Raw genomic sequence first — 104,005 nt, 5'->3', positions numbered from 1 at the left:
CAGGTGACTTTGAACAATCACCAGCCTGCCATGACCGCCCTCTCTCAGCGAATTTGCAGAACTCTCAGCACACTACCAACGTTTCTGGCTCAATCCGCTCCAGCAAATGGCGGGACTAAACATTTAGGGAGCAGGAGGAGAATAGTATTTAATGCGAGCGGCTTCTTTCCCACAAAGGGATCGAAGGGCGGCGCATGTATGGACCATGGCGGAATGAGCGCGGCTGGTTTGGGCCGGAAGCGGATTGGCAGCTTCCAAGCTTCACAGCAAGAAGTATGAGCGACGTTCAAATTCCATGATCGGAAACGTGGCCAAGAGCCGTTGGATCTCGCATAATTGATGGCTGACGGCCCAATCTCGCAACGGCATTTACGCTGGACGGCCCTTCACCAGCCAATCGAGCAGATCGGATACGAGCGCTATGGCGTCCCCCCTTGCAGGACAGATGGCGTAGTAGCCATAGCCGCTTTCGATGACGCGCGAAAAGGGTGTGACGAGCGCGCCGCTTTCCAGATCCCCCCGCGCTAAATGCAAATCTCCCATGGTCACGCCGTAGCCGCTTGCCGCGGCTGTCATCGCAAAATCCTGCGTGTCGAATATCTGGTTGCGCGCCGCTGTCAGGTCATAAGCGCCTTCGGCCTGCAGCCAGAGCGTCCAGTCGCTCTGCCGCGCGTTGGAGTGCAATAGCACGCAGTCGGCCAGACTTTCGATCCGTGCCGGGTCGCCAAGAAAGCCCACAAATGAAGGCGAGCACATCGGGGTCAGCTTCTCCGGCAGGAGCAATTCGACATGCATGCCGGGCCAATGGCCGTTGCCGTAAAGGACCAGCAGATCGATGTCCCCAGGCCCGAAGTTCGGCCGCGCGAACCAGGCGGTGTCGATCGTAATGTTCAAGTTGGGGTGCCGGCTGTGAAGATCTGTCAGCCGCGGGAGAAGCCAGCGCCGCGCAAAAGTGAGCGGCATGCGAACCGTCAAGGATCGACCCTTTGTCCTCGTCGCCTCGAAGGAGTTGCGAAGCGAGATCAGCAGTCCATTGATGATCGGAACGATCGCGTCTCCCTGCTCGCTCAGAACCACCTTGCGCGTATGACGCTGGAAGAGACTGCAGCCGAAATAATGTTCCAACTGCTGTATTTGACGGCTGATCGCGCTTTGGCTGAGATTGAGTTCGGCCGCAGCCTGAGTGAAGCTTCCGGTCTCCGCGACAACCGAAAACGTCTGCAGGGTCTGCAGCGGCGGCAGCCGGTTCTGCTGGAGGGCCGGTTTCAAAAACGTTCTCCGCGGGGTTCCCGCCATTAAGCAGGTGCCGCCGCGGAGGTAAACAGCGTTTCGATATCAGTCGAGCAAGGCGCGCAGCTCGGCCGCGGCTCGGCGAACCTGTTCCGGCGCCGTTCCGCCGCGGTGGTTGCGGCTGGCAACTGAGCCCTCCGCCGTCAACACCTCCGCCACATCGCTGGATATGACAGAGGCGAAGGCCTGCATGGAGGCGAGCGGCATCTCGGAAAGCCTGCCGTAACCCTGGTCCCGCGCCGCGCCGACGATCGCGGCCACCGCGTGGTGCGCATCGCGGAAAGGAAGGCCGGCGCGCACGAGGTAGTCAGCGAGGTCGGTTGCGGTCGAATAGCCCTGCTCGGCGGCGGCCAGCATGTTATACGTCTTGACCTTGATCGTCGGCAGCATCTGGGCGGTGACAGCTGCCGCGCCTCGCACGTTTTCCAGCGTGTCGGTCATCGGCGGCTTGGACTCCTGCTGGTCTTTGTTGAAGGCCAGCGGTTGAGCCTTCATCAGCGCCGCCGATGTCGTCAGATTGCCGATCACGCGCGCGGCCTTGCCGCGCAGCAGTTCAGCGAGGTCCGGATTGCGTTTCTGTGGCATGATCGAGGATCCGGTGCAGAATTGATCACCCACTTCGATGAAATCGACCATCGGCGTACACCAGAGGATGATTTCTTCTGCAAAACGCGACAGGTGGCCCATGATGATTGAACCTGCCGCACAGATATCGACAACAAAGTCGCGATCGGAGACTGCATCGAGCGAATTGCGGAAGGCCCTAGAAAAGCCAAGCTCCCGCGCACTGAAATCGGGATCGATAGGGTAGCTCGTTCCAGCAAGCGCCGCCGCGCCGAGCGGAGAGACGTTGAGGCGCTCCCGCGCCTGGCCGACGCGCTCGAGATAGCGCAGGAACATCTCCGCATAGGCCAACATGTGATGGCCGAAGGTGACGGGCTGCGCGACCTGAAGGTGGGTAAAGCCCGGCATTATCGTATCCGCATGTCTCTCTGCGAGTTCGACGAAGGCGAGGATCAGCGCCTTGATCTCGAGCCAGAGCGCGTCGAGCTCATCCCGGGCGTAGAGACGGATGTCGGTAGCGACCTGATCATTGCGCGACCGCGCGGTGTGTAGCTTCTTGCCGGCGTCGCCGATCAGCGCCGTCAAGCGGCTCTCCACGTTCATGTGGACGTCCTCGAGCTCCTTCTTCCACTGGAAGGCGCCCGAGCGGATCTCCTCGGCGATTGCATCGAGGCCCGCCTGGATGGCTTCGTGATCCTGAGGGTGGAGCAGGCCGACACGGGCAAGCATCCGGGCGTGAACCTTGGAGCCCGCGATGTCATGAATGGCGATGCGCTTGTCCTGGTCGAGGCATTCATGAAAATCACGAAAGTCGAGGGAGACGGCCTCCTTGAAGAGTGGCGACCATGTTGCGTTCGAGGCTGCAGTCATTGTCATCTCACGGTTTGAGCAGATCGATAAGCGGGCGGACATCGGCTGCGGTGTCGATGCCAAGGATCAGGTCGCGGAGGGTCTCCACACGGGAATGCGGCAGGACGGCGCGCGCGAGATCGGCGTATTTGGCGATGATGCGCTCGTCGCTCAGCGGGTTGAGCGGGCCGCCGAGCGGATGTTCGACGGTAGCGGCCAATGTCGTGCCGTCATGGGTGCGGATTTCCACGGACGGCTCGTCCTCGTCACGCATTGTGTCGTTGATCCGAACGGTCAGCATGTCCAGCCATCTGCGGATTGCAGGGCTGCGCCAGGCGTTTTCCTCGAGTTCGGCCAGGGAGACTTTGCCGAACTGAAGGCGCGCCGCGACTGCATAGGGCAGACTCATCTGCGCTTGCGCTCGCGAGGTCACCGTCTTGTGCCCGCACATGCCGTACTGGAAACCACTCATGTCGACGGTGACCGACGCGACGCCCGAACTCTTCAAGCCGATGTCCGAAAGCAGAAGATCGATGGCGTCGATGGCCGAATGCGTGCCTCGGCAGGTCGCGTGCGGCTTGATCGAGCAGCGGTTGAGCCGCCAGTTCTGGCCAAAGTCGCGGCAAAGCTCCTCCGGCGTCGCCCGTTCCTCGCCGAAGGTCTGAAAGAAGCCGCCCCATGCCTTGTCGTCGAAAGCTGAAAGCGGTCCCTGGAAACCGGCCCGCGCCAGCCGCGCCGCCATGTAGCCGCCCTCCGCCGCACGACCTGCGTGAAGTTTCTTGGCCGGCCCGCCGTCGTGGATGAAGGCCCATGTACCGCCGGAATAAGAGAGCGCAGAACCTAGCGCCGATGCGGTACCCTCCCGGTCGAGGCCCATCAGCGTCGCAACTGCTGCCGCTGCTCCGAAAGTTCCACAGGTGCCTGTGGAATGCCAGCCGTTGCCATTGTGAACTTCATAGCCGCCGGAGGCCTCCAGGACGCGGCGTCCCACTTCATATCCGAGCAACACGGACTTGAGGAATAGGCGACCGTCCACGGTCGCTGCGGTGCTCTCGAGTGCCGCCATGACGGCCGGCAGAACGACGGCGCCGGAATGATCGCAGCCGCCGGAGTCGTCGAGCTCGAAAGCGTGCGCCGAAACGCCGTTGATGAAGGCGGCGGTGCGGGCGTCTGTCTTCAGCGGCAGCGCCCAAACGCTCGCCTCCCCCTTGGTCCCCTTCAGCCCCAGGGCGTTGATCACGAGCTTCGTCTCGACAGATGTCGCGCCCGCTATCGCAGCGCCCAGCGTATCCAAAATGTGAAGTTTGGCCTTTCGGATCGTGGCTTCGGGAAAATCGGGGAAGTCAGTTGCCGCGATGTTGGCGGCGAGTGCGGTGAGGACTGTCTCAGCCATCGGCGCGCCGCTCCCTCCGGTAGGCCTCGAAGACCCGGATGGGGTGGCCGTCCTGGATTGCGGGGCCGAACGCTCGCTGGCGCTCGGCGATTTCGGCGCCGGTCGCCACCCACACGTCCTCGAAGCCCAGGATGTGTCGCAGCAGATCCTCTACCAGCGAAATGCGTCCGGGCGTCCCGCTCCATTCCGGCCGAAGCTGGATGACGTAGCAGAGACCGAAGCGCCGATAGGCGTCGAACTCGGCGATCCAGTTGTGCAGGACTCCCTCGTAGTCGGGTATCCGGCTCTGGCCTTTCGGAAAGGCGGGCGTGAAGTTGAACTGGAAATAGGGCCGGTCCTCAAGCTCGACGTGAACCGGGATTTCGACGAGGCCGGACGGATGCGTGTAGGGAATGTCGTCGCCGTTGAGGCTTGCCGACCAACGGTAGCCAGCTTCCAGCAGCAACTGATCGAACCCTACAGGCCAATTGCCCTGCGGCAGGTGGAAACCGCTCGTTTCCCGCTCTGCCAAAATGCTCAGCATTTCCCTGGACCGGCGGAGGTTGTCGAGCGAATGGGCAGAAGTGAGTGTGTCGTACCGATCGAAGGACAGGCTGGCGCTTGCGATCTCATGGCCTGCGCTGGCGATCGCGCGTACATGATCGCCGCGGCGATCTGCCGTCTCGGCGGTGAGGAACCAGCTTGTCTTGATGCCGAAGGTTGCGAATGTCCGGCACAGGCGATCGACGCCGCGCGTCGCGCCATATTGCCAGACTGAAAGACTCTTCGATCTGCTGGCAAGGTCGGGGGCCGCGGCAATCGCATCCGCGCCGTCGTCGAACTGCACCGCCACCATCACGGCGCAGCTCTTGTCCCGAGGCCAGATCGTCGGCTGTGGCGCGCTCATGCCGCCCGCCCCTGGTCGTCGGTTTGAGAATGGCGTTCGATCCACCATCGAGCGATATCGCCAAGGCGCGCCCTCCAGACGGTGTCGCCCTTGTCCGCGATCGCCTTGAACAGGCCCTCGAGGATCGAGAGCCGTCCAGGCTTGGCGCACACTTTTGGATGCAGGATCGTTGTCCAGCAGAGCCCTTCGCGATGGTAACCTTCAAACTCGGCGCGCCAGTTGCGCTCCACAGAGCGATAGTCCGAGATACGATCAAGCCCGATCGGGAAGTCCGGCGCCTCGGTGTAAGCAAGCGCGGTGTAGTCGTCGATGTCCCAGCGCGCAGGAATCTCGACGAGCCCGAGACCCGTCCCTGCCGGATGGAAGTAGGGGCGGTCATCGCCGCGCATGGAACTCGAATAGACAACGCCGAAATCACTGAGAAGCGCGGCCGTCTCCTGGCTCCAGTCGCCGGATGGCGTCCTGAAGCCGATAGGCGTCGCGCCAAGCCGCTCGCGAAAGATCGCGCGCGAATGCTCCATGACCTCCAATTGCTCAGCCACGCCGAGATCGATGAAGACTTCGTGGCGATGGCCGTGATAACCGACCTCATGGCCCTCGGCAACGATGCGCTCGCATCGTTCGGTCCATTGCTCCACCACCCAGGTTGGAATGAAGAAGGTGGCCTTGAAATCGAAGGCTGCCAGCAGATCGAGCAGCCTCGGAAGAGCGCGCCAGGGCCCGTAGGCGCCTTGCGTGAAGTAGCGCGGATTGGAGAGCAGGGAGCCGTCGAGCATGGCGTCTCCCGTCGGACCGTCGAGGTCGAAGGCGAGAGCGGCGGCGGATTTTCTTCCGGCTGGCCAGAGCGACGCAGTGGAAAGTGCAGGTTGCGACATAGGTATGGTCAATCTGTTTCAGGATTCCCCGCGCCCGGCGGAACCGGGCGCGGATGTTCAAAGACAAAAAGCTCTCCATGCCGGCCGCTGCGACCGGTCGAACAAAAGCGAGCTTTTGGAAAAGCCTGGGCGCGCCGGCTTATTTCACACCGTTGATGACGGCCCTCGGCACGGCGTTGTGCACCAGCCCCCACTTCTTGAGCAGGGCGTCGTACGAACCGTCCTTGATCAGTTCGTCGAACGCGCCAGCCACCGCATCGCGAAGGCCGGTATTGTCCTTCTTGAAGCCCATGCCGAATGTGTCGTTGCTGAGCAGCGGTTCGCCGACGAGCCGGTAGGTGTCGGGCTCGAGGCGGATCTGGTAGGCAATGGTTTCGACGCCCTGTACGACGGCGTCATAGCGGCCCTGTTTCATGCCGAGACGGGCAGCGTTGGAATCGGCGGTTCCTTCGAACTTGATTGCCGGCTTGCCCTTGGCCACGCAGTTGGCGTCGCTCCAACTGCTGACGTTCTCGCCGAAGGAAGTCGAGCGGCTGCCAGCGACGGTCTTGCCGCAGAAGTCGGTCGTCTGTTTGTACTGTGTGGCGTTGGTCTGCATCGTGAAGAGGATGGGGCCGCTCGTCACATAATCGACGAAATCCATGCTGGCCTGACGCTTCACGTTGTCGCTCATGCCAGAGATGATCATGTCGCCGCGCCCGGTCTGAAGGCCGCTCTGCAGCTCCTGGAATGCCGAGGTGACGAACAGCACATTGAGCTTGAGCTTCTTGCCGATGGCGTTGATCAGGTCGACATCGAAGCCATCGAGTGTGCCCTGGTCCGGATTGACGAACTCCATCGGCGGATAGATCGGATTCGTCAGGACGCGCAGTTCACCATCGTTGATGAGGTTGAGCTTGGTTTCGGCCGATGCCGCACCGGCCGAGACCAGGGCAATTGCCGAGACGGCAATGCGCAGGAATTTCATGGCATTCTCCTCTTGAGGTTGTTTTTCAAAGCACCGCAGAGATGAAGTTCTTCACTCTGGGATTTCGCGGGTTCTCGAGAATCTCGGCTGGCGTTCCGCTGTCGACGATGCGGCCTGCGTCCATGAACAGGACCCGGTCGGCCACCTCGCGGCAGAAGCCGAGCTCATGCGTGACGACGATCATGGTGGTTCCGGAGGCCGCAAGCTCCTTCATCACGCCAAGCACCTCGCCGACCAGCTCCGGATCGAGCGCGGAGGTGGGCTCGTCAAAGAGCATCGCCTTGGGCTTCATCGCGAGCGCGCGGGCGATCGCCACGCGCTGCTGCTGACCGCCCGACAATTCTCCGGGATAGGCCTGCGCCTTTTGGGCAAGTCCCACGCGCTTGAGCAAAGTCCTGGCCTCCCCGATGCAATCGTTCCTGGGACGTTTCTGCACGCCCACCGGCCCTTCGACGATGTTTTGCAGCACGGTCTTGTGAGGGAAGAGATGGAAACGCTGGAACACCATGCCGACTGCCTGGCGCTGGCGGGCGATCTCGCGCTCGCTCAGCGGATAGAGCATGCGCCCGTCGCGGTGGTAGCCGATGATTTCGCCGTCGACGGCGACACAACCGGCGTCGATCCTTTCAAGCTGGTTGATGCAGCGCAGGAAGGTGCTCTTGCCCGAGCCTGACGGGCCGATGATGCAGACCACCTCACCCTTGGCGATTGCAAAGTCGATGTCCTGCAAGACGTGGAAAGAGCCGAAATACTTCTGCAGGCCGACAGCCGTGATGAGAGCGTCCATCACGCTGCCTCCTCGGTGAGGGTCTGGCGGGCCGGCTGGCCCGGGCCGTGGCCGCCCCAGCCCTTCGAGAAATAGCGCTCGACGAAGATCTGGCCGATGGAAAGCACGGTGACGACGACCATGTACCAGATCGACGCGACGATCAGCAGTTCGATGACGCGGGAGTTGACGTAATAGACGTCCTCGACACTTCTCAGCAGTTCGGAATACTGGATGACGCTGGCCAGCGAAGTGAGCTTGACCATGCCGATAGTTTCGTTGCCGATCGGCGGAACGATTACGCGCATGGCCTGCGGCAGGACGATCGTCAGCATAGCGCGCAACGGCGTCATGCCGATCGAAAGGCCCGCTTCAGTCTGCCCCTTGTCGATGGACAGGATGCCGGCGCGCACCACTTCCGCGGTATAGGCGCCTTGCTGGATGCCCAGTCCGAGGAAGGCGGCGACGAAGGGCGTCATCACATCCACGGTTCTGAATGAGAACAGCCCCGGGATGCCCATCGTGGGGAAAATCAGCGCGAGATTGAACCACAGCAGCAATTGAAGAAGCGCCGGCGTGCCGCGAAAGAGCCAGACGTAACCGATCGAGACGTTCCGCAGCACAGGATTGTCCGACATGCGCATGACTGCGGCGATGACGCCAAGGACGATGCCCAGCACCATTGCGCAAAAAGTCATGATAATCGAGTTGACGACGCCCCTGAGAACGCTCGGTGAAAAGAGATTGGCGCCGACATAGCTCCAGGCGATGTCGCCGACCCAGAAAGCCCTGATGAGGAGCGCAAGCAGGACAATGACGACAAGACCCAGGATTTTCGTCCAGGTTTTGCGTCGCGGCACAATGACAAAAGGTGTCGATGAGGCGCGTTCGCGCATGATTTCATTCCCCGAGGGCTCAACGGCCCCGTTCTTAAGTGAAGCGTAGCCTTGCCAGCGCGGTTGCTACAAACGAGATATGGACATGCGATTTATGATTGATTTGCATAAATCCTTGCGCCCTAAATAGCGGCGAAAGTGGTGTGCCGATATGAAGTGCGCGACCTGAAGCATGGGCGCTCGCCGCCGATGACCGCCCAATCTTCCGACCAGTCGAACTGGAACGCCTCACCGGGTTCGAACGCCAGCGGCACGAAGGTGCCGCGCCCGCTCGTTTGCATCTGACGCTGGCGATCTGCCTTCCAGTCCCGCGCAAAGGCGGCAACGCGTCCATATGAGCCCTCATTACCGAGGCTCATCAGATCCGCATGCGACTGCTTGATCGTGCGCTTCTGCTTGCGCGGCCTGTTTGCTTCCGTCCTCAGCCAGGCCGCCAGCCGCTCGGCATAGGGCATCAAGCTTGCTCGGCCGCTCCGGCACCTGGAAGCGGGGCTCCACCTCGTCGGATCGCAGGTTCGAGCCCCCGAGGTACATTGAGGATGGTCAGACGATCCCGTTCAGACGCTTCGACCACAATTCGCCGCACCGTTCAACTAGCTCTCTTCCGGACGTCGTTTTCACGATCTAGATCCTACTCGCTGCACAGAAGTCCACGCCTAAACGCGCGGGCGATGCAGGCGAGCGAGGTCATGAAAAGCGACTCCCTCTCCTACCCTCCTCGGGGTCTCTCGCGTGAAGAAGCCGCCCGGTACGTTGGCGTGGGCGTGACCAAATTCGATCAAATGGTCGCTGACCACCGCATGCCGAGGCCGAAGAAGGTTGACGGCCGCGTGATTTGGGATCGGTTGAAACTCGAAGCCGCGTTTACCGAACTACCTGGAGACGATGAAGAGAATGTCGTCGACTTCCTGCTGCAAGGGAATCATCGCAGGGAATAGATTCATTTTGCCATGACCAACAGATATCCCGGCCTCTCCTCCTACACCGATCGCCATGGAAAATTGCGGTGGCGCTATCGGACGAAGGAGCGCGTGGTCAGTCTGCCGGCCCCCGATCAGCCGGAATTCAAGGACGCATATCAGGCAGCGGTCGAGGGCCGGAAAGTCCCCAAGGCCCCGGTCGTCCAAATGCCCGGAGCTGCCCTGCCCGGCACGTTTGGAGCCGCTTTTCAACGGTTGAAGATCTCAGTCAAGTGGCTGGCGCTTGATGAGGCCAGCAAGCGCAAGAACACGCGGCTGATCGAAGAATTTTTAGAACTGCGGGTGGTCCCTGATCACCCGCTCATCTGGCGGAACGTAGCGGTTAAGAACCTTAGACGCATCCATGTTGAAGAGCTTCTTGGCCGCTTCATCGCCACGCCCCACAAGGCCAAGCATCTGTTGGTGGGCATACGCAAGCTGGTGTATGTCGCGCTACGGCAAGACTGGATTGAAATCGACCCCACAGCGGCAGTCGAATGGCGGCCCGCCTTTGCCGGCTGGAAAGCCTGGTCGCGCGAGGCCATGGCGCAATTCGAAAACCGTTGGCAGCTCGGCACCGCGGCACGCACTTGCTAGGTTTGGCGCTCTGGCTCGGCAACCGCCGCGGCGACGTCGCTGGCCTGCGCTGGGACCAGAGGGTGACCCGCCGTGTCTTCATCGACGGTGTCGAGCGTCACTTCGACGGGTTTGATATCGTTCAGGCCAAGAACAAGGGGCGAACTGGCGGCAAAAGGCTTTTTGTCCCAATTACACCGATGCTGTCTGAGATCCTGGATGCGGCCGACAGGCGCGGCGAGACCGTCCTGGTGAACGGCTATGGTGAGCCGTTCTCCGCCAAGTCGCTGACTGGAATGATGGCGCATTGGTGCAAGCTTGCCGGGCTGCCGAAGGGGCTGACTCTGCATGGACTGAGGAAGTCGCTTGGCGTCTATCTGGCCGAGCCAGAGGCTTCGACCAGGCAACTCATGGATGTGCTCGGTCACGACGACATCGATCATGCCGAGCTCTATTCGCGCGAGGCATCGCAGGTTCGGCTGGCGGTCCAGGGGATGGATCGAGTCGTGCGTCTCGTGATGCGCAAGCCCATGCTTGGCGAACCTATTGGCGAACCCTGTGGCGAACCACCCTATAAAGCGTTGATAAATAACGACAATGGTGGGCCCGGAGGGCATCTGATAGACCTTGATCAAGTTGAGTTCTTCGCGGGCCAAAATAAAGTAGTTTTCCGTATTGTTCCGTATCGTCTCAGGGCTGATTTGCTCGAAGACGCGATTTCGCAGACAGTCAGGGCCAATGCCGTACATGGCGCGCTATGTCACGTCTGTTTCACAGAAGCGGTGATCCGCCGCCAGTTTCTCGAATGACCGCAGTGGGGCATCTGCCTTTGGGCAAATCAAGGCGAAATTAGACGTAGACGCCAGGGTCGATCATCGAACGCAGCTTCACCCGCCATTAATTTAGGAAGTCGCGGGACTGCTCTACTTCGTCGGTCGGATCATTTATCTGCCACTCTAAGTGGCCGCAGCGCAGTCCCGGACGGTCGAAGCCATCCCCTTCCTATACGAATTGGCAGGAGCACCGCCATCTCGTCCCCGATGGCTATTTCCTGGGCGATCATGCAGGTATTAAGAAGTCGTGGTTGTGCAAGTCATGGGTGTGCACCCATCGAACGCCGCTATTTGTACCGTCCGTGACGCTGCAGCACTTCAACCTGGTAGCCATCTGGGTCGGCAACGAAAAAGAACCGCGCGAGCAGCGCTCCTTCGCGCTTGAACTCGACAATTTTTCGCGGATTGAAGCCTGCTGCAGTCAAGCGCTTATATTCGGCCTCGATATCGTCGACGCAAAAGGCCAAGTGGCCATAGCCTTCGCCAAGCGCATAGAGTTCTCTCCTGCCCTTGTTGATCGTCAGTTCAAGCTCGAAATCGGATTCTGCGCCACGCAGATAAACCAATGTGAACGTGTCAAAATCCAACCGGTCGGCAACATTGAATCCAAATGCGCTCTTGTAGAAACTGACCGACAGGTTCTCGTCGATAACCCGGATCATCGAATGAATTGCTTTCGCCAAAGAAGCCTCCCGCCTTGCATGTGGTCCGGGATACCGCCTACCGTTACAAAACGGGTAGCAGCCAGTTACCACGTCGAGAGGCGTTTGGGCGGATTACACATCACCATCCGATTGCAGTCACCGCAAATTGAGAGGAAAATGCCCGCCAGGTTGGTATCCTTCTGGGGAAGGGACTTGGAAGGTCTTCGCCCAAGCGACATCAAACGGGAGGTCTTAGGATGTGCAAGGTCTTTGCCGGCCAGGATCCGGAAGGCTATCGGCTAATCAATCGCTCAGTTCGAATAGGCGGCCACTCGACGAGCATCCAGCTCGAAGCCACTTTTTGGACGCTGTTGGACGAGATCGCCCATGGACAGGGGATGACGGCGCCGAAATTCCTCTCGACGCTTTACGATGAAGCGATCGAGATTAACGGCCATATCCCGAACTTTGCCTCGATGCTGCGCACCACATGCGCGCTCTACCTGCGCGACAGGCACCCATTCGACAGCGAACCCTCGATATCGAAGAGCAAGGCGGTATGACACGGGCATTGCTCAACGTACGAATACCCCCCGTGTAGCAGCCGCCTGCTACCAACGACACTCATTTCGGCGCTAACTAATATGAATGGCGGACCCGACTGTGGCGGTGTAAGGTTCGCTGCAAGCAAGAAAAATTGCCATACCGGCACTGCCGACGAATCTGGGAGGATTCATGGTCGAGATCATCTCCAAGCGGGATGGCCCGCGGCGCGAGGATGCTCAAGTCAAAAGGCTGATTGAGCAGAACCGCTCAACCATCATTCGCCTTGCCGACCAACTCAGCGCCGGCGGTTATTCAGCTTCTAAACAGCCACGTCAGAAACCCAAGGCTCAAGGCCTTATCATTCATGTTGGCGGCGCACCCGGATCTGTGGCCGAAGCCAACCCGTCCGTGCATGTCAGCATCAATGGGCGTGTGATCTCGAAGGATCAAAACACAGGCCGTCAGCTTCATCATATTGGCGATATCCGTGATCGCGGCGGCGAGCACATTTTCGTATTGGCCACCAAGCAGAACGGCTACTTCGCGCCGGTCGACGAAGCCATCGCCGCGAAGCTTGCCGACGTGGACGGACGTCGCCTCACCGCCACCTACTCCGAAGAACAGCTCGCCACCGACATCGGCGCGAAACTAGGCATCAATTGACCGGTAAGCGATTGGACGGGCTTCGGCACGTCCGATCCAAGACAGAATGCAGCATTGGCATGCCTCGAAGGTTCCGTAATGACTGAATGAAACGCGATCCTGGGCCTAATCAGATGAAGATCGATGCTCTTCCAACGCGTGCGTCGTTGGCCAGCAATCAAATCGCTCTAGGCAGCATCGACTATGACGAGCGCGCCACTATGCGCGCTTGGGAAGATTTTCTGGCGGACGAACCAAAATGTGTCCGCGATCCGATCCGCCCAAGCCACGTCCGCTCCCTCATTCATGACTCCTGGTATCGCAGCGCCACCGGCGGCATCAACGCTCAGGGGATCGAAGCGCCGCTGAGCAGCGATCGCGACGAGATCGAGTACCTGACCCGAGCCAATGCCGAACTGCTCGCGGCGGCGCGCCGATCCTTCGCCTCCATCGGTCAGTTGCTGGAGGGCACCGGCGCGATGCTGGTTCTTGCCGACAGCGACGGCGTGCTGATCGATGCCATCGGCGACAAGAAGACCCTGCATGACGGCATGGATATTCATCTGGCCATCGGCGGCAAGTGGAATGAGGGCGCCGTCGGAACCAACGGCATTGGCACGGCCCTGTGGACCGGGGAACCGACTTTCGTCCATGCGGCGGAGCACTTCTGCGCCGGCATCAAGTCCTGGACCTGCGCCGGCGCGCCGATCCGCGATCCGCTGGACGGCAAGATAGTTGGGGTCGTCGACCTGTCAGGCTATTCGCCGATCTTCCGACCGCACAACACCGCTCTTGTCGCCACCACGGCCCGCCAGATCGAAAAAGCATTGGCGGAGCAGCAACAGGAGCAGCGCACACGCCTGCTCGAAGCTTTCATTTCATCGGCTCCCGGCTATCGCCGAAAAGATGGACTGGTGATCGTCGATCATCGCGGGCGCGCGATCTACCGAAACAACCTGCCCGACGGCGAAGTCGCCGAAATGACCAGCGGCCCGATAGACGCGGGTCGCGGCCGCTGGCTGATGAACCTTCCGTCGTCCGGTTCGGAGGCCGATATCGCCAGGGCTCTGCCGGCTCATCTGCGCTCCTGCCACATCACACCGCTCAAGCTCGATGGCGACTTGCGCGGCGCGGCGCTGGTGTTCCCGTCGGCGCCGACAGTTTCGAGCCCGACCGTGATCAACCGGGAGGCGGACAAGCATCTTCAAGACGCAGCCGCAATGATAGTCGGCGAGAGCGAGGCACTGCTTGCCGCAGTCGATGTCGCCTGCCGCGTCGCGCGATCGAAAAGCGTCGCCTCGCTGCTGGTCGAAGGCGAGACCGGCGTCGGCAAGGAGCTGTTCGCGCGGCTCGTCCATGCCGGCAGCCGGCGTACGGACAATGACCCGTTCATCGCGATGAATTGCGGCGCTATCACAAAGGACTTGTTCGGCAGCGAGCTGTTCGGCCATGTCGCCGGCGCCTTCACCGGCGCATCACGCGACGGCAAACCGGGTGTCTTCGAGCTTGCCAATGGCGGCGTGCTCAGCCTCGACGAGATCGGCGAGATGCCGCTCGAGATCCAGCCGTTTCTGTTGCGTGTCCTGGAAGAGCGCGTGGTCCACCGCATCGGCGACAACCGAGGCCGGCCAGTCGACGTCCGGCTCGTCGCCTCGACCAATCGAGACCTCAAGCAGGAGGTCGCTGCGGGTCGTTTCCGCCGCGACCTCTATTATCGAATCGGCGCCGTCTCGATCACTGTGCCGCCACTGCGCGATCGCGGCGAGGACGTGCTGCTGCTGATCGAACATTTCAACCGGAAGATCGCCGCTGCATCAGGCGACGAGCCGCTGGAATTCTCGCAGGAAGCTGTCGCTGCATTGCTCGCCTATCGGTGGCCGGGCAATGTGCGCGAGCTGAAGAACCTCGTCGGACGGCTGCACGTCCTGGCGCGCGGCCGCGGTATCGGACTGCACGACCTTCCCGAGGAAATCACGGATCGCGGTTCCGAGCCGCAGCCGGGCAGCAACACGGTCGTCTGCCCCGAAGAGCCCGCTGGCACGCTAGCCGAGGCGGAACACCAGGCGTTGAAGAATGCGCTGACCGCAGAGGGCGGCAATCTCAGCCGGGTGGCGCAGCGGCTCGGCATCTCCAGGCCAACGCTCTACCGCAAGCTCGAGCAATATGGCATTCGGCGCGGCTTCGTCTGAACACGCAGCGAAGAAAAAAAACCCATGGCGTTCGCGCCATGGGCTTGGGAACTCTTACCGACAAAAAGGCAGCGGCCGATCAGGCGAGCTGCGGTGCCGGTTCGCCGGCGCCGATCATCCCGCTGCGCAGCACCAGTCCGGCCGCGGCAGCGCCCAGGCAAGGCGCCACGATATAGAGCCAGAGCTGCGACAGCGCGCTTCCGCCGGCAAACAACGCAGGCCCTAGCGAGCGGGCCGGATTGACCGAAGACCCTGACACGGCAATGCCGGCGAGGTGGATCATGACCAGCGTCAAACCGATCGCCAGGCCGGCCAGAGCACCCGCGCCGTCCTCCGCGGTGGCACGCAAGATGACGAGCAGAAAGAGGAATGTGGCGACTGCCTCGAACAAGAACGCCGAAGTCGCCGAATAGGCCGACCAGCCGTTCTGGGCAAAACCATTCGCGGCGACGTCATAGCCGCCGCCTTTGCCTTGCGCCATCACGTAGAGCACCGCCGAGGCGGCGATCGCCCCCAGACATTGCGCGACCACGTAGCCGGCGAGATCGTTGGACTTCATCCGGCCGGAAACGAAGACGCCAAGGCTCACGGCCGGGTTGAGATGCGCGCCGGAAATCGGCCCGATCGAATAGGCCATCGCAATCACCGACAGGCCGAAGGCCATTGCAACGCCGAGCAGTCCGACCTCGGAACGCATGAACAGAACCGTCGCGCAGCCGAAGAAGACCAGCGCGAAGGTTCCGACGAATTCACAGATGTATTTGTTCATTTTTTCCTCTCCGGATTGTGACGCCCGGACCAGATACCGCGGCTTTCCGCGCGGCATCCGGGCCCAAGGCTTTCAGGGAACGATGACGCCGCGGCCGGTGAAGCGCCGGTTCTTGAAGTCATCGAGCGCGGTGTTGATGCTGGCGAGATTGTATTCGGTGTAGTGCATCTTGACCTTGCCGTCGGCGTTGAGCTCCATCAGCTCGACGAGCTCGGTGAAATTGCCGACCAGGCTGCCGCCGATGTTGATTTCCTCGATGACCAGATGCGCGGTCGGCACGTTGACGGCGCCGCCATAGCCTACCACGAACAGCTGGCCGCCCTTGCGCACCATCTTCCAGCAGATGTTTTCCACGCCAAGCTCGCCGACGAAATCGATGACCACATGGGCGCCGCCGCCGGTGATCGCCTTTACTTCTTCGACGACGTTCGGCCCGCCATCGAGGACGAAGTCGGCACCGAGATCCTTGGCCAGCACGCGCGCGGCAGGCTCACGATCGACGGCGATTATCCGGCAGCCTGAAATCGCATGCAGCGACTGCAGCGCGATGTGTCCGAGCCCGCCGATGCCGAGCAGGACGCAGTAGCTCCCCGGCCGCAAAAGCTTCGCCGCCCGTTTGGCGGCGCGATAAGCGGTGATGCCAGCATCTGCCAGCGGCGCCACTTCGATCGGCGTGACATTGGCATTGAGCTTGATCAGCGAACGTTCACTGGTGATGAAATATTCGGCGAAGCCGCCATTCATGCCGAGCCCAGGGAACTGGCCATTGTCGCAGTACATATCCTCGCCGTGCCGGCAGTTGAGGCAGATGCCGCAAGAGCGGAACGGGTGGCAGATCACGGCATCGCCGCGCTTGACCGATCTGACGCCGCTGCCGACCTCCTCGACCCAGCCGGCGTTCTCATGACCCATGATGTAAGGCAGAAGGCTGCCGTCGGGGTCCATGGTCGGTTTCCACACACCTTCAATGATATGGAGGTCGGTGCGGCAGAGGCCGGCGGCACCTACCCGCACGATGACCTCGTCCGGGGCCGTGATCGTCGGCGCCTTGACCTCCTCGATCTTGAGCTTGACGTTCATGTGCGGGTCGTATTCGTAAAGTCTTGCGGCTTTCATCGTCGTATCCTTTCAGGTCCGGAATTGTTTCAGGCGCGGCCAAGCTTTTCCGCGCCGCCGCCGAGTGCCGGCCCGGCCGTCGGGTCCTCATCCTCGGCAAGATCGCCGATCAGTGTCTCGGTGGTCAGGATCAGCGTCGCCACGGAGGCGGCATTGGCCAGCGCGGTGTAGGTGACGCGGACAGGATCGATGATCCCGGCTTCGAACATGTTCTGATAGCTGCCGGCGGATGCGTTATAGCCGTAGCCGCCGTTGATGCGCGTCACCTCGGCTACCACGGCTTCGGGATCGGCGCCGGCATTGGCGGCGATGCGCCAGAGCGGCCGTGTCAGCACCGACCGGACCAGGCGCACGCCTTCGGCGACATCGCCGTCGACACCGGTCGCCACCTTGTCGAGCAGCGGCGCGATCTGGGCCAACGCCGAGCCGCCACCGGCAACCACGCCCTCCTCGGACGCCGCGCGCACCGCATTCAGCGAATCCTCGATCAGCTGGATGGTCCGCTTCTGCTCGACCGGAGTGACGCCGCCGGCATAGAGGATCGCGGTACCGCCGGAGAGCTTGGCCAGGCGCTCGCGCAGCTTGTCCTGCTCGATGTTCGGCGGCGCGGCCTCATACTGCCGCTGCACCTGGGCGCGGCGCGCCGCGATCGCGTCATGGTCGCCGCCGCCGCGAATGATCGAGGTGTAGGATGAGCTGGTTTTCACCCGGTCAGCGGTCCCAAGATCATCGACTGTGATGTCCTCCAGCCGGCCGCCGAGGTCGCGGGCTATCACCCTACCGCCGGTGATGATCGCCAGGTCCTCCATCATGGCCTTTCGCCAATGGCCATATTCCGGCGGATGGACGACGAGGTATTTGCCTGGCCCCTGCTTGCCGAGCAGCGTGACCACAACATCCGGCGACACTTCCTCGGAGACGATCAGCAACGGGCGACCGGCCTGGTCGGCGATACGGCGCACAGTCTCGAGCGCGGTGGGCTCCTTGATCTTGAGATCGGTCATCAGGATGAAGGGCCGCTCAAGCACGGCCTCCATTTTCTCCTGGTCCGTCACCATGTGATGCGAGAGGTAGCCGCGGTCGAAGGACATGCCCTCGACCACATCCAGGGTAGTCTCGGTGGTCACGCTGAAATCGGTGGTAATGACGCCTTCCGCGCCGACGCGCTCATGCGCTTGCGCCACCAGCGCGCCAAGCTTGGCATCGGTCGCGGCGATGTTGGCAACCGAGGCGAGGACGCCATTGCCCTTGGCGGGCTTGGCCGATGCCTTGAGGGCCGTCACGACCGCCGCCACGGCAAGGTTGATGCCCTTGCAGAGATCGACTGATTTGGCGCCGCGCTCATTGGCCTCGATGCCACCCTGGATCAGCGCGTTGGCGAGCACGATGGCGGTCGTCGTGCCGTCGCCGGCGACCTCGTTGGTCTGCATCGACACCTCGCGGACGACCTGCGCGCCCATGTTCTCGAAACGGTCATGCAGCTCGATCTCGGAAGCGATGCTGACGCCGTCGCGGGTCACCATCGGGGTTCCGATCGGCCGGTCGATCATGGCATTCATGCCTTTGGGACCGAGCGTCGGTTCGACTGCCGCCGCCAGTCTGAACACGCCACGGGCAAGGGCCCGGCGGGCCTCGGAATTGTGAAGCATAATTTTAGGCATGATTCCTCCTTCCGCCTTACGGGCGGGTTGTTGGTTGGGGGCCTCGTGCGAGGGAGGCCGTTGCTTTCGGCGCTGCTTAGACGGCCGGCGCGTTTCGCGCCGGCACGCGATCCATGATAAAGTCGACCAGCGTCGGCTCGCCTTTGACCACGCTCAGTTCCTTGTATCTTGTCTGCTTGAGCCCACGGCAAAGCGCACCGTTGAACTCCATGTTGACACGCACACCGCGTAACTCGGCGAGATGGGCACTGAGCGCGGCAGGCGGAATTTGCCGCCCTTCCCAGGTGACGAAGACGGGATCGTCCATACGGCGATCGGGAAACCGCTCCAGCAGCGCTGCCCGGTACCGTGGCTTCTGCATGGCCGCCTCGCCCGGCTCGAAGCTGGCGGCATCGTATGCCGGCAGGTCCATGCCGAGGATTTCGACATCCGTCAGGCCGTGCTGCCGAAGTCCGCGCAGGACCGCTTCCTGGCGGCGCGTGAATGCCTTCATCTTGAAGGTTTCGCGCACGGCGCCGAGATCCGCGTCTGCGGCTAACTCGGCGAATATGTCGCCGAATGCCTTGCCGGCTTCGATGCCGCGATTGACCTCCTCCGCGAACATATGATCGTGCAGTTTCACGCGATAGGCTGGCGACCAGGAAAGCTGGTCGAGCGCCTTGCGGACGCCGTCGAGCATGAGGAAAGCGAAGTTGGGCGAGCACCAGTAGGTCGGCAAGCGGAAATCGACCTCCACGCTGCCGTCGCCCGTCATCTCGGCGCGCTCGACGAAACCCATCTCGGTAATCGGTTCGTCGAGTTCCGGGTCATTGACCTCGCCAAGGCGCCGCCAGAGTTCCTTCTCGCGGCTGTCGGAAACGCTGGCGGTTGCCATGGCGCTACTCCGCCGCGATACTGAAGGGCGAACTTGCGAACGCCTTCTTCTTCGCTTCGACGTCGATCTCGTAGAGGCGCGCGGCATTCAGCCCGAGGATCTTCTCCTTGATCTCGTCGGTCAGCTGCACGCCGCGTTCCGCGGCGATGTCCTCGGGGATCTGATACGCCCAGAATTTCTCGACGAGCCAGCGCGGCGTCCAGATCGCATAGTCGGAGCCGAACAGGATCTTTTCCGGCCCGATCCAGAAGAGCAGCTCGGCAATGACCTCGCCGAAATAGCGCGGGCGCGAATGGATGAAGGGCAGCGCCACCGCCAGGCCGCCATAGACGTTGGTTTCCTGCGTTGCGATCCAGCAGAAATCGTCGAGGCGCGGCAGTCCGCAATGCTCGATGATCCAGTTCAAGCCCTGGAAATCCGTCGCTGCGTGGTCGACATCGTGCACGTCGAACGCGTCCTTGCTGAGCGGGATGATTGTCGGGCCCTTGTGGACGTGAATGTTTTTGATGCCGAGCTTTTCGCAGAGTTCGAAACACCTGTAGGCGTCGGGATCGGTGAGCTTCCAGCCCTTGGAGGCGCCATTCCACTCGGCCGTGTACATCTTCACGCCCTTGACGTCATAAGTCTCCTTCATGAAGTGGATGTATTCCAGCGCCTTCTCGCCGTCGCGCGGATCGAAGGACCCATTGATGATGAAGCGCTCCGGGTAGCGCTTGGCGACCTCCGCGTTGCGCTCGATCGTGTTGAACCCGTTCTTGTAGAAATCCTTCAGATAGGTTGACTGGACGATCGCCACGTCGTCCGGACCGTCTATGAACAGGTCGCGATAGAGATCGTCGGCGCTGTATTTCTCGAACTTGCCCTTCTCCCAAAGCTGCTCCTTCGGGCTCAGCCCCGTATGATAGGCGTAGAAGCAGTCGATGAACTGCTTTCCGTGGATGTTCCTCTGATTCTCCGGGCTACCGTCCCAGAAATGGGTGTGGCCATCGACCACGAAAATGTCTTTGCCTTCAGGTGTCCTGTACATTCTTGCCTCCGCAATCGTCGCGTTGATGCCGTCTGTTGATGGAGTGGGCGCGCCGCGATCGGGCAGCGCGCCGGTGCCCGGCTTCCTCAGATGTATTCGAAGACCTCGTCCATGTTTCCGAACAGGATCACGGTGTTGTCGTCGACGCGCACCATGCGGCCGTAATGGGTGGAGGTGTTGACCTCGAAAATCTCCGCGGTCATGTCGCGGCCGAGATATTCGCTGATCTCGTCCATCTTGAAGATCAGCTTGCCGTCGCCGTCGATGCGGATCATGGCCGGCTGGTAGGTGACGATGACCCCCGGCTTCTTGCCCATGAACTCGGCGATGGCGCGTGCCTCGACCGAGTCGTTCATGGTGACGCCGCACTGGTGCGAAATCGTCTGCTCAAAGGTGATGTCCTTCATCGATTTGAAGATGTTGGACTGCGAGGCGTCGCGTGCTGCTACTGACATGTTGGTCTTCTCCCTGTTCAGCGCTTGAGGCCGAGTTCGCCGAGGATCTGGCCGATCCGTTCCTCTGATTGGGCGCGAACGTCGGTGAAGGAAATCGGCTTGGAATGCGGCATCGACCAGATCGGCTGAAGGCCGGTGGCTGCCTTGTCGGCAAGCGCGCCGTGCTTGTTCACCCAGCCCTGGAAGAGCTTCCTATTCGCCGCGCCATGCTTCTCGTCATTGGCAAGCAGGTAGACGAGGTCGATGGTGTTGGCGAGGTTGCGCTCGTAGTCGGCTTCGGCCGCCGAGATCACCGGCGGTGTGATGAAGTCGTGGTTGGCCGCCGCGGCCTGCATCAGAAAGCCGGAGCGGAACAGTTCGCCGACCAGCGGTTCGAACACGATGTTGATGGCGAAGTACTGTTCCAGATAATCGGTCGTGCCCATGATGGTTTCGACCGCCTCTCGGGTGCCCTGCCAAACACCGTCCTCCAGCCAGTGCTTCTTGCCGAGTTCGTCGTCCCAGCCGGCGATGTCCATGCCGATCTCAGCGAGATAGAGCGTGATGTCCTGGGCGAGCCTCAGCTTGTAGGACGAATTGGTCAGCGTGGCGTTGTTGATCATCTGCGTGTAGCCGTAGCGCTGCGCCTGCATCAGCGAAGTGCCTAGGCCGAACTCGGCATGTTTCCACGCTCCGAGATGCGCCTGCAGGAGCTTGGCCCACACCTTGTCGAAGGTCTTCGGCGCGCCGGCGCGGCGGGCATTGGTGATCACGCTCTGCACCATCGTCTCGATTTTCGACTGGCGCTGATAATGCGTGCGCTCCCACTCCTGGTCGGGAGCCCGGAAGGCATGCCAGTTCGAGCTCTTGGCAGCCGTATTGTCCTTGATGTAGGCGCCCTTGCCGTTCGAGAAGGAGATGATCCAGTCCTGGATCAGGTAGCGCTCGGGGTCGGGCTGCACGTCGACCGTGACATCCTCGTAATGGGTGGCGCGCTGGCCTTTCGGATCGAAATACCGATATTTGCGGCTGTCGGAATCGGCGAAGATCGCGGCTCCCGCGGCTCCCGATCCGACTGAACTCGACGTTGCTACCATTGTCTTCACTCCCTTGTTGCAGTTGCTTTGGTGTCGCTGGCTCCGGGCCGTCTCAATGGCCCGGGGTGGCGCTGGACGACGTGGTGAACCGGTCGAAGAAGATGCGTTCGCTCTCGAAGCCGTTCATGAACAGGACCGGCTGCAGCGCATCGATCATAGGCGGCGGACCGCAGGCGTAGACGTCGCCCTGCCCGTCGACCGCCAGTTGCTTGAGCTTGGCATCGACGCTCTGGTGGACGAAGCCGCGCTCGCCGTCCCACGCCTCGCCATTCACATGCGACAGCACCGGGATGAACTTCAGCTCCGGGTAGCGGCCGGCAAGCTCGGCGATCCTGTCGAGATAGAACAGGTCGGTCGGGGTCCGCGCGCCGTAGAAGAAGAACACGTCCCGCTTCTCACCGCTCTTCAGGTGATCGTTGAGGATCGACCAAACCGGCGACATGCCGGAGCCGGCGCCGACCAGGATCAGGGGACCTTGCCGTTCCTCCCGCCGGAAGCAGGTTCCATAGGGTCCGGCGACAGTGACTTCGGCTCCGACGCGAATGCCTCCGGAATCAAGCTCTCCGGAGAACTTTCCTTCGGGATATTTCTTGATGATGAAGGAAAGTTTTTGGGTTTGGTCCGGCGTATTTGCCATGGAGAACGAGCGCGTAATCGTCTCCCCTTTTTGCGTGGTGACCGTGATGTCGACATATTGCCCAGCCCAGAATTTTATCGGCGAGCCGAGCTCGATCTCGATGCCGCGGATGTCATGGGTCAGATGTTCGAATTTTGAGATCCGGCCTTTGAATGTCTTCACCGCGATTGATTTCGCCAGCACCTCCTCGTCGTAGTTGAGAAGCTCGACATGCATGTCGGAATAGGCGATGGACCGGCACAACAGGATGTGCCCGGTATCCTTCTCCGTGTCGTTGAGGGCGAAGGTCGAGTATTTCAGCATGTCGACCTCGCCTTCGAGCAGCACGCATTTGCAGGCCGAGCATTGCCCTTCCTTGCAGCCATGCGGCAGCGCAATCCCCTGGCGGAATGCCGCGTTCAGGACCGTCTCGCCGTTTTCGACCTCGAACTCGACGCCGACCGGCTCCAGGCGCACGGTGTGAGCACCAGTCATCGATAACCTCCCAATTCCTCTCCGGCCCGTCCGCAGGACAGGAGATGGCCTTCCTCTGGAATGTCGCGGGGGGCCGGAACCCGGCCCCCGCGCTCGTATGGTCAGTTGAAGGGCGTGATGGTGAAGCCGGCCCGATACTCGGCCAGGTGCTTCTCACGATCGGCCGGCGACATGCCGCGAAGCGCCTTGAGCGGCGATCCGAGGACGTTGCCGCGCACGTCGTCGAGCGTCCACTGCTCGTCGGTGCCGAAGCGCAAATGCGGCTGCGGGATCAGCGTCTTGCCATCGGAACGGACGAAGTTGAGGTCCTTGATCGCATCGGCGAGATCCCAGCCGTCATAGAGCGTCTCCCACTCGCGCTTGCCGCTGAAGCGGCCCATCGCGGGCGTCGGACGGCCTTGATACTCGTCGGCGAAGGCTTCGACAGCGGTCCAGCGGTCGAGCTCGTGGGCGAAGGTGTGCAGCTGCCCATCGATCTCGTCGACCACGATGTCCTCGCGGATCAGGCAAGGCACGAGGCAGGACCAGCAGCGGTGCGGATAGACGTAACCGACATCGCTGTTGAACAAGAGCACCTTCTCGCCCTTGTGGCTCAGCTTGGCGTACCATTTCCAGAAGTCGCCGAACTCGGCGTACCAGCCCGGATATTTGTGCTCGAACCACTCGAAGTCCTTGTCGGTCTGGGCCTCGATGCGCCAGAAGTTCACCGGCCAGCCAACAGCGAAGAACTGGCCGACCTTGTGGACGTAGTTCTTCTTGGTGATGCGCTCCCAGGCTGCCTGGACATCGTCATGGTGGATCTTGATGCCGTACTTCTCGAGCGGCAGCATGTAGGTGCGATAGTAGTCTTCGTAAATCCAGCGGTGCCACATCTCCGCATAGGATTCCTTCGACTTGTCGCGATTGGTGGTGCCGTATTCGATGAAGGTGCCGATGGCGGCGTCGACGATTGCGTGGTTCTGCCAGAAGGCGTAGCGCATGTCGCGCTCGAGCAGCAGGTGGTTCTCAGGCTCCTTCAGCGCGGCCATCAGCAGCGAGTGGCCGTTGCCGATGTGCCGGCTCTCGTCGGACTGCACCGAAAGGAACACGGTCGGCAACGCGTAATCGCCGTTGCGGGCGGCCTCCGAGGGCATGGCGACGAAGAGCGTGTTGGTGAACGCCGTCTCGGCCACGACGGTCAGGTACATGCACGCGGCCGTCATCGTGTCGCCGGTGATGAAGCCTTCGCCGAACTGGCGGCCGATGGTCGTCGCATAGCACTTGCCGAAGGCTTCCTCGGTGATGTCGAAGCCCGCCGGATCGATGTAGTTCTCCATGTACCACTTCTTCAGGTTCATCTGGATCGTGGAGTGGCGGAACTCGTCGACCATCTGCATGGTGAAGCCGGTCCTGAGATCTTCGCCCGGCGCCAGCCGCGCCACCATCGCCATCGAACGGGCGGCGGAGATTTCCGGGAAGGGAATGATGGCGAGGAAGAGCTTCATCCATTCCACCCAGCGCGGCTCGACGTTGCGGAACATGTCGCCGCGAAGAGCGGCATCGAGCGCGCCATAGACGCGATTGTCCTTCTCCTCCTGCATGGGGAAGTAAGAGCGCAGCACCTGCTTCATCGGATCGCGCGGCGCCTTGGCGATCTTGTAGTCGGTCGGAAACGTCATCGCTTCCTGGACATAGGTCGGGTTCCAGCCGAGGTCGGAAATCTTTTTCGTCGCCTCGCCTACGGAAATGCCGCGTTGCGAGGTAATCTTGTTGAGCGTCAAAGACGACATCGTCATAAGCCTCCACCAGGTTTGAGCCGCGGATCCCTTGATCCGGGCGTGAGACGGCAAACAGCGCCGCCAGTGAGAGTGCGAACGGCACGACAAAGGGTTGCGCATTCAGGCGCGACCGACGGCCGGCTGTTCAAGTGGATCGCGGCAAAGGTTTGTGAGGGGTCTGGCGCGGCTCGCTACGCCAACCGCACTTGCGATGGCGTAGCGAAGCGGACCTGCTTCCTCCGTTCCTTCGTTCTTTTAGCACCGCGACGAGAGCGCGATGGGCTTCTTATGGAAATAGACAAAGCAAGCGCCGTGCCAGTTTGCAAATAAGGGCGCATCCGGCCGCTGGGAACAACCCACGCGCATTTCGACGGCAGAGATCGCCATCAGCTGTAACGTTATTTTACAATTGTAACTTACGGCTGTAATGATTTTCTTCTATTCGCAATCGCAATATATTTACTTAGCACCTGCAGCATTCAGAAAAATACACGCCATCTATTCAATTCTTCTGATCTCTCTATTATTTCAACGTGACGGCCCATGCGGCTCAGCAGGAGAGAGGCTATGCCGAACGACAGGGACAACCGGAGCCGACCGCCGCCAACATCCGATCTGTCCGACGGCGTTGCCGGCGATCTGGTAAGGCTGATGCCCCGTGATCTGGTGTTTGTCATGCGCTTCATGGGCGAGAGCCAATTGCGCCTGCAGAGCCACTTCCAGAGCTTCATCCGGGCCGAACTTGCGGCCGGCGGCGTCACCGCCGAAACGCATCCGATGATCCATCTGTTCATCGAGAGCCACGCCATCCTGCTGCGCGACTTTGTATTTTCCGGCGTTTCGCTGTCGCGCCAGTTCCGCGTCGAAGAAATCGAGCGCCTCACCGGGGATACGACCGCGATGATGCGGGTGGACATCTGGGACCAGCTCAAGAGCCACATCGAAACGGCCGAAAAGCAGTTCCGGTCACAGGCCGGCACATTGCCAAAAATGCTTTCGGCTTTCGAAAAGCCGCCCGGCTCGATGGTTCGGCGCGAAATATGACGGAGGATCCGATGGACCAAGCCGCTGCGCGTGACGCGCTGCTCCTTCGCCGGCTCGATCTTGTCGCCCAGGTCTCGGCGCTCACCGCCGAGGCGCTGCGGCTCAACCAGAAGCTCGCCGGCATCGAGATGGATGTGCTGCGCCTGAGCCTCGAAATCGGCAGGAGCGGCGCCACCGAGCAACTGGTGCAGGATTTGCATGACGCCGAAGAAGGCGCCGCGGAAATCAGGCAGGTATGCAAGGCGTGCGAGGAGGGCATCGTCGCCGCTGAAGCCGGCATCGAGGAGGTCGACCGCGGCCTGGCGAAGACCGGAAACTGACGAAGGAAATGGCCATGAACCAGCACGCATTACAGAACCTGACCCTGTTCGACCTCCTGGGGCGCAGCTGGCGTCGCCCTTCGGCGATCACCGATCTTCGCTTCAGCGCGGATGGCTCGGCCGTCGCATTCTCATGTGTGGATGGAACGGTCGCCATTGCCGCGGTCGCGGACCCAGAACCGCCGGAGTCGCGCATCAGGGTAAGCGGCGATCTCGGCCAGACGACGATCCGCCCCAGGGAAAAGCCGACTGCGCCATTGATCGCCACCGCGGCGCTGGGAGACGGCGATTTGCCGCTGGCCAGTTACCTTCACTCCGGCTTCCTCGTCGGCACGCCGGCAGGTGAAGCGGTGCATCTGATGGCGGAAGGCGACATTGCGCACACGGTGGTCAAGGTCGATGGGCCAATCATCGCTATAGAGTACAGTCCTCGCGTCGCGATGACAGCGGCCAGCAACGGGCGGGACGTCTTCCTGTCGCGCGCCCAGGGCGATGCAACACGATTACAACGCGAAACACTATCTCCCGCCCACACGCTCGAGTTCTCGCCGAATGGACGGCACCTCGCCTGTGGCTGTGAAACCGGACTGGCGATCTGGGCGACAGACACCGACGCTGGTCCCATAGCTGAGATTCCTCTGTCAGCGCGCCTGACGACGGTTCGCTGGAGTGGCGACGGCACCTGGCTGGCCTGCGGGCTCGAAACAGGAGGCTTCGCGCTGGTCAGCGTGGCCGATAGCCGCGTAACCACCGTCGCTGGATTTCCGTCGCCGGTGCGGGCGGTATGTTGGAGCCCGCCAGGAAATGCGCTGTTTGCCTCGGGCGCCTTCCGGATCGCCGGCTGGTCGATGACCGCGCCGCCACTTGATGGCGAAACCTCCGGCGCTCTCGAGACGGGCCGCACCGGGCTGGTTCCGGTCGAGACGCTGGCTGCCCATCCACACAAGAGACTCATCGCGGCCGGCTATGCGAATGGTCGCATCGCCATCGCCCAGATCGGCGTGCGGGACGAACTCCTCGTCAGGGCCCTGGGCGGCGCGGTGACCGCGCTTGCCTGGTCGGGCGACGGACGGCACCTGGCAGTAGGCGCCGTCGACGGTACGGCCGCGATCGTCACCTTTCCGGCGCAGATGTTCAAATAGCCAAAGCGATCCGCACAAAACTGGAGAAAAACATGCAGACCGAATCCACCGCCGAGGACAAGAGCAAGGACGAATTTTTCGAGAAACTCGCTAAACTGTCGGAAGAAATGGTCGCCAGGCATGGCAAGGATTTCAGCATGGGCGCGCTGGTGCTGGCTGCCCGCTGGATTGCGGAGAACCGTGGCAGTCAATTGAAGACCAACTGACCATCAAGGTGCTTGTGACAGGTCGCACTCCAACATCAGCTCCTCGAAATTCGCGGGCAAGATCGAAACAGCCTATTGTCTCGAAAGGTGCTGTGAAGATCGCACTTCCAACGCGGCGGTCGAGGGTTTCGAGTCCACGTTTGGGCCATATCGAAAAAGCATAAGAACATCAAAATATTACCGCGGCATTTTGGTGGGCCTGGAGGGTGTGAGACTCCAAATGAAAATCAATGGCTTTTTGCTTCCTCATCGGCCTGATGGGGGTTAGCGAGCAAGCGCCCGCCCGTGTGGTCATGATCGCTTCCAACATGGCCTATTACGACCGCGAGACTTTTTCGCCTTAAGCGATGCCGGCCTGCTGATGACGGCTTTCTCCGCGTCCGGTGCGCACGTGCCTCGAGTGCGCTCTGCACCGGTTCTCGCGAGCCACCATTTTCGACTGGGCCTGACCTGAATCTCGGCGCACCCCTGCTGAGCCGGGCGCGCTACGCGCTCGTCGCGCCGCGGTAGATGTCGAGGACGCGTGTGACGCTGCCGACGAGAAGCTCGTGCGCGGTCGGCCTGAACCGGCCGGCGGCGACACCATCTTCCAAGTGGCCGAGATACTGGCTGACCAGGGGGCGTGTGATCTCGCGCTCGCCAAGCGCGCCAAGCAGCGCCTGGGTGGCGCGGTGCGCTTCCGGCGCCGGCCAGTAGTAGCGGATGCGGTCGCTGAAGGAGAAATGCCGCTGCAGACGCTGCTCGTCGGGCGTGCCATGATAGTAATTCTGCCAGTTGCCGGGCGTGGCCAGCATGATGCGCTCCATGGTGGCGGGCAAGCTTTCGCGAGACGGATCGGGCGCCAGTTGGTCGGCGATGTGGCTAAGGCCGTAAAGCGCCTCGCGCAACGCGAAGGTGAGCCAGGGGCCGACCTTGATGATGGCGAAACCGTCGCGCACCAGCATGCCCAGCGCTTCCGCCGGCTGGTAGTCGGTCGAGTGCGCCTCGAAGACGAATTGCGGCATGCGTTCCAGCACCGCGACCAGCTTGGTCGCCTTCTCCGCCGCATAGGCGATGATGTCGGCATTGCCGAATTCGACCCCGGGTTGGACAACGACGCCGACGGCGCGGGCAAAGGCGCCGTCGAGGCCGAGGCGGGAAAAGGCCTGGCGGTGGACCTCGACCGTGCGGAGTGCGTCGGCGGGCTCGGTGACATTCATGTGCTCGAGCGCTTCGAGCGCGCCGCCGGGCACCGGCACCTCGGTGCCGATTATATAGACCGGCTTTTCACCGCCGGTGCGCGCGACCGCCGCCTCTGCAATCGCAGCAAGCTCGGCGGCGCGGGCGGCGATCGTTTCGTCGGGGAGCGCAAGTGGATCGCCGGCGCAGGCCATGCTGGTGTCGAGATGCAGCTTGGTGAAGCCGGCTTCGGCATAGGCGCCGATCATCGCCTTCGCCTTTTGCATCGCGTCGGTGGCGGGCAGACGCTTCCAAGGATTGGGGCCGAGATGATCACCGCCGAGGATCAACCGGTCGAGCGGAAAGCTGGTGTTGCTGGCGTGCTTTTCGACGAATGCACGGAAGGCGGCCGGCGTCATGCCGGTATAGCCGCCCTCGTGGTTGACCTGGTTGCAAGTCGCCTCGATCAGCACATCGGCGCCATGCGCCGCGCCGTGGCGTAGTGCCGCCTCGATTACCAGCGGATGCGCCGAGCAGATCGAGGCGATGCCGCCCTTGCCACCAGCGGCGCGGCGCGCGGCGACATTGGCAAAACGTGCGGCGGCGCCGCTCATGCCTGCGCCCCGGCGTTGGCGATGAAAGCCTCGACTTCGGCGAGCCGATGAATGCCTTCCATCGGTCCCTTGCGGGTAACGGCAAGTGCGCCGCAGGCGTTGGCGACGCGCAGAGCGTCGACGGGTGCGGCGCCGCGCAGCCACATCGAAACGAAGGCGGCGCCGAAGCAGTCGCCGGCTCCGGTCGGGTCCACTTCCTCGACAGCAAATCCAGACATTGCGATCGAGCTCTGGCGATCATGATAGACGGCCCCGTTAGCCCCTTTCTTCAGCACGATGCAGGAGATGCCCCGGCCAAGCAGATCGGCAATCGCACCCTGCTCGTCGCCCACTGAAGAGAACAGGAGCAACTCGTCGCCGCTCGGCAGAAAGACATCGGTCTGCACCAAGACGCGGTCGAGCGCCTCGCGCATACCGGAGTCCTGCATGATCTCGCGCCGGACGTTGGGGTCGAAGGACACGGTGCCGCCCTTGGCCTTCACGGCCGCGACCGCTGCTAGAGCGACATCGGTAGCCTTGTTCGAGAACAGCGACGAGCCCATGACATGGACGTGGTCGGCGCCCGCGAGCAACCGCCTTGCCACATCATCGATGTCCAGCAGGCCCGCCGCACTGTTGCGGATGTTGAAGACGAAATGCCTGGAGGCATCGGCCCGATAAGTGACGAAAGCGGTTCCAGTGGCATGGCCCTTGTGAGTCGCGATCGCCGAAACGTCGGCCCCGAGCGCTCGCAGCCGGTCAATGTTGAGCTGGCCGAAATCGTCCTCGCCGACGGCGCCGATGAGGCCTGCTGGCTGGCCAAGCGCGGCTGCCTGGCCAATGAAGATGGCCGGCGCGCCGGACGGGAATGGCCCTACCAGCGGCCCGGGTTCGAGAAAGCTCTGGCCGATCCGTTCAGTCATGATCTCGACCAGGATTTCGCCGGCGCAGACCAGCTTCTTCATCACGTCCTCGGGCATTTGCCGCGCATGGCGTAGCCTGCAAGACTGGTATGGCACGCACTTTTCCACGTCAATTAATAAATTTACGCACGGAATAATTTTCATCGACGCGTTGAAACGTGGAGCGCCTCCTGTAAATTTTTAAACTTGCGGTCGCGGGTGGGCGCACCGTATGGAAGGCGCCGAGGCGGCGCGTGGATCAGACCGGGAAATATCCGTGCTGCGAGGATCTGGATGGCGATTACGCACAAGACGATGGAGGATTTCGCCCGTTCCTGCGGCGTCTCCAGACCGACACTGTCGAAATTTTTCGACGATCCGACCAGTGTCAAGCCGGCAACGCGCAAGCGCATCGAGGACGCGCTGCGCTCGTCCGACTATCGGCCCAATCTGTTCGCCCGTAACCTCAATCGCAAGCGCACCCGCAGCATCGGCATCGTTGTGCCGACACTGACCGATCCCTTTTATTCCGAGATGGTCAGCCGCATCGAGCTGCGGCTGCGCGACGAAGGCTACTGGCCGATCGTCATCTCCTCGCATGGATCGAGCAAACTCGAAGTCGAGGCGACGCGGACCATCCTGTCGCTGAAGGTCTCGGGCGCGCTCGTTGCGCCGCTCGGGCGGCGTTCCGACGAGCGGGCAATCGAGAAGCTGACGCAAGCGATCCCGATCGTCTATTTCGACACCTATCTCGAGGGCAACACGCCGTTCGTCGGCAACAACAACACGCAGAGCGTTGCGACCATCGTCGACTATCTCTGCCGCTCCGGCGATCCGCCGGTCTATTTCGATATCCCGCACGTCAATCACAATTCGCGCGAGCGGGTGGAGAGTTATGTCGATGCCATGAAGCGGCTCGGACAGGAGCCGGTCGTTTTTGGCAACGTGCAGGACTACACGTGGGAATTTGAACGTATTGGCTATGAACAGACCGAGAAGCTGCTCGGCAACGGCGGATTGCCAGGCCAGACCATCCTGTGCGCCAACGACCGCCTGGCTTTCGGCGTGATGGCGGCCGTCTTCTCGAAAGGCCTGAAAGTGGGCCGCAAGGCCGATTGCGACCTGCGCGTCGCCGCCCATGACGACCATCCGCTCAGCCGCTACACTTGCCCGGCGCTTACCACCATGGCGCAGGATTTTGCGACAATGGCCGGCCATAGCGTCGAGACGCTGCTTACTCTGCTCGACGAGAACGGCGCCGCCGTCACACCGAAGGTCAGTCTCGATGCGACGCTGGTGATGCGTCAATCGGCCTGAGACCTGCTGAAAGCAGGATCGAACTCCCGCCATGCATTGACCGCGGCCTCGACGGCCTGCCGCGACGCCTCGCCATGGCGGCCCATCGAAACGAATCCGTGGATCTGGCCCGGCCATCGCTCGAGCACGACCGCTACACCAGCGTCCTGTAGACGCCTGGCATAGGCTTCGCCCTCGTCGGCTAGAATGTCATGACCGGCGACGGCGAAGAAGGCGGGAGCAGCCCCTGCAAGGTTTGCCGCCTTGAGCGGCGAGACGCGCCAATCGTCAATATCGGCAGCATCGCGGATATAGTGATCGCGGAACCAGGCCATGGTCGTGGCGGTCAAGCCGAACCCCTCGGCGAAGCGGCGGTAGCTGTCGGCCGTCGGCGTGGCATCGGTATTGGGATAGAGGAGCAGTTGCGCCGTCAGAGGGATGCGATCGCTCCGTGCGAGCAGGCTGAGCACGGCGGCCAGATTGCCTCCGGCGCTATCGCCCGCGACGGCGATTCGCTTGCTCTCGATGCCGAGATCGGCGGCATGACTGTGCATGAAGGAAAGCACGGCGCGGCAGTCCTCGACCGCAGCCGGAAATTTGTGCTCCGGCGCCAGTCGGTAGTCGGGCGATACGACGACGCAAGCCCCGATGTTGGCGAACCAGCGGCAGATCTCGTCGTGCGATTCGAGATTGCCGATCACCCAGCCGCCGCCATGCAGGTAGAGCAGCGCCGGGGCCCCTGCGTCAGGCGCGCCCTGCCCGCGATAGATCCTCAGGGTCAGTGGGCCGCCGGGTCCGGCGATTGTGGGCTCGGTGACTGAGCCCACCGGCTCGCGCTCGCCTTGCAAGTCCGCAATACCGTCTTCATAGGCGCAGCGTGCCTGTTTCGGCGTGCCGGCCTCGAACGGCGGGGTGTTGGTCCGGCGACCGAGATCGAGAACATGCCGCGCCTGCGGATCGAGCGCGGACAGGGTCGGTGTTGCCGTCGGCGGTGATGTCGTCATCGACCGATATCTCCTCAGGCCAGCAGGCTTGCCGCCTCGTCCTCGCCGAGCAGCGGCGGCTGGTCGACCGTGTCGTCGACGGCGACGGAGCCGCGGCTTGCGCCAGAGGCCAGGGTCGCTTCCATGACCTCCAGCACATGCAGCGCCAGATCGCCCGAAGCCCGCGGCTTGCGGCCCTCCGTCAGCGCCCGCGCCAGGTCGGCGACGCCGAGCATGCGGTAGTTGGCGCGATCGGGTGCACCGTAGGGCCAGTTGCGCGCGCCGTAGAGCTCGCTCTCACTCTCGAGATCTTTCCAGTCGGCGCCACGCGCCGAGAGCGACACGGTGCCACCGAAGGTGTCGGGATCGGGCAGCCTCAGCGAGCCCTCCGTGCCGTGCAGTTCGATCGGATGGTTGGAGTGCTTGAAGACATCCCAGGAGGCACCGAAGGTGACGGTGGCACCGGAGCGGAATTCGAGCAGTGACAAGATATTGGTCGGCGTGCCGACCTTGAATGTGGTGTTCCTGTAAGGGCCGTCGGCGGTGATCAGGCGTTCGTCCTGGCCGCGCGTCGCCATTGCCATGACGCGGGCGACCGGGCCAAGCAGGTTTACCAGCATGGTCAGGTAGTAAGGACCCATGTCGAAGACCGGGCCGCCGCCGGGCTGGTAGTAGAATTGCGGATTGGGATGCCAGTGCTCCATGCCGCGCCCCATCATGAAGGCGGTGCCGGTCACGGCGCGGCCGATCGCGCCCTCGTCCATCAATCGGCGCGCCCGCCGTCCGGCAGCGCCGAGAAAGGTATCGGGAGCCGAGCCGAGCAGCAGCCCGCGCTTCGCCGCCTCGGCAACCAGCCGGCGCCCATCTGCGGCGGACGTCGCCAGAGGCTTTTCGGTGAAGACGTGCTTGCCGGCTGAAAGCGCAGAAAACGAGATGTCGAAATGCGCCGCCGGTATCGTGAGGTTGAGGACAAGGTCGATGTCGGGCTCAGCCAGCAGCGCATCGACGCCGAGCGCGCGGATGCCATATTCTCTGGCACGGAGCGCGGCCATGTCGGCAGAAATGTCGGCACAGGCGCGCAACTCGACCCCGCCGAACAGGCCCGCATTGCGCAGATAGGTCATCGAGATGTTGCCGCATCCGATGACGCCGATGCCGAGCTTTGTCTTTGATTTTCCATGCATTTCAGATCGTTCCTCCCAACGCGGTCATGGCCCGGCTGCACGCTTGCGCCAGCAATGGATCACAGTCGAAAGCCGCTATACAACGTTTTGATTATTGACGCGCGTAAAATTTTTATACAGCATGTGAAAACGCTGACGCAGCGGGATTTTGAAAACAAACGATTGGGGAATTTTGAATTCATGAACCTAGGAACCAAGGTGCGTCTTGCGCGCCTCTTCTCGCATCAGTCGGGGAATCTTTTTGGCGGCGCGGTCGACCACTTCGTCGGCTATGGCGATGTGCGCAAAGGCGGCCTTGCCGACCTGCCGGGGGCGCTCGCACGTGTCATGGCGGGCAAACCCGACTACGTCAGTATCCAGCCTGGCACCGCGCGCCATCTGTGGCCGCAATATGCGGGCAAGGCTTCCCTGGTGATTCAGGCGGGCTGCTTCACTCCCGACGACCGCATCAGCCAGTTGATCGCAACGCCCGAGGATGCGGTGCGCGCGGGGGCCGATGCGTTGGCCGTGGCCATTCCGGTGCGCGGCGCGACCGAGGGCAAATACATACGCTGGCTGACGGATTCGGTGAATGCAGCGGCCCGGTACGGCATGCCTGTGGTGGCGCATATCTACCCTCGCGATTTCACCCACGGAGCAAAGATCGTCTTCACCCCCGACGAGATCGCCTATGCAGCGCGCATCGGTTATGAGTCCGGCGTCGACGTCATCAAGATCGGCTACACGGGCGAATTCGAGTCCTTCCGAGAGACCGTCCGGACCTGCCCGGTGCCGGTCGTCATCGCGGGTGGTCCGAAGACCGATACGCTGCTCGGCGCGCTTCAGCAGACGGCGGACGCCATCCGTGCCGGCGCGCGCGGCGCCGTAGTGGGCCGTAATCTCTGGGGGCACGGCGATCCTCAGAAGGCAGCGCTTGCCTTTCGGGGCGTCATCCATGACGGGCTATCGGCGCAAGAAGCGCTTGCGAAGGCAGGCGCCTGAACGATGCCCACCATCCCTTCAATCCTCGGCTTCGGCGCCTTTGCGATCGACGACATCGTCTATGTCGACCAGCCGTTGTCGGCAGGCAAGGGGAAGGTTCTGCAAAGCACCCGCGCTTTCGGCGGAAATGTCGCGACGGCGTTGGCCGCCGTCGCGCGGCTCGGCGGAAGCGCCGGGTTCATCGGGTGGCTGAGCAGCGCCGATGACGATGCCATGTTGTGCGACCTCGTTGCGTGCGGTGTTGAAACTGCTTTCGCGCCGCGCCACTCCGACGCGCGCCCGGTGCGCTCGCGCATCACCGTCGGCTCGGACGGAGACCGGTTCATCGCCTATGACGACGATGCGATGCTGGGCACCGCACCGGACTTTCCGGACGAGATCCTCAGCCGCGCGACCGTCCTGATCGTCGACAGCTACGCGACCCGCTCGCTGGATGTCGTGGCTCGGGCTCGCGAGCTCGGCCTTGCGATCGTCGGCGATATCGAATGGAGCGCCGGGCCAGCCACGGACAGGCTGATGGCGCTCTGCGACCATCTCATTCTTCCACTCGGCTTTGCGCGGATCGCCACGGGCGGCCGAGCGCCCGCCGAGATGCTAGATGCATTGTGGTCGCCGTCGCGGTCCGCCGTCGTTCTGACCGATGGTGGCCAGGGCGCCTATTATCGCGGGCGTGAGGAGACGGCGCTCCGACACCTGGCTCCGCACCGGGTTGCGATCGTCGACTCGACCGGAGCCGGTGACTGCTTTCACGGCGCCTATGCCCAGGCATTGACGCGCGGAGCCGACACCGCGGGTCGGGTGGCATTCGCGGCCGCGGCCGCCGCCCTTTCGGTAACGGGGCGCGGCGGGCGCGAGGCGCTTCCGACCGACGACCAGGTCACGGAACTCCTGGCATCGACCAACGCGCCGTCGGCGGTCGAACTGAAATATGCGCAACTCGGTACCGGAACATAGGCTGAAGACTATCCGAGGAAATATTTCACAGGGGGAATAAGCCAAGGAGAACAACAAAAATCATCGGCTTGGACGTGTGGAGGGAAGCATATGGCAGAAGTCATTCTTGAGAATATCTGCAAAACCTACGGGAACAATTTTCGCGCAATCGACCAATTGAACCTATTGGTCGAGGACGGCGAGTTCTTGATTCTCGTCGGGCCGTCCGGCTGCGGCAAATCCACCGCCTTGCGGATGATCGCTGGATTGGAGGACATCACCAGCGGCAGTCTTCGCATTGGCGGGGTCGACGTCGTCGACATGCCGCCGAAGGACCGCGACATCGCGATGGTCTTCCAGAGCTACGCGCTCTACCCACATATGACGGTGTTTGAAAACATTGCTTTTTCGATGCGGCTGGCGGGCAAGCCGAAGGCCGAGCGCAAGAAGCGCGTGGACGAGATCGCCAAAACCCTTCAGCTGACGTCGCTGCTCGACAGCAAGCCCGCAAACCTTTCCGGCGGACAACGTCAACGGGTTGCCATGGGCCGCGCCATGGTGCGCGAGCCGGCCGCCTTTCTGATGGACGAGCCCCTTTCCAATCTGGATGCGAAATTGCGCGTGCAGATGCGCGCCGAAATCACCAGCCTGCAAAAGCAGCTCGGCGTCACGACCATATACGTGACCCACGATCAGATCGAAGCGATGACGATGGGCGATAGGGTCGCGGTGCTGAAAGGGGGCGTGCTGCAGCAGGTCGACACACCCAAGCGGCTCTACGAATCGCCGGTGAACGCCTTCGTTGCCGGCTTCATCGGCTCGCCGTCGATGAACCTTTTCGAAGGGACACTGACGGGCGACGAGCTGACGGCCAGCACCTTTGCCATCCGGCTGCAGGATGCAGCCTTCGTGCGAAGGCCGGGCTTGAGGTCCTATGAGGGGCGCAAGGTCGTGTTCGGCATACGGCCGGAGGATCTTTATGACAGCAGCCTCGAATCCGGCCGCAAGTATCAGACGATCCCAGCAAAGGTGACTTCGATCGAAGAGCTCGGCTCTGAACATATCGTCCATCTCAACATCGACGCGGTCCGGGTGGACTCCGGCGATCCGGACGCGGTGGACGATTTTGGCCTGGCATCGAACGCGGTGGCGAGATTCGAGCCGGCCAGCGCCGTCCACTCCGGCGCGGAAATCCGGTTGGCCGTGGACGATGCCAAGTTCCATTTCTTCGATCCCGAGACGCATCTAGCCATCTGAAGATCTGCAGCAGATCGCAGGCGAGAGCGAGGCGCCTGCCAAGAATACTTGCATGAAGACTTTTGAATAAACCAGGCGATCGTCCGCATTGTGCGGCCGATCACAAAGAAGGAGGAGAAAGTGATGTTTCGGATACAACCCGCGATGCTGAAAATAGCCGCGGCCGCATGGTTGCTTGGCGCAACCAGCGCCATGGCGGACACGACGCTGGAATTCACCCAATGGTGGGAGCCGGAATTGCCAGCCGGCTCGCTCAGGGCAATCATGAATGACTTCGAGGCCGCAAACCCCGGAATCAAGGTGACGCTGGTCAGCGGCCCCTATGCGACGACACGAGACCAGATCTCGGTTGGTGCTGCGACTGGAACGCTTAGCGATGTCGTTGGTCTCGACGGCGCCTGGGTAAACAATCTGAACGCGCAGAATGCGCTGGCCGACATGAACCCGATGATGGATGCGAGCAGGTTCGACAAGACGCAGGTCGCGGATATCATCAAGGTGGACGGCAAAGCGGTGATGTTTCCCGTGGCGTCGTTCGTCTATCCGGTTTTCGTCAATCTGGACCTCGCCGCCCAGGCGGGCGTCACCAAGCTGCCGTCGACCCGCGCGGAGTTCCTGGAAGCCGCCAAGAAGATGACCCATGCCGACAAGAACCAGTATGGCTGGGTTCTGCCGCTCTCGTTGCAGACACCGTCCGGCGTCCAGAACGACATGATGTCGTGGGTCTGGGCATCGGGTCAATCGATGATGGCGGGCGGCAAGCCCGCCCTCGAGGGCAAACCGGTGGTGGATATGCTGACCTTCGTCAAATCGCTCAACGACGCCGGCACCATCTCGCCCGGCATCGCCACCAAGACTGAGCAGGAAAAGGTCGAGGAATTCGTCAACGATCGGGTCGGAATGATGATCGACTCGCTTGCGCACGTGAACCTCATCCGCAAACGCAATCCCAAACTGAACTTCGACCTCATCCCGGTTCCGGTCGTGGAGGGTTATACTGGCAAGCGCGGCCTTCCCTATGCCTCCTGGGGCATCGGCATCTCCGCTGGCTCGAAACATCAGGAGGAGGCCTGGAAGCTCGTCCAGTATCTGATGAGCGAGAAGGTCAACGCCAAGCTCGTGTCGCTGGCCAACGCCTTCCCAGGCAACGTCAAGGCCAAGCCCGATTTCGTGACCGCCGACAAGGCTTTCGGCAAGGCTTTCGAAATCTTCAAGACCGGCTATCTTGCCAATGAGTTCACGGGCCTGCCGGTGGCGGAAGACCTGATGACGCAGTTCGACGTGCAAGCCCAAAAGATGCTCACCGGCGAGCAGTCTCCGGAACAAGCCGCAGCCAACGCTCAAAAGGGCTGGATGGCGAAATTTTGATCGGGCGGTTTCTTCGTTTCGATCTTCGAACCGGGGGCCTGACTTCGGCCAGGCCTTCCCGGCAACAACGGATCGGCAACGTGAGACAACCTGTTTCCGAAGCCCCTTCTCTTGAAGGCGTATCCCAAGGTTGGCATATGAACCGGCAGAAGCGCTCTCGCCACCACAGACTCAAGCGAGCGGTCGCACCCTATCTCTATCTGTCACCCTCGCTGGTGATAATCGGCCTGCTGATGCTGCTGCCGATGGTGACGGTGATTGGCTATTCGTTCCAGAACAGCGCGGTGCTGCGTCGCGACCCGTCCTTTGCCGGACTGAAACACTACCAGGCGATCTTTGCCGATCCCGTGTTCTGGGCCTCGCTGTGGCACACGCTCTACTTCACCTGCATGAGTGTGGTTTTCCACATGACCATCGGCATGATCTTCGCGCTCATGCTGAACAGCGACCGCATCAATCCGACGCTGCGCAACATCCTGCGTGTGCTCTACATACTGCCCTGGCTTTTCACCGCCGTAATCATAGCGGTGATCTGGCGCCTGCTGCTCGAGCCGAACGGTGTCGTCAACAGCATTCTCATGCAGTTGGGTCTCATCGGTTCCAAGATCGAATGGTTTTCCTCGCCCGAGACCGCGTTGCATGCCGTCACCTTCGCCAATATCTGGGCGGGCTACCCGCTTTTCATGGTCAGCCTGCTCGCGGGCCTGCAGGGCATTCCCAAGGATTTCTATGAGGCCGCCGATATCGACGGGGCGAAGGCCTACCAGAAGCTGATCTTCATCACCATCCCGCAGCTGATGCCGATCATCATCAGCATCTCGCTGCTCGATTTCATCTGGACCATGCAGGTCTTCCCGTTGATCTGGATCACGACGGGCGGCGGTCCGATCTACTCGACCGAGGTGCTCAGCACCTACACCTACAAGCTGGCGTTCTCAAGCTACAACCTGTCGCAGGCGGCGGCAAGCGCAGTGATCATCCTATTGATCTCGCTTGGCCTGACACTGTTCTACATCCGCTATCAAAAGGCCCGGTAGTCATCATGAGGAAAAGGAACACGACCAAGGACAGGGTGATCACCGTCGCGCTGCATGTCGCGCTTGTCGGGGGTCTGTTTTTCGCGGCCTTCCCGATCTACTGGATGCTGAGCAGCTCATTCAAATCGAACACTGAGATCTTCGCCCTGCCGCCAACCATCCTGCCGAAAGCCTTCACGCTCGAAGCATATGCAGCCATCCTTGGCGACCCGATCAAGCTGCGCTTCTTCTTCAACAGCTACTTCGTGGCCTTCACGGTGACTGTGCTGACGGTACTGATCGCCCTGCTTGCCGCCTATGGGTTCAGCCGTTTCAATTTCCGTGGCAAGGGCAGCCTGAACACCCTCATCATCAGCACGCAGACCATCCCGCCGATCACGCTCCTGATTCCCTTCTTCGGGCTCGTCGTCTCGTATCGCATCTTCGACACCTATATCGCGCTGATCCTCACCTATCTGGTGTTTACCCTGCCCTATGCGATCCTTTTGATGACGGGCTATCTGAACACCTTGCCCCGCGATCTCGACGAAGCTGTCGCCGTCGACGGCGGCACCAGTTGGACAGCGCTCTGGCGAGTGATCGTGCCGATCTCACTGCCCGGTATCGTGGCGACGTCTGTCTATACTTTCCTGTTATGCTGGAACGAATTTCTCTTCGCGCTGACGCTGACCAAGTCGACGTCGATGCGCACCGTCCCGATCGGCATACAGCTGCTGATGGGCCAACATGCCTTCGAGTGGAACCAGATGATGGCGATGAGCGTGCTCGGCTCGCTGCCGCTGCTGCTCATCTACCTCATTGCCCAGAGGTTCTTCCTCGCCGGTATGACCGCCGGCTCGGTCAAGTAGATCTTCATCCCACGGAGACGCCGAGGGGACATCAAGGAATGGGCGGTATCAAGGATTGAAGGGATGAACGTGAAACACCTCAAAGTCGGTTGCCAAACTTTTACCTGGGAAATGCTCGGCGACCGTTTTGCCGGAGGCCCGGACGATCTCTTGAAGGCGATCGCCGACGGCGGCTATGCCGGCATCGAGATCACCGACACGATGATCGGCCGCTATGCCGGCAAGCCGGTGGAATTCGCCGCCGCGCTGAAGGCCTCCGGCCTCACGCTCGTCTCCTTCGCCTTCGGTTCGAAGAGCGGCTTTACGCTCAGAGAGAAAATCGGCGAGGACCTCGACAGCGCCAAGTGCTGGATCGACTTCGCCGCCGCCTTTCCGGGCGCGCTCGTATCGATGGGCTCGGCGACCATCGTGTCGGACGGGCCGCGCGAGGAAAAGTTCGCCATAGCGGCGGAAGTCTACAACCGTGCCGGCGAGATCGGCCGCAAGGCCGACGTCCAGGTCGCGGTGCATCCGAGCTCGCACCACAACACGCTGCTGTTCGACCGCTCCGACTACGACAGCATCTTTGGGTTGGTCGACCCTTCGCTGGTCGGCTGGGTGCCGGACACAGGGCACATATTGCGCGGCCACAAGGACATGGCCGACACGCTCATCACCTATCGCGACCGCATCCGCTACGTGCACCTGAAGGATGTCGACGCAAACGGCAATTGGGCGATGCTCGGCAAAGGCGTCTGCGACACGGCAAAGGTGATCGAGATCGCCGGCGCCGCTCCCAACTTCAACGGCTGGCTGGTGCTCGAGGAAGAATCCGAGACTGCCGCCGCCGATCCGGCCGACGCGGTCAAGATCAATCGCCAGACCATGCGCGGCTACGGAGCCTGAGACTATGATCCGCAAGAAAGACCGTCGCCTTCGTGTCGGTGTGCTCGGCTGCGGGCCGATCGCGCAGTTCGCGCATCTGGAATCGTGCGTGAAGGCAAGCAACGCCGACCTCTACGCGATCTGCGATGCGGCGCCCGATCTCTTGGCGCGGATGGGCGCCACTTATGAGCCGCAAAAGATGTATGGCGACTTTGATGAGATGCTCGCCGATCCGGAGCTCGAGGCGGTGATTGTCGCCACATCGGACGCCTATCACGTGTCGATGTCGATCAAGGCACTGGAAGCCGGCAAGCATGTGCTGTGCGAAAAGCCGATCGGCGTGTCAGTGGAGGAAGGTGAGAAGCTTGCCGAAGCGGTCAGGCGTTCCGGCAAGGTGATGCAGGTTGGGCACATGAAGCGCTTCGACCCGGCGCTTGAAGCGGCGCGCGATTTCGTGCGCGACGAGATGGGCGAGATCCTGGCGCTCAAGGCCTGGTATTGCGATTCCACCCATCGCTACACCAACACCGACGCGGTGCAGCCGCTGCCCATCACAAGCAAGCTGGCGAGGAAGCCGGGCGGTAATCCAAAGGCGGACCTGCGGCAGTATTTCATGCTGGCGCATGGCTCGCATCTCGTCGACACCGCGCGCTTCTTATGCGGCGAGATCACCGCCGTTCGTGCCCGCCTCAACGAGCGCTTCGGCGCCTATTGCTGGTTCGTCGAGACCGAATTCGCCAATGGCGCGCTCGGCCATCTCGACCTCACCGTCGCCGTGCGGATGGACTGGCACGAGGGCTTCCAGCTCTATGGCCAGAATGGCTCGGTGATCGCGAAGACTTTCAATCCTTGGTATTTCCGCGCGAGTGAGGTCGACATCTTTCACGAGAAGGACGCCACATCACGCAAGCCGCTCGGCGCCGACGGCCATTTCTTCCGTCGCCAGCTGGAGGGCCTCGCCGACACGGTGCTCAACGGCGCGCCTCAGCGCGGCGCCACGGTCGACGACGGGCTCGCTTCCATCCGCTCCATGGTAGCGATCGCCCGCTCCGTCGAGAGCGGCGAGCGCGTCGAGCTCGCCAACGTGACGGGAGCGGTCTGATGCAGGTCGGGGTGTTTGCCAAGACTTTCCCGGGCAGCGAGCCGACCGGCGTGCTTGCCGCTGTCCGTGACGCGGGCTTCGCGGTCACCCAGTTCAACCTCGCCTGCGCCGGCATGCCGTCAATGCCGGACGAGGTTCCGGACGCGGCGATCGACGCCATCAGTGCCGCTGCCAAAGCGACCGGAATCAATCTCGTCGCTCTCTCCGGCACATACAACATGGCGCATCCCGACAGCCGGATGCGCCAGGATGGACTGCGACGGCTGGCGGTCGTCATCGAAACGGCGGCCAGGCTTTCGATCCCGCTTGTCACGCTCTGCACCGGGACGCGCAACACCGAGGACCAGTGGGCGTACCACCCAAACAATGCCGATCCATCGGCCTGGGCCGATATGGCGCGCGCGATGGAAGGGGCCCTTCGGCTTGCCGAGCGCCACGGCGTCGATCTCGGTATCGAGCCGGAGCAGGCCAACATCGTCGCATCGGCCCGCGACGCCATACGGCTGATTGCGGAGATGAGCTCAAAACGGCTGCGCATCGTGCTCGATCCGGCAAATCTATTCGAGCAGGCAAATGCCGACGAGGCACGGACGACTGTTGCCGAGGCGGTCGAGCGCACGGCCGGCCATGTCGCGCTTACGCATGCCAAGGATCGTTTCGCCGACGGCCGCTTCGCCACGGCTGGACAGGGCGTCGTCGACTTCGCCGATTTCATCGCCCAGCTGAAGGCCACAGGCTTCGATGGGCCGATGGTGACGCACGGGCTCTCGGCCGAGGAAGCGCCGGGCGTCGCGCGTTTCCTCAAGGGGCTGGCGTGATGGCCACGCTGCTGCGCGACGGCGCCACGCTGCGCATGACCGACACGGGCGAAGGCCTGGCTGTCGTCTTCCAGCACGGGCTGGGCGGCGGCGAGGCGCAGGTCTCGCAGACTTTTCCCCTGGGCTTCCGCCGCATCACGCTGGAATGCCGCGGGCATGGCGGCTCAGGCTTCGGTGAACGGCGGCCGTTCTCGTTCGAAATGTTCGCCGACGACGTGCTTGCCGCAGCCGACCGGGCCGGCCTCGACCGCTTCGTTGCCGGCGGCGTCTCGATGGGTGCGGGAATCGCGCTTCGCCTCGCCTGCCGTCATCGGCAGCGCATCGCCGGCCTCGTCCTGGTACGGCCGGCATGGACGTTTTCGCCAGCGCCGCAGAACATGCAGCTGATCGCCGAGGCCGCCGGGCTCATCCTGGAGCACGGGACCGGCAAGGGGCGGGCGATCTTTGCGCAATCCGAGAGCGCCGCACGACTCTATCGCGAGGCGCCCGACAATCTATCCTCGCTGCTCGGCTATTTCGACCGGCCTGACGCCAACGCCTTCGCTCAGGTGCTCGCCGACATCGCCAGCGACGGTCCAGGCGTTTCCGAACGCGACGTCGCGGCGCTCGCCATTCCGGCCCTTGTCGTCGGCAACGCGATGGATGCCGTGCACCCGTTGTCGAGCGCCTATGCGCTGGCGGCCGCGATCCCCAACGCCACCTTCGCGCAAGTGACGCCAAAGGCGGCCGACTGCAAGAAGCATTTCAACGAACTGCATGCGCAGATCGCGACCTTCCTTCAGTCCCACTCGAACGTCCGGAGCCTCATTCCGTCATGACCACCAAACCCTTGTCGGGACCCGCGGCAATAGCCGCGCTGCCACGCAATCGGCTCATCGGCGAATTCTCGCTGTGGTCGGCGGATCTCGCCAACATGGAGGGCGACCTGAAGCGCATTGAGGCCCATGCCGACCTGCACCACATCGACGTGGCGGACGCCCGCTTCACCCCCGGCTTCCTGTTCTTTCCCGACATGGTGGCGCGCATCGCCAGGCTGACGGCGAAACCGATCCATGTGCATCTGATGGTCGAGGCGGAAATCGTCGAGGCGCAGACGCGCCAGTTCATAGAGGCCGGCGCCGACCTCGTCACCATCCACGCCGAGAACGGCGAAGCCGGCCTGCGCGCGGTGAAGCTGGCGCGTGACCTCGGCGCCGAAGCGGGCGTGGTGCTCCGGCTCGAAACGCCGGTCGGCGCGATCGAGCCGTTCCTGCCTGACGTCGCCTTCGTCACGCTTCTTGGCACCTCGATCGGCGTCAAGGGGCAGAGCCTGTCCGAAAAGGCCTGCCCGCGCCTGATCGAAGCGCGCGCGCTGATGAGGCAGGCAGACCGAGAGTCCGACATCATTCTTGCCGCCGATGGGGGCATACGCCATGAAACAGTGCCGCTGCTGCGCGCCGCAGGCGCCGACACTGTGGTGCTGGGCTCGCTCGCCTTTGGCGATCCCGACCTTGCGCGGCGCATGGCCTGGCTGCACGGGCTGAAGGCCGCCGCCTGATGAACACGCTTGCGCTTGCCTTCGATCTAGGTGGCACCGAGTTGCGCGGCGCGCTGATCGGGCGCGGCGGCGAGGTTGTGGCGCGCGTCTCGGAACCGACGATGACTGAAGCGGGATCGGAGGCGGTCATCGGCCGGATCATCGCGCTCGCCGACAAACTGCTGGACGACCACCCGCAGGCCAAAGTGATCGGCATCGGCGCCTGTGCGCCGGGTCCGCTCGACCCCAAGGCAGGCATCGTCATCGGACCGCCGACGCTCTCTGGCTGGCACAACGTGCCGATGATCGACATTTTGAGCCGGCAGTTCGGCCTGCCGGTGCGGTTGGAGAACGATGCCAATGCGGCAGCGCTGGGCGAATGGCGCCTCGGCGCCGGCCGCGGCACAGCATCGATGGTGTTCGTCACCGTGTCGACCGGCATAGGCGGCGGCGTGATCGCCGACGGCCACATCTATCACGGCAGGCGCGGCCTGGCGGCCGAGATCGGCCACATGACAATCACCGGAGAAGGCGATCGCTGCTTCTGCGGCAATGTCGGCTGCTTCGAGGCTGTCGCTTCGGGCACCGCTCTCGGGCGCCGGGCGACGCGGCTCACCAAGCCCGGCGACGGTTCAGTGTTGCGACGTCTTTCCAATAACGGCAACGTCTCGGCCCGCCATGTCGTCGAGGCCGCCGGTGCCGGCGATACCAGTGCCCGCGAATTGGTCGAAGCCGAGGCGCGATGGCTCGGCATCGGCTTTACCAACCTTTTGCATCTCTATTCACCGGATCTGATCGTCATGGGCGGCGGTCTTGCCAACGGCTTCGAACTGCTGGCGCCCGGCATCAGGGCGACGGTCAATGAGCGAGCCATGCAAGTCTTTCGGGACGTGCCGATCGTGCCGGCGGAACTAGGCGACCGCGCCGGGCTGGTCGGCGCTGCGAGCCTGATCTTGTGGGACGGTGAGCCAGGCACGGCGTTGGCCATGGTGCCGAACGACTAAACCGAGAACGCGCCGGCAGAAGCCCGGCCCCGGCGGGAGGTAAGCCGTGGCCGAAGCTCAAGTTGCGCAGGGTGCGCAAATCTACGGGCCGGTAGAGATCATCTAAGGGAGCCTCCCAACGCAAGGGCCAGATAGCTGACCTGACTGGCCGCAATGGGCGCAAAGCTGCCATTGGTCGACGAGGGGCTGGACCAGCTTCTTGAATCAACTTTGGCGAACGGCGTTGTAACGTATTGATCTGAAACGATTATGCCAGTCGCTGAAGGTGTAGGACTTTGAAAAAATTAATGGCTTAGCGGATGGTTAGCCAATCCATATCTTCGTATGATCTCGTGTGGTCTGGTGAACCGAACAACAAGAACACAGATTGAGGCTGCGCCTGGCAAATCCAACGATGAGCTCAATTCGGGAGACCGGAATCCGCATCGGTTAACTACTTTGGAATCGCGACTTGGTACGGATATGCTGAACAAAATGGCCTTGACGGCAAGCGGCCAAGGAACCGACTGCAAGCCCAGTGGGATCGTTCTTGGAGAACGGACTATCTATTTCGCTTCTCGGGCCATATTAATTGAGAAGTTAGAAGGACAAAAATTGCGACAGCAGCGCACCCTTCAATAATCCTGAGAAAATACGCGGTAACAATCTGCGTTTCTGTTAAATAAACAACAACGTTTTTGACGTGGTAGGCAATCGTCCTACCTTTTTCAGGGTCCTGGACAGTGGGATAAACTGCGTACGAGTTATCCAGAACCCCGCTTATCCATAGGGTGACCGCGAGAATCACCCCTGCAAGCCCCAAGGAAACATATCTTACTCGACCCAGCGTTGCGCCCCGCTATTCACCGAAAGGAGCAAAAAGGAACGTGAGGTCGATGCTGCAGCTGCAGAAGCGCCAGCCGCTCCGCCCAACGTTGCACCACCTCCGGTTACATACCCATGAGAACTCATCCCCGTAAAATAATCTGCCGTCCCCCCGAGGCCAAGCCCTCCGTGAAGACTGTAATTATTAAACTGCCCGCGAAAATCTCCGATAGCGTGGCCGTTTGATACCTGGATGCTCAAGTCGGCATCCGCGCCCGCTCCTATTTAAGCGACAGCGCCTGCATAGCTGTAGAGGCCGAAGTTTCCTTGTCAGGTAGCAACATCCAATGCGTGAAGCACAGGGATTGGGGCTAGATCCATCGGCTGGTACTGAGCCACTCTCTGCAGGCCCGGAAGGTCGGTCAAATCGATCAGGCGCGAGTTGCTGGTGATGAGGTGTTCGGCGCGAAGCCGCTGAATTACACGGTTAAGATGGGGAACACTCAGTCCGAGTGCATCCGCCATGACTTCTTGTGAAAACGGCAGGACGAAACTTGCCTCGTCAGCGCGATCCACCTCCAAAAGGCGCGAGTGTATCTCAAGCAAAAGATGCGCCAGCCTTTCGGTCGGCGTACGTCGACCGAGGTTGACGATGTGTTCCGCATACGTTGCGGCCTCTTGGGCGGCGAGCCAGCTCAAAACCAAACCGAATTGTGGCTGTTCGTAGCATAGGCGAACGTAGGAATCGAACGGGCAGACAGCGTAAGTCAGTTCGCTCACGGCAACGACTGCATAGCTGGACCGGTCGAAAAAGCTGACTGGGAAGCCAACGACGTCGCCCGGCAGGATGAGCTTCAGGATCTGCCGCTTGCCACTGCGAAGCAACCTGTAGCGGATCGCATAGCCGTCCTTGACGAAGCACAGGTTTCGGAACTCCGAGCCGTGAACAATGAGGTCCTCCCGCTTCCCGAAGGAGAGATCGCGCTCGAAGATGGCCGCAAGGCTTTCGATGTCGGCAGCATTCAGCTTCATTTGACGTGTCAGTCGAGTCACGATCGGGTGGCCGGTCAGCGGCATGCCAGGGTCCCAAGGTTCATAATCTGCGCCGAAACTTTCGTAGCATTATAAATCTGGATCAATGAACAAAATCATCAAACGAAAGTTGTATTGACGGGCCGGTCGACGCCGCTGCGAATGCCCATACAAGCAGGCGTGTCATTCACAGTCCTGCATGAAAAAAAGCCGGTTTCGGAATCTGGGGGACGAGAGAGAGCCGTCAGGCGGCTCCAGGGCTAAGGAGGAACAACTGATGTCGTTCGACGATAAAAAATCAGCCGATATATCGCGCCGTACCGTACTGCATGCCGGCGCCGCTTTGCTTGGCGGCGCCGCTCTGCCCTATTCCAGTCTCGTGGCTTTTGCGGCCGACGACAAGCCGGCGATCGGCACCTGGCCGGCCGGATCGCAGGGCGACACCGTCTATATCGGAGCCGCGGTGCCGCTCACGGGCACCTATGCCGTGCAGGGTGCTGACGAGCTGAAAGGCTGGCAGCTCGCGGTCGAGCACATCAACAACGGCCACGACCTGATGAAGGCGCTGGCGCCGAAGGTCGACAAAGGGCTGCTAGGCAAGAAGGTGGAGCTGTTGTCCGCCGACAGCGCGGCCAAGCCGAACCAGGCCGTCGAGGTCGAGCAGAACTTCATCAACCAGAACAAGATCATCCTGATGACCGGCTCGACTTCGTCGGCCGTCGCGGTCGCGCTCAACAAGTTCGCACAGCGCGAAAAGATCCTCTACGTCGCGGGGATCTCCGGCTCGAACGACACCACTGGCAAGGACTGCGTCCGCTACGGCTTCCGCCAGGACTTCTATGGCCAGACCGCGGCCAATGCGATCGGCCCGATCCTGCTGAAGACCTACGGCAAGGGAAAGAAAGCGGCGTTCATGACGCCGGACTACACCTACGGCCACACGGTCACCAAGTCGGTGAACGATTATCTGACCTCGCAGGGCGGATGGCAGATGGTGACGAACCAGATTTCGCCGCTGGGTACCCAGGATTTCAGCCAGTATCTGACGAATATTGCCAATTCCGGCGCCGAATTCATCATCAATGTCAACTGGGGCCGCGATGCGGTGCTGTCGATCCAGCAGGCCAAGCAGTTCGGCCTGACCCCGACCATGAAGATGGTCGTGCCCTACCAGATCCCCTTCCTTGCCAAGGAAGTGGGTCCCGAACTGACGGCGGGCGTTTTCGCCGCCACCGATTTCTGGTGGACACTGGAGGACAAGTATCCGCTCGCCAAGCAGTTCGTGGATGCGTTCCAGAAAAAGTTCAACTACCGGCCGGAATGGGGTGCCGAAAACTCCTATGTCAGCTTCGCGCACTGGGCGCGCATGGTGTCCGAGGCCGGCAGCTTCTATCCGCCGGACGTCATCAAGCAGTACGAGAAGGGCGAGACCATCCCTTCGCTCGTCGGCGACGTTCACTATCGGCCAGAAGATCACCAGTGCGTGCGGCCCGTCGTGCTCGTCCAGGGCAAGGATCCCAAGGACATGAAGAGCGACGATGACTACTGGAATGTGGTCGAGGTGGTCGACGGTGCGCCGCTGATGCAGAAGCCCGACGCCTTCGGCTGCAACCTCGGCGACTACACCTGATACTCCCTCGCCTCTCCACCGCAATGACGGAGAGGCATTCGCATTCCGACCTGGCTTTGCTCCGCCTCTGGCGGACGGCCAACGGCATGTCGATTGTTCGCGACTTCTCCTGCAGGCCCTTGGCGGCGCGAAGTGCGGGAGCATATCCTTCATGATCAAGGTGGGCGCAGCGTGATCAACTGGGCAAATTTCATCTCGCAATGCTTCAACGGGTTCGTGCTCGGCGCGCTCCTGGCGCTGATCTCCTCCGGGCTGACGATCATCTACGGCACGCTCGGCGTCCTGAACCTGGCCCATGGCGCGATGTTCATGCTCGGCGGCTATGCCGGGTGGGTCGCCTACACGTATACAGGGTCGTTCCTGGCCGCGGTGGTGGCCGGATCGTCGTTCGTGATGATCGTCGGCGTGGTGATCGAGCGTCTGATCATCCGCCATTTCTACACCCGCCCGCATGAGGACCAGCTTCTCGTCACGTTCGGGCTCGGCATCGTCTTCGTCGAGATGGTTCGCTTCTTCTTCGGCAGCCTCTCGCATTCGGTGCCGCCGCCCGCGGCGCTGGTCGGCATCACCCATCTGGGCTTCATGGTCTATCCTACATATCGCCTGGCTCTACTCGGCATCGTCGGCGTTGCGCTGCTGGCGCTCTATTTCGTACTCTATCGCACCCGCATCGGAATGATCGTTCGGGCAGGCATCGAGGATTCGGTGATGGTCGATTCGCTCGGGATCGACGTCTACAGGGTCTTCATGCTCGTCTTCGGCATCGGCGCGATGGCGGCAGGCTTCGCCGGTATCGTCAACGCACCCGTGGTGTCGATCGCACCCGATGTCGGCGAAACCATACTTGTCCAGACCTTCGTCGTCGTGGTGATCGGCGGGGTCGGCTCCTTTCCCGGCGCGATCATCGGCGGTCTTATTGCCGGCGAGATCATCAGCATCACCTCGATGTTCAATCCGGGTTACTCCTATGTCATGCTGTTCGTGGCGATGACGCTGGTGCTGGTGCTTCGCCCGCATGGGCTGCTCGGCACGGCAGGACGCGAGTAGACGCGGTCGGCCATGCGCATCAAGCATCCCTTCTTGGTCGAGCTTCTGACGGCAGTGGCGCTCATATTGGCGCCTTTCGTGCTGCCCCATCTCGGCTTCTCGCCCAGCACGGTCAACCGCATCCTCATCTGGGGCCTGTTCGGGATCGGCTTCGATATCCTGTTTGGCTATACTGGGCTGCTGTCCTTCGGCCAGTCGGCCTTTTACGGCACCGGCGGCATGTTTGCCGCCTACCTCCTGACCGAAACCGACTTCTCCTACGTCATGGCCGCCATTGTCACCGGCGCGGCCGTGGCGGGTGCGGTCGGCTATGTGATCGGCCTGATCGCGCTGAGGCGCACCGGGATCTATTTTGCCATGATCACGGTAGCGATCGCCGAAGTGTTCTTCTTCGTCGAGTTCAATCCGCTGTCGGCGTTCACGGGCGGCGAGAACGGCTTGCCCGGGGTGCCTACCCCGGTCTTCAATCTGGGCTTCAAGGTGTTCGAGTTCAACACCGACTGGACGATGTATACCTTCCTGGCGTTCTGGTATTTCGTCGGCGTCGTCATCGCTCTGCGCATCGTGCGCTCGCCCGTCGGCGCGATCCTTTCGGCGATCCGCGACAATCCGCTCCGCGCGGCGGCGCTCGGCCATAACGTCCACGGCTACAAGCTCACGGCCTTCGTGGTGGCGGCGATCTATGCCGGCTTCGCCGGTGGCCTTCTGGGCGTCATGCAAGGCTTCATGCCGCCGGATGCCTTCATGTTCGACACCTCCGGCCAGGTAGTCATGCAGACGGCGATCGGCGGCGGCGGCACCCTGTTCGGACCTCTGGTGGGCGCGACGGTGTGGCTCTACCTCAGCGACTTTTTCCAGAACACATTGCATCTCGGCGCCACGTGGAAGTTGGTGCTGGGCATCGTCTTCGTGCTCTTGGTGTGCTTCCTGCGGCGCGGCATCGTCGGTGCGATCGTCGACCTCTACAAGGTGGTGGCCGGCCGCAAGAGGATCGAACCAGCCGAAGCCTCGATCGAGAGCGCGCGATTCGATGCGGCCGACATCGAACCCATGCCGCCGAGCCGGCGCGGTGGCACGCCCGTATCCGGGCCGATCCTGCAGGCTCGGGGCCTCACCAAGCGCTATGGCGGCATCGTGGCCAACAGCGACATCGACTTTGCGGTCGATCACGGTGAGACACGAGGCATCATCGGGCCGAATGGCGCGGGCAAGACCACCTTCTTCAAGATGCTCACCTGCGAGATCGCGCCGACCTCGGGCCAGATCATGTTCGAGGGCCGCGACATCACAGGCATGGGCGTGTCCGACGTATGCCAGCTCGGGCTGACCAAGAGCTACCAGATCAACCAGCTGTTCGACAGGCTGACAGTCGGGCGGAACCTGACGATCGCGGCCCTGGGCGAGACGCGCGGCAAGTTCAGGCTCGATCTGTTCAAGAGCCTTCACGGCGTTCCGGGTCTCAACGAGCAGGTCGAGCGGACGGCGGCACTGGTGAACCTCACGGCGCGGCTCGACACACCGGTTTCGGAACTGGCCTATGGCGAGAAGCGTCGGCTGGAAATCGGTCTGGCGCTCGCAACCTCGCCGAGCCTGCTATTGCTGGACGAGCCGCTTGCCGGCATGAGCCCGAGCGAGCGCGTCGAGACGGTGGCACTATTGAAGTCGATCGCGCGCGGTCGCACGATGATCATCATCGATCATGACATAGATTCGCTGTTCGAGTTGGTCGAGAGGGTCACTGTACTGCAAGAAGGCCGCGTCCTCGTTCATGGCGCGCCGCAGGAGATCAAGTTCAATCCAAAAGTTCAGGAAGCCTATCTCGGCGGCGTTCACGGAGAAATGGCATGAGCCTTCTGGAGGTCAAAGGACTGAACAGCTACTACGGCGACAGCCATATTCTGTTCGACGTGTCGCTACGCGTGGAGAAGAACGAGGTCGTCGCGCTTCTCGGACGCAACGGCGCTGGCAAGTCCACGACGCTCAGGAGCCTGATGGGTATCGTCATGCCTCGTACAGGCAGCGTCAAGCTCGGCGGTGAGGAACTGGCGGGCAAAAAGGCGCACAACATCGCCCGGCTCGGCATGCAGTTGGTGCACGAGGAGCGGCGCATTTTCGGCAGCCTGAATGTTGAGGAGAACCTAATCCTCGCCGGCCTGACAGCCGAGAACAGGTGGCCCCTCGAGAGAATTTACGGGATGTTTCCGCGTCTGAAAGAGCGGCGCACCAGCCGCGGGACTGACCTCTCCGGCGGCGAACAGCAGATGCTCGCAATCGCCCGCGCGCTCGTACGTGATCCGAAGATCTTATTGCTTGACGAGCCGTTCGAAGGGCTTGCGCCCGTGATCGTCCAGGATCTCGTCAAAGCCTGTCGCGAACTTGCCGAGGCCGGGCGCACCATGGTCTTGGTGGAACAGAACCTTGCCGCAACGCTGACGATTGCAAAGCGCATCTATATCATCAACAACGGGCACATCGCCCACGAATGGTCAGTTGCCGAAGTCAAGGCCAAGCCGGAACTCCTGCAACGCTATCTCGGGGTGTAGTGGGGGTGTAGTGGGAAAGCAGAATGTCTTTGACGGCAGCTATGGCGGATTTATCTTCAGTCTTGGTCATGGTGGCTTCGCGGGAATCAGGTGACGTGAACAATCACCAGCCTGCCATGACCGCCCTCTCTCAGCGAATTTGCAGAACTCTCAGCACACTACCGACGTTTAGCTGCGGACGTAGGTCGAAACTGAGATTTCCGTTGAACAGCGAATGGGAACATCGCGCCACAAACCGACTAACGCCGAGGCGCTTCTGAGATGCGCTTCGCCCGCTGGCTCCGGCCGGCGGGCTGTTCTTTTGACGACCACCGCGCCAGAACGGGCTGAAGCGACCGACACTGTGAATGCTTCCCGGCTACACGATCAGCTTCTGCCAAGAATGCATCTCGCTGGTGGAATCGTTCTTCTGAAATGGAGATGGCGGCAGCCGATGCACTACCGGCGCGCCCGCCGCCAGCCAGCCGCTCGCGCCTCGGCCTCGCTGCAGAACCAGCGCTCGCCCTTGAGCAGCTTGATCCGCGTCTCGCTGTAATACTCCTGCCCCGGCACATGGTAGATGCGCTGGCCGCCGTAATAACTGATGTTGCCCTTGATGTTGCAGCTGGTGAACTCCGGTGCGATCTGAACCGCCAGACCGATCCCCAGCAGCGTCAATAGCCCGACGAACCCACCGAGGAGTTCAAGCCACCGTTGGGCGCGAGATTGCGGGCGCCTGTGCTGACGGTAGTATCGCCGACGGTTGTACTCGTTGTCCGCTACATCGACGTAGCGTTGTCCAGAACTGCGTCTGAGAGGTCGCGATCCCATTACCTTCTCGGGCTGTCGCACGCGATGCCGTTGTGGTTGCGATCGAGGCCGTTCGTATCTGGGCCGGTGAGCGGCGTGTTTGGCGGCACCACAGGGTTATCTCCTCTGCCACCTGCGCAATCCAGGTCGATCTCGCTGTTCGGAAGGGCGCCGGGCGCAGCTCCCGCCAGCGGAACGCCTCGATATCGTTGGACGACGGCGACCATCCGCTGGCCGTTGCCCCCGATCTTGGTGTTGTTGCTTTGCGGATTATACGGATCGACCGTCTGAAGAAGCTGGTTCTGCTGGTTGGCGTCGCCGGACGCCAACGTCATGGTGTCGTAGTTGTGGAGATAATCGGCCGCGCAGCCGCTAACGGTCAACACGATGCCAAGGCATAGCCCGACCCTCCGATACATGGTCACCTCAAACCGGTGAAGGATTGACGCCCGCCGCCTTGAGTTGCGCCCCAAGCTTGGCACGAGTCGCACAAGCGCCTTTGTCGCCGGCAACGCATTTCTTGTTGGCGTCCGACCAGTCGAGCAGAGCGGTGTTGATCCAACTGCCAGGTGCTCGCGCGATGCCATACGGCGGCGGCGATTTACCGGCGGCTTCCGCAGCCGCCGCAGCTGCTCCCTGACCTGGCGGTGCCCGCTTCCATCCGCTCAGGATGAGGCAGTTCTTCATGTATTGATCTTCAAGGGCCAGATTGCCGAGCGCATTTCCGATGCCGGCTCCTGCAACAAACCCTGGAGACCCTACGGCAATATAGCCCTGGTCAACCGATCCCTTTTGCATTTCGCACTGAGCATGGGCGACGTCGAAACTCGGCCCGTAACCTATCTGAACATAATCGGCTTGATTGCTTGTCTGGCAGCCGCACAGAGCGGCACTGGCACAGAGTGCCATCAACGCTTGAACTCTCATACCCCAGCCCTCCCACGGCTTAAGGTCAAGCATCTATTAAAGTGAATATTTGCGCAAGAGGAGCGGTTATTTCGGGTAAATGCGTTCGATGCGGAAGACGAGAAGCATTAATCAGATATATCCAGTTATTACTTTCCGGCTATGTTGGCTTGTCGACCAGCGGCGTCTTGCGCTTCGGCGGCACATAAGCCGTCACGAGTTTGACCGTTCCGATATCGACGGTGACCGGCACACCGAGGTTGACCGTCACTTTGCCCTCATCGACCCGCGTCACGTCGCCTATCAGATCGATCGGCTGGCCACGTTTCACCTTCGATGTCCGGTCAATGATGGAATGCGGCTGACCATAGGATGGGATCGACACGCTCACCCTATCCTCTGTGACCCGCCTGCGAACGGTCGCAGTAATGGCGACTTCATCGCCAATGTTGAAAGAGCCCTTCGCCATAGGGACGAGTCTGGAGCGGGAACCGGATTATTCAAGCATCTGCTAATGGAACATCAGACCAGGTGAGAAATTGATGAAACAGACGGCTCGCTCGGGCTGCCTCCTCTGCCGGCGCTCTAACGCCGGAGCCGGGCAAGGGCTGGACGCCTTCCCGTAGAGCGGCCCGACAGTTCCGCGTTGGGGTTTGCGTTGGGTTGAACCGCCGGGCCTAACCGACTCGGTAGGGATGAGTCGGCCAAAGAGGAGGCTAAGTTAGCATCCATGCACTGATATAGATTTCTACGCCTTTCCACTGGTTTCCCTAAAACTCGCCGGGCGAGGCCCCCAACTACAGCCTCAAGCCCGACGAGCTGCCGGGGATCAAACCGGCAATCTCTGCTGTGCAAGGCCAATGCAGCGTTCCCGTCCTACAACGATACAGCCATCCAAAGCCGTGACTTTCCGGACTGGCAATAGTTAAGCGGCCGCGGCCAGTGCGGCCATCAGGGCGCTTGCCGCCATCCCGAGCATATCCCGCTGCCAGTAGCGCCAGACTGCGATGGCGAGCGTCCGGCGCCGATCCCGGCGATGTAGGCGTGCTGGTGTGGTGGTAGACGATAGGGACCGGATTTTCGCGGCGCCTTTAGCTTCACCCATGCGTCAACCTCTTTTCGCTATTGGCACAGAAACGGCACAGATATGTTCGAATGTTTTCGCTCTGTTCATGCTGCTTTGGGTGGATTCCGCAATGAAATCAGAGAATGCACTGCATTGACATTGCAGGGCTGAATCCTTGCTGGCCGTCGAGATCCTCAAGCACTTCTCTCGTCAGGTCAATCACCCTAGATGGCCTCCCGAGGCGCACCCTCGATCTCATTCGACAGGTCGGCCATAGCAAGCTCGGTTTAAGCCTGCTCCTTCTTTGCTTTCGCAAAGCCGCGGTCCGTTGCGATGAACCGTTCAAGCATCGGCGCGATCAGGCGCGATGGATCGGCAGATGGCCGCCCGGCCTCGCGCCCAAGGATCTCTGCATATTTCACCAAATCGCGATGCAGGGGCGCCGGCAGTTCCACCGTAATCTTTACTGGCTTGTGGTCGGCAATCATTGCGAGTTTCAACTTGGCCATGTCAACCTCCGTATGGTTCAAGGGCAAGATCGCGGGTGACGAGGACGCGAACGGGAAACCCCGGCCGGATCGTGAGCGTCGGGGCGATAGCGAGTTGCCGCTGAACGACCTGTTGGCCTACCTGGCTGACGCTATCGGAAGCGCCGCTTCGCAGAGCACGCACGATATCGCTGTCTTGATCGGAAGAACCGGCCTGCGCGCCAACGCTCAGAATGGTCGACAACGCCGCGGCCTTGAACAACTCGCCCCAGTGAAAGTCGACGGCATCCTCCAGGCCGGCATAGCCCTGAGCGTCCGCGCCAGGCTGCCGCTCCAGCACGATGGAGCGTCCGTCGGGAAAGATCAGCCTGTTCCAGACAAGCAGCACGCGGCGCTGCCCGGAACCAATTCCGCTGTCGTACTGCCCGATGATACGAGTGCCTTGCGGGACAAGCACCGAACGGCCGGTGGGGCTGTCATAGACATTTTCGGTCACCTGAGCGCTGATCTGCCCGGGAAGGTCCGACGGGATGCCCGTGATGAGCGCGGCCGGGATTACGGCACCGGCTTGAAGCACATAGGGTGACGCGGGAGGCGTGATGTGATCCGCGGCCTCGGTCCGCCGGTCAGCGGCGGCGGACAGGAAGGAAAGCTGGCGATCCTGCGCATTTGGCGCAGCGTTCTGATTGGTAAGGTCGTCAGCAGCAGGGGCAGACGCTCCGGCGGTCCTGGGATTTGTCTGGAAGAAGACGCGCGAGGTTCTGGCCGCTTCCTCTTCGGCCCGCCGGCGCTGCTCGGCTTCGTCAATCGCCGGGCTTGCGATTGAGGGCGGCTCGACGACCTGCCGCTTGTTCTGAGCATCGAGGATCGGCCTTCCGAGATCGCCAGGCAGCGGCGGCCCAAGGATCGGGCCGGCATAGTCGCGCGGCAGCCTTGCCAGTCCGTCGGCGGGCGGCCGATTGGAGGTGGGGTAGAGCTCCTCGCCCTGCCTGAATGTGTTGGCGTCCTGCAGAGCGTAAATCAGCGCGCCGCCGACACCGAGCGCGACGACGAAGCCGATGCCTGCGAGCATCTTGCGCGACAGGCGCGTCACACGCGGCGGGTCGGCGCGAATCCGCAAGGATTCGACGGCCATATTCGTCTCGTTCATGGCTGCAGCGCTCTCCTGTGCGTTGCGATCGGCAGCTTCGACGCGGCGCTGACACTTGGGCCCCGCCACAACCCATCGGTTCTTCTATCGACGCGCTCGATCCTGACCGTCTGCTGCCGTTTGCGGGCGCCAAGACGCAGTTCGGCCGCGCCAAAAAGGCGATCGACGATGAGGACATTCTGATAGACGCGGCTGTTGGTGATTTCGGCTTCGCCGTCCGGGCCGATGACGAAAATCGGCGGCATCTCGCCTTGCACGATGCCGCGCGGAAACTCGATATATACCTTGCGCCCATCGTCGTAGGCGTTCACCGGCTTCCAGGGCGGGCTGTCGCCGGTGATGCCGTAGCGATAGTTTCGCACCGTAACGTCCGGTATGACCGGCGTTGTGGCGATCGTCTGCAGGACGCTCGCGTTCGGAGCCGGATAGGACCACGCAACGGCAGGCATGTAGGGCTTCGCGCCTGAGCGTAGCTCAAGCATATAGCTGCGCCGGTCCGTGGCAATGATAAGGTTCGTTGTGATGTCTGCCCGCGCGGGTTTCACCAGCACGTGGACGCGTCGGGCAGTGCCGGACCCGCTTTCGGTGTCGCCGATGATCCAGCGCGCGGTATCACCAGCCGCGATCGGACCGTCTCCGGTCAGGCTCTCGCCCGGCTCAAGCGCGATGTCCGTTATCTGGCCAGGTGAGGCGTAGACCTGATAGAGCGCTCCTTCGCTCCATGGGTAGATCTGAATCGCGTTGTAGTAGCCGTCACGGCGCGGTTCCACGCGCGCCGCGGCGTTTGCGTTCTCGACACGGGCGGCCGGCGTTTGCCCGATGGCGCCGCCCCGTGTGGGCGCCCAGCCGGGTGGCACGCGAAGAGGTTTCGGCCTTTGGTTGCTCGAGGCGGCCGGAGCCGGCGGCAAGGGCGGAACATAGGTATCGTAGCTGATCTTCGGCGGCTTCTTCGCAGGCGTGGCGCAACCCGCAAGCAGCGCCGTCCCCGAGGCCAGCATGGCCGACAGCAGATATCTCGAGAAGGTCGCGCCGGCAACAAGAGGCGATGTCGGGCTCATTGGCTCATCTCCCGCGACCAGTTGATGGCGTTGACGTAAATGCCTAACGGATTGGCGCGAAGCCGTTCGGCGTCGCTTGGTATCTGCGTCACGATCGTCAGGATCGCGGTCCAGCGCTCGGTGTCTGAAAGCTGACCGTTTTCGTAGTGGTGCTCGATCCAGGCGACACGAAAGGATCCCGGCGAGGCTCTGATGACCGAAGAAATGTCCACCGCGACCTGCTGCTTGCCGACCTTGGCGAAAGGATCCGCTGCGCGGGCATAGTCGTTGAGCGCCGCCGCACCCTGGTCGGTGGTCCAATCATAGGCGCGCAGCCAGTCCTGGCGCAGGATGATCGGGTCGGCGGGGATGGAGCGTACCTGCTCGATAAAGCGGGCGAGATGCCACGCGATCTGCGGATCGGTCGGCTTATTGTCGGCGGTTGCGGGCTCGATCGCTTGAGCCTGGCCGAGCTTGTCGACCTGCACGACCCAGGGCACGACCGTGCCGCGGCCCGACTGCCAGACCAGTGAAGTGGCGAGCCCCGCCGACAGGATGAGCGACCCGAACGCCATGGCGCGCCAATTACGTGCCTGCACGCGTGCGGAGCCGATGCGTTCATCCCAGATCTGCTGCGCCTTCTGATACGGGGTTTCCGGTCGAGGGCTCTTGCCGTAGTGGACGGCGGGGCGCCTAAAGATGTTCATTTCGTCATTCGCCTTCAGAAAGAGAAATCGAAGCTCCGCCGCCTTGGCTGTCGCCGGCGCGCACCGCGTGGGCGGCGGTCTGGGCGCCGTGGGCGAGGCGCTGGGAGCGATGCAGGCGTCTGGCCCATTCGGGCTGTCCTTGAGCGCTGGATGGCTTGCCCGCGCTGGACGCTTCCACCGCCGTTGGCGCAGCGGCGCCGCCAATCGTTCCCATGGTCGACGAACCGCCGGTGATTTCAGCGGCCGAACGGGCGCCAGACGCGAAGTTCGAGTTGAGCGATCGAGCGGTATTTGCGGCGGCGCGCTTGAGTGGGGAGGCTGCCGCCGAAGCGCCGGCGCGCACAACGCCGCCCAGGCCGGAGGCGATGCCTGCCAGGCCAGGCTGGCCGGCGGCGGCAAGCATATAGGCGGCCGAACCGCCGCCAGCGAGTGATGTCGCGCGACGCGCGGTTGACGCCGCTCCCGTGAATCCGGCTGTCGCGCCTCGCGCCGCAAGGCTTGCGGCTCCGTGGCCTGCAACTGCGATGCCGCCCGCGGCAAGGCCAGTCCCCACGGCCGCACCGGCGCCGAGCTGCGGTCCACCCGCTATGAGGCCGTTGGCGATGCCGGGACCGAAGATGCCGAGGCCAAGCAGCGACAGCGCCGCCAGCACGATCGCCATAGCCTGGTCGATGGTGGGATTCTCGCCAGCGAAACCTTGGGTGAATTCGCCGAAGAGCGTGGAGCCGATGCCGATGACCACGGCAAGCACCAGAACCTTGATGCCGGACGAGATGACATTGCCGAGCACGCGTTCGGCCATGAAGGCCGTCTTGCCGAAGAGGCCGAAGGGGATCAGCACGAAGCCGGCCAGCGCCGCCAGCTTGAACTCGATCAGCGTCACAAACAGCTGCACCGCCAGGATGAAGAAGGCGAGCAAGACGAGCGCCCAGGCAAAGAGCAGGCAGGCGATCTGGATGAAATTTTCAAAGAAGGAGATGTAGCCCATCAAACCGGAGATCGCCTCAAGCAACGGCCGTCCGGCGTCGAGGCCGGTTTGCGCGACCTTGCCCGGGTGCAGCAGGTCCTGTGCCGAAAAGCCGGTTCCACTCGCCTTGAGACCAAGGCCGGAGAAACTCTCGAAGACGATCCGAGCGAGACCGTTCCAGTTCGAAATCAGGTAGGCAAAGACACCGACGAAGAGCGTCTTCTTGACGAGCCGCGCGAGGATGTCGTCATCGGCGCCCCAGCTCCAGAAGAGCGCGGCAAGCGTCACGTCGATAACAATCAGCGTGCTGGCGACGAAGGCGACCTCGCCGCCAAGCAGGCCGAAGCCGCTGTCGATGTATCGGGTGAAGGTGGCCAGGAATTGGTCGATGACGCCGGTATTGCCCATGTCTATCGCGCCTCGTGCTGGCCAGCATTCGGCGACCGCGAAGCGGCGGGCTCGCTTATCGAACGCCCCGACGGCTTTTCGAGACCGAGGAAGCGATCACGCTGTTCGGCCCACAGCCGCGCGCATCCATCGTCACGCAGGGCAGCCTCGCCGAGGGCCTGGCAGCGACGCAGGCCATCGCGAAGCGGATTCGGCACAGAGGCCGCCGGTGTGTGCGGTCCCTCCCCCACAGGCTTGTCTTCCTTGCGGCTCATCTCGAGCGCCGTCGCCGTCATCGCGAGGCCGACGAATCCGACGGCTACGACGCGAGCGAGGATTTTGCCGTCCATGGCGATCGACCTCAGCGGTTGAACATCTGGACCGCGCCTGCCTGGTAGCCCGGGCCAGGCGCCAGGAAGCGGCGGCGTTGCTCGCGGCCCTGGTCGACCGCCGCGGCACGTTCGGCCTCGGTCAGAGCCTGGGCGCGACCATTGGCGGCCACCAGGGCGGTCAGATCCGCAAGCTGCTGGCCCTGAAGCGCAAGCAACTGGTTGCCAGCTTGCGTCGCCTGCAGCGCACCGGCCGCCGATTGGCTGGCGCCGACCAATGCCGACATCTGCGCGCGGCCCGTGTCGATGTTTCCGACGACGCCGGCCTGGACGCGCATTGCGTCCTGGAGACCGCCCACCGTGTTTTGCCAGCGCGAGCGCGCGTCCGTGACGAGTTGCTCGTCGGAAGCGGTGAGTGGGACGCTGCTGTATTGCTGCTGAAACGCCTTGTCGACCTGCTGGACGTCGAAGGCGATGTTCTGTGCTTGCCCGAGAAGCTGTTGCGTGCGCTGCACCGACTGTTGCAATTGCCGCAGCGAGGACAAAGGCAGGCTCGCCAGGTTGCGCGCCTGGTTGATCAGCATCTGGGCCTGGTTCTGAAGCGAGGTGATCTGGTTCGTGATCTGCTGCAGCGAGCGCGCAGCCGTCAGGACATTCTGGGAATAGTTCGATGGATCAAATACGATGAAGCATGCGCTGGCGCAGTCATCATCGGCGAGATCGCGATCGGCGCTGCGAGCGTCGCCGCGACCAGGAGGAGGACGCGCCGGCGGCTTTGACGAACAGTCATGGTTGGGGATCCTTTTCGGGTTCGGGAACGGTGAGGTTGGGAATGAGGTCGGCGGCCCAGCCGACGTCGCGGGCACGCAGCCAGGCCGACAGGAAGCCGTCGCGGCCGTGCTCGGCGATGATGCTGCCGATCAGGGCCTGATCGCTCTTCGAGGACGCGGCGCAAAGCGCAAGCCCGACCTCGGACAGGCCGAGCTCGAAAAGACGGTTGCCGCGACGGGACTGGCAGTAATAATCGCGCTTGGGTGTGGCTCGCGCCAGGATTTCGATCTGGCGGTCGTTCAGGCCGAAGCGGCGATAGATGGCGGTAATTTGCGGCTCGATCGCGCGTTCATTGGGCAGCAGCAGCCGGGTTGGACAGCTTTCGATGATCGCCGGTGCGATAGCCGAATTGTCGATGTCGGATAGCGACTGGGTGGCGAAGACGACGCTGGCATTCTTTTTGCGGAGCGTCTTCAGCCATTCGCGCAACTGCCCGGCGAACGCGTCGTCGTCGAGGGCAAGCCAGCCTTCGTCGATGATGAGCAGGGTCGGACGACCGTCGAGCCGGTCGCCGATCCGATGAAACAGATAGGACAGGACGGCCGGCGCGGCCGGCGTGCCCACCAGACCTTCGATTTCGAACGCCTGCACCGATGCCTGTCCGAGGTGTTCGGCCTCTGCGTCGAGCAGCCGACCGTTCGGGCCACCAACACAGTAAGGACGAAGCGCCTGTTTCAGGTCGTTGGCCTGCAGAAGCACGGTGAGCCCGGTGATGGTGCGTTCCTCGACCGGGGCCGAGGCGAGCGAGGTCAGCGCCGCCCAGATGTGCTCCTTTGCCTCCGGCGTGATCTGGATGCCCTCGCGCGTCAGGATCGCGACGATCCAGTCGGCCGCCCAGGCGCGCTCGTACGTGTCGTGAACGCGGGCGAGCGGCTGCAGCGAAACGGAAGCGTCCATGCCTTCGGTGAGATGACCCCCAAGATCGTGCCAGTCGCCGCCCATGGCGAGCGTCGCCGCGCGGATCGAGCCGCCGAAGTCGAAAGCGAAGATCTGAGCGTTGCGGTAGCGGCAGAATTGCAGCGCCATCAAGGCCAGCAGCACCGACTTGCCGGCGCCGGTCGGGCCGACGACCAGCGTGTGACCGACATCGCCGACATGAAGAACCAACCGGAACGGGGTCGAGCCTTCGGTCTTGCCGTAAAGCAAGGGAGGACTGACCAGATGCTCGTCCCGTTCCGGCCCCGCCCACACGGCAGAAAGGGGGATCATGTGGGCGAGATTGAGCGTCGAGATAGGCGGCTGGCGGACATTGGCATAGGCGTGTCCGGGCAACGAGCCGAGCCAGGCATCGACGGCGTTGACGGTCTCGACAATCGCCGTGAAGTCGCGGCCCTGGATGACTTTCTCGACGAGCCGCAGTTTCTCGTCGGCCACACGCGAATCGGAATCCCATATGGCGACGGTCGCGGTGACATAGGCCATGCCTGCCGTGTCGGCCCCGAGCTCCTGCAACGCTGTGTCGGCGTCGGCCGCCTTGTTGGCGGCATCGGTGTCGAGGAGGGCTGATGCTTCGTTGGTCATCACCTCCTTCAGGATCGAGGCGATGCTCTTGCGCTTGGCGAACCATTGCCGCCGTATCCTGGTCAAAAGGCGGACAGCGTCGACCTTGTCGAGCAGGATCGCGCGGGTCGACCAGCGATACGGGAAGGCCAGCCTATTGAGGTCATCAAGCAGGCCAGGTGTCGTGGCGGTCGGGAAGCCGACGATGGTGAGCACGCGAAGATGCTTGTCGCCAAGCCGCGGCTCGAGCCCGCCGGCGAGCGGCTCGTCGGCCAGCAGCGCATCGAGATAGATCGGGGTCTCGGGGACGCGCACCGAATGATGCTTGGTGGAGATGGTCGAATGCAGGTAGGTCAGGGTTTGGCCGTCATCGAGCCAGTGGCATTCAGGCATGAACCCGTCGAGCAGGGAGAGCACACGCTCAGTCCTGTCGACAAAGGCGCGGACGATCTCGCCCGGACCCGCGCGCGACCGGTCGCGACCCTCATAAAGCCAGCCTTCGGCGCGCGTGGCGTCTTCGGGCGGCGGCAGGAACAGGAATGTGAGAAAGTAGTTCGATACGAAATGAACCCCCTCCTCGTCGAAGTCGGCTTTGCGCTCGGCATCGAGCAGGCCGGAGGCCGCATTAGGAAACTGGCTTTTGGGGTACGACGCCGCTTCGTGCCGCTGCGCTTCGACGAAAATGCTCCAGCCCGAGCCGAGGCGACGAAACGCATTGTTGATGCGCGATGCCACCGCGACAAGTTCCGCCGCTACGGCCGAGTCGAGATCGGGTCCGCGAAACCGCGCGGTGCGCTGAAAGCTGCCGTCCTTGTTGAGCACGACCCCGGGGGCGACGAGTGCCACCCAAGGCAGAAAGTCGGCAAGGCGAGCAGCAGTCCGGCGGTATTCGGCAAGGCTCATCATGCCAGCGCCCTCAAACCGACAGATGTCCGGGCAGCCGCAGGTGCCGGCGGCCGACTTCGAAAAAAAGCGGATCGCGCCTGGCAGCCCACACCGCCGTAAGATGACCGATTGCCCATATGACAAGACCGGCCAGCCAGAGCCGCAGCCCAAGCCCGACAGCGCCCGCCAGCGTGCCATTCAGGATCGCGATTGCACGCGGCGCGCCCCCGAGCAGGATCTGCTCGGTCAGCGCCCGATGCACGGGCACCGTCCACCCCGGCACTGCGTCGAGCTGTTCGAAGGCGGTTGTCATCAGATCAATGCTCCGCCGCCGAACGAGAAGAACGAAAGGAAAAAGCTCGACGCCGCGAAGGCGATCGAAAGGCCGAAAACGATCTGGATCAGCCGCCTGAAGCCACCCGAACTGTCGCCGAAGGCCAGCGTCAGGCCGGTGACGATGATGATGATGACGGCGATGATCTTGGACACCGGTCCCTCGACCGACTGAAGGATCTTCTCGAGCGGCTGTTCCCACGGCATCGAGGAGCCCGACGCGAACGCGACCGGCGCGAGCATGAGATTGAACGTAAAGGCGGCGCTGGGCACGGCCAGGCTGGCTTGGCAGCGCGAAAGCAGGCGGATCATGAAATTGCTCCTGTGTTGTTCGGTATGGCTTCAACAATGCGATAGTCGCCACCGGGGCCCAGACCCTCGACCCTGACCAGTTCGATCAGCCGCCGCGCGGCGCCGCGTCCGGCGAGCACGGCGACAAGGCCGATCGTGTCGGCGATCAGCACACGCGGCACAGTGACGACGGCCTCCTGGATCAGCTGTTCAAGTCGGCGCAGAGCGCCAATGCCTGAGCCGGCATGAAGGGTGCCGATGCCGCCGGGATGCCCGGTGCCCCATGCCTTCAAGAGGTCCAGAGCTTCGGCGCCGCGCACCTCGCCGATCGGAATGCGATCGGGCCGCAGGCGCAGCGAGGAACGAACCAGGTCGGAAAGCGTGGCGACGCCATCCTTGGTGCGCATCGCGACGAGGTTGGGGGCAGCGCATTGCAGTTCGCGGGTGTCCTCGATGATGACGACCCGGTCCGTCCCTTTCGCCACTTCGGCGAGCAGCGCGTTGGTCAGGGTCGTCTTGCCGGTCGACGTTCCGCCGGCAACGAGGATGTTTGCGCGGCCGGCAACTGCGGCGCGCAACACAGCGGCGTGGCGAGAAGTCATGATGCCTGCCGCGACATAGTCATCGAGTGTGAAGACGGCGACCGCGGGCTTGCGGATCGAGAAGGCCGGCGCGGCGACCACGGGTGGCAGCAGGCCTTCGAAACGCTCGCCGGTTTGCGGCAATTCGGCCGATACGCGCGGGGAACGGGAATGGACCTCGGCGCCGACATGGTGGGCGACCAGGCGCACGATCCGCTCGCCCGCGGCAGGCGCGAGCATTTCGCCCGTATCGTCCAAACCTCCTGAAAGCCGATCGACCCAGATCCGGCCATCCGGGTTCAGCATGACCTCGACGATTGCGGGGTCGTCCAGGAATCGGGCGATGGCCGGCCCGAGCGCGGTGCGAAGCATACGCGAGCTGCGCGCGCGTCCTTCGGTATCGTTGTGCAAGATGGCCATCCTGTCGTCCCCGTTTGCCCGGGAACTCGTCGAGCAGTTCCCGGTCGGGATAAGCAAGAGAGGCCTGGAGCGCCCCGATTCAACAGCTTTCGACCGCCGTCGTAGCGCAGCGAACAAAGACCGGCGAACGGCGGCGCCGAGTTTAGGAACCTCCATGGCGGGAGATCGCGGCGCTCCAACTCCGGCAGAATGTAGACTTTCGCAATATTATGTACATGTTTATTGACACATGAGTCCCACCGGGTTTATGAAATTGCCTGGCAGTGGCGGCGATCGCCCTTTCCACGGCGCGGAGGATTGTCATGCGGTTCGGTCGCGAGGGCTCGGTTTCGCGGTGCCAAACAGGCGTTTCCAAATATGCTCGAAGCGCCCCGCCAGCCGCCACGCCGCGCCCCTTGCCGGCAAGGGGCGGCGACGCTTGATGAGCATGCTCGACATCTGGCTTGGGATCCTGCAAGGGCTGCGCATAACGGCAGCGGTCACCGCCTATGGCTTGGTCTTCGCAGTGCCCTTCGCGCTTGTTTTCGGCGTCGCACAGTTTCTGACCACCGGCTTGACGCGCTTTCTGGTCACGGCAGTAATCGAATTCTGGCGCAGTTCGGCGGTCGTCGTCCTGCTCTTCGTCTTCTACTACGTTCTGCCGGTCATGGGGGTCACTCTGTCGGCGATGACCGTCAGTGCATTGGTGCTCGGCCTCAATAGCGGCGGTTATGCCAGCCAAGCGGTGCGGGCCGGGCTCCAATCTCTTCCTGCCGGCCAGCGCGAGGCTGGTATGGCGCTCGGCCTCTCGCGCCCGGCGATCCTGCTTCTGATCGAGCTGCCCCAGGCGTTGGTCGCCATGAGTCCCACATTCGTCAACAACCTTATTCAGCTGGTCAAAGCGACTTCCCTTGTCTCCTTGGTCACGCTGACGGACATGACCTTCCGCGCCAAGGAAATCTCGCAGACCGAATACGACCCGGTCGCGATCTATTCGGCGTTGCTGCTGGCCTTCTTCGTCGTCTGTTATCCGATCGCGCTCGCCGGCCGCTGGCTCGAGGCGCGGGTCAATCCCGAAAGAGGAGCGCCTCATGGGATTTGACTTCGGCTTCGCGCTCTCGACCATCCCGATCATAATCGGTGCGATCGGGGCTACCCTGCTTGCAACGGTCTTGAGTTGCCTCGGCGCATCGGCGCTTGGCTTCACTTTCGAAATGATCCGCCGCGGGGGCGGTGCGCCTGGTCTCGCCGTGCGCTTCCTGATCGACTTCATCCGCTCGACGCCGGTCCTGGCCTGGCTCTATTTCCTCTATTTCGTCATGCCCGTCTACGGGATCCGGCTTGGCGCCATGACGGTGGGTATAGTGGGGCTAAGCCTGTATTACAGCGGCTATCTGGCGGAGGTGTTCAAGGCGGGCATCGACGCTATTCCGAAGGGCCAGCAGGAAGCAGCCAGAGCCCTGTCGCTCACCCGCCGCGACACGGTCATCTTCGTCATTGCACCCCAAATGCTGCGCAACATCGCCGCGCCCCTGGGCAACTATGTGGTTTCGATCCTTAAGGCGACGCCTTATCTCGCGATCCTGGCCGTACCGGAAATGCTCGGGCGCGCCTTCGACATCGCTTCCGAGACCTATCGCTACGCGGAGCCGCTGACCGTTGCCGGCGTTCTCTTTCTCGCCCTGGCGCTGATCGTTTCTTATGGGGTGAAGCGCATGGAGAAGCTCCTGCTTGCGAGCGGCCGCCGCTAATGCTCGACCGGCGCGCGCCTGCGACCTCGACGCTTCAATCCGTCCCGCTCGTGCGGATCGACGCTCTCAACAAGTGGTTCGGCGCCCTGCACGTTTTGAAAAACATCGATCTGACCTTACGGCCGGGTGCGCGTGTCGTCGTCTGCGGACCCTCCGGGTCCGGCAAGTCGACATTGATTCGCTGCATCAACGGCCTCGAGCGTTTCCAAAAGGGGACGATAGAGGTTGAAGGGAGCAGTCTGGGAAGAAGCGATCGCGATGCCGCGATGGCACGCCGGCTGACGGGCATGGTGTTTCAAAGCTTCAACCTCTTCCCTCACCTAACCGTGCTTGCAAACTGCACGCTGGCGCTGCGCCGGGTGCTGTTGAAATCGGCGCACGAGGCCGAAGAGATCGCCATGCGGCATCTGACGGCGGTGCACATTCCCGAAAAGGCGCGGGCCTATCCGGCTGAGCTGTCGGGCGGCCAACAACAGCGGGCGGCGATCGCGCGCGCTCTCTGTCTTGATCCCCGCATCATGCTTTTCGATGAACCTACCTCGGCGCTCGACCCGGAAATGATCAAGGAAGTGCTCGACGTGATGATCGCGCTCGCGAAAACCGGCGTGACCATGGTCTGCGTGACGCATGAAATGGGCTTTGCACGCGAAGTCGCCGATGAGATCGTTTTCATGGATCAGGGCCGCATCGTCGAGCACACGTCTTCCACTGATTTCTTCGATAGAGCCGCACATCCGCGCGCCAGGCTGTTCCTCGACACCATCCTGAGCCATTGAGAGCTGATATGTGTGAATGTCGGGCACGCAACCGCGGCGCCATCGGCAACATGACAATTGGATCGGGTTCCGGAATCGCCGCGCAGACTACCAGTCCGGCGCGAATGCGTAACCAGCAGAGCGGACGGTCCGGATCACATCGCTTCCCACAGATGCCCGAAGCCTTTTGCGCAACCTGGCAATATGAACGTCGACACCCCGTATATCGGTTGCGGCGGCGTGTTCAGGCCATGCGGTCGCGACCAGTTCCTCCCGGCTGAGGACCTTGCCAGGTTGCGCCAGAAGGCTGCGCAAAAGCTTGAATTCGATCGGCGGCATAGTGATTTCTTTTTGCCTGAAGAATGTCCGGTAGGTCTGTCGGTCCAACCGGAAATCGCCTTGCACCAGATCGCCTGTCTTGGTTTCGCGCGCGAGCTGCGCGACACCTGCCTTGCCGTGCAGCCACGTCAGAAGCTGCTCGGGCGCAAAGGGCCGCGAAAATATCTCGTCCACGCCCGCCTTGATGAGATCCAGGTGCAGTTTGCCGGAACGAGGCGCGACCAAACCTGCCAGAGGCGTTGCTCTTGTCGCTTCGGACGACTTCAGCGACAGGCATTGCTTGGCGATTGCGCGGTCGCCCGGATGACAGTCCAGGATAACGGCAAGCGGCGTTTCGGCCTTGATGGCGCGCGCAATCTCCTTATCCGCCGTGATCAGGCGGGTTTCGAAGCCGGCAACTGAAAGGATGTGCCCGAAAACCAGAAAGAAGTCCGGGTCCTTCGAAGAGATCAGGACCAGCGGCGTCATGAGTCCATCAACCGAATTCGGTGCACCATAGGGCTGACTACCGCGCAAATGGGCGCGATGACAATATCCCCTGGCGGGCGAACCTTCAGCTGCCGGTGGCAATCAACCTAGATTTTATCCGCCAGTATGACGCCGGTGATGCCATAAGCGCGGCGCGTCTGCTCAATGGCCTCGGGCGTGACATCGATCAGCAGCGCGATGATGTCCCCGTCCGGATGTTCGAGCGCATTGCCGAGTTCGTAAAGCGTCCAGCCAAGCGCACGCAGGCGTTTCGGCCAGAATGTTTCGCACACCACGCTGATTTGTCGAATCCCCAGACTTTGCGCCGTTTCGAGCAGGCCGCACAGAACAAAGCCGGCGATCGGCGACGACGCTCCGTGCGTGCGAAGCGATGGGACGACAAAAAAACGCGTCCATTCGAAAATATCAGCCGCTCGCGGAGGCGTGCCGCCGGCGAGAACCGGGAAGACCTCGCTCATGAGATGCGGCTGGAGCGTCGGAACAAGACGCGAGCCGCCGACGATCTTGCCGTTGGAATCGAGCGCCAGAACATAAAGCGCATATTCGTTGTCGAAGGCGTCGATCTCGATGTTGATGGGGCGGGCGACGGCGCGCCAGCGTCTATGCTTGACGTAAACGTCGTACCGGATTCGAAAATAGCGCTCCAGGACTTTTCTATACTGCTTCCTGTTTTCCCAGGTGACCAGATGAATACGGACCATGTCGCCTCCAAAAGTGGAGGTCGTAGGAAAACACGCTTCGCGCCCGTATGATGGTATTCAGGTATTGCTAAATCTGGATTTCCTGTCGTCGCAGAGCTTTGACGATGGCATGCGAGACATTGGCCGCATCGAGCTTGCCTCGAATGTTGCGCTGATGGCTTTCAACCGTGTTCCTTGTGACGCCCAGGATGCAGGCGATGTCTTCGTTCGATTTGCCTTCGGCGCTCCACTCCAGGAGTTCGCGCTCGCGCGGCGTCAAGGGTGCGGCCTCAACGGCCTGGCCGGATTCTTCCAGCCCCGACAGGCGTCGAAACACATGCACGCAAAGCGTCTCGATGAATGGCACGACGCCCGGCGCTATTTCAATCCGATCGCCCGCTGCCGTGACGACTCCGGGACCTGCCAGCGGCACGTGGACGGGAACGCACAGACCTTGGCCCATTCCGAACTCCGCCGCTTCATCCATCACCAGCTTTGCGCGCGCAAAAAGCTTTGCCGGCGGAAGTTCGTCCCACAGGAATGGCTTCGGCGAATGCCGGCACTGCGCGACGCAGGGATCATGCGAAAAGTAATCCTCTGACATGTAGCGAAGATGCCATTCGGGCGGCCAAGCATCGACCAGGATCTCTCGCTTCCAGTCGGTGTCGTGGGGCACGGGCAGGCCGGTGATCAGAAAATAACGCAGGCCGTAACGCTCGATGGCAGAGCGGAACTCTTGGAGGATACCATCCACCGAGCACGCGGCATCGATCTTTGAGATCGCTGCAAACAACCCGACAAGACTATCGATCTCCATCGGCAGACCTCGACAAGAGTCAGGCCCCATCCCAGCCAGGAACTTACGGTCACAGATGCGATATATTCAATGGGACTTGCGCCGAATGTACACTTCAGGAGTCAATTAGCTGGCGCAAAGATAAAGAACCTGAATGCCGTATCAATGTTGGCTGAACAGACCGCGCTTCATTCCGCTGACTTTGGCGTCGTCTGCTTCGTCCCGCGGGTTGCTCGCCGATTCGATGGGACGGCCGTGATCAACTCTTGCGGTTCGACATCCAGGGCCTTCGCCAGGATCTCGACTGTATCCAGCGTGGCGTTGCGCCGACCGGCCTCGACGCTGCTGATATAGGCTCGCGTGCGGCCCGAAACGAAAGACAACTGCTCCTGAGACAGTCTTCTTTCTCTGCGTAGCCGCTGCACGTTCAAACCAAAAACGCCGCGAAGTTTCATCAAACAACGGATGCTACGACGCGCACTATGGTGCGACACACTATAGTGCACATTCCGCATTGACAGCGGTGCCGTGGGCTGTTTGAAACAACCAGCGAATTCATCGTTTCCTGACACAGGAATAGCCATGCCGAGCCGGCCGTTTCGCGACCTCGCGCACGACATATCCGTGCATTCCTCAGGCGAGATCAGCCGACCCGGAACAGAAGAAAGCCGGGTCCTGGAATTCGTCTGCATTCGGTGCGGTGCCTCCTACCCCGCCGATATCACCATCGACTCCAAAGGGTGCGCGCGGTGTCACCAGATCGCACCCGCAAATCTTCGGCCGGTTTATACGGATCCTCCCCCTCATCCCTTGGAGGGCGCCACCCCCTCGCGCTCGTTATGGCGTTTTGCGCATATGCTGCCTTGCACAGCCGCGGATGCAGTGAGCCTTGGCGAGGGGTTGACGCCCCTGCTCGCGGCGCCGCGCATCGGCGCGGTTCTCGGCGTGCCCAACCTCGCAATCAAGGACGAAGGCCGAAACCCGACCTGGTCGCATAAGGACCGCTTCTCGACCGTCGCGGTCAGCGTGGCGCGCGCCCGTGGCGCTAAGATCGTCGCGACCGCGTCTTCTGGCAACGCCGGCGCTTCGCTGGCGGCCTACGCTTCCAGAGCCGGACTGAAGTGCGTTGTCACTACTTTCGCTGGGTCTGCCGGCGCGATGCTCGCGCAGATCCGAAAATATGGCGCGACGGTGCTGCCCTTGGTCAACAAAATGGACCGATGGTCTCTGCTGGAACAGGCGGCTGCCCGCTATGACTGGTTCATCGCCTCGCCCTATCACGGTCCGGTCGTCGGCAGCCATCCACTCGGCATCGAGGGCTACAAGACGATCGCCTACGAGATCGTCGAGCAATCGGATGGCACGGCGCCGGACTGGTGTGTCCTGCCGGTCTGCTATGGCGATGCGTTGTCCGGCGTGTGGGCGGGCTTTTGCGAGTTGTATGCGCAAGGGACGATCACGCAGCTGCCCCGCCTCGTCGCCGCGGAGGTGCACGGGTCGTTGGCGGATGCGCTTGCCAGGGGCGCCGATGCCTTGAGCGAACGCAAGATGTTCTTTGACAGCCTTGCCGTATCGATCGGCACGCCGCGCAGCACCTTTCAGGCTTTGAAGGCTCTGCGCGAATCCGGCGGGCACGCCGTCCCAGTCGACAATCACGGCCTGATCGCGATGCAGGAACGCCTTGCGCGGGACGAAGGAATCTTTGCCGAACTGGCATCGGTCACGCCGCTGATCGCAATATCGGCGTTGAAGGATCAAGGGATCATCGCAGCCACAGACCGCGTCGTGGCCGTCGTGACCGCCAGCGGTCTCAAGGACCTCGATCGGTCTACTGGATCGAACGAACACGATCGGATCTTCCAGACGACGCAAGACGCCTGGGGCTGGCTCGATAAAAGCGGGCTGGATCTCGTCTCATAGATTCTCCACCGCACCAATAGCCGACGGCACCGCACTTGCTGTCTGCGTTTTGAGCACATCGTCGAGACTGCGCCGTAGCCAGAGAAAGCGCGTCCATTGCGTCTCTGCGGCCGGTGCGATTGTCGTCAGCGTCCTCGGCTCAGGCGGTTCCTTGCAGGGCCAGCCAGGCAGGGTTGCAAGCCAGTCGTCATTGTAGACAGTCTCGGCATGGCGATGGCCTTCGTCAGGCATGATGACCGCGACCTGTGCGTCTGGCAGGGTCTTTGCGACCCATCGCGCCACCAATGCGGCGGCGCCGCTGGTCGGCCCCATGAAGATACCGTGCTCGCGCAGTAAACGGTGCGCGCTCATATACGCCGGATAGGCGCCGACCCAATGGATCTCGTCGACAAGCTCATGCCTGACGTTTTTCGGCAGAACGCTGTTGCCCAGGCCCCGCAGCATGCGTTTGCCGACGGGCTGCCCGAACAGAATGCTGCAATGGGTATCGACGGCAAACACCGTCAGGTGGGGAAAGACAGTTCGCAGAAAGGAGGCCGTGCCGCATAACGAACCGCCAGTCCCTATGCAACCGACCAGACAATCAACCTTTCCCAACGCCCGGATGAAAAGTTCAGCCAGCCGCGCATAGGCAAGCCAGTTCCCCGGGCTGTCATATTGGCGGGTCCAGAAGCCGTCCGGCTCCGTGGCCAGGATTTCCTGCAGGCGCTCAAGCCGGCCAGGCTGATTGCCGTCACCGCGCGGATCGTCAAGCGAGATGACCGTGGCGCCGATGCGCTCCAGTCGGGCTTTGTATTTGGCGTCGATAAGCGTCGAAGCGGTGACGAGGGTAAGGCGATAGCCGCGCGCCGCCGCGAGCAGCGCCACCGCCATGCCGAACGTGCCGGACGTCGTCTCGACAATGTGGGAGGCTGCCTTCAGTTCGCCATTCGACGCTGCCCGATCCAGAATGTAGCGGGCCGGCATGAGCTTCATCAGCGGAAAAGCCGCCGCCACCAAATTTGGCGCCAGGCGAGCCAGGCGTGGGGTCTCGAGATCCCTGAAATAGTCAATTGCGAGGGTCACCATGCCCAGCCCTCCGCATTGACCGGATGGACCTCGACTTCCTTGAAGCCGGCCCGTCTTATCTGTTGTGCGACCAAAGCTGCCCGTCGCTTCAGATTTGATGCGAAAAGATCGAAGATCAGACCAAATAACGACCCGCTATGGGCGACTTGGACGCCACACGCCCCGGCCCGCCTGGCGATTTCAGCGATCTCGTCGAAACCCTGTTTCGGCAAGTGCCGTTGACTGATCAAGGCACTGGCCGAGGCAGCGCGTCCGAGAAGATTCGGATCCTGAAGGTAAACCGCCCGCGCCACCAGCGCCCGAAGCACACCGAATTCCTGGATTTCGGCACTGTCGTAGCGCGCCGGCGGCAGCTGCAATGTGTCGACCGGGACACCGCCATTCGCCTTGAACCCGACCAGTAGCAGCGGCGGCAGCGAGCCGCCGAAATTCTCGATCACGGTGCCCTCGCGTTGCGCGAACAGCACGGCGTGCTCATCGAATGCGATCGCATCGCTGGCGCGCTCGGCGGCAACGGCGAGACGCCCGATGGTCGAGGGCCGCAACTGGACCTTGAGGGCCGCGGCAACAGCGCGAATGGAAGCGACGACGTCCGCGGTCGATGAGCCGTACCCGTGCCCCACGGGGATCGAGCTTTGCAGCGTCAGCACGCCACCGCCGGTCACATTCAAGAAATCGAGCGTGAGCCGCGCGGCTGCCGACGCCTTGATCTTATGATCGGGGTGGATAATGACGGCATCATCGTCGCTCCTGGCAAAGGTGGCCTCGGACCTCAAACCGGCGATCGGCAGCGTGACGAGCCCGCGATGAAGGCGCCCGCCATCATCTTTGAAGACGCCCTGGATGAGTTCGCCGTGGTGCGCGATCGCCGCTCCCGTCCCGATCGATGACCGCAGCGTTTCACCGCTCATAAGGTCGCCGGCGCCAGCCATGTTAATCTCCCCCACGCTTTCTCGCAGCGGAGGAGGATGGCGCCGACAGCTGACAACAGCCCTCACGGAATTCCGGTATTGACGGCTTGCCATCGAACGAGCCGGCCGGGAGGCGCGTGATCGATCGTCAGGCGGCGGAGCCGAGGTGCCTCAGCGGCCGGCCGATCGAAACCGATTGCGCCGCAGCCAAGATACCCTGTGCGTCGATCGCGTAATGCCGGTAGAGATCCGCGATCGTGCCGGTCTGGCCGAAATGCTCAACCCCCAACGCGCGTGTACGGTGGCCGTGGACCGATCCCAGCCAGGCGAGCGTCGCGGGATGCCCGTCCAACACCGTCACGATGGCGCAGGAAGCCGGAAGACCGGCCAGAAGCCGCTCGACATGACTTGAGGCGCGCGGATGGCCGTACTGGCGCGCCCGGGCGGCGGCTGACCAGCCGGCGTTCAGCCGATCGGCCGAGGTCACGGCCAGAAGCCCGATATCGCGGCGATCGCCGGCCATCAAACCCAGCGCCTGTACCGCTTCCGGCGCGACTGCCCCAGTATAAGCTATCACCAGCTCGGCGTTCGGCCCGGGGTTGCGCAGCCAGTAGGCGCCATCGACGATGTCGCGCGCCAGCTTGCTTTCCATCGGGCGCGTCGGCTGCTCGATCGAGCGCGTCGAGAGCCTCAAGTAGACCGAACCTCCGGTCTGATCGCGCAGCGAGGTATGGTCGTCAGGTTCCGCTTCGCCGGTACGCTGCATATAGTCGAATGCCCAACGCAGGATGATTGCCAGCTCATCGACATAGGCCGGCTCGAACGTCGCCAGACCGTCCTGCGCCATACCGATCAGCGGCGTGGCGATCGACTGATGCGCTCCGCCTTCGGGAGCCAGCGTCACGCCGGAGGGCGTCGCCGCCAGAATAAAGCGGGCGTCCTGGTAACAGGCATAGTTGAGCGCATCGAGCCCGCGCTCGATGAAGGGATCGTAGAGCGTGCCGACCGGAAGCAGGCGCTCACCGTGAAGCGAGTGCGACAGGCCGAGCGCCGAAAGCATCGTGAAAAGGTTCATCTCGGAGATGCCCAGTTCGAAATGCTGTCCCGACGGCGCAAACGTCCAGTTGAAGGTGGAGGGAATGCGCTCCTCGCGGAAAATGTCCGCCTGATCGCCGGGCGCGAACAGACCCCGCTTGTTTACCCAGGCGCCGAGATTGGTCGAGACAGTCACGTCGGGTGACGTCGTGACGACGCGGCTTGCAAAATCGCTGTCCGACTTTGCGATCTCGTGCATCAAAAGCCCGAAGCCTTGTTGTGTCGACATGAACGGCTGAGCGGCAAAGCTGATGCGCGCCGGCACCGGAATAGCTGGGGCTTTGTGACGACGCGGGGCTGCCTGCGCGAAAGGCGTGGACGCGAGGAAGGATCGTATCGCGCTCTCCTCGTAGGCGAGGCCCTCGAACATGTCCCATTCGCGGCCCTCGCGGACTCCCATGCCTTGCCGCAGCGCGTCGACTTGCGCCGGTGTCATCAATCCGGCGTGGTTGTCCTTGTGGCCGGCGAGCGGCAGGCCGAAGCCCTTGATCGTATAGGCTATGAAGCAGGTCGGGCGATCATGCCCGCGCGCTTCCTCGAAGGCATCGATGATGCTCGCCAGATCGTGGCCGCCGAGGTTTGCCATCAGGGCCGCAAGGTCTTCGTCGCTGCGCTTCTCGATCAGACGGCTGACCGGTCCCTGATCGCCCAGATCGTCCAGCAGACGCCTGCGCCATGCAGTGCCGCCCTGGAAGGTCAGCGCGGAATAGAGCTGATTGGGGCATGCGTCGATCCAAGTCCGCAGCTTTTCGCCGCCCTCCTCCTCGAAGGCGGCCTGTTGCAACGTCCCATGTTTCAGGATCACCACATCCCAGCCGAAGTTGCGAAAGATGGATTCGAAACGCTGCCACAGGCCTTCGCGCACCACCGCGTCGAGGCTCTGCCTGTTGTAATCGACGACCCACCAGGTGTTGCGCAGGCCGTGCTTCCAGCCCTCGAGAAGTGCCTCGAAGATATTGCCTTCATCCATTTCGGCGTCGCCGAGCAGGGCGACCATCCGGCCTTCCGGCCGATCGGTCTTCCAGCCTTTTGCCCTGACATAATCCTGGACCAGGGAGGAGAACAGGGTCTGCGCCACGCCCAGTCCAACCGACCCGGTCGAGAAATCGACGTCGTCGATATCCTTGGTTCGGGACGGGTAGGATTGCGCGCCGCGATACCCACGAAAATTCTGCAGCTGCTCGAGCGTCTGCTTGCCGAACAAATACTGTATGGCATGGAAAACCGGGCTGGCATGCGGCTTGACGGCGACGCGGTCCTGCGGCCTCAGGATCTTGAAATAGAGCGCCGTCATCAAGGTCGAGGCGGACGCCGACGAGGCTTGGTGGCCGCCGACCTTGAGGCCGTCCGTCGAGTCCCGAAGGTGATTGGCGTAGTGGATCATCCAGACGGCCAGCCAGAGGACCTTGCGTTCAAGCTCGGAAAGGATCGTCATCGTCGGCTCCCGTGAAATCGCGGCTCAACGATACCTGGGTCGACCTTCCGAATGTGGCTATTCTTGCGCAAAGCGATCGATGATATTGGCTGACCCAGCCAATAACGACGCCCAAAAGAGGGAACGATGCCAAATCCAGCGCTTGACGCAATCGACCTGAAGATCATCGCCGCGCTGCAGAAGAACGCCAAGGCGACTTCGAACGACCTCGCCGAAGCCGTCGGTCTTTCGCCCTCCCCTTGCGCGCGGCGCGTCAGGCTCCTGGAGAACGCCGGCGTCATCAAGGGCTACACCGCGGTCGTCGACCAGAAGAAGCTCGGCCTGCCGATCAGCGCTTTCGCGTCGATCAAGCTTGAACGGCAACGCGAGGACGATCTCGACCGCTTCTCGCAAGCCGTGCTGCGCTGGCCGGAGGTGGTCGACTGCTATCTGATGACCGGCCAGCGCGACTACCTGATGCGCATCGTGGTGCGCGACCTCGAGGCCTATGAGCGGTTCATCAAGGACAAGCTGACGCGGCTGGATAACATCGCTTCGATCGAAAGCAGTTTCGCCCTGGGTCAGGTCAAGCGCTCGGAAGTTCTGCCCGTCTGATCGAGCAAGTATTCTGCGACGGCCATTGCGGCGGCAGCCGGTCTGCGTGACCTTGCGCTGATCGAGCGCGGATGCACCTCAAGATCGTCCGTCCCTGGCCGCAACCTCGATCAATTTCGCCAGCAGGTGGCGGAATCTTTGGTCAGACTTATCCGCAATGCTTCCTATATCTTCCGCCACCATGCCGGGTGCAGAAACTGACGCCTCCCCACTTATCGAAACGCTGACCCTGAACGCCCTTGCGTGGCTTTTCTCGCCTGCTCCGTTCCCGTAAATTCGGAATTCAACAGACGGCGCAATGGCGCTAGCCTCGCGGCGCGGCATGGGGTTTACATCGATGGTCACCTCTCCCGCCACGTCTGCCTTGGCCGTTTCCAACGAGGCAACGACGACCTCCTTTAGCCAAGCTCTGGCTTGGGTGCCAAAGTCCACCTTTGGAGTATTCCCATCCGCGTTCTCGTCCTGCCGATGGTGAGCTTTCTTGCCCCGCTCAAGGGCCTCTTTGAACTTGGACATTTCTGGCCGCCTCCGACCTGTCATCGCATGAGATACGGCAGATCGGCCGCAGCTCTCCAATTTAAAGAACGCACACGATCCTCGGATGTTGCGCCTGGACCAAATTGGTGCTTTGGCCACGCATAACTGATGGCGCTCTGCGGGCTCGCTTACTGGATGCATGGCTGGACCGCCGGTTCTGTGGCTTTTCGCAAGCGCACGTGATCGGCATAGAAGTGGCGAGGTCTTCAACGTCATTAGGCCGCGTGGTTACTCGCCTTCGCTTCCAGAAGGATGAACTGAGCGCCGCAAGTTAAGCGGCTTCTCACTACGCTGCCTTTCGAACAGCAGCCCTGAATGGATGGTCGATGGTGAAGGCGTCCGGCCGGATTCCCCGCTCGATCTGCGTCCATGTGACAGGATGGGCAATAGGAAAGCCGGGCCGCGCTCGTGGCGAGAACGTACCGACTGCAGTATTGCCGCGCCCGTTGCGAAGATAGTCGAGGAAAATGCGACCCCGTCGGGCTGCTGGATCGGCTGACAAAAGGTAACGGTCCGGCTTGGCATCGATGAGCCGCTGGGCGAGCGATTTGGCCAGTTGCCGCGCCCTGTCGTGGGTCACACCCGAAGCCAGCGGAGCCGTCAGGTGAATGCCTTTGCCCCCGGTGACCTTCGGCCAGCTCCGCAAGCCAGCTGCTTCCATGATGTCACGTAGCGACAGCGCCGCCTCGATCACCGCATCCCATGGCACGCCTTCGCCCGGATCGAGGTCGAGCACGAGCTGATCTGGATGCTCGATGTCGTCAACAGTGGCGTTCCAAGGGTGTAACTCGACAGCGTCCATTTCCACCAACCCAAGCAGCCCGTCGAGATCGTCTACCCAGACCCGAACACCTTCGCCGCCCTCGCGCTTCTGAACGCGTAGCTGGTGCACCGGTCCTGGTATCGGAGGGAGCGGTCCCTTGTGATAGAAGATGGCCCCGTGCGCATGACGTACCAGCTTCAGTGGCCTTCGTCCCAAATGGATCAGCGCTCGGTCGGCCACTCGCTGCCAGTAGCCCGCAAGCTCTTCCTTGGAAGGTGCAACAGCATCGGGTAGCAACTGGAGAATGTTCTCGCGAGGAACGCCATGTTGGCCCCCCAACCTGCGCTTGGAGGGCGACGGCGGCTTCGCCGGGATCACCTGGAGATCCTCGCGCAATCCCTTGAACACGGCCTCGCGCAAGATGCCCCGGTCCGTCACGCCACTGAACTGCACCTCCGCCAGCACCTCCGGCCGGACCCACGTTGCCTTGGGTTTTTTGATGGGCTCCGAGAGGGGTGATTTGCTGATGATGAGCGGATCAAGCCGCTCGCGAACCCGCCGGGCTGCCTCCAGCGTATAGCCGCTTTGCGCCTTTCCAGCATAGAGCAGCCGCTCGCCCTGCCATCTGCCGATATAGAGCGAAGCAATGCGGCGTGGCTGCGCGCCAAGCTTTTCGACGAAAGCGACAATCGGGAACGTGTCGCTCTTGACGCATTTCACCTTGAGCCAGCTCGCTTGCACACCGGAGCGGTAGGGAGAGTCAGCCCGCTTTGAGACGATGCCCTCCAGGCCCATGCGGCAGGCATGGTCGAAAACTTCACTGCCGCTGATTTCCAGGTGTTCGGCATAGGTCAGTGTTGGAGCCGTTTCCTGCAGGAGCCTGTGCAGCGCAGCTTTGCGCTCAATCAGCGGCTGCTGTCGAAGGTCGCGGCCGTTGAGGTGCAAAAGATCGAACGCAAAGAACATGAGCTTCGGCGAGTTCGGATTTCCGAGCTCCCGCTCGAGAGCTTGGAAATCCGGCAGGCCGGTGTTGCCGAGAACCACAGCTTCTCCGTCAATGATCGCGGATCGGACCGGCAGGTTCGCCGCCGCCTGAACGATACGCTTGTATCGATGCGACCAGTCATAGCCGCGACGAGTGAAGGCACGTGCCGCGCCACCTTCAACGATAAGCTCGGTCCGGTAGCCATCGTATTTGATTTCGTGCAGCCAGTCCGTGTCGGCAGGAGCGTTCTCGACCAGCGTCGGTGATTGGAATTCGATGAAGGCGAGGTGACCGGTCGATTTACGCATGCACTCGAACTCCTGAACCGGGATTCAAACCGGGCCGGAGCAATCGGTTCCGGAGATTTTAGCAAAATTGAATATGATTGTCGGCCGCCGACGCGGTCGGCTGCTGCCTCTGAAGCCCCTAGACCTTGTAGGCGATGATCGTGCGCCGTGCCTTATTCGCTTAACGGTCACTCCAGCGGCGAGCCGCTTCTCGTGGTCGCAATATTTTGTACATATTTTGTATATCTATATTGACGAACGAGCGACCCTCAACGTAGCGTTGAAGGGCTGGGGTCGGACCCCTGCGCGCAACTCAATCTCACGGGAGGACTGCACGATGAAATTTCGAGCCCGATCGGCCGCCATTGGCCTGGCCTGCATCGCCTATGCCGCGATTGTCGGATCTGTGCTGCCGGCCACGGCGGAAACGACAAAGGAACGCGTCTTGAGAGAGGGCAGGATCGTGATCGGCATCCACAACCGCGCGCCATGGGGTTACAAGAAGGAAGAAACCGGCGAGTTGCTCGGCTGGCACCCGGACCTGCTCAGAGCGGCGTTCGCCGACCTCGGCGTCAAGCAGATCGACTTCCAGGTCACCGAGTTCGGCGCATTGATCCCTGGCTTGATGGCAGGCCGTTTCGACGCCGTGGCGTCCGGCCTGTCGATAACGCCGCCGCGATGCCAGCAGGTCGCCTTCGGCGCTCCCGACCTGAGGCAGATGGACGCGGCGATCGTACTCGCCGGCAACCCAAAGGCGATTCATAGCTATGCGGATCTTGCCAAGAAGGCCGAGACCATCATGGGCGGCGGGCGTGGCAGCAACGTCATCCAGAACGCCATGGCCGAGGGCGTCCCTCAGGATCGCATCCTGCAGTTTCCCGACATCGAGACCAACATCGCGGCACTGCGCGCCGGCCGCATCGACGCCGCGGTGTTTTCTTCCCCGACGGCGATCGGGCTGCTGGCCGGTAAAAAGAGCCCCGATCTGGAGCGCGCCACCCCATTCACGACCGACGAGAAGTCGATCAGCTACGTCGCGATCGCCTTCAGGAAGGATGATCGTGACCTGCGCGACCTCTACAATCAGGGGCTGGCCAAGATCATGTCGAACGGCACGATTGCCACCATCATGGCGAGGTACGGATTTGGTCCCACGGAAAACGTGCCGCCAGGATTGACGACCTCGCAGTTGTGCGGAGCCCCCAACTGACCGGTTCGGCAACGGGAAGACGTCCAGCAATCGCAGGACCTAACGAGCCGCGCGGCCCGGGCGGCGCCTTCGCCCGCAGACCCTCATATCACTGTCGCTCGGGATCGCCGGATGGCACGACGTCCTCGGGGATTTCCTGCCGCAAGCTCGGCCCCTTGGCCAGCCGCCTGCCAAGTGCGGAAACGAAGGCGTCATAACGCTCGCTTGCCTTGGCGCGCGCCGCCTGGGCCAGCGGCTCAGGCAAGGCCGGAGTGGTGGCGAGCCAGAAGCGGATGAAGACCGCGTGCGTTTCAACCGAAATGCCGACATCGCGCTCCAACCGCGCAATCCGGCGATCGATCCGGTCGAGACGTTTGGAGATCGCCGCCTCGCGTTGCGCGTCTGCATCCGGAGAGAGGAACGAGGCGATCGCTGCTTCAGCAATGAGCGACTGCGAGCGATCGCGCCGGGCGGCATAGTCGACCAGCAAGGCCATCACGGCAGGATCGAGATAGACGGAAATCTGGACCTTCTTCTTTCTTGCTGCCATGGCCTTCACAGCTCCATGCCATCGTCCGGATCGAGCGCGATCTGACGCGCCACGCCCCGAACAAGGCGAGCCATCCGGCTGCTCTTCGCGGCGAGATCATCCGTCTCCTCAGGCGCTTCGATCTCGAATTCGTTGACGGGCGGCAACTCCGCCGCAGCCGGGAGAAGCGGATCGAGCTCGGGCTGACGTCGCAATTCGGACTCGGTCGACGCGTCCGGGACTTTCGCCAGGGCAGTTGCGGCTGCCATCCCGGCTGGCGGAACCGGCAATGGAAGCGCCGTCCAATCGTCAGGCTCCGCCTCGGCTCGAGTCGTGACAGCCGGCGGCGGCATGATGCGCTCCCGCAACCGCGGGTCTTCGAAATAGCGCGCCTTCTTCGCCCGGATAGGCGGCGTGCCCGCCAGCATGACGATCTCGTCGCCGGTCGGCAGTTGCATGATCTCGCCGGGCGTCAGCAACGGTCGCGCCGTCTCCGAGCGCGAAACCATGAGATGACCGAGCCAAGGCGAGAGGCGGTGACCGGCATAGTTCTTCATAGCCTTCAGCTCGGTCGCGGTGCCCAGGGCATCGGAGACGCGCTTGGCGGTGCGCTCGTCGTTGGTCGCGAAGCTGACGCGTACATGACAGTTGTCCAGAATAGAATTGTTCGGACCGTAGGCCTTCTCGATCTGGTTGAGCGACTGCGCGATCAGGAAGCTTTTCAACCCATAGCCGGCCATGAAAGCGAGCGCGGATTCGAAGAAGTCGAGCCGTCCGAGCGCCGGGAACTCGTCCAGCATCAGGAGCAATCGATGGCGATCCGTCCTGGCCTGCAGATCCTCGGTCAGACGGCGGCCGATCTGGTTTAGGATGAGACGGATCAGCGGCTTGGTGCGGCTGATGTCGGAGGGTGGAACGACGAGATAAAGCGTCGCCGGACGAGGATCGGCGACCAGGTCGGCGATGCGCCAGCCGCATGCGCGCGTCACCTCCGCCACCACCGGATCGCGATAGAGGCCAAGGAAGGACATCGCGGTCGAGAGCACGCCGGAGCGTTCGTTGTCGGACTTGTTCAACAACTCACGGGCGGCGCTGGCGATGACCGGGTGCGGACCGCCCTCCCCCAGATGCGGCGTCGTCATCATCGCGGCCAAGGTCGATTCGATCGGCCGCTTCGGATCGGAGAGGAAGGCAGCGACGCCGGCAAGCGTCTTGTCCGGTCCGGCATAAAGCACATGGAGGATCGCGCCGACCAGGAGCGCGTGGCTCGTCTTTTCCCAATGGTTGCGCCGTTCAAGCGAGCCTTCGGGGTCGACCAGGATGTCGGCGATGTTTTGCACATCGCGGACTTCCCATTCACCGCGGCGAACCTCGAGCAAAGGATTGTATGCATCCGATCTTGCATTGGTCGGATCGAACAGCAGCACCCGGCCGTAGCGGGCGCGGAAGCCTGCGGTCAGACCCCAGTTCTCGCCCTTAATGTCATGGACGATCGCCGAGGCAGGCCAGGTCAGCAGCGATGGTACAACAAGCCCGACACCCTTTCCCGAACGCGTCGGTGCAAAGCAAAGCACATGCTCAGGCCCGTCGTGTCGCAGATAGTGGGTTCCATAGCGGCCCAGCACCACGCCGTCGGGGGCGAGCAGGCCTGCCGCCTGCACCTCGCTTCTTTCGGCCCAGCGCGCGGAGCCATAGGTCGCGACCTCCCTCGCCTCGCGGGCACGCCACAGCGACATGCCGATCGCTACAGCGATCGCGATGAAGCCGCCCGAGACGGCAATCAGACCGCCGCGCGCGAAGATGGCTGGTGCGTAGGCGTCGTAGAAATACCACCACCAGAAGATGGCGGGCGGATAATAGACTGGCATGCCGCCGATGACGAACCAAGGGGCCCCCAGCCGCTCCTGAAAGCCCAGCTGCCAGGCCGACCATTGCGTCGAAGCCCAGATCGCGAGGAGCACGATCAGGATGACCACGATGATCTGTCCCCAAAGGACTTTCGTTCCCGACATTCGCTTCTCCTCGTGCGGAGAGTTCGCCAAGGCAGATGCGAGATGCAACCGCCGGCTCGCGCCGATCGCGTCGCGTCGTACTGTCGGCAAGGAAGACAGGTAATCGGGAAGCCCAAGGGCCCCGCGCGAGCGAGAGCGCCGCCCCTCCTGGCCCAGGGATTTGAGTAGCCGACATCATACGCGATCGCGTATATCCACCTTCTATACGCATTCGCGTATACTGCATGCTTATACGCGATCACGTATATTGCCAAACCATACGCGATCGCGTATATATGCCCCAGGAGACTATCATGACCGAACAGATCGCTCGCAACGAAAAGCAACTCGGCGCCATTCTGCGTCGCGCCCGCAGACAAGCCGATCTCACGCAAGGGGCGCTTGGCAGCCGGATCCACCTGCGTCAGGCCACCGTGTCCCGCCTTGAAGCGGGCGAGCCGGCAGTGCAGCTCAGTACGTTGATGGCAGCTCTCTCCGCCCTCGACCTTGAACTCGTCGTTCGCCCGCGCAGCAAAAGCAGCGCCACCGAGATCGCGGACCTGTTCTGATGGCGCGGCGACCGGCTCACACGCCGCTCAATGTCTTCGTGAACGGTCGGCTGGTGGGCGTGCTGCGCAGGCAATCCACCGGCGCCGTGGACTTCCAATATGCCCGCGAATGGCTGGACTGGCACGGCACCTTCCCCGTCTCGCTTTCGCTTCCCTTGCGGGAGGACCGCTATATCGGCGCGCCTGTAGTCAATGTCTTCGACAACCTGCTTCCCGACAATGACGCCATCCGCAAGCGTATTGCCGAACGGGTCGGCGCGGATGGCACCGACCCCTACAGCATGCTTGCCGCCCTCGGCCATGACTGCGTCGGCGCATTGCAATTCCTGCCTGATGGCGCCGATCCCGGCAGTCCTGGCAGCAGCGAAGGCAAGCCGGTCAGCAAAAAGGATATCGCCGGGATGATCGCAAATCTCGCTGTCGCCCCGCTTGGCCTCGGCGAGGATGAAGATTTCCGCATCTCGATCGCCGGCGCCCAGGAAAAGACGGCGCTGCTACGCAAGGACGGACGCTGGTACAAGCCGGTCGGGACGGCGGCGACCACCCACATCCTGAAACCGCAGATCGGCAGGTTGCCGAACGGCATCGACCTCTCCAACAGCGTTGAGAACGAATATCTGTGCCTCAAGCTGATCGACGCTTTCGGCGTTCCCGCCGCCAAAACTGAGATCGCCGACTTCGGGGAGCGCCGTACGCTGATCGTCGAGCGGTTCGACCGGTTGTGGGCCAGGGACGGGCGTCTCCTGCGCCTGCCACAGGAGGATACGTGTCAAGCACTGTCGGTCCCGCCGACACGCAAGTACCAGTCAGAGGGCGGTCCCGGCATGCCGTCGATCATCGAGCTTCTTAAGGGCAGCGACAGGCCCGAAGACGACATCTCGCTGTTTTTGCGTGCTTGCATAATATTCTGGCTCATTGGCGCGACCGACGGCCATGCCAAGAATTTCAGCATTTTTCTCGGGCCCGGCGGGCGGTTTCGGATGACGCCGCTCTACGACGTGCTGACCGCGCAGCCGAGCCTTGATGCTGGACAGATCTCTCGCAAGAAATTCAAGCTGGCGATGTCTGCGGGAAAGAGCCGGCATTATTCCATACATGAAATCGTGCCTCGCCATTTCATGCAGACCGCCGACATTTCCGGCGTGGGGACGCCCCTGATGCGCAAGATTTTCGAAGACATCTCCGCAAATGCCGAGCGGTGGACCGAGGCCGTGATTTCGTCGTTGCCACGTCACTTTCCCGCGCAGCTCGTCGAGTCGGTCAGATCGGCGATAATCAGGCGCGCGACAATTCTCGCCGAGGCACGCTGATCAAGCCTAGAGAGCGGCCCGACAAGGGCCACCAAACCGGACATGACATCGCCTGCTGCGCAGCTACGACTGCCTGTTCTCGGTACACCGGATCGTATCTTCCGAAATCTCCTGCCGCAGTTTCGCTGCCTTTCGCCAGGCTGTCGCGCGCCGTGGCGAAGGCCTCGTGGCGTTCGCCGGCCTCCTGCGCGCGCAGACGCATAAGTTGACGGGCAAGCCGGCGCGATCGACCAGCGCGGCCCGAGGTGCGGCGAACGCCAAGCCTCCCTGCCGCGATTGTGTTGCCGTCCAAGTCGTCAGCGCCACGCGCAGGAAAATCGTGATCTGCTCTAAAGAGCTTTCGCGACGACATGGCAGGACCCATCCTTTCAGCTGCTAGAGACCTAGCGCGCGCTTGCGGGCAAAGCTCCAATCGACACCGCCGTCGCCGCGGGTGCTGCCGCTGACATGCTGGCCGAGGTGCCTTTCGAGCGAAGGCGTCCAGGGCACGAGCTGAAACCCAAGGCCATCATCGATCATCGCGAAGCGGCCGGACGCAAGCGCGAAGCGCTGGCTGTAGGTGCCGGACACGGATTCGCCGGTTGCCGCACGGTTGAACGAGCGGCCGGTCTGGGTCGCGATCCTGCCGCCCAGCGCCTCGAGCTCCCTTCGGCGCAGCGTGTCGATCAAGTTGCCGGCAAAGAAGGTCCCGCCCGGCCGTCGCTCCGCCAGCCCCAGTCCGACCAGGTGCTCGACGCGCCGATCGAGCGCCTGGCGCACCTCGGCGCCGAAGCCGCCGTCGGAAAGAGCCGCCGCAGGACGGGCAAGCGCCTGCCGGTCGAGCCAGGTCGCCCCCTCCGCAACCACCTGTCTGTCGATGTCGAGATCGGAGCGCACGGCAAGCGCCAGCCGACGCCGACCCTGAGCGTCCTCGAATGTGCGCAGTTCGACAATTGCGCCCGGCGCACCATCGCCCGCCGCCTTGAGATCGGCGAGCCGCACGTGATGACAACGGCCGTCGACGCCATCGATGATTGCATACGCGCTGCCTCTAAGTTCGTCATCCAGTCCGCGCTCGATGAGACGGCCGCTAATCCTCTCGCCGACGGACTCTGCGGCCAGTACATAGCTGGCGCTCGCGCGTTCGATGTCGCGGGCTGCGAATGCGCGATGCAGGCGTTTGATGATATCGGCGCGCTCACCCATCTGGCGCAGCGTCGCCTCGGCTTTGTCGCTGAGGATCCATTGGCCAGGACCTAGCTGCTCGGCGAGGCCAAGCGTTTCCAGCCTGCGCAGCCGGCCGATCTTTGGCGCGATGAATTCGTCAGGCTTCCGATCGGCGCGTGGCGCGAGATCGATGACACCGTTCTCGCCTGCGTCGCGGAACAACTGGCGGTCAAGCCCGGTCCACCGCTCGGCCTCGACCTGACGCTCGACATGCCGGCGGATCTCAAGCTCCGACCGGGGGCCAAGCTCCTGGGTGACGAGCTCGCTGGCGCGATCGCGCATGCCGCGGCTGATATAGTCGCGCGAGATCACCAGGTCCTGGCCGTCGTCGGCCCGGCCGCGCAGGATGACGTGGACATGCGGATTGTCGGTGTTCCAATGATCGACCGCGATCCAGTCGAGCGACGTGCCGAGATCCTTCTGCACGCGACCCATGAGACCACGGGTGAAGGATTTCAGGTCGGCCATTTCGGAGGCATCCTCGGGCGAGACGATGAAGCGGAAATGATGTCGGTCGTCCTTGCAGCGATCGACAAAAGCCGTGGTCGACGCATCGTCGACCTCCGGTCCGAACATGCGGGCTCTCGCGTCGTCGCGTGTGACCCCCTCGCGGCGCAGATAGTTGAGGTGGGTCGCCAGCGGCGCGCCGCGTGTCGAATGGCGAACCACGCGGGTCTTGATCGTGGCTAGGCGGGAGCGGCCGGTGAGGAAGCGATTGGCCTGTAGGCTCGCTGCCCTGCCGCGCCCGAACCGCGAACTGTTGCCTGTCCCGATCCGGCCTGCGCGCGACATTCCGCCGCCAGCCTTTTGCGCCGCCGCAAGCGCCTGGGCGATGAAGGGCCGCGACGATTGGGCTCGGGTCGAGCGAATGCGGCCTGGACGGACGCGGAACTCGTGCTCATCGGACACGGCACCGGCCCTCACCTTGCCATAAGTACCGCAAATACAATGATTTGGCTGTTCCCAGCACATTGCGCCGGGGCGCTGCAATGTGCGGGAAGCGGCAAAAAACCCAGCAAATACAACGAACCGACCGCAGCACAATGTGCGCCCTTTTATCTTGCCGTCCCTCGGTTGTTTCCGTAACCGTGCGGTCCCTGCCCATGTTTGAAGTAGTGCAATCTCGCATCATGTCGGGTTACTTCCGTTTGTGGAGGACATTCGGATGGCGCCTCGCCGCTTCTGGACCAAGGGCAAGAGCCCCTGCTGGTCGTTGCAAGTCGCGAGCTGGCTCGGCAGCAATCTCAGTGCGCAGGAATTCTGCCGCCAGCGCCATCTCTCCATCAGGACGTTCGATCTGTGGATCCACCATCTGGTGAGCAGCGGGACCTCCGTAAACGTGCGCTGGCTCTCGCCGAATGATGAGGATTGGACAACTCACAATGGCAGTGGTCGTATGTTGTTGCGACCCCGGTTGATGATTTATAGTTGCAGCGCGATGGGGATAAACAGATGACCCAGTCTTCCGCAAACGGAGCAGAGACAAGACTGCTTGCCGAGGCCATTGCCGCGCTTCGTGAGCTGGCGTCTCGGGCGCGAGAGACGCACGACCGATCGTTCGACGATGGCCATTCCGCCGATTCATGGCAGAGCGATGAGCTGCGTGCCGCGACAGAGCGTGCTGAGGCAGTAATCGCGAAATCGGAGGCTCCCCGAGAATAGCAGGCTGCGTCGAAAGTCTGCTTCCTTGAACCTGCAAACTCAGCATTCATGTCAAGCATAACCTGACGTGCCGCGGCCGAACGCTTACTTGTTGCCCCGTGGCCTATGCGCCTCAAAGCCTGCGACGTCGAAAAAGGCGCCGGCTCGCGAGCTGACGGACACTTCGTCATCGCTGCGATATCCGCAGGTCGGACCCAGTGAACAGCTGCCGCGGCTGCGAACCTGCCGCGAAAAGTTCGCGCCCCAACGGTGACGACGAGACCCCGACGGAAGCGTGTTCTCCCGACGAAAGACCGGAACCGGCCAGGGACCTGGATCGCACTATGAACAGCGGCGCGGCCTTCCAGGTGACGGCCTTGCTGTGGCTGGCGGTGAGCGCGCCGGGCGCATCACCGCCGCCCGACAAAGGGCGAAGCTTCGCGACATAGGCGCGGGTTGAGGCCGGCAGCGGGCGGCCCCTCAAGGAAGCTTCGTAGCGCCCCGGGCCCGCATTGTAGGCGGCGAGAAAACCCGGTGAACCGTACCGATCGTAGAGCTCGCGAAGATAGGCGGTGCCGGCAAGGATGTTGTCGTGCGGATCATAGGGGTCGCGGCCGAGCTGGTGACGCAGGCGCAGCTCGGCCCAGGTTTCGGGCATGATCTGCATCAGTCCCACAGCACCCTTTCTCGACACGGCGCGCGGGTCGCGGGCGCTCTCGATATGCATGACTGCCCGTATCCAGAGCTGAGGAACGCGGAACCGATGCGACGCCTCGGCGATATGGGCAGCGTATGGATCATCGGCGGATTTGCGGGAGACCGGCGCGGATTGTGCGGCGGCCCCCGTGATCGCGTGGCAGAAAATCAGAATGCCAGCGACAAGCCGACGTGCTTGCCTCCGGCCAGACAACCAGCTGACGCGGCGGCGTTCGTGCGCGCGGTTCGGCGCCGACGGCCCACTCATCGAGCGCGCTCCGGCCGCCATTTCGGCCGGATCCAGCGCAGCGACCAGGAGCCATCGTCGATCGGAAGAGACCGGCGCGGAAGCGCCGGCCAAACAGCGGATCCTCCAATCGGCACGACAGATAGTCGCCAGCCGTCTGCCCGGATTCCTTCCAGGCCGCGCCGACCTCGGGGCCGCTGCCATCGCCAATATGGATGCGAAAATCCGGCGCATTGCCGCTGGACGTCCTGATCGGGACAAGCATCAGTTCGACGTCCACGAGCAGTGTTCGAATGCGCCCGGAGTAACCGGATTCTGTTTCCGTGAAGACGCCGATCTCGGCCATGGTCTATCTCCTTCCTCTGTTGGCTGGGTTGAATTTCAGTTCGCGGGAGCAAGCCAGCTGTAGTGGCCATCGCCCCTCTCGTCGGTCCAAAGCGGCATTGCGCGTCCGACGATCGAAGCCACTGGGAACGGGCCGAAGTAGCGGCCGTCGAGACTGTCCTGGACCATTCGGTTCATGACGAAGATTTCGTCGGCCGCGATCGTGCGGCAGCCCTGCCAGTCAGGCAGCCCGCGTCTCTTGCGGTCGCGCTCCAGTGCGTTGCCCACTGCAGTCCCGTCGACGGTGATGGCGCGGCCGACGCGACAAACCTCCTGTCCAGGAAGGCCCTCGATGTGCTTCAGCATCGGCACGCCGAGCGGAATGTAGCCACGCTTGGCGGCGAACCGTGCGACCGGGTCCGGCGGCTCGATGACAACGAGCGCGCCAGCCGTAGGAACGGCCATTTTCCTGATCGCATAGAGCCCGATTGGTGCGCTGGCCGATGCGTTCCATAGCAGCAGCGGCGGCATTTCCACGACAGCGGGAGCGATCGTCGCGGCGACGGCCGCAAGCGCCGCGGCCATGCAAGCAGCGCGGCTCATGATGTCGCTCGCTTGCGCAACAGAAAGGCGCGGTGCTGCTCGAGCGAATAGGCACACGGCGTTCCGCCGGCGACCAGTCGGTTGTGGGTCTGACGCCAGTAGTCAGGGGCTGCCTCAACCGGATCGAGGCCGCTCGCCTCGATCGCATCGATTAGTTGGAGAACCCGCTCAACCTTGTCCCAGCCTGCGATCTTGAGCAGGATCTCGCCGCCTGGCCGGATGTAAGGCAGCGTCTGAAAAGGTTCAGCGGGCAAGACGGCGCGCACGATGTCGATGCGCGAAACGACAGTGCCAAAGTCATTCGCCGCCCAGCGGACGAACGCAAAGACACTGCCCGGCCCAAATCCGACGACGCGGCGCCGCTTGTCGAGGATCGTTTCATGCGCAGGGCATCCGAAGCGGATGCGGTGCTCGATCCGCTTCTCGATCCAGATCAGCTCGACCGTAGTGAGATCGCTGCGCGGCATCGATTGGGCAGACGGCGTCATGTGCCGTCTCCCTCGCGCCGCCCAACGCACCGTCGCTTCTGCTCCCCACCCCCAGTCCGCGGCTTGCCCGCAAGACTGTTAGATTGAAAGTTAGACTCTAAGTTAGGGCCGGGATTTCCCATTTCGGCCCCGTCCCTTAAGGACGGTGGCGGTTCCCGAAAGCACGAGGATGCGGTTCCCGATGGCACGATAGTTCGGGTTCCAGATGGCACGATCCTGTCAACAGGCGTCGGCGCCGGTTCGAAAGCCAACAACACACGGCCGCTGGCTTCGACCTCCGTGAACAGAAGGTACCCGGGAAGCGGTTGGCGCCGCACGATGTCACGCAGTTCGAAGGCGAAGCGCTTGAGCGGCGAGAGGCTGCCGGACTTCCGATGCAGGTGGCGGATGTCGAAACGCCAGCCGGCGCGCTGCCTCCCGCCATGCTTGCGCACCAGCCGGTAGAGCCACCGCTCCAGCCCGCCCGTCAGCCCGAAATAGGCTCGGTCGATGGTCAGGATCAGGGCGTCGTCCATGACGGCGCGATAGAACCAATCCGGCAGGATCAATTCGACGCCGAGCGGGCGGCCGTTTCGACCGCAGCGCTCCTGCCATTCATTGATCCACGAGAAACGATGGCGCCGGCCCTCCGCGGGTTGGCGGATGGAGGTGACGACGCTTGTCGACTGCAGGCGATCGAGTGCCGCCTTGAGGCGCAGGTAATCTCGCTTCGAGACACCGCGGCCGATGAAGGTAAGCATTTCGTATGGCGTCGCGGCCATCAGGCGGGATGTGCGCAATCCGGCGTCCCGCGCGCTGACGATCTGGCTCGCGGCCCAGATCAGGATATCGGCATCCCAGATCGTCGCCATGCCGTGATCGGGCATCGCTTCGACACGGATCGCCACATCGCCGGCGCGAAAGTCGATCGGCGCGATGCGCCTGGATTTGGCGAGGGAGAAGAAGGGATAGGCCATGAGGTCCTGCGCATCGCGTGGCGCGACGACGCCCGGCAGCGCCTGAAACAGGTCGAGCTGTTCGCGCTCCAATGGTTGACGTGGTCGTGCCGACATGGGGGAGATCAGCGGCTCAGCGCCTTTCGCGCCCGGCATAGGGGATCAGGCGGGCGGCCTGAGGCTTGGCGGGCAGCACCGAGCCATGCGGATCGGATGTCGAGGTCTTCGCGCCGCGCTGAACCCAGACCTGGAGGTCGTCGACAGCGTAGACGACGCGGCCGCCAAGTTTGCGATAGGCAGGCCCGGTGCCATAGGTGCGGTGTTTCTCAAGCGTGCGCGCCGAAAGACTGAGGAAATGCGCGGCTTCAGAAGTGCGCAGGTAGCGCGGCGGCAGTGGCGCGGCGTCGGCGTTCATGAGGTGTCTCCTTCCGGCCGTTGCGGTTGAACGGCGATCGATGGCCAGGATGGAGGAGCAAGGGGACGGTGATCAGGTGCGCAATTGCGGGGCGCTATTTCGCACCGACTTTCGGGAGTGGCGGCGGCGCCTGCAGCGGCAGCCGCGCTCAACCATCTTCACGCCGGCGCGCATCAGCAACGCATCTGATGACGGGAAGCTCGATCATGGGAGTCCGCGGCGGGAAGGCCCGCGCGCCGTCATCGGGAGACGCCCCGCCCGGTGCCGGGCGAGGCGTCTGCCGATTCACTCGCCGTTGCGGCGGTTGGGGCGGGACCAGATGAGGCTGTGGCCCTCACCTTCCTCGTCGGCGAAGAGGTTGGCGTAGATCGGAGCGGTGAAGCTCGGATCGTCGAGCTTGAGCCCGAGATAGTCGCGGCCTTCGTTGGAGCGCTTGGACCAGGCGGCGCCGATCTCGGCCTTGCCGACCACAACGCGGTGGCTTGGTGCGTTCTCGCCGCTGGCCCGGGTGTCGGGGATGATGCGCACGCCCTTGGCCTGGACGCTGAGGATGATGATCTCGCCGGTGAACTCGTTCGCATTGGTCTTCTTGAAGGTGCCGATGGTAGCCATTTTCAGTCTCCGTTCTCGTTTCCGAGCCCGCACCATGCGGCCTCGATGGCGATCGTGAGGCCGAAGGCGACCGCCGCCGCATCGCTTGCGACCGCAGCAAAGCGCAGGATGGCGCAGGCGCGGGTTTCTTGGTTGCGCGAGGAATGGGCTTACCCAGGGGAAGAAACGCGCGAGGCGCCGTTGCGGCATAGGCGGTCGAGGCCTCAGCCGTCCTTCGGCCAGATCAGCCCGTTCGAGAGGTCGTTGGTGCGCTCCGCGAAATGTAGAGACCGGAACGATTGGATCATCTGCGCCAAAAGGAGAGGATGTGGAACGTTTCGCCGTGCAGGTGTTACCGCGGCCTGACGTGTTCACAATCAGAGCTTGGATCCATCTGGCGATCGCGGACGGGATCGACCTCCTCTCGCGTGCATGACCGGGTAATGTCGTTGCTGACTGCTATCGAAGCTGGGTACAGCAGGGATGCAACGACGATTTACATCGACCGACATCTGCCGCGCACCATCAGGTGGAGAGGCAAGGACGTGCGGCTCGAACCATTTCTGGTGTGCCACGAAATTGTTGAAAAAGCTCTCTTGGACGAGTTGCGGCTCCATTATCTGCACGCCCACCAAATTGCCTCTCGAATCGAAAGAGATGCGGTGAGAGGCGCTGGCCTGACCTGGCGGCACTACCAAAGCGTCATCAAGGCGCACGAGAAAGCGATCGATGAAGAACAGCTTCGCTGCGTGCCGGGGGATTTGGATCTCACGCCTTGCTCCGACGCCTGGTCGAAGCATCGCAGTAGCTCGTTGCGCGGGATGGTCCAAGGCACAGAAACAGCGGGAAATTGAAGCAGGCACACTGTCAAATTTTCTCGCCAATGGAACTTCCCGACCCACCGCTGGTTCGCATGCCTAGGGACGACCGAGGCCCATTCCGACCTGTGCATTCTGCAGGCAGAGCGCCTCGCCAACAGGAGACCGCCATGAAACATCAGACACTTGAAGAACTACACGAGGTCGCAGAAGTCGAAGTGTCCTTTCCGGCTATGACGCGAGGGCAGCGTTTGGGACATTGGGCCATGCTGCTCGAGCGAAATCCCGAACGGTGCCTCGCCGCCTTCCCCGGGACGGAATACATGACCCTGGACGTGCGTGACAAGGCGCGGTCCTTGGACTCCGCACTCAGCGTCGCTTTCGCCGATCCCATATTGCGCGCGCAAGGATTGAAGAACGATACCTATGGCGAAGCGAAGCGCTTCTTCGAGCTTACGGATTGGCAGTTGCACGCTATTGTCTGCCATTGCCATGTCGGCGGGACCATGAAAGCCGGATGGGCTGCCATTCAAGTTCGGTCTGCCATCGGCATGGAAGGGAAGCTTTTCAGCAGACTACGTGAAGCGATTGCTCATTGGCCGGTATTTCGCATTTTGAGCCATGCGAGGGAGTAACGTCGCCTCGGAAAGCTGAAAAGGCAGCGAGCGAAAAGTCCAAGCAGATGCGTCTGGGCCGAAGACCGGTAATCATGAGAATACGGGCGAGCGTCGCCCGTTTCTTTTTGCCTCGTCCGGGTGGCCGCGATCACTCTCTCGCTCAAAAGCAATCCTCTCAGATCCGCAGCATAGCGGTGATACTATGTACCTCGTCCAAATTCTGTTGCCCCCGTTCCGACAACCAAGGGCAAACCTTTCCCGGAAGGGATTTCGACCGTCCGAAAGAAGAACTTGCGGCTCGCTTCGATGAAGTGACCGCCTATCTCCAGCGCCTGCGGTGGGTGTTTGGAAGGCCGGCGGAGAAACAGACCGGGACATCGTCGTGCTCGAGATAATGACGCCAAAGGTGGACGCTTCAGATCGGCAGCGCCGAGGAAGCGATTTGGAGCGCCGCTTCCGCCAGGATAATGTCCGCTACTCGCAAATAACGCTTGTTTGAAGCTGCTGGATACTTCCTAGTCGAACATAATCCGAGCGGTGCCTCTTTTGGCGATCAACGCTCTCCGAGCTTCCTGAATCCGTTCAGCCTGCAGTTTGGTATAGGGGCCCATCGGCCGCGTCTTTTCGTTCCCGCGACGAACCCGACAGTACCAGCGCCCCCTGTCCGAAAAGATTTCAACCGAGGTCGGCATCTCATGGGACTCTTCGCCTGCAACCTCCTCAGCGAACTTGACGATCTTTGAATTACGCCGAATGGGCGCAACGGCGCGCGAATCCGTGGCGACCTGAAATTCCTGTTGCAATCCGGACATAGCTCAAACTCCTTTCCGTCACGACGACCTACCTGCTTAGCGACGACCAGTTGCGCTCTTGCAGGTGCTCGAGAGGGCTTCCTAGTTCCGCCACCGTCTCCAGACCGGACTTGCGCAGCTCTTATCCGGCAGTTTCCCGCCATCGGTGGATTCATGCAAACGAATTTCATCCGAAATTGCGTGCAATTTTTATGTGATCAGCGACCCAATGCGGGCGGTCGCAGGATTGCTTGCCCTGTCCTACGCCAATCGCGAGAAGGACCAGCGGCCCCTCATTCTTGTAAAGCATTTCGGGAGCGGCGAGACGCCGGCGGCCGTTGCCGAAGCCACAGGCGTTTGCCCGCGAACTGTTCGAAATGGCTCGAGCCATATCGGCGGAGAGCCGGCCTCTGCCAGCGACTTGTCAGCTGTCTTCCGCGCCGGTTGGGCTCAAGAAGAGAGCCAGCCCTTGGTGAAACCAGCCCGGCGTAGTCCGCGCACTACATGTGGGCAGTTGCGCATCAGCTGCCAGAGAAAGTCGGATCGGTAGTTCTCGATCATCAGCACGATAGGCCCCTGGTTCAGTCCGAGATGATCGGACGCAACCCAACCGGCGATATGGCCGCTATTTGATTTGAGCGTTGGGTTGAAGCTCGCTTTGAAACCGTAGGAATTGTCGAGATTGAGATCGATCTCATCGAAGTGGCGCAAGGCTGGCAGGACGACCTCCGGAGCGAACGGCAGCGACGCCGCCGTCGCCCAGGGGGACAGCGTGCCGTCATCGGGTCCGAACGGCACGCCCCGAGCCCTGTAGCCGTAGAACCGCCGCTCGACGCCGTCGATCCGGCACGTCCGCCAGCCCGGGCCGTCGCTGGCGCTCACGCCCCAACTCGTCTCGTCATATCCGACGAACTCGAGTGGATTGCGGATGGCATATTCTCGCTGGACATAGGTGGCACGGCGGCTGTTCTCGAAGTAGTCGCAATCGTGTTCACGCATGAAGGAGTCCCGGATGCCACGGAAATCAAGCCAGACATGTGCAAGCTGGTGAATGAAGAGCGGCCCGGCGAAGACGAATTCCTGGCCGTAGATCTTCTTCCACCGATAAGACTGGAGCCATGCCGCGTAGCTTTCGGGCGGCAGAGCGTGGGTGGGCGAACCGAGTCCGAGCACATACAGGATCAGGGCTTCGTCATAGCCTTCCCAGCGGTATCCAATGAATCCGTTTTCCGGCGTCCAGCCATGGGTGACGGTGGCGCCGCTGTTGCGCGCCCAATCCCAGTCCACCCGCTCGTAAAGCGCCTCGGAAAGCGTGCGGATCTCCTTCTCCTCCTCGCTGTCTTCCTGGAAAAAGGCGCCGGCCGTCAGAACGCCTGCGATCAGGAGCGCACTGTCTATCGTGGACAGTTCGCATTGCCAGACGCGCCGGCCCGTCTCCATGTCCAGGAAATGGTAGTAAAATCCCTTGTAGCCGGTTGCGTCCGGTTGGGCGCTTTGGGCGCTGTTGCGCAAGAAGCGCAAATTGGCAAGCGTTCTTGCGCAAGCGCGCTGGCGCGTCATGAAGCCTCGGGCCACGCCGACCGGATAGGACGAGAGAGCCAGTCCGACAGCCGCGATGCTGGCGGGCGAACCCTTTCTGGTCCGATCGGCTATGAGACCGTTGGCCTCGTTGGCCTCATAAAGAAAGTAGTCGAACGTCCTGGTCTGGAGAGCCGCCAGAAACTCGTCGCCGGGCGCGACCTGTTTGGGCTTGTTCTGCATTCAAGGCCGCTCCATAAAAACTCCGGCGTCGCGCCGCTTCGCCGACCCGACAATGGGACGGAGAACGATGTCAGGGCGAGCGGACTTCACCGATCGCGCCTGCCTTATTGGCGATGTCGGTCCCAGGCCCCTGCTCCGCTCCGCATCCCCTGAGGCCGCCCAGCGCGGCGACGCTTGCGAAACGAGCAGAAAGGCGTGACCGTCCGGATCGCGCACGAGGCGCTCGCCATCGTTGCGGGCGTGAACCGGGGCAAGCTCGAACACCAGTCGGGTGCAGGCGATGTCGTTGTTTCGCGGCGCGGGAATGACGTACTCGTCGCGGCCACGCTTGTTTCGGTAACACAGCAGTTCGAGATGCGGCGTAACGTAGGACGGGGCCAGCGCGGTGACGTCAACCTCGGCGCCGTCGACATCGTCCAGCATCTCCTGGACGACGCCGTGGTTGAAGGAATGCGCCGACGCGACAAGGCCAAGGCCTTCGTAGAAGGCAACGCTCGCGCCAGTGTCGGAAACGCTGATCGCCGAATGGTCGATGCCAAGACAGGGCTCGCCGGACGGCGGCTTAGACCAGCGGGCATCGCCACCTTTGGGGAACGCGAGCAGTTCGAGGGGATGCCCCTCCGGATCGCGGAACTTGAACGCGGTGACGCCGCCGGAAGAGGCCGGCAGATGCTGCGGCCCGCCCACAGAGATGGGCTTCCAGCCCGCCACGCTAGAAAGCCGCTCGAAAGCTCCTTCCATGTCCAAGGTTACAATCGCGAAATGCTGGAAGAAAAGATCGGTTGAGGATGCCTGTCGCGGATAGGGGCTGCCCGATACGTCAAACTGCAGGAGTTCCAGAGTTTCCCGTCCCAGCCGGAGGGTGATGCGATCGGCGCCACCGGAGACGCCCATCAGGCGCTCGAACGCTTCGCCAGCCAGCCGGTCCACCGCGGTCCGGCGGCAACCGAAAGCGGCCTCGTAGAATCGGGATGCGCTTTCGGCGTCGGCCGTGGTGAGGCTGAAGCGGATGAGCCTTTCGACGCGCAAAGTTGCGGCATTCATGGCCATGTCGCCCCTCGGCGATTGAGGAAGACTGCATAGAGCGTATGCGAGCCGCCGATGAACAGTCGGTTGCGAGCGAAGCCGCCGAACGTCAGGTTGGACACGCGATGCGGAACGAGGATCTTGCCGAGCAGTTCGCCGCCGGGCGCAATGCAGTGCACGCCGTCCGCCGCGCTCGACCAGATGTTGCCGTCCTCGTCCACGCACAGCCCATCGGCATAGCCCGGCTCGATCTTATGAAAGACTTCGCCTCCAAATAGCCTGTCGCCCGCTGCAACGTCGAAGACCCTGATATATTGCCGGGGGGCGTCGGTGGTTTGGTCGCCTGTTTCCGATACGTAGAGACGGGTTTCGTCCGGCGAAAACGCCAGGCCGTTCGGCCCGTCGAAGTCGCCTGCGGCGATCGCAATGTGCCCGCTTTGCGGGTCGAACCGATAAAGTGCGGGTGGCTGCTCGGAAAGCTGTCGGCCGCCTTCATAGTCGTTCTGAATGCCATAGAGAGGGTCGGTGAACCAGATCGAGCCGTTGGATTTTACGACGACGTCGTTGGGCGCGTTGAGAGGCTTGCCCTCGTGCCGGTCGACGAGCCGTGTCAGCGATCCGTCCCATTCTGTCCGGAATAGGCAGCGCTCGCGATGCGAGCAGGAAATCAACCGCCCCTGCCTGTCGCGCGCTTGCCCGTTGGCGTATCCCGACGGCGAGCGATAGACGGATATGCCGGCATCCTCGATCCAGCGCATGGTTCGGTCGCGCGGAAGATCCTGGAACAACAGGCAATTCGCGTCGCCCATCCAGACCGGTCCCTCGATCCAGCGAAAGCCGCCGGCAAGTTCTTCGAGCGGAGCGTTCTCCAGGATATAGTGGGCAAACCGTCGATCGACGATCTCGAAGTCGTTCATCTGTCTACCTGAATTCGCAAGCCAGTGACTGCGTGGGGCCATCCTCCAGTTGGATCACGATCAACGCGGCCGGCTCATCGCCCACCGTGCCGGAGCGGTGGCCCCGCTTGCCGTCCGTCAGTCGGCAATTCTGATCGCCGCCGAAAGACAGCTCGCCCGGCCCCATCTCGACGCGCGCTCCGTCCATGGATTCCACGAACCAGCGTCCCGAGAGCGGGACGATCCATTGTGGCTTCGGGTTTTCGTGCCATGTACCTATCCAGCCGACGGGCAGAACCGTGAGGAGCACCGTCATGCGCCCGCTCGCGCGCCAGCCTTGCCATTGGGGCTCGGCGGGCGGCTTGATCGATTCCAGGTCGAATTCCGTCATCGCGCAACGACTCTGGTGGCTGATCCCGTCAGCATCCGTCCACAGATGCCAGTAGGGGACTGCCGGCGCGGTGCTCACTGCGGGTCCCCCTGAACTGTCCGGTAGGGGTGGGAGGACGCCAGGGGGTGGCGCAAGAAACGCTCGACCCCGGCCGCCCCGGATCCGAAGGCGAGAAGAAGAAAGCCGCCGGCAAGGGCGAGGTTCTTGAGAAAATCCCAAAAGACTTCCCTGCCCCTGCTCTTGCCTTTGAGCCTGAAGTCGGGCCGGTTCCAGAACCGCTTCCACAACAGCGCCGTGACGAGGCAATAGCCAGCGAGGATCAAGGCAGCGAGCCGATCGGCAACGCCGCTCAGAACCGCAAGTGACATGAAGAGCTCGATGCAGAAGCCGCCGATGATCATCACCGTGGCGAGCCAGCGCCTAGAGATCACCTGAGATGCCTGGTCGGTCGCCAGCTTGAAGTTCAACACCTTGTCGAGCGCACTGAAAGGCAAGAACAACCCGACCAGCAAGCAGCGCGTTGCGAACGCGATCAGGACAGCGGGCATTGCGATATCCTTCGACACGGGGTCCACGCCCGCTGATCGGGCGCGATATTCTCCAACTCTCATACGTTGGAGCGCGAAATTGGTTCGGGAGCCGAGATCACATTCGCGTTCCCGCACCGCCTGGTGGCGGAAGGAGCCGGAGCTTTTGCCCCTGAAATCCGTTGTACCGGTGCCGGTTTCGGCCGGCAGACACGTTGTTCCAGTGAGCTTCCAATGTCCGACCGCAAGCCTTTGGCGCAGCAGAAAGCCATCGTAACCGGGGCTAATTCAGGTATCGGCGAGAGCGTCGCGATCGCGCTCGGCCTGGCCGGCTCCGACGTGGTGGTGAACTATGTCGAGAACGAGGACGCGGCGAACGGCGTCGTCGACCGAATCCATCAGGCCGGCTGCAAGGCGGTGGCACACAGGGCCGACGTCTCGGCGCAGGATCAGGTCGAGGACATGTTCGAGCGCGCCGTGCGCGAATTCGGCACCGTCGACATCCTCGTCGCCAATGCCGGCCTGCAACGCGATTCCGCGTTTGCCGAGATGCCACTGGAAAAATGGAACAAAGTTCTTGGGGTCAATCTGACCGGTCAATTCCTCTGCGCCCAGGCCGCCACGCGAGAGTTCCTGCGACGCGGCGTCGTGCCGTCCGTCTCATGCGCGGCCGGCAAGATCATCTGCATGAGTTCGGTGCACCAGGAAATACCGTGGGCGGGCCATGCGAACTACGCGACCTCGAAGGGCGGCATCAAGCTGCTGATGGAAAGCATGGCTCAGGAACTCGCTCCCAAGCGCATCCGGGTCAATGGCATTGCGCCCGGCGCCATATGCACGCCTATCAACACCTCCGCCTGGAGCACGCCCGAAGCGCTGAAAAACCTGCTGACGCTGATACCTTATGGGCGCATCGGGCTCCCAGAAGACGTCGCACGGGCTGCGGTCTGGTTGGCGTCCGACGAATCCGACTACGTTGTCGGCACGACACTATTCGTCGACGGCGGCATGACGCTCTTTCCCGGCTTCGCGACCAATGGCTGAGGGCGATGGACGGGCAATATGATGTGATCGTCATCGGCAGCGGTCCTGGCGGCGCCTCGGTCGCGCATCGTCTCGCACCCACCGGAAAGCGCGTTCTGCTTATCGAGCGCGGCGGATACCTGCCGCGGTCACGGGCAAATTGGGACGCGCAGACGGTGTTTGTGGACGGCGCTTACCAGGCCACGGAAACCTGGTACGGCAAGAACGGCGATAGCTTTCATCCCGGCCTGCACTACTATGTCGGCGGTAATTCCAAGGTCTATGGCGGGGCGCTCTTTCGCATGCGCGAACGCGATTTCGGCGAACTCCGCCACAAGGCCGGTGTATCTCCTGCATGGCCGCTCGGATACGAGGTCTTCGAGCCTTACTATGCCGAGGCGGAGCTGCTGTTCCGCGTCCATGGCCAGCGCCGCGAGGACCCGACCGAGCCTCCGGCGAGCGGTCCTTTTCCATGCCCGCCCGTGTCGCACGAGCCCCGCATCCAGGAACTGCACGACAGCCTGGCGAAAGACGGGCTGCACCCGTTCCACCTGCCGCTTGGCGTCCTGCTGGACGAGAAGGACGGCAGAGCCGCGCCGACCAGCACTTGCATCCGCTGCGACGCCTTCGATGGCTTTCCCTGCCTGTTGAACGGCAAGGCAGATGCGCAGGTTATTTGCGTCGACCCGGCGCTCGCGGCTTATCCCAATCTGTCGCTGCTGACCAACGCCTATGTCTCCAGGCTCGATACGGACGCCACGGGCAGGACGGTGACTGATGTAATTGTGCGGCGCCGCGGCAAGGAAGAACGCTTCCGCGGGGCCATAGTGGTGGTGGCCTGCGGCGCGCTTTCGACGGCGCTGCTTCTGCTGCGCTCGGCCAGCGACCGGCACCCTGACGGCCTCGCCAACGGTTCCGGCCTGGTCGGCCGTAACTACATGCGTCACGATCAATCCGTGCTGATGGCGTTGATGCTCGAGCCGAACGACACGGTCTTCCAGAAGACGCTCGCCGTCTCCGACTTCTACTTCGGATCGGACGACTGGGACTTTCCGCTCGGTTTGATCCAGATGTGCGCCACCTCGCATGGCGCGCAGATCAGGGGCGAGGCATTGCCCCGCTGGCTGGAATGGCTGCCGAAGGCGCCCTTCGAGGCGATGGCCCGCCGCTCAATGGATTTCTGGCTCTCGAGCGAGGACCTCCCGCGCCCGGAAAACCGAATCCATTACGACGGAGATCGTGTCGTCCTGGAGATGGTCGAGACCGATCTTGAAGCCCATCGCCGGCTGCGGAACAAGCTCAAGCAGATGTTGAGCAGGGCCGGCTTCCGCCCCGTGCTGCTGGAGCGCAGGTTCTACTTCGGCTTGGACATTCCGATTGGCGGCACCGCGCATCAGGCCGGGACGGCCCGCTTCGGGACCGATCCCGCGACATCGGTGCTCGACCTCGATTGTCGGGCCCACGAACTCGATAATCTCTATGTCGCGGATGCGAGCTTCTTTCCCTCCATTGCGGCGGTCAATCCCACGCTGACCATCATCGCCAACGCCTTGCGCGTGGCGGACAGGATCAAGGAGCGGCTTACATGACCGCGACGTTTTCGTGCGACCTGAACGGACCGGCGACGGAACTGCCGCATTTCTGGGAACATACGGTCGGCAGCGGCCACGCCACGCTTGGCCTGCGCGCCGACTGGCAGGCGCAGCTGAAGCGGGTGCATGACGAGCTCGGCATGCGTCATGTCCGCTTCCATGGCATATTGTGCGACGATGTGGGCACTCTAATCGGCGAGGGCGACACGTTGTTCTACTCCTTCTTCAACGCCGACCTGATCGTCGACTTCCTGCACTCGATTGGCATGAGGCCCTTCGTCGAACTGAGCTTCATGCCAGGCGTCCTGGCGTCGGGCGACAAAACCGTCTTCCACTACCGCGCCAACGTCACACCGCCGAAGGATTATGCGCAATGGGCGGTGCTGATCCGCAAGCTGGTGGGCCACTGGGTGGACCGCTACGGGCTGGACGAGGTGCGCCAATGGTTCTTTGAAGTCTGGAACGAGCCGAACCTGACGGCCTTCGGCACCGGTAAGCAGAGTGACTATTTCGAGCTCTACCGCTACACTGCCGAGGCCATCAAAGCCATCGACCCCGCGTTGAAGGTCGGCGGCCCGGCGACCGCCGATAACGCATGGATTGAGGATTTCCTGAATTTCTGCCGAGCCGCCCACCTGCCCGCCGATTTCGTCAGCACGCACCATTACCCGACCGACGATTTCGGCCAGCCGGGGGACGACACAGAAGCGCAGCTCGCCGCGAGCAGGCGCAGCGCCTTGCGCGAAGAAGCTCGCCTCGTGCACAAACAGGCGGGCAACGTCCCCGTGTACTACACTGAATGGTCCACCTCCTCCAATCCGCGCGATTCCATGCATGACGACCCATACGCGGCCGCGTTTATCGTCAAGACCGTGCTGGAAGCGAACGGATTGGTGCGAGGGTACAGCTACTGGACCTTCTCTGACATTTTCGAGGAGAACTATTTTCCGTCGGTCCCTTTCCAGGGCGGGTTTGGGCTTCTGAACATCCATGGCATCGCCAAGCCCGCCTACCGCGCCTTCCAATTGCTCCATGGACTCGGCACCGAGATGGTCCAGGTCGATGGAGCGCACGAGACCGTGGACGCCTGGTTCGTGCGAGGCGACAACGGCGGCTCCACTCTAATGCTTACGAACTTCGCCCTGCCGCGTCATCCGATCGTCACCGAGCAGGTATGCTTCACCCTGACGAGCGCACCACCTGCCACGTCCGCCTCTGTTCAGCGGATCGACGCCGAGCACGCCAACGCCAAGCGCCGCTGGGAAGAGATGGGCAAGCCAGAGTATTTGAGCGCCGCGGCGGTCGATGAACTCAAAGAGGTGTCGGAGCTACGAAGCGAGCCGTTTGTGAGCAGCCTGGAGGGGGACACCTTGCGCCTGAACATTTCGACACCCCCTCAATCGGTCACTGCAATTCATTTCTTGCATAGCTAAGAATACCGGCTCACCTCAATTCAAAAACTTGGCACGTTCGGTTAGAAGCTCGCGGATCGGAACCATGCATCGAGGGCTCAGCGCGATGGCAAAAATGCATGCAACGAACGCGATCGCCGGACTTCACCGGGTCGAGACGTCACGGATGGTCTGCGCGAGCAAACGCACGCTGGAAGCAATGGCGCTGTCGGCAATTCGGCCGTAGCCGATGAATAAGCGCCGTGGCCCGGCCGCGGTTTGGGAATATCGCCCGAACGCTTCGGTCGCCACGCCCCGTCTTCGCAGAAGCGCGACGATGTCGGCCTCACCGGCTCGATCAATGGTTGCGGGCAGTCGCACTGTTACATGGAGACCCGCTGCCGCGCCCTCGACCTCGACGTCCGGGAGTTCGTCCCTCAAGCAGCTCAGCAGGCTGTTCCGGCGATCACGGTAGATGCGGCGCATCTTTCTCAAATGCCGATCATAGGTGCCCGACTGCAGAAGGTGCGCAAGCGCATCCTGATCGATGCGCGGAGGTCCTTCACTCCATCGCCGAAGTTCTCCAACCATCGACGCGACCAATTGCGGCGGAACGACAAGCCAGCCAAGGCGCAACGCTGGTGCCAGCGTCTTGCTTACGGTTCCCGCGTAGATGACGCGATCGGCAGCAAGACCCTGCAGCGCCCCGACCGGCGCCTGATCGTAGCGGAACTCCGCGTCATAATCGTCTTCAAGAATGTAGCGGTCCGTCTCATGAAGCCATTTGACCAGGCGCTGTCGCCGAACCGCGCTGAGCACGCTGCCAACCGGAAACTGATGCGAGGGCGTGACCAGCGCTCCATCGGCGCCAGTCGCGATGAGCTGGTCGACGTCGATCCCATCCTCATCCACCGGCACCGGCACCCGGACCAACCCGGCTTTGTCGACCGCGACCCAATCGCTGTAGCCCGGATCCTCGACCGCAACCCTGCGCACTCCGACCGCATGCAGAACAACACAGGCCAGCGCGCGCCCTTCGGCAAAGCCGCTGGTG

At 62.3% G+C, this 104,005-nt stretch carries 103 protein-coding genes and 3 pseudogenes (1 of these 106 only partly in view); 41 read left to right on the top strand and 65 right to left on the bottom strand.

The window, feature by feature from the left end; all coding sequences use genetic code 11:
- Positions 1 to 369: 369 nt before the first annotated feature.
- The 9 genes and pseudogenes from LB565_RS09305 to LB565_RS09265 all read right to left on the bottom strand — a co-directional run.
- Positions 370 to 1,269, bottom strand: coding sequence for a LysR substrate-binding domain-containing protein (locus LB565_RS09305; protein ID WP_224583100.1), 900 nt, complete (start codon positions 1,267 to 1,269; stop codon positions 370 to 372).
- A gap of 66 nt (positions 1,270 to 1,335) precedes the next feature.
- Complete coding sequence (gene argH, locus LB565_RS09300; protein ID WP_224583098.1) at positions 1,336 to 2,766, bottom strand: argininosuccinate lyase; 1,431 nt, start codon at positions 2,764 to 2,766, stop codon at positions 1,336 to 1,338.
- Positions 2,732 to 4,096 (bottom strand): MmgE/PrpD family protein, encoded by a 1,365-nt coding sequence (locus tag LB565_RS09295; RefSeq protein ID WP_224583096.1) that lies wholly within the window; start codon positions 4,094 to 4,096, stop codon positions 2,732 to 2,734. Before LB565_RS09295 ends, argH begins: the two co-directional genes overlap by 35 nt.
- Positions 4,089 to 4,931: a polysaccharide deacetylase family protein gene (locus LB565_RS09290; protein ID WP_224583122.1), complete on the bottom strand. Its 843-nt coding sequence runs from the start codon at positions 4,929 to 4,931 to the stop codon at positions 4,089 to 4,091. Before LB565_RS09290 ends, LB565_RS09295 begins: the two co-directional genes overlap by 8 nt.
- A 47-nt stretch (positions 4,932 to 4,978) precedes the next feature.
- Entirely contained in the window at positions 4,979 to 5,758 is a 780-nt protein-coding gene (locus LB565_RS09285; protein WP_224583094.1) for a polysaccharide deacetylase family protein, read from the bottom strand.
- Positions 5,759 to 5,996: 238 nt separating this feature from the next.
- Positions 5,997 to 6,824 carry an ABC transporter substrate-binding protein gene (locus tag LB565_RS09280; RefSeq protein WP_224583092.1) on the bottom strand — a complete coding sequence of 276 codons (828 nt, stop codon included), beginning with the start codon at positions 6,822 to 6,824 and terminating at the stop codon, positions 5,997 to 5,999.
- A 25-nt stretch (positions 6,825 to 6,849) separates the two neighbouring features.
- Complete coding sequence (locus tag LB565_RS09275; RefSeq protein WP_224583090.1) at positions 6,850 to 7,611, bottom strand: amino acid ABC transporter ATP-binding protein; 762 nt, start codon at positions 7,609 to 7,611, stop codon at positions 6,850 to 6,852.
- Positions 7,611 to 8,486, bottom strand: coding sequence for an amino acid ABC transporter permease (locus LB565_RS09270; RefSeq protein WP_224583087.1), 876 nt, complete (start codon positions 8,484 to 8,486; stop codon positions 7,611 to 7,613). The genes LB565_RS09275 and LB565_RS09270 overlap by 1 nt, the downstream gene beginning before the upstream one ends.
- Before the next feature lie 141 nt (positions 8,487 to 8,627).
- Positions 8,628 to 8,999 (bottom strand): annotated as a pseudogene (locus LB565_RS09265) (IS21 family transposase); the annotation flags it as partial.
- 176 nt (positions 9,000 to 9,175) lie between these two features.
- Here LB565_RS09265 and LB565_RS09260 point away from each other — a divergent pair.
- From LB565_RS09260 to LB565_RS09250, 3 genes and pseudogenes are all read left to right on the top strand, one after another.
- Positions 9,176 to 9,424: a hypothetical protein gene (locus tag LB565_RS09260; protein WP_224583078.1), complete on the top strand. Its 249-nt coding sequence runs from the start codon at positions 9,176 to 9,178 to the stop codon at positions 9,422 to 9,424.
- A 12-nt stretch (positions 9,425 to 9,436) separates the two neighbouring features.
- On the top strand, positions 9,437 to 10,042 hold the full coding sequence (locus LB565_RS09255; RefSeq protein ID WP_224583076.1) for a hypothetical protein: 606 nt from the start codon (positions 9,437 to 9,439) through the stop codon (positions 10,040 to 10,042).
- 2 nt (positions 10,043 to 10,044) lie between these two features.
- Positions 10,045 to 10,536, top strand: a pseudogene (locus LB565_RS09250) (tyrosine-type recombinase/integrase); the annotation flags it as partial.
- A 605-nt stretch (positions 10,537 to 11,141) separates the two neighbouring features.
- Here the strand turns inward: LB565_RS09250 and LB565_RS09245 are convergent.
- Complete coding sequence (locus tag LB565_RS09245) at positions 11,142 to 11,537, bottom strand: VOC family protein (RefSeq protein WP_224583073.1); 396 nt, start codon at positions 11,535 to 11,537, stop codon at positions 11,142 to 11,144.
- Between the two features lie 218 nt (positions 11,538 to 11,755).
- On the opposite strand from LB565_RS09245, the gene LB565_RS09240 reads away from it, so the two are divergent.
- From LB565_RS09240 to LB565_RS09230, 3 genes are all read left to right on the top strand, one after another.
- Complete coding sequence (locus LB565_RS09240) at positions 11,756 to 12,061, top strand: ribbon-helix-helix domain-containing protein (protein WP_224583071.1); 306 nt, start codon at positions 11,756 to 11,758, stop codon at positions 12,059 to 12,061.
- A 172-nt stretch (positions 12,062 to 12,233) separates the two neighbouring features.
- The gene (locus LB565_RS09235; RefSeq protein WP_224583070.1) at positions 12,234 to 12,707 is read left to right on the top strand and encodes a hypothetical protein; all 474 of its coding nucleotides are present in this window, start codon (positions 12,234 to 12,236) and stop codon (positions 12,705 to 12,707) included.
- Between the two features lie 146 nt (positions 12,708 to 12,853).
- The gene (locus LB565_RS09230; RefSeq protein ID WP_224583068.1) at positions 12,854 to 14,875 is read left to right on the top strand and encodes a sigma-54-dependent Fis family transcriptional regulator; all 2,022 of its coding nucleotides are present in this window, start codon (positions 12,854 to 12,856) and stop codon (positions 14,873 to 14,875) included.
- A gap of 79 nt (positions 14,876 to 14,954) precedes the next feature.
- On the opposite strand, the gene LB565_RS09225 is transcribed toward LB565_RS09230, so the two are convergent.
- The 9 genes from LB565_RS09225 to LB565_RS09185 all read right to left on the bottom strand — a co-directional run bounded on the left by LB565_RS09225 (position 14,955) and on the right by LB565_RS09185 (position 24,739).
- Positions 14,955 to 15,644 carry an MIP family channel protein gene (locus LB565_RS09225; RefSeq protein ID WP_224583066.1) on the bottom strand — a complete coding sequence of 230 codons (690 nt, stop codon included), beginning with the start codon at positions 15,642 to 15,644 and terminating at the stop codon, positions 14,955 to 14,957.
- 72 nt (positions 15,645 to 15,716) lie between these two features.
- Entirely contained in the window at positions 15,717 to 16,760 is a 1,044-nt protein-coding gene (locus LB565_RS09220) for an NAD(P)-dependent alcohol dehydrogenase (protein WP_140535659.1), read from the bottom strand.
- A gap of 29 nt (positions 16,761 to 16,789) precedes the next feature.
- A complete protein-coding gene (locus tag LB565_RS09215) occupies positions 16,790 to 18,421 on the bottom strand; it encodes a molecular chaperone GroEL (RefSeq protein ID WP_224583063.1) in 1,632 nt (543 codons plus the stop codon).
- 76 nt (positions 18,422 to 18,497) lie between these two features.
- Positions 18,498 to 19,295: an iron-sulfur cluster assembly protein gene (locus tag LB565_RS09210; protein WP_224583061.1), complete on the bottom strand. Its 798-nt coding sequence runs from the start codon at positions 19,293 to 19,295 to the stop codon at positions 18,498 to 18,500.
- A gap of 4 nt (positions 19,296 to 19,299) precedes the next feature.
- Positions 19,300 to 20,322, bottom strand: a complete 1,023-nt coding sequence (locus tag LB565_RS09205; RefSeq protein ID WP_140839152.1) for an amidohydrolase family protein — start codon at positions 20,320 to 20,322, stop codon at positions 19,300 to 19,302.
- Between the two features lie 86 nt (positions 20,323 to 20,408).
- Positions 20,409 to 20,777 (bottom strand): MmoB/DmpM family protein, encoded by a 369-nt coding sequence (locus LB565_RS09200; protein WP_140535648.1) that lies wholly within the window; start codon positions 20,775 to 20,777, stop codon positions 20,409 to 20,411.
- Positions 20,778 to 20,794: 17 nt separating this feature from the next.
- A complete protein-coding gene (locus tag LB565_RS09195) occupies positions 20,795 to 21,853 on the bottom strand; it encodes an aromatic/alkene monooxygenase hydroxylase subunit beta (protein WP_224583060.1) in 1,059 nt (352 codons plus the stop codon).
- A gap of 52 nt (positions 21,854 to 21,905) precedes the next feature.
- Positions 21,906 to 22,964: an NADH:ubiquinone reductase (Na(+)-transporting) subunit F gene (locus tag LB565_RS09190; protein WP_224583058.1), complete on the bottom strand. Its 1,059-nt coding sequence runs from the start codon at positions 22,962 to 22,964 to the stop codon at positions 21,906 to 21,908.
- Positions 22,965 to 23,065: 101 nt separating this feature from the next.
- A complete protein-coding gene (locus LB565_RS09185; protein ID WP_224583056.1) occupies positions 23,066 to 24,739 on the bottom strand; it encodes an aromatic/alkene/methane monooxygenase hydroxylase/oxygenase subunit alpha in 1,674 nt (557 codons plus the stop codon).
- A gap of 549 nt (positions 24,740 to 25,288) precedes the next feature.
- Here LB565_RS09185 and LB565_RS09180 point away from each other — a divergent pair.
- Genes LB565_RS09180 through LB565_RS09165 form a run of 4 tightly spaced genes read left to right on the top strand, consistent with a single transcriptional unit; the run spans position 25,289 to position 27,433 of the window.
- On the top strand, positions 25,289 to 25,765 hold the full coding sequence (locus LB565_RS09180; RefSeq protein WP_224583054.1) for a hypothetical protein: 477 nt from the start codon (positions 25,289 to 25,291) through the stop codon (positions 25,763 to 25,765).
- Positions 25,766 to 25,776: 11 nt separating this feature from the next.
- The gene (locus LB565_RS09175) at positions 25,777 to 26,085 is read left to right on the top strand and encodes a hypothetical protein (RefSeq protein WP_224583052.1); all 309 of its coding nucleotides are present in this window, start codon (positions 25,777 to 25,779) and stop codon (positions 26,083 to 26,085) included.
- A 14-nt stretch (positions 26,086 to 26,099) separates the two neighbouring features.
- Positions 26,100 to 27,227, top strand: coding sequence for a WD40 repeat domain-containing protein (locus tag LB565_RS09170; protein WP_224583050.1), 1,128 nt, complete (start codon positions 26,100 to 26,102; stop codon positions 27,225 to 27,227).
- 32 nt (positions 27,228 to 27,259) lie between these two features.
- Positions 27,260 to 27,433 carry a hypothetical protein gene (locus LB565_RS09165; RefSeq protein ID WP_224583049.1) on the top strand — a complete coding sequence of 58 codons (174 nt, stop codon included), beginning with the start codon at positions 27,260 to 27,262 and terminating at the stop codon, positions 27,431 to 27,433.
- 485 nt (positions 27,434 to 27,918) lie between these two features.
- On the opposite strand, the gene LB565_RS09160 is transcribed toward LB565_RS09165, so the two are convergent.
- Positions 27,919 to 29,205, bottom strand: a complete 1,287-nt coding sequence (locus LB565_RS09160; protein WP_224583047.1) for a D-tagatose-bisphosphate aldolase, class II, non-catalytic subunit — start codon at positions 29,203 to 29,205, stop codon at positions 27,919 to 27,921.
- Positions 29,202 to 30,149, bottom strand: coding sequence for a sugar kinase (locus LB565_RS09155; RefSeq protein ID WP_224583120.1), 948 nt, complete (start codon positions 30,147 to 30,149; stop codon positions 29,202 to 29,204). The genes LB565_RS09160 and LB565_RS09155 overlap by 4 nt, the downstream gene beginning before the upstream one ends.
- Before the next feature lie 231 nt (positions 30,150 to 30,380).
- On the opposite strand from LB565_RS09155, the gene LB565_RS09150 reads away from it, so the two are divergent.
- Positions 30,381 to 31,403 carry a LacI family DNA-binding transcriptional regulator gene (locus LB565_RS09150; protein ID WP_224583045.1) on the top strand — a complete coding sequence of 341 codons (1,023 nt, stop codon included), beginning with the start codon at positions 30,381 to 30,383 and terminating at the stop codon, positions 31,401 to 31,403.
- On the opposite strand, the gene LB565_RS09145 is transcribed toward LB565_RS09150, so the two are convergent.
- Positions 31,391 to 32,386 carry an alpha/beta hydrolase gene (locus LB565_RS09145; protein WP_224583043.1) on the bottom strand — a complete coding sequence of 332 codons (996 nt, stop codon included), beginning with the start codon at positions 32,384 to 32,386 and terminating at the stop codon, positions 31,391 to 31,393. The genes LB565_RS09150 and LB565_RS09145 overlap by 13 nt on opposite strands.
- A 14-nt stretch (positions 32,387 to 32,400) precedes the next feature.
- Positions 32,401 to 33,549 carry a Gfo/Idh/MocA family protein gene (locus tag LB565_RS09140; RefSeq protein WP_224583041.1) on the bottom strand — a complete coding sequence of 383 codons (1,149 nt, stop codon included), beginning with the start codon at positions 33,547 to 33,549 and terminating at the stop codon, positions 32,401 to 32,403.
- 180 nt (positions 33,550 to 33,729) lie between these two features.
- On the opposite strand from LB565_RS09140, the gene LB565_RS09135 reads away from it, so the two are divergent.
- The 12 genes from LB565_RS09135 (at position 33,730) to LB565_RS09080 (ending at position 45,277) form a co-directional block, all read left to right on the top strand.
- Positions 33,730 to 34,530 (top strand): class I fructose-bisphosphate aldolase, encoded by an 801-nt coding sequence (locus tag LB565_RS09135; RefSeq protein WP_224583118.1) that lies wholly within the window; start codon positions 33,730 to 33,732, stop codon positions 34,528 to 34,530.
- 3 nt (positions 34,531 to 34,533) lie between these two features.
- On the top strand, positions 34,534 to 35,484 hold the full coding sequence (locus tag LB565_RS09130; protein WP_224583038.1) for a PfkB family carbohydrate kinase: 951 nt from the start codon (positions 34,534 to 34,536) through the stop codon (positions 35,482 to 35,484).
- Positions 35,485 to 35,574: 90 nt separating this feature from the next.
- Positions 35,575 to 36,720: an ABC transporter ATP-binding protein gene (locus LB565_RS09125; protein WP_224583036.1), complete on the top strand. Its 1,146-nt coding sequence runs from the start codon at positions 35,575 to 35,577 to the stop codon at positions 36,718 to 36,720.
- Positions 36,721 to 36,843: 123 nt separating this feature from the next.
- The gene (locus LB565_RS09120) at positions 36,844 to 38,088 is read left to right on the top strand and encodes an ABC transporter substrate-binding protein (RefSeq protein ID WP_224583035.1); all 1,245 of its coding nucleotides are present in this window, start codon (positions 36,844 to 36,846) and stop codon (positions 38,086 to 38,088) included.
- Positions 38,089 to 38,225: 137 nt separating this feature from the next.
- Positions 38,226 to 39,125: a carbohydrate ABC transporter permease gene (locus LB565_RS09115; protein WP_224583023.1), complete on the top strand. Its 900-nt coding sequence runs from the start codon at positions 38,226 to 38,228 to the stop codon at positions 39,123 to 39,125.
- Between the two features lie 5 nt (positions 39,126 to 39,130).
- Positions 39,131 to 39,973, top strand: coding sequence for a carbohydrate ABC transporter permease (locus LB565_RS09110; RefSeq protein WP_224583021.1), 843 nt, complete (start codon positions 39,131 to 39,133; stop codon positions 39,971 to 39,973).
- Positions 39,974 to 40,036: 63 nt separating this feature from the next.
- Complete coding sequence (locus tag LB565_RS09105) at positions 40,037 to 40,858, top strand: sugar phosphate isomerase/epimerase family protein (RefSeq protein ID WP_224583019.1); 822 nt, start codon at positions 40,037 to 40,039, stop codon at positions 40,856 to 40,858.
- A gap of 4 nt (positions 40,859 to 40,862) precedes the next feature.
- Positions 40,863 to 41,939 (top strand): Gfo/Idh/MocA family protein, encoded by a 1,077-nt coding sequence (locus LB565_RS09100; protein WP_224583016.1) that lies wholly within the window; start codon positions 40,863 to 40,865, stop codon positions 41,937 to 41,939.
- The gene (locus LB565_RS09095; protein WP_224583006.1) at positions 41,939 to 42,757 is read left to right on the top strand and encodes a sugar phosphate isomerase/epimerase family protein; all 819 of its coding nucleotides are present in this window, start codon (positions 41,939 to 41,941) and stop codon (positions 42,755 to 42,757) included. The genes LB565_RS09100 and LB565_RS09095 overlap by 1 nt, the downstream gene beginning before the upstream one ends.
- Positions 42,757 to 43,575 carry an alpha/beta fold hydrolase gene (locus LB565_RS09090; protein ID WP_224583005.1) on the top strand — a complete coding sequence of 273 codons (819 nt, stop codon included), beginning with the start codon at positions 42,757 to 42,759 and terminating at the stop codon, positions 43,573 to 43,575. The genes LB565_RS09095 and LB565_RS09090 overlap by 1 nt, the downstream gene beginning before the upstream one ends.
- Positions 43,572 to 44,294, top strand: a complete 723-nt coding sequence (locus LB565_RS09085) for a ribulose-phosphate 3-epimerase (protein WP_224583002.1) — start codon at positions 43,572 to 43,574, stop codon at positions 44,292 to 44,294. The genes LB565_RS09090 and LB565_RS09085 overlap by 4 nt, the downstream gene beginning before the upstream one ends.
- On the top strand, positions 44,294 to 45,277 hold the full coding sequence (locus tag LB565_RS09080) for an ROK family protein (RefSeq protein WP_224583000.1): 984 nt from the start codon (positions 44,294 to 44,296) through the stop codon (positions 45,275 to 45,277). The genes LB565_RS09085 and LB565_RS09080 overlap by 1 nt, the downstream gene beginning before the upstream one ends.
- A 1,134-nt stretch (positions 45,278 to 46,411) precedes the next feature.
- Here the strand turns inward: LB565_RS09080 and LB565_RS09075 are convergent.
- Entirely contained in the window at positions 46,412 to 47,158 is a 747-nt protein-coding gene (locus tag LB565_RS09075; protein ID WP_224582998.1) for a Crp/Fnr family transcriptional regulator, read from the bottom strand.
- A 232-nt stretch (positions 47,159 to 47,390) separates the two neighbouring features.
- Between LB565_RS09075 and LB565_RS09070 the strand changes: the two genes are divergently transcribed.
- The 4 genes from LB565_RS09070 to LB565_RS09055 all read left to right on the top strand — a co-directional run bounded on the left by LB565_RS09070 (position 47,391) and on the right by LB565_RS09055 (position 52,333).
- Complete coding sequence (locus LB565_RS09070) at positions 47,391 to 48,743, top strand: substrate-binding protein (RefSeq protein WP_224582996.1); 1,353 nt, start codon at positions 47,391 to 47,393, stop codon at positions 48,741 to 48,743.
- A gap of 171 nt (positions 48,744 to 48,914) precedes the next feature.
- Positions 48,915 to 49,790: a branched-chain amino acid ABC transporter permease gene (locus LB565_RS09065; RefSeq protein WP_224582994.1), complete on the top strand. Its 876-nt coding sequence runs from the start codon at positions 48,915 to 48,917 to the stop codon at positions 49,788 to 49,790.
- 12 nt (positions 49,791 to 49,802) lie between these two features.
- A complete protein-coding gene (locus LB565_RS09060; protein ID WP_224582992.1) occupies positions 49,803 to 51,638 on the top strand; it encodes an ABC transporter permease subunit in 1,836 nt (611 codons plus the stop codon).
- Positions 51,635 to 52,333, top strand: a complete 699-nt coding sequence (locus LB565_RS09055; protein WP_224582990.1) for an ABC transporter ATP-binding protein — start codon at positions 51,635 to 51,637, stop codon at positions 52,331 to 52,333. Before LB565_RS09060 ends, LB565_RS09055 begins: the two co-directional genes overlap by 4 nt.
- A gap of 438 nt (positions 52,334 to 52,771) precedes the next feature.
- On the opposite strand, the gene LB565_RS30015 is transcribed toward LB565_RS09055, so the two are convergent.
- From LB565_RS30015 to trbB, 15 genes and pseudogenes are all read right to left on the bottom strand, one after another.
- A complete protein-coding gene (locus tag LB565_RS30015) occupies positions 52,772 to 52,990 on the bottom strand; it encodes a hypothetical protein (protein WP_411970622.1) in 219 nt (72 codons plus the stop codon).
- 152 nt (positions 52,991 to 53,142) lie between these two features.
- Entirely contained in the window at positions 53,143 to 53,541 is a 399-nt protein-coding gene (locus tag LB565_RS09045; protein WP_224582986.1) for a calcium-binding protein, read from the bottom strand.
- A 7-nt stretch (positions 53,542 to 53,548) separates the two neighbouring features.
- Complete coding sequence (locus LB565_RS09040) at positions 53,549 to 54,049, bottom strand: hypothetical protein (protein WP_224582985.1); 501 nt, start codon at positions 54,047 to 54,049, stop codon at positions 53,549 to 53,551.
- Positions 54,050 to 54,188: 139 nt separating this feature from the next.
- A complete protein-coding gene (locus tag LB565_RS09035) occupies positions 54,189 to 54,413 on the bottom strand; it encodes a hypothetical protein (protein WP_318012138.1) in 225 nt (74 codons plus the stop codon).
- A gap of 968 nt (positions 54,414 to 55,381) precedes the next feature.
- Positions 55,382 to 55,603 (bottom strand): DUF2274 domain-containing protein, encoded by a 222-nt coding sequence (locus tag LB565_RS09030; RefSeq protein WP_224582981.1) that lies wholly within the window; start codon positions 55,601 to 55,603, stop codon positions 55,382 to 55,384.
- Position 55,604: 1 nt separating this feature from the next.
- On the bottom strand, positions 55,605 to 56,732 hold the full coding sequence (locus LB565_RS09025; RefSeq protein WP_224582979.1) for a TrbI/VirB10 family protein: 1,128 nt from the start codon (positions 56,730 to 56,732) through the stop codon (positions 55,605 to 55,607).
- Complete coding sequence (gene trbG, locus LB565_RS09020; protein ID WP_224582977.1) at positions 56,729 to 57,790, bottom strand: P-type conjugative transfer protein TrbG; 1,062 nt, start codon at positions 57,788 to 57,790, stop codon at positions 56,729 to 56,731. The genes LB565_RS09025 and trbG overlap by 4 nt, the downstream gene beginning before the upstream one ends.
- Positions 57,787 to 58,476: a conjugal transfer protein TrbF gene (trbF, locus tag LB565_RS09015; protein WP_224582967.1), complete on the bottom strand. Its 690-nt coding sequence runs from the start codon at positions 58,474 to 58,476 to the stop codon at positions 57,787 to 57,789. Before trbF ends, trbG begins: the two co-directional genes overlap by 4 nt.
- Before the next feature lie 4 nt (positions 58,477 to 58,480).
- Positions 58,481 to 59,851 carry a P-type conjugative transfer protein TrbL gene (gene trbL / locus LB565_RS09010; RefSeq protein ID WP_224582965.1) on the bottom strand — a complete coding sequence of 457 codons (1,371 nt, stop codon included), beginning with the start codon at positions 59,849 to 59,851 and terminating at the stop codon, positions 58,481 to 58,483.
- Positions 59,852 to 59,853: 2 nt separating this feature from the next.
- Positions 59,854 to 60,180: a putative entry exclusion protein TrbK-alt gene (gene trbK-alt, locus LB565_RS09005; RefSeq protein WP_224582963.1), complete on the bottom strand. Its 327-nt coding sequence runs from the start codon at positions 60,178 to 60,180 to the stop codon at positions 59,854 to 59,856.
- 11 nt (positions 60,181 to 60,191) lie between these two features.
- Positions 60,192 to 60,949 (bottom strand): annotated as a pseudogene (gene trbJ, locus LB565_RS09000) (P-type conjugative transfer protein TrbJ).
- The gene (trbE, locus tag LB565_RS08995; RefSeq protein ID WP_224582961.1) at positions 60,946 to 63,396 is read right to left on the bottom strand and encodes a conjugal transfer protein TrbE; all 2,451 of its coding nucleotides are present in this window, start codon (positions 63,394 to 63,396) and stop codon (positions 60,946 to 60,948) included. Before trbE ends, trbJ begins: the two are co-directional and overlap by 4 nt.
- A gap of 10 nt (positions 63,397 to 63,406) precedes the next feature.
- Positions 63,407 to 63,688, bottom strand: coding sequence for a VirB3 family type IV secretion system protein (locus tag LB565_RS08990; protein ID WP_224582959.1), 282 nt, complete (start codon positions 63,686 to 63,688; stop codon positions 63,407 to 63,409).
- Entirely contained in the window at positions 63,688 to 64,020 is a 333-nt protein-coding gene (locus LB565_RS08985) for a TrbC/VirB2 family protein (protein WP_224582956.1), read from the bottom strand. The genes LB565_RS08990 and LB565_RS08985 overlap by 1 nt, the downstream gene beginning before the upstream one ends.
- Complete coding sequence (gene trbB, locus LB565_RS08980) at positions 64,017 to 65,000, bottom strand: P-type conjugative transfer ATPase TrbB (RefSeq protein WP_224582944.1); 984 nt, start codon at positions 64,998 to 65,000, stop codon at positions 64,017 to 64,019. The genes LB565_RS08985 and trbB overlap by 4 nt, the downstream gene beginning before the upstream one ends.
- A 421-nt stretch (positions 65,001 to 65,421) precedes the next feature.
- Here trbB and LB565_RS08975 point away from each other — a divergent pair, with 421 nt between their 5' ends.
- The 3 genes from LB565_RS08975 to LB565_RS08965 are packed head-to-tail and all read left to right on the top strand — an operon-like array spanning position 65,422 to position 67,506.
- A complete protein-coding gene (locus LB565_RS08975) occupies positions 65,422 to 66,081 on the top strand; it encodes an amino acid ABC transporter permease (protein WP_224582942.1) in 660 nt (219 codons plus the stop codon).
- On the top strand, positions 66,071 to 66,730 hold the full coding sequence (locus LB565_RS08970; RefSeq protein WP_224582940.1) for an amino acid ABC transporter permease: 660 nt from the start codon (positions 66,071 to 66,073) through the stop codon (positions 66,728 to 66,730). The genes LB565_RS08975 and LB565_RS08970 overlap by 11 nt, the downstream gene beginning before the upstream one ends.
- The gene (locus LB565_RS08965) at positions 66,730 to 67,506 is read left to right on the top strand and encodes an amino acid ABC transporter ATP-binding protein (RefSeq protein WP_224582938.1); all 777 of its coding nucleotides are present in this window, start codon (positions 66,730 to 66,732) and stop codon (positions 67,504 to 67,506) included. The genes LB565_RS08970 and LB565_RS08965 overlap by 1 nt, the downstream gene beginning before the upstream one ends.
- An 87-nt stretch (positions 67,507 to 67,593) precedes the next feature.
- Here LB565_RS08965 and LB565_RS08960 read toward each other — a convergent pair whose 3' ends face one another.
- The 4 genes from LB565_RS08960 to LB565_RS08945 all read right to left on the bottom strand — a co-directional run bounded on the left by LB565_RS08960 (position 67,594) and on the right by LB565_RS08945 (position 70,244).
- The gene (locus tag LB565_RS08960) at positions 67,594 to 68,292 is read right to left on the bottom strand and encodes a winged-helix domain-containing protein (RefSeq protein ID WP_224582936.1); all 699 of its coding nucleotides are present in this window, start codon (positions 68,290 to 68,292) and stop codon (positions 67,594 to 67,596) included.
- A gap of 107 nt (positions 68,293 to 68,399) precedes the next feature.
- Positions 68,400 to 69,014 carry an acyl-homoserine-lactone synthase gene (locus LB565_RS08955; RefSeq protein WP_224582933.1) on the bottom strand — a complete coding sequence of 205 codons (615 nt, stop codon included), beginning with the start codon at positions 69,012 to 69,014 and terminating at the stop codon, positions 68,400 to 68,402.
- Between the two features lie 67 nt (positions 69,015 to 69,081).
- A complete protein-coding gene (locus LB565_RS08950; RefSeq protein ID WP_224582931.1) occupies positions 69,082 to 69,810 on the bottom strand; it encodes a LuxR family transcriptional regulator in 729 nt (242 codons plus the stop codon).
- 167 nt (positions 69,811 to 69,977) lie between these two features.
- On the bottom strand, positions 69,978 to 70,244 hold the full coding sequence (locus tag LB565_RS08945; RefSeq protein WP_224582929.1) for a helix-turn-helix domain-containing protein: 267 nt from the start codon (positions 70,242 to 70,244) through the stop codon (positions 69,978 to 69,980).
- Between the two features lie 127 nt (positions 70,245 to 70,371).
- Here LB565_RS08945 and LB565_RS08940 point away from each other — a divergent pair, with 127 nt between their 5' ends.
- A complete protein-coding gene (locus tag LB565_RS08940) occupies positions 70,372 to 71,709 on the top strand; it encodes a threonine synthase (protein ID WP_224582926.1) in 1,338 nt (445 codons plus the stop codon).
- On the opposite strand, the gene LB565_RS08935 is transcribed toward LB565_RS08940, so the two are convergent.
- The 3 genes from LB565_RS08935 to LB565_RS08925 all read right to left on the bottom strand — a co-directional run bounded on the left by LB565_RS08935 (position 71,704) and on the right by LB565_RS08925 (position 76,218).
- Positions 71,704 to 72,777: a PLP-dependent cysteine synthase family protein gene (locus LB565_RS08935; RefSeq protein WP_224582924.1), complete on the bottom strand. Its 1,074-nt coding sequence runs from the start codon at positions 72,775 to 72,777 to the stop codon at positions 71,704 to 71,706. The genes LB565_RS08940 and LB565_RS08935 overlap by 6 nt on opposite strands.
- Positions 72,771 to 73,709: a kinase gene (locus tag LB565_RS08930; RefSeq protein ID WP_224582922.1), complete on the bottom strand. Its 939-nt coding sequence runs from the start codon at positions 73,707 to 73,709 to the stop codon at positions 72,771 to 72,773. The genes LB565_RS08935 and LB565_RS08930 overlap by 7 nt, the downstream gene beginning before the upstream one ends.
- 127 nt (positions 73,710 to 73,836) lie before the next feature.
- Positions 73,837 to 76,218 carry a transketolase gene (locus LB565_RS08925; RefSeq protein ID WP_224582920.1) on the bottom strand — a complete coding sequence of 794 codons (2,382 nt, stop codon included), beginning with the start codon at positions 76,216 to 76,218 and terminating at the stop codon, positions 73,837 to 73,839.
- A gap of 126 nt (positions 76,219 to 76,344) precedes the next feature.
- Between LB565_RS08925 and LB565_RS08920 the strand changes: the two genes are divergently transcribed.
- The gene (locus tag LB565_RS08920; protein ID WP_224582919.1) at positions 76,345 to 76,812 is read left to right on the top strand and encodes an Lrp/AsnC family transcriptional regulator; all 468 of its coding nucleotides are present in this window, start codon (positions 76,345 to 76,347) and stop codon (positions 76,810 to 76,812) included.
- A gap of 78 nt (positions 76,813 to 76,890) precedes the next feature.
- Here the strand turns inward: LB565_RS08920 and LB565_RS08915 are convergent, their stop codons facing one another.
- A complete protein-coding gene (locus LB565_RS08915; protein ID WP_224582918.1) occupies positions 76,891 to 77,328 on the bottom strand; it encodes a hypothetical protein in 438 nt (145 codons plus the stop codon).
- 307 nt (positions 77,329 to 77,635) lie between these two features.
- A complete protein-coding gene (gene ligD, locus LB565_RS08910) occupies positions 77,636 to 79,405 on the bottom strand; it encodes a DNA ligase D (RefSeq protein WP_224582917.1) in 1,770 nt (589 codons plus the stop codon).
- Positions 79,406 to 79,478: 73 nt separating this feature from the next.
- Between ligD and ehuB the strand changes: the two genes are divergently transcribed.
- Entirely contained in the window at positions 79,479 to 80,594 is a 1,116-nt protein-coding gene (gene ehuB, locus LB565_RS08905; RefSeq protein ID WP_224583115.1) for an ectoine/hydroxyectoine ABC transporter substrate-binding protein EhuB, read from the top strand.
- A gap of 88 nt (positions 80,595 to 80,682) precedes the next feature.
- Here the strand turns inward: ehuB and LB565_RS08900 are convergent, their stop codons facing one another.
- Both LB565_RS08900 and LB565_RS08895 read right to left on the bottom strand, forming a co-directional pair.
- The gene (locus tag LB565_RS08900; RefSeq protein WP_224582916.1) at positions 80,683 to 81,123 is read right to left on the bottom strand and encodes a CopG family transcriptional regulator; all 441 of its coding nucleotides are present in this window, start codon (positions 81,121 to 81,123) and stop codon (positions 80,683 to 80,685) included.
- 5 nt (positions 81,124 to 81,128) lie between these two features.
- Complete coding sequence (locus tag LB565_RS08895; protein ID WP_224582914.1) at positions 81,129 to 83,114, bottom strand: conjugal transfer protein TraG; 1,986 nt, start codon at positions 83,112 to 83,114, stop codon at positions 81,129 to 81,131.
- Between the two features lie 293 nt (positions 83,115 to 83,407).
- Between LB565_RS08895 and LB565_RS08890 the strand changes: the two genes are divergently transcribed.
- Entirely contained in the window at positions 83,408 to 83,662 is a 255-nt protein-coding gene (locus tag LB565_RS08890) for a helix-turn-helix domain-containing protein (protein ID WP_224582912.1), read from the top strand.
- Complete coding sequence (locus LB565_RS08885; protein ID WP_224582910.1) at positions 83,662 to 84,972, top strand: type II toxin-antitoxin system HipA family toxin; 1,311 nt, start codon at positions 83,662 to 83,664, stop codon at positions 84,970 to 84,972. The genes LB565_RS08890 and LB565_RS08885 overlap by 1 nt, the downstream gene beginning before the upstream one ends.
- A gap of 375 nt (positions 84,973 to 85,347) precedes the next feature.
- Here LB565_RS08885 and LB565_RS08880 read toward each other — a convergent pair whose 3' ends face one another.
- Positions 85,348 to 87,087, bottom strand: a complete 1,740-nt coding sequence (locus tag LB565_RS08880; protein WP_224582908.1) for a relaxase/mobilization nuclease domain-containing protein — start codon at positions 87,085 to 87,087, stop codon at positions 85,348 to 85,350.
- A gap of 256 nt (positions 87,088 to 87,343) precedes the next feature.
- Between LB565_RS08880 and tnpA the strand changes: the two genes are divergently transcribed.
- On the top strand, positions 87,344 to 87,634 hold the full coding sequence (gene tnpA / locus LB565_RS08875; protein ID WP_224582906.1) for an IS66 family insertion sequence element accessory protein TnpA: 291 nt from the start codon (positions 87,344 to 87,346) through the stop codon (positions 87,632 to 87,634).
- A 372-nt stretch (positions 87,635 to 88,006) separates the two neighbouring features.
- On the opposite strand, the gene LB565_RS08870 is transcribed toward tnpA, so the two are convergent.
- The 7 genes from LB565_RS08870 to LB565_RS08840 form a co-directional block, all read right to left on the bottom strand.
- Positions 88,007 to 88,669: a lytic transglycosylase domain-containing protein gene (locus tag LB565_RS08870; RefSeq protein ID WP_411970624.1), complete on the bottom strand. Its 663-nt coding sequence runs from the start codon at positions 88,667 to 88,669 to the stop codon at positions 88,007 to 88,009.
- Positions 88,617 to 89,108, bottom strand: a complete 492-nt coding sequence (locus LB565_RS08865) for a DUF736 domain-containing protein (RefSeq protein WP_411970621.1) — start codon at positions 89,106 to 89,108, stop codon at positions 88,617 to 88,619. The genes LB565_RS08870 and LB565_RS08865 overlap by 53 nt, the downstream gene beginning before the upstream one ends.
- Positions 89,109 to 89,143: 35 nt before the next feature.
- Positions 89,144 to 89,689, bottom strand: a complete 546-nt coding sequence (locus LB565_RS08860; RefSeq protein WP_224582902.1) for a S26 family signal peptidase — start codon at positions 89,687 to 89,689, stop codon at positions 89,144 to 89,146.
- Positions 89,686 to 90,177, bottom strand: coding sequence for a DUF2840 domain-containing protein (locus LB565_RS08855; RefSeq protein WP_224582901.1), 492 nt, complete (start codon positions 90,175 to 90,177; stop codon positions 89,686 to 89,688). Before LB565_RS08855 ends, LB565_RS08860 begins: the two co-directional genes overlap by 4 nt.
- Positions 90,174 to 91,229 (bottom strand): replication initiator protein A, encoded by a 1,056-nt coding sequence (locus LB565_RS08850; RefSeq protein ID WP_224583113.1) that lies wholly within the window; start codon positions 91,227 to 91,229, stop codon positions 90,174 to 90,176. The genes LB565_RS08855 and LB565_RS08850 overlap by 4 nt, the downstream gene beginning before the upstream one ends.
- A gap of 16 nt (positions 91,230 to 91,245) precedes the next feature.
- Positions 91,246 to 91,527, bottom strand: a complete 282-nt coding sequence (locus tag LB565_RS08845; protein WP_224582899.1) for a helix-turn-helix transcriptional regulator — start codon at positions 91,525 to 91,527, stop codon at positions 91,246 to 91,248.
- Between the two features lie 285 nt (positions 91,528 to 91,812).
- Positions 91,813 to 92,139 carry a DUF736 domain-containing protein gene (locus LB565_RS08840; protein WP_224582896.1) on the bottom strand — a complete coding sequence of 109 codons (327 nt, stop codon included), beginning with the start codon at positions 92,137 to 92,139 and terminating at the stop codon, positions 91,813 to 91,815.
- Between the two features lie 422 nt (positions 92,140 to 92,561).
- Between LB565_RS08840 and LB565_RS08835 the strand changes: the two genes are divergently transcribed.
- Positions 92,562 to 92,972: a hypothetical protein gene (locus LB565_RS08835; protein ID WP_224582894.1), complete on the top strand. Its 411-nt coding sequence runs from the start codon at positions 92,562 to 92,564 to the stop codon at positions 92,970 to 92,972.
- 134 nt (positions 92,973 to 93,106) lie between these two features.
- Positions 93,107 to 93,571, top strand: a complete 465-nt coding sequence (locus tag LB565_RS08830; protein ID WP_224582892.1) for a hypothetical protein — start codon at positions 93,107 to 93,109, stop codon at positions 93,569 to 93,571.
- A 497-nt stretch (positions 93,572 to 94,068) separates the two neighbouring features.
- On the opposite strand, the gene LB565_RS08825 is transcribed toward LB565_RS08830, so the two are convergent.
- The 6 genes from LB565_RS08825 to LB565_RS08800 all read right to left on the bottom strand — a co-directional run bounded on the left by LB565_RS08825 (position 94,069) and on the right by LB565_RS08800 (position 98,966).
- Positions 94,069 to 94,365: a hypothetical protein gene (locus tag LB565_RS08825; protein ID WP_224582889.1), complete on the bottom strand. Its 297-nt coding sequence runs from the start codon at positions 94,363 to 94,365 to the stop codon at positions 94,069 to 94,071.
- 429 nt (positions 94,366 to 94,794) lie between these two features.
- Positions 94,795 to 96,105, bottom strand: coding sequence for a glucoamylase family protein (locus LB565_RS08820; RefSeq protein ID WP_224582887.1), 1,311 nt, complete (start codon positions 96,103 to 96,105; stop codon positions 94,795 to 94,797).
- Positions 96,106 to 97,155 carry a VOC family protein gene (locus LB565_RS08815; protein WP_224582886.1) on the bottom strand — a complete coding sequence of 350 codons (1,050 nt, stop codon included), beginning with the start codon at positions 97,153 to 97,155 and terminating at the stop codon, positions 96,106 to 96,108.
- Positions 97,146 to 98,048: an SMP-30/gluconolactonase/LRE family protein gene (locus LB565_RS08810; RefSeq protein ID WP_224582884.1), complete on the bottom strand. Its 903-nt coding sequence runs from the start codon at positions 98,046 to 98,048 to the stop codon at positions 97,146 to 97,148. Before LB565_RS08810 ends, LB565_RS08815 begins: the two co-directional genes overlap by 10 nt.
- Before the next feature lie 4 nt (positions 98,049 to 98,052).
- Positions 98,053 to 98,418: a cupin domain-containing protein gene (locus tag LB565_RS08805; protein WP_224582882.1), complete on the bottom strand. Its 366-nt coding sequence runs from the start codon at positions 98,416 to 98,418 to the stop codon at positions 98,053 to 98,055.
- A 74-nt stretch (positions 98,419 to 98,492) separates the two neighbouring features.
- Positions 98,493 to 98,966 (bottom strand): DoxX family protein, encoded by a 474-nt coding sequence (locus LB565_RS08800; RefSeq protein WP_224582880.1) that lies wholly within the window; start codon positions 98,964 to 98,966, stop codon positions 98,493 to 98,495.
- A gap of 66 nt (positions 98,967 to 99,032) precedes the next feature.
- On the opposite strand from LB565_RS08800, the gene LB565_RS08795 reads away from it, so the two are divergent.
- The 3 genes from LB565_RS08795 to LB565_RS08785 are packed head-to-tail and all read left to right on the top strand — an operon-like array spanning position 99,033 to position 102,993.
- Positions 99,033 to 99,989 carry an SDR family oxidoreductase gene (locus tag LB565_RS08795; RefSeq protein WP_224582878.1) on the top strand — a complete coding sequence of 319 codons (957 nt, stop codon included), beginning with the start codon at positions 99,033 to 99,035 and terminating at the stop codon, positions 99,987 to 99,989.
- 5 nt (positions 99,990 to 99,994) lie between these two features.
- The gene (locus LB565_RS08790) at positions 99,995 to 101,557 is read left to right on the top strand and encodes a GMC oxidoreductase (protein ID WP_224582876.1); all 1,563 of its coding nucleotides are present in this window, start codon (positions 99,995 to 99,997) and stop codon (positions 101,555 to 101,557) included.
- On the top strand, positions 101,554 to 102,993 hold the full coding sequence (locus LB565_RS08785) for a GH39 family glycosyl hydrolase (protein WP_224582874.1): 1,440 nt from the start codon (positions 101,554 to 101,556) through the stop codon (positions 102,991 to 102,993). The genes LB565_RS08790 and LB565_RS08785 overlap by 4 nt, the downstream gene beginning before the upstream one ends.
- 123 nt (positions 102,994 to 103,116) lie before the next feature.
- On the opposite strand, the gene LB565_RS08780 is transcribed toward LB565_RS08785, so the two are convergent.
- On the bottom strand, positions 103,117 to 104,005 hold the 3' portion of the coding sequence (locus LB565_RS08780; RefSeq protein ID WP_224582863.1) for a PLP-dependent aminotransferase family protein. Its footprint extends 515 nt past the window's final position; the window shows 889 of its 1,404 coding nt (coding positions 516–1,404); its start codon lies off the right edge, out of view; its stop codon occupies positions 103,117 to 103,119.

This window comes from Mesorhizobium sp. CA14, assembly GCF_020165195.1.
Taxonomy (GTDB): domain Bacteria; phylum Pseudomonadota; class Alphaproteobacteria; order Rhizobiales; family Rhizobiaceae; genus Mesorhizobium.
The sequence above is the reverse complement of the archived record's forward strand: the minus strand, read 5'-3'. Positions and strand labels throughout refer to the sequence as shown.

What these genes read in the sequence shown, in the direction of transcription:
- argH (WP_224583098.1), bottom strand. Translation starts at nt 2,766, where the DNA reads ATGTCCGCCCGCTTATCGATCTGCTCAAACCGTGAGATGACAATGACT.
- LB565_RS09295 (WP_224583096.1), bottom strand. Translation starts at nt 4,096, where the DNA reads ATGGCTGAGACAGTCCTCACCGCACTCGCCGCCAACATCGCGGCAACT.
- LB565_RS09290 (WP_224583122.1), bottom strand. Translation starts at nt 4,931, where the DNA reads ATGGTGGCGGTGCAGTTCGACGACGGCGCGGATGCGATTGCCGCGGCC.
- LB565_RS09285 (WP_224583094.1), bottom strand. Translation starts at nt 5,758, where the DNA reads ATGCTCGACGGCTCCCTGCTCTCCAATCCGCGCTACTTCACGCAAGGC.
- LB565_RS09280 (WP_224583092.1), bottom strand. Translation starts at nt 6,824, where the DNA reads ATGAAATTCCTGCGCATTGCCGTCTCGGCAATTGCCCTGGTCTCGGCC.
- LB565_RS09275 (WP_224583090.1), bottom strand. Translation starts at nt 7,611, where the DNA reads ATGGACGCTCTCATCACGGCTGTCGGCCTGCAGAAGTATTTCGGCTCT.
- LB565_RS09270 (WP_224583087.1), bottom strand. Translation starts at nt 8,486, where the DNA reads ATGCGCGAACGCGCCTCATCGACACCTTTTGTCATTGTGCCGCGACGC.
- LB565_RS09260 (WP_224583078.1), top strand. Translation starts at nt 9,176, where the DNA reads ATGAAAAGCGACTCCCTCTCCTACCCTCCTCGGGGTCTCTCGCGTGAA.
- LB565_RS09255 (WP_224583076.1), top strand. Translation starts at nt 9,437, where the DNA reads ATGACCAACAGATATCCCGGCCTCTCCTCCTACACCGATCGCCATGGA.
- LB565_RS09240 (WP_224583071.1), top strand. Translation starts at nt 11,756, where the DNA reads ATGTGCAAGGTCTTTGCCGGCCAGGATCCGGAAGGCTATCGGCTAATC.
- LB565_RS09235 (WP_224583070.1), top strand. Translation starts at nt 12,234, where the DNA reads ATGGTCGAGATCATCTCCAAGCGGGATGGCCCGCGGCGCGAGGATGCT.
- LB565_RS09225 (WP_224583066.1), bottom strand. Translation starts at nt 15,644, where the DNA reads ATGAACAAATACATCTGTGAATTCGTCGGAACCTTCGCGCTGGTCTTC.
- LB565_RS09220 (WP_140535659.1), bottom strand. Translation starts at nt 16,760, where the DNA reads ATGAAAGCCGCAAGACTTTACGAATACGACCCGCACATGAACGTCAAG.
- LB565_RS09215 (WP_224583063.1), bottom strand. Translation starts at nt 18,421, where the DNA reads ATGCCTAAAATTATGCTTCACAATTCCGAGGCCCGCCGGGCCCTTGCC.
- LB565_RS09210 (WP_224583061.1), bottom strand. Translation starts at nt 19,295, where the DNA reads ATGGCAACCGCCAGCGTTTCCGACAGCCGCGAGAAGGAACTCTGGCGG.
- LB565_RS09205 (WP_140839152.1), bottom strand. Translation starts at nt 20,322, where the DNA reads ATGTACAGGACACCTGAAGGCAAAGACATTTTCGTGGTCGATGGCCAC.
- LB565_RS09200 (WP_140535648.1), bottom strand. Translation starts at nt 20,777, where the DNA reads ATGTCAGTAGCAGCACGCGACGCCTCGCAGTCCAACATCTTCAAATCG.
- LB565_RS09195 (WP_224583060.1), bottom strand. Translation starts at nt 21,853, where the DNA reads ATGGTAGCAACGTCGAGTTCAGTCGGATCGGGAGCCGCGGGAGCCGCG.
- LB565_RS09190 (WP_224583058.1), bottom strand. Translation starts at nt 22,964, where the DNA reads ATGACTGGTGCTCACACCGTGCGCCTGGAGCCGGTCGGCGTCGAGTTC.
- LB565_RS09185 (WP_224583056.1), bottom strand. Translation starts at nt 24,739, where the DNA reads ATGACGATGTCGTCTTTGACGCTCAACAAGATTACCTCGCAACGCGGC.
- LB565_RS09180 (WP_224583054.1), top strand. Translation starts at nt 25,289, where the DNA reads ATGCCGAACGACAGGGACAACCGGAGCCGACCGCCGCCAACATCCGAT.
- LB565_RS09175 (WP_224583052.1), top strand. Translation starts at nt 25,777, where the DNA reads ATGGACCAAGCCGCTGCGCGTGACGCGCTGCTCCTTCGCCGGCTCGAT.
- LB565_RS09170 (WP_224583050.1), top strand. Translation starts at nt 26,100, where the DNA reads ATGAACCAGCACGCATTACAGAACCTGACCCTGTTCGACCTCCTGGGG.
- LB565_RS09165 (WP_224583049.1), top strand. Translation starts at nt 27,260, where the DNA reads ATGCAGACCGAATCCACCGCCGAGGACAAGAGCAAGGACGAATTTTTC.
- LB565_RS09160 (WP_224583047.1), bottom strand. Translation starts at nt 29,205, where the DNA reads ATGAGCGGCGCCGCCGCACGTTTTGCCAATGTCGCCGCGCGCCGCGCC.
- LB565_RS09155 (WP_224583120.1), bottom strand. Translation starts at nt 30,149, where the DNA reads ATGAAGAAGCTGGTCTGCGCCGGCGAAATCCTGGTCGAGATCATGACT.
- LB565_RS09150 (WP_224583045.1), top strand. Translation starts at nt 30,381, where the DNA reads ATGGCGATTACGCACAAGACGATGGAGGATTTCGCCCGTTCCTGCGGC.
- LB565_RS09145 (WP_224583043.1), bottom strand. Translation starts at nt 32,386, where the DNA reads ATGACGACATCACCGCCGACGGCAACACCGACCCTGTCCGCGCTCGAT.
- LB565_RS09140 (WP_224583041.1), bottom strand. Translation starts at nt 33,549, where the DNA reads ATGCATGGAAAATCAAAGACAAAGCTCGGCATCGGCGTCATCGGATGC.
- LB565_RS09135 (WP_224583118.1), top strand. Translation starts at nt 33,730, where the DNA reads ATGAACCTAGGAACCAAGGTGCGTCTTGCGCGCCTCTTCTCGCATCAG.
- LB565_RS09130 (WP_224583038.1), top strand. Translation starts at nt 34,534, where the DNA reads ATGCCCACCATCCCTTCAATCCTCGGCTTCGGCGCCTTTGCGATCGAC.
- LB565_RS09125 (WP_224583036.1), top strand. Translation starts at nt 35,575, where the DNA reads ATGGCAGAAGTCATTCTTGAGAATATCTGCAAAACCTACGGGAACAAT.
- LB565_RS09120 (WP_224583035.1), top strand. Translation starts at nt 36,844, where the DNA reads ATGTTTCGGATACAACCCGCGATGCTGAAAATAGCCGCGGCCGCATGG.
- LB565_RS09115 (WP_224583023.1), top strand. Translation starts at nt 38,226, where the DNA reads ATGAACCGGCAGAAGCGCTCTCGCCACCACAGACTCAAGCGAGCGGTC.
- LB565_RS09110 (WP_224583021.1), top strand. Translation starts at nt 39,131, where the DNA reads ATGAGGAAAAGGAACACGACCAAGGACAGGGTGATCACCGTCGCGCTG.
- LB565_RS09105 (WP_224583019.1), top strand. Translation starts at nt 40,037, where the DNA reads ATGAACGTGAAACACCTCAAAGTCGGTTGCCAAACTTTTACCTGGGAA.
- LB565_RS09100 (WP_224583016.1), top strand. Translation starts at nt 40,863, where the DNA reads ATGATCCGCAAGAAAGACCGTCGCCTTCGTGTCGGTGTGCTCGGCTGC.
- LB565_RS09095 (WP_224583006.1), top strand. Translation starts at nt 41,939, where the DNA reads ATGCAGGTCGGGGTGTTTGCCAAGACTTTCCCGGGCAGCGAGCCGACC.
- LB565_RS09090 (WP_224583005.1), top strand. Translation starts at nt 42,757, where the DNA reads ATGGCCACGCTGCTGCGCGACGGCGCCACGCTGCGCATGACCGACACG.
- LB565_RS09085 (WP_224583002.1), top strand. Translation starts at nt 43,572, where the DNA reads ATGACCACCAAACCCTTGTCGGGACCCGCGGCAATAGCCGCGCTGCCA.
- LB565_RS09080 (WP_224583000.1), top strand. Translation starts at nt 44,294, where the DNA reads ATGAACACGCTTGCGCTTGCCTTCGATCTAGGTGGCACCGAGTTGCGC.
- LB565_RS09075 (WP_224582998.1), bottom strand. Translation starts at nt 47,158, where the DNA reads ATGCCGCTGACCGGCCACCCGATCGTGACTCGACTGACACGTCAAATG.
- LB565_RS09070 (WP_224582996.1), top strand. Translation starts at nt 47,391, where the DNA reads ATGTCGTTCGACGATAAAAAATCAGCCGATATATCGCGCCGTACCGTA.
- LB565_RS09060 (WP_224582992.1), top strand. Translation starts at nt 49,803, where the DNA reads ATGCGCATCAAGCATCCCTTCTTGGTCGAGCTTCTGACGGCAGTGGCG.
- LB565_RS09055 (WP_224582990.1), top strand. Translation starts at nt 51,635, where the DNA reads ATGAGCCTTCTGGAGGTCAAAGGACTGAACAGCTACTACGGCGACAGC.
- LB565_RS09045 (WP_224582986.1), bottom strand. Translation starts at nt 53,541, where the DNA reads ATGTATCGGAGGGTCGGGCTATGCCTTGGCATCGTGTTGACCGTTAGC.
- LB565_RS09040 (WP_224582985.1), bottom strand. Translation starts at nt 54,049, where the DNA reads ATGAGAGTTCAAGCGTTGATGGCACTCTGTGCCAGTGCCGCTCTGTGC.
- LB565_RS09030 (WP_224582981.1), bottom strand. Translation starts at nt 55,603, where the DNA reads ATGGCCAAGTTGAAACTCGCAATGATTGCCGACCACAAGCCAGTAAAG.
- LB565_RS09025 (WP_224582979.1), bottom strand. Translation starts at nt 56,732, where the DNA reads ATGAACGAGACGAATATGGCCGTCGAATCCTTGCGGATTCGCGCCGAC.
- trbG (WP_224582977.1), bottom strand. Translation starts at nt 57,790, where the DNA reads ATGAGCCCGACATCGCCTCTTGTTGCCGGCGCGACCTTCTCGAGATAT.
- trbF (WP_224582967.1), bottom strand. Translation starts at nt 58,476, where the DNA reads ATGAACATCTTTAGGCGCCCCGCCGTCCACTACGGCAAGAGCCCTCGA.
- trbL (WP_224582965.1), bottom strand. Translation starts at nt 59,851, where the DNA reads ATGGGCAATACCGGCGTCATCGACCAATTCCTGGCCACCTTCACCCGA.
- trbK-alt (WP_224582963.1), bottom strand. Translation starts at nt 60,180, where the DNA reads ATGGACGGCAAAATCCTCGCTCGCGTCGTAGCCGTCGGATTCGTCGGC.
- trbE (WP_224582961.1), bottom strand. Translation starts at nt 63,396, where the DNA reads ATGATGAGCCTTGCCGAATACCGCCGGACTGCTGCTCGCCTTGCCGAC.
- LB565_RS08990 (WP_224582959.1), bottom strand. Translation starts at nt 63,688, where the DNA reads ATGACAACCGCCTTCGAACAGCTCGACGCAGTGCCGGGGTGGACGGTG.
- LB565_RS08985 (WP_224582956.1), bottom strand. Translation starts at nt 64,020, where the DNA reads ATGATCCGCCTGCTTTCGCGCTGCCAAGCCAGCCTGGCCGTGCCCAGC.
- trbB (WP_224582944.1), bottom strand. Translation starts at nt 65,000, where the DNA reads ATGGCCATCTTGCACAACGATACCGAAGGACGCGCGCGCAGCTCGCGT.
- LB565_RS08975 (WP_224582942.1), top strand. Translation starts at nt 65,422, where the DNA reads ATGAGCATGCTCGACATCTGGCTTGGGATCCTGCAAGGGCTGCGCATA.
- LB565_RS08970 (WP_224582940.1), top strand. Translation starts at nt 66,071, where the DNA reads ATGGGATTTGACTTCGGCTTCGCGCTCTCGACCATCCCGATCATAATC.
- LB565_RS08965 (WP_224582938.1), top strand. Translation starts at nt 66,730, where the DNA reads ATGCTCGACCGGCGCGCGCCTGCGACCTCGACGCTTCAATCCGTCCCG.
- LB565_RS08960 (WP_224582936.1), bottom strand. Translation starts at nt 68,292, where the DNA reads ATGACGCCGCTGGTCCTGATCTCTTCGAAGGACCCGGACTTCTTTCTG.
- LB565_RS08955 (WP_224582933.1), bottom strand. Translation starts at nt 69,014, where the DNA reads ATGGTCCGTATTCATCTGGTCACCTGGGAAAACAGGAAGCAGTATAGA.
- LB565_RS08950 (WP_224582931.1), bottom strand. Translation starts at nt 69,810, where the DNA reads ATGGAGATCGATAGTCTTGTCGGGTTGTTTGCAGCGATCTCAAAGATC.
- LB565_RS08945 (WP_224582929.1), bottom strand. Translation starts at nt 70,244, where the DNA reads ATGAAACTTCGCGGCGTTTTTGGTTTGAACGTGCAGCGGCTACGCAGA.
- LB565_RS08940 (WP_224582926.1), top strand. Translation starts at nt 70,372, where the DNA reads ATGCCGAGCCGGCCGTTTCGCGACCTCGCGCACGACATATCCGTGCAT.
- LB565_RS08935 (WP_224582924.1), bottom strand. Translation starts at nt 72,777, where the DNA reads ATGGTGACCCTCGCAATTGACTATTTCAGGGATCTCGAGACCCCACGC.
- LB565_RS08930 (WP_224582922.1), bottom strand. Translation starts at nt 73,709, where the DNA reads ATGGCTGGCGCCGGCGACCTTATGAGCGGTGAAACGCTGCGGTCATCG.
- LB565_RS08925 (WP_224582920.1), bottom strand. Translation starts at nt 76,218, where the DNA reads ATGACGATCCTTTCCGAGCTTGAACGCAAGGTCCTCTGGCTGGCCGTC.
- LB565_RS08920 (WP_224582919.1), top strand. Translation starts at nt 76,345, where the DNA reads ATGCCAAATCCAGCGCTTGACGCAATCGACCTGAAGATCATCGCCGCG.
- LB565_RS08915 (WP_224582918.1), bottom strand. Translation starts at nt 77,328, where the DNA reads ATGTCCAAGTTCAAAGAGGCCCTTGAGCGGGGCAAGAAAGCTCACCAT.
- ligD (WP_224582917.1), bottom strand. Translation starts at nt 79,405, where the DNA reads ATGCGTAAATCGACCGGTCACCTCGCCTTCATCGAATTCCAATCACCG.
- ehuB (WP_224583115.1), top strand. Translation starts at nt 79,479, where the DNA reads ATGATTGTCGGCCGCCGACGCGGTCGGCTGCTGCCTCTGAAGCCCCTA.
- LB565_RS08900 (WP_224582916.1), bottom strand. Translation starts at nt 81,123, where the DNA reads ATGGCAGCAAGAAAGAAGAAGGTCCAGATTTCCGTCTATCTCGATCCT.
- LB565_RS08895 (WP_224582914.1), bottom strand. Translation starts at nt 83,114, where the DNA reads ATGTCGGGAACGAAAGTCCTTTGGGGACAGATCATCGTGGTCATCCTG.
- LB565_RS08890 (WP_224582912.1), top strand. Translation starts at nt 83,408, where the DNA reads ATGACCGAACAGATCGCTCGCAACGAAAAGCAACTCGGCGCCATTCTG.
- LB565_RS08885 (WP_224582910.1), top strand. Translation starts at nt 83,662, where the DNA reads ATGGCGCGGCGACCGGCTCACACGCCGCTCAATGTCTTCGTGAACGGT.
- tnpA (WP_224582906.1), top strand. Translation starts at nt 87,344, where the DNA reads ATGGCGCCTCGCCGCTTCTGGACCAAGGGCAAGAGCCCCTGCTGGTCG.
- LB565_RS08865 (WP_411970621.1), bottom strand. Translation starts at nt 89,108, where the DNA reads ATGGCCGAGATCGGCGTCTTCACGGAAACAGAATCCGGTTACTCCGGG.
- LB565_RS08860 (WP_224582902.1), bottom strand. Translation starts at nt 89,689, where the DNA reads ATGAGCCGCGCTGCTTGCATGGCCGCGGCGCTTGCGGCCGTCGCCGCG.
- LB565_RS08855 (WP_224582901.1), bottom strand. Translation starts at nt 90,177, where the DNA reads ATGACGCCGTCTGCCCAATCGATGCCGCGCAGCGATCTCACTACGGTC.
- LB565_RS08850 (WP_224583113.1), bottom strand. Translation starts at nt 91,229, where the DNA reads ATGTCGGCACGACCACGTCAACCATTGGAGCGCGAACAGCTCGACCTG.
- LB565_RS08845 (WP_224582899.1), bottom strand. Translation starts at nt 91,527, where the DNA reads ATGAACGCCGACGCCGCGCCACTGCCGCCGCGCTACCTGCGCACTTCT.
- LB565_RS08840 (WP_224582896.1), bottom strand. Translation starts at nt 92,139, where the DNA reads ATGGCTACCATCGGCACCTTCAAGAAGACCAATGCGAACGAGTTCACC.
- LB565_RS08835 (WP_224582894.1), top strand. Translation starts at nt 92,562, where the DNA reads ATGTCGTTGCTGACTGCTATCGAAGCTGGGTACAGCAGGGATGCAACG.
- LB565_RS08830 (WP_224582892.1), top strand. Translation starts at nt 93,107, where the DNA reads ATGAAACATCAGACACTTGAAGAACTACACGAGGTCGCAGAAGTCGAA.
- LB565_RS08825 (WP_224582889.1), bottom strand. Translation starts at nt 94,365, where the DNA reads ATGTCCGGATTGCAACAGGAATTTCAGGTCGCCACGGATTCGCGCGCC.
- LB565_RS08820 (WP_224582887.1), bottom strand. Translation starts at nt 96,105, where the DNA reads ATGCAGAACAAGCCCAAACAGGTCGCGCCCGGCGACGAGTTTCTGGCG.
- LB565_RS08815 (WP_224582886.1), bottom strand. Translation starts at nt 97,155, where the DNA reads ATGGCCATGAATGCCGCAACTTTGCGCGTCGAAAGGCTCATCCGCTTC.
- LB565_RS08810 (WP_224582884.1), bottom strand. Translation starts at nt 98,048, where the DNA reads ATGAACGACTTCGAGATCGTCGATCGACGGTTTGCCCACTATATCCTG.
- LB565_RS08805 (WP_224582882.1), bottom strand. Translation starts at nt 98,418, where the DNA reads ATGACGGAATTCGACCTGGAATCGATCAAGCCGCCCGCCGAGCCCCAA.
- LB565_RS08800 (WP_224582880.1), bottom strand. Translation starts at nt 98,966, where the DNA reads ATGCCCGCTGTCCTGATCGCGTTCGCAACGCGCTGCTTGCTGGTCGGG.
- LB565_RS08790 (WP_224582876.1), top strand. Translation starts at nt 99,995, where the DNA reads ATGGACGGGCAATATGATGTGATCGTCATCGGCAGCGGTCCTGGCGGC.
- LB565_RS08785 (WP_224582874.1), top strand. Translation starts at nt 101,554, where the DNA reads ATGACCGCGACGTTTTCGTGCGACCTGAACGGACCGGCGACGGAACTG.